Annotated in this window: 76 protein-coding genes, 9 tRNA genes and 1 pseudogene (1 of these 86 only partly in view); 42 read left to right on the forward strand and 44 right to left on the reverse strand. The window is 61.6% G+C overall.

The window, feature by feature from the left end; genetic code table 11:
• Nucleotides 1-280, forward strand: partial view of an MGMT family protein gene (locus ACNPAA_RS03110; protein WP_161470396.1) — the 3' portion only. The gene continues 71 nt to the left of window position 1, outside the view; only the last 280 of its 351 coding nucleotides appear in the window; the start codon falls outside the window, past its left edge; the stop codon is at nt 278-280.
• 83 nt (nt 281-363) lie between these two features.
• Here ACNPAA_RS03110 and ACNPAA_RS03115 read toward each other — a convergent pair whose 3' ends face one another.
• Nucleotides 364-534 carry a hypothetical protein gene (locus ACNPAA_RS03115; RefSeq protein ID WP_164882955.1) on the reverse strand — a complete coding sequence of 57 codons (171 nt, stop codon included), beginning with the start codon at nt 532-534 and terminating at the stop codon, nt 364-366.
• A gap of 115 nt (nt 535-649) precedes the next feature.
• Nucleotides 650-3,271, reverse strand: a complete 2,622-nt coding sequence (gene topA, locus ACNPAA_RS03120) for a type I DNA topoisomerase (RefSeq protein WP_010673895.1) — start codon at nt 3,269-3,271, stop codon at nt 650-652.
• A gap of 360 nt (nt 3,272-3,631) precedes the next feature.
• On the opposite strand from topA, the gene astB reads away from it, so the two are divergent.
• Nucleotides 3,632-4,969, forward strand: a complete 1,338-nt coding sequence (gene astB / locus ACNPAA_RS03125; RefSeq protein WP_045525189.1) for an N-succinylarginine dihydrolase — start codon at nt 3,632-3,634, stop codon at nt 4,967-4,969.
• Between the two features lie 230 nt (nt 4,970-5,199).
• On the opposite strand, the gene sohB is transcribed toward astB, so the two are convergent.
• On the reverse strand, nt 5,200-6,207 hold the full coding sequence (gene sohB / locus ACNPAA_RS03130) for a protease SohB (protein ID WP_103243541.1): 1,008 nt from the start codon (nt 6,205-6,207) through the stop codon (nt 5,200-5,202).
• Nucleotides 6,208-6,431: 224 nt separating this feature from the next.
• On the opposite strand from sohB, the gene ACNPAA_RS03135 reads away from it, so the two are divergent.
• Together ACNPAA_RS03135 and ACNPAA_RS03140 are read left to right on the forward strand one after the other, a co-directional pair.
• The gene (locus tag ACNPAA_RS03135; protein WP_111896436.1) at nt 6,432-7,187 is read left to right on the forward strand and encodes a YciK family oxidoreductase; all 756 of its coding nucleotides are present in this window, start codon (nt 6,432-6,434) and stop codon (nt 7,185-7,187) included.
• A gap of 89 nt (nt 7,188-7,276) precedes the next feature.
• Complete coding sequence (locus ACNPAA_RS03140) at nt 7,277-8,053, forward strand: LysR family transcriptional regulator (protein WP_201872646.1); 777 nt, start codon at nt 7,277-7,279, stop codon at nt 8,051-8,053.
• Nucleotides 8,054-8,124: 71 nt separating this feature from the next.
• Here ACNPAA_RS03140 and ACNPAA_RS03145 read toward each other — a convergent pair whose 3' ends face one another.
• Complete coding sequence (locus ACNPAA_RS03145; protein ID WP_417891584.1) at nt 8,125-9,297, reverse strand: MFS transporter; 1,173 nt, start codon at nt 9,295-9,297, stop codon at nt 8,125-8,127.
• 164 nt (nt 9,298-9,461) lie between these two features.
• Between ACNPAA_RS03145 and ACNPAA_RS03150 the strand changes: the two genes are divergently transcribed.
• Both ACNPAA_RS03150 and ACNPAA_RS03155 read left to right on the forward strand, forming a co-directional pair.
• Nucleotides 9,462-10,601, forward strand: coding sequence for a MalY/PatB family protein (locus tag ACNPAA_RS03150; RefSeq protein WP_201872645.1), 1,140 nt, complete (start codon nt 9,462-9,464; stop codon nt 10,599-10,601).
• A gap of 148 nt (nt 10,602-10,749) precedes the next feature.
• The gene (locus ACNPAA_RS03155; RefSeq protein WP_201872644.1) at nt 10,750-12,105 is read left to right on the forward strand and encodes a TAXI family TRAP transporter solute-binding subunit; all 1,356 of its coding nucleotides are present in this window, start codon (nt 10,750-10,752) and stop codon (nt 12,103-12,105) included.
• Nucleotides 12,106-12,168: 63 nt separating this feature from the next.
• Here ACNPAA_RS03155 and ACNPAA_RS03160 read toward each other — a convergent pair whose 3' ends face one another.
• Nucleotides 12,169-13,071, reverse strand: a complete 903-nt coding sequence (locus tag ACNPAA_RS03160; RefSeq protein WP_041212603.1) for a LysR family transcriptional regulator — start codon at nt 13,069-13,071, stop codon at nt 12,169-12,171.
• Between the two features lie 190 nt (nt 13,072-13,261).
• Between ACNPAA_RS03160 and ACNPAA_RS03165 the strand changes: the two genes are divergently transcribed.
• The 4 genes from ACNPAA_RS03165 (at nt 13,262) to ygjK (ending at nt 18,718) form a co-directional block, all read left to right on the forward strand.
• Nucleotides 13,262-14,518, forward strand: coding sequence for an adenylosuccinate synthetase (locus tag ACNPAA_RS03165; RefSeq protein WP_042880306.1), 1,257 nt, complete (start codon nt 13,262-13,264; stop codon nt 14,516-14,518).
• A gap of 177 nt (nt 14,519-14,695) precedes the next feature.
• Complete coding sequence (locus ACNPAA_RS03170; protein WP_049637270.1) at nt 14,696-15,229, forward strand: YbhB/YbcL family Raf kinase inhibitor-like protein; 534 nt, start codon at nt 14,696-14,698, stop codon at nt 15,227-15,229.
• A gap of 11 nt (nt 15,230-15,240) precedes the next feature.
• Complete coding sequence (locus ACNPAA_RS03175; protein WP_048207195.1) at nt 15,241-16,053, forward strand: helix-turn-helix transcriptional regulator; 813 nt, start codon at nt 15,241-15,243, stop codon at nt 16,051-16,053.
• A gap of 184 nt (nt 16,054-16,237) precedes the next feature.
• The gene (ygjK, locus tag ACNPAA_RS03180) at nt 16,238-18,718 is read left to right on the forward strand and encodes an alpha-glucosidase (protein ID WP_417891585.1); all 2,481 of its coding nucleotides are present in this window, start codon (nt 16,238-16,240) and stop codon (nt 18,716-18,718) included.
• 81 nt (nt 18,719-18,799) lie between these two features.
• Here the strand turns inward: ygjK and tyrS are convergent, their stop codons facing one another.
• Nucleotides 18,800-19,999: a tyrosine--tRNA ligase gene (gene tyrS, locus ACNPAA_RS03185; protein ID WP_039040151.1), complete on the reverse strand. Its 1,200-nt coding sequence runs from the start codon at nt 19,997-19,999 to the stop codon at nt 18,800-18,802.
• 114 nt (nt 20,000-20,113) lie between these two features.
• On the opposite strand from tyrS, the gene ACNPAA_RS03190 reads away from it, so the two are divergent.
• Nucleotides 20,114-21,424, forward strand: coding sequence for a peptidoglycan DD-metalloendopeptidase family protein (locus tag ACNPAA_RS03190; RefSeq protein WP_200164641.1), 1,311 nt, complete (start codon nt 20,114-20,116; stop codon nt 21,422-21,424).
• A 154-nt stretch (nt 21,425-21,578) separates the two neighbouring features.
• Nucleotides 21,579-22,703 carry an anhydro-N-acetylmuramic acid kinase gene (locus ACNPAA_RS03195; protein WP_279976874.1) on the forward strand — a complete coding sequence of 375 codons (1,125 nt, stop codon included), beginning with the start codon at nt 21,579-21,581 and terminating at the stop codon, nt 22,701-22,703.
• 110 nt (nt 22,704-22,813) lie between these two features.
• On the opposite strand, the gene ACNPAA_RS03200 is transcribed toward ACNPAA_RS03195, so the two are convergent.
• Nucleotides 22,814-23,215 (reverse strand): hypothetical protein, encoded by a 402-nt coding sequence (locus ACNPAA_RS03200; protein WP_234917632.1) that lies wholly within the window; start codon nt 23,213-23,215, stop codon nt 22,814-22,816.
• A 375-nt stretch (nt 23,216-23,590) separates the two neighbouring features.
• A complete protein-coding gene (locus ACNPAA_RS03205) occupies nt 23,591-24,463 on the reverse strand; it encodes a hypothetical protein (protein ID WP_041212597.1) in 873 nt (290 codons plus the stop codon).
• Between the two features lie 1,069 nt (nt 24,464-25,532).
• On the opposite strand from ACNPAA_RS03205, the gene ACNPAA_RS03210 reads away from it, so the two are divergent.
• Nucleotides 25,533-26,798 carry a RidA family protein gene (locus ACNPAA_RS03210; protein WP_279976871.1) on the forward strand — a complete coding sequence of 422 codons (1,266 nt, stop codon included), beginning with the start codon at nt 25,533-25,535 and terminating at the stop codon, nt 26,796-26,798.
• A gap of 119 nt (nt 26,799-26,917) precedes the next feature.
• On the opposite strand, the gene ACNPAA_RS03215 is transcribed toward ACNPAA_RS03210, so the two are convergent.
• Together ACNPAA_RS03215 and tkt are read right to left on the reverse strand one after the other, a co-directional pair.
• Complete coding sequence (locus tag ACNPAA_RS03215; RefSeq protein ID WP_408809209.1) at nt 26,918-27,313, reverse strand: hypothetical protein; 396 nt, start codon at nt 27,311-27,313, stop codon at nt 26,918-26,920.
• A gap of 418 nt (nt 27,314-27,731) precedes the next feature.
• Nucleotides 27,732-29,723 (reverse strand): transketolase, encoded by a 1,992-nt coding sequence (gene tkt, locus ACNPAA_RS03220; protein ID WP_039040146.1) that lies wholly within the window; start codon nt 29,721-29,723, stop codon nt 27,732-27,734.
• A gap of 340 nt (nt 29,724-30,063) precedes the next feature.
• Between tkt and metK the strand changes: the two genes are divergently transcribed.
• The 7 genes from metK (at nt 30,064) to ruvX (ending at nt 35,735) form a co-directional block, all read left to right on the forward strand.
• Nucleotides 30,064-31,215: a methionine adenosyltransferase gene (metK, locus tag ACNPAA_RS03225; RefSeq protein ID WP_010673869.1), complete on the forward strand. Its 1,152-nt coding sequence runs from the start codon at nt 30,064-30,066 to the stop codon at nt 31,213-31,215.
• 68 nt (nt 31,216-31,283) lie between these two features.
• The gene (locus ACNPAA_RS03230) at nt 31,284-31,823 is read left to right on the forward strand and encodes a SprT family zinc-dependent metalloprotease (protein WP_109112953.1); all 540 of its coding nucleotides are present in this window, start codon (nt 31,284-31,286) and stop codon (nt 31,821-31,823) included.
• Nucleotides 31,824-31,896: 73 nt separating this feature from the next.
• Nucleotides 31,897-32,589, forward strand: coding sequence for an endonuclease (locus tag ACNPAA_RS03235; protein WP_039040144.1), 693 nt, complete (start codon nt 31,897-31,899; stop codon nt 32,587-32,589).
• Between the two features lie 129 nt (nt 32,590-32,718).
• Nucleotides 32,719-33,450, forward strand: coding sequence for a 16S rRNA (uracil(1498)-N(3))-methyltransferase (gene rsmE / locus ACNPAA_RS03240; protein ID WP_042015589.1), 732 nt, complete (start codon nt 32,719-32,721; stop codon nt 33,448-33,450).
• Between the two features lie 119 nt (nt 33,451-33,569).
• Nucleotides 33,570-34,520, forward strand: coding sequence for a glutathione synthase (gene gshB, locus ACNPAA_RS03245; protein ID WP_268451780.1), 951 nt, complete (start codon nt 33,570-33,572; stop codon nt 34,518-34,520).
• Between the two features lie 154 nt (nt 34,521-34,674).
• On the forward strand, nt 34,675-35,229 hold the full coding sequence (locus ACNPAA_RS03250) for a YqgE/AlgH family protein (RefSeq protein ID WP_010673864.1): 555 nt from the start codon (nt 34,675-34,677) through the stop codon (nt 35,227-35,229).
• An 83-nt stretch (nt 35,230-35,312) separates the two neighbouring features.
• Nucleotides 35,313-35,735 (forward strand): Holliday junction resolvase RuvX, encoded by a 423-nt coding sequence (gene ruvX / locus ACNPAA_RS03255; RefSeq protein ID WP_010673863.1) that lies wholly within the window; start codon nt 35,313-35,315, stop codon nt 35,733-35,735.
• Here ruvX and yidZ read toward each other — a convergent pair.
• The 4 genes from yidZ to ACNPAA_RS03275 all read right to left on the reverse strand — a co-directional run bounded on the left by yidZ (nt 35,732) and on the right by ACNPAA_RS03275 (nt 41,003).
• A complete protein-coding gene (gene yidZ, locus ACNPAA_RS03260) occupies nt 35,732-36,772 on the reverse strand; it encodes an HTH-type transcriptional regulator YidZ (RefSeq protein ID WP_319895012.1) in 1,041 nt (346 codons plus the stop codon). The genes ruvX and yidZ overlap by 4 nt on opposite strands.
• Nucleotides 36,773-36,782: 10 nt before the next feature.
• Nucleotides 36,783-37,949, reverse strand: coding sequence for an MdtL family multidrug efflux MFS transporter (locus ACNPAA_RS03265; protein WP_319895013.1), 1,167 nt, complete (start codon nt 37,947-37,949; stop codon nt 36,783-36,785).
• 292 nt (nt 37,950-38,241) lie between these two features.
• Entirely contained in the window at nt 38,242-39,393 is a 1,152-nt protein-coding gene (blaMOX, locus tag ACNPAA_RS03270; protein WP_319895014.1) for a CMY-1/MOX family class C beta-lactamase, read from the reverse strand.
• Between the two features lie 179 nt (nt 39,394-39,572).
• Complete coding sequence (locus ACNPAA_RS03275; RefSeq protein WP_042880806.1) at nt 39,573-41,003, reverse strand: alanine/glycine:cation symporter family protein; 1,431 nt, start codon at nt 41,001-41,003, stop codon at nt 39,573-39,575.
• Nucleotides 41,004-41,727: 724 nt separating this feature from the next.
• Between ACNPAA_RS03275 and tal the strand changes: the two genes are divergently transcribed.
• Complete coding sequence (tal, locus tag ACNPAA_RS03280) at nt 41,728-42,678, forward strand: transaldolase (RefSeq protein ID WP_010673859.1); 951 nt, start codon at nt 41,728-41,730, stop codon at nt 42,676-42,678.
• A 180-nt stretch (nt 42,679-42,858) separates the two neighbouring features.
• A complete protein-coding gene (locus ACNPAA_RS03285) occupies nt 42,859-43,038 on the forward strand; it encodes a DUF3545 family protein (RefSeq protein ID WP_010673858.1) in 180 nt (59 codons plus the stop codon).
• 96 nt (nt 43,039-43,134) lie between these two features.
• Here the strand turns inward: ACNPAA_RS03285 and ACNPAA_RS03290 are convergent, their stop codons facing one another.
• Together ACNPAA_RS03290 and ung are read right to left on the reverse strand one after the other, a co-directional pair.
• Complete coding sequence (locus ACNPAA_RS03290; protein WP_041212588.1) at nt 43,135-43,680, reverse strand: hemerythrin domain-containing protein; 546 nt, start codon at nt 43,678-43,680, stop codon at nt 43,135-43,137.
• Nucleotides 43,681-43,840: 160 nt separating this feature from the next.
• Nucleotides 43,841-44,521 (reverse strand): uracil-DNA glycosylase, encoded by a 681-nt coding sequence (ung, locus tag ACNPAA_RS03295; RefSeq protein ID WP_010673856.1) that lies wholly within the window; start codon nt 44,519-44,521, stop codon nt 43,841-43,843.
• A 613-nt stretch (nt 44,522-45,134) separates the two neighbouring features.
• Here ung and grcA point away from each other — a divergent pair.
• Nucleotides 45,135-45,515, forward strand: a complete 381-nt coding sequence (gene grcA, locus ACNPAA_RS03300; protein WP_010673855.1) for an autonomous glycyl radical cofactor GrcA — start codon at nt 45,135-45,137, stop codon at nt 45,513-45,515.
• Between the two features lie 80 nt (nt 45,516-45,595).
• On the opposite strand, the gene ACNPAA_RS03305 is transcribed toward grcA, so the two are convergent.
• The 7 genes from ACNPAA_RS03305 to hemA all read right to left on the reverse strand — a co-directional run bounded on the left by ACNPAA_RS03305 (nt 45,596) and on the right by hemA (nt 52,501).
• Nucleotides 45,596-46,879 carry a dicarboxylate/amino acid:cation symporter gene (locus ACNPAA_RS03305; RefSeq protein WP_417891586.1) on the reverse strand — a complete coding sequence of 428 codons (1,284 nt, stop codon included), beginning with the start codon at nt 46,877-46,879 and terminating at the stop codon, nt 45,596-45,598.
• A 286-nt stretch (nt 46,880-47,165) separates the two neighbouring features.
• A complete protein-coding gene (gene kdsA / locus ACNPAA_RS03310) occupies nt 47,166-48,020 on the reverse strand; it encodes a 3-deoxy-8-phosphooctulonate synthase (protein ID WP_368203854.1) in 855 nt (284 codons plus the stop codon).
• A gap of 11 nt (nt 48,021-48,031) precedes the next feature.
• Nucleotides 48,032-48,832 carry a SirB1 family protein gene (locus tag ACNPAA_RS03315; RefSeq protein WP_041212584.1) on the reverse strand — a complete coding sequence of 267 codons (801 nt, stop codon included), beginning with the start codon at nt 48,830-48,832 and terminating at the stop codon, nt 48,032-48,034.
• A gap of 11 nt (nt 48,833-48,843) precedes the next feature.
• A complete protein-coding gene (locus ACNPAA_RS03320; protein ID WP_042880800.1) occupies nt 48,844-49,227 on the reverse strand; it encodes a SirB2 family protein in 384 nt (127 codons plus the stop codon).
• A 42-nt stretch (nt 49,228-49,269) separates the two neighbouring features.
• Nucleotides 49,270-50,103, reverse strand: coding sequence for a peptide chain release factor N(5)-glutamine methyltransferase (prmC, locus tag ACNPAA_RS03325; protein WP_128271857.1), 834 nt, complete (start codon nt 50,101-50,103; stop codon nt 49,270-49,272).
• Nucleotides 50,103-51,191: a peptide chain release factor 1 gene (prfA, locus tag ACNPAA_RS03330; RefSeq protein ID WP_045525559.1), complete on the reverse strand. Its 1,089-nt coding sequence runs from the start codon at nt 51,189-51,191 to the stop codon at nt 50,103-50,105. The genes prmC and prfA overlap by 1 nt, the downstream gene beginning before the upstream one ends.
• Nucleotides 51,192-51,241: 50 nt before the next feature.
• Nucleotides 51,242-52,501: a glutamyl-tRNA reductase gene (gene hemA, locus ACNPAA_RS03335; protein WP_041212583.1), complete on the reverse strand. Its 1,260-nt coding sequence runs from the start codon at nt 52,499-52,501 to the stop codon at nt 51,242-51,244.
• A 125-nt stretch (nt 52,502-52,626) separates the two neighbouring features.
• On the opposite strand from hemA, the gene lolB reads away from it, so the two are divergent.
• The 14 genes from lolB (at nt 52,627) to ACNPAA_RS03405 (ending at nt 58,462) form a co-directional block, all read left to right on the forward strand.
• Entirely contained in the window at nt 52,627-53,205 is a 579-nt protein-coding gene (gene lolB, locus ACNPAA_RS03340) for a lipoprotein insertase outer membrane protein LolB (RefSeq protein ID WP_039039599.1), read from the forward strand.
• Nucleotides 53,205-54,083 carry a 4-(cytidine 5'-diphospho)-2-C-methyl-D-erythritol kinase gene (gene ispE / locus ACNPAA_RS03345; RefSeq protein ID WP_103244666.1) on the forward strand — a complete coding sequence of 293 codons (879 nt, stop codon included), beginning with the start codon at nt 53,205-53,207 and terminating at the stop codon, nt 54,081-54,083. The genes lolB and ispE overlap by 1 nt, the downstream gene beginning before the upstream one ends.
• A tRNA-Gln gene (locus ACNPAA_RS03350) sits at nt 54,063-54,137 on the forward strand. Before ispE ends, ACNPAA_RS03350 begins: the two co-directional genes overlap by 21 nt.
• Before the next feature lie 238 nt (nt 54,138-54,375).
• A complete protein-coding gene (locus ACNPAA_RS03355; protein WP_010673845.1) occupies nt 54,376-55,323 on the forward strand; it encodes a ribose-phosphate pyrophosphokinase in 948 nt (315 codons plus the stop codon).
• A 248-nt stretch (nt 55,324-55,571) separates the two neighbouring features.
• Nucleotides 55,572-56,168 carry an aminoacyl-tRNA hydrolase gene (gene pth / locus ACNPAA_RS03360; protein WP_005298460.1) on the forward strand — a complete coding sequence of 199 codons (597 nt, stop codon included), beginning with the start codon at nt 55,572-55,574 and terminating at the stop codon, nt 56,166-56,168.
• A 131-nt stretch (nt 56,169-56,299) separates the two neighbouring features.
• A complete protein-coding gene (ychF, locus tag ACNPAA_RS03365) occupies nt 56,300-57,391 on the forward strand; it encodes a redox-regulated ATPase YchF (RefSeq protein WP_010673843.1) in 1,092 nt (363 codons plus the stop codon).
• Nucleotides 57,392-57,626: 235 nt separating this feature from the next.
• Nucleotides 57,627-57,703, forward strand: a tRNA-Met gene (locus ACNPAA_RS03370).
• Between the two features lie 8 nt (nt 57,704-57,711).
• A tRNA-Gln gene (locus ACNPAA_RS03375) sits at nt 57,712-57,786 on the forward strand.
• Nucleotides 57,787-57,828: 42 nt separating this feature from the next.
• Nucleotides 57,829-57,903 (forward strand) — tRNA-Gln (locus ACNPAA_RS03380).
• A 42-nt stretch (nt 57,904-57,945) separates the two neighbouring features.
• Nucleotides 57,946-58,020 (forward strand) — tRNA-Gln (locus ACNPAA_RS03385).
• A 39-nt stretch (nt 58,021-58,059) separates the two neighbouring features.
• A tRNA-Met gene (locus ACNPAA_RS03390) sits at nt 58,060-58,136 on the forward strand.
• 46 nt (nt 58,137-58,182) lie between these two features.
• Nucleotides 58,183-58,257, forward strand: a tRNA-Gln gene (locus tag ACNPAA_RS03395).
• A gap of 36 nt (nt 58,258-58,293) precedes the next feature.
• Nucleotides 58,294-58,370: transfer RNA gene (locus ACNPAA_RS03400), tRNA-Met, on the forward strand.
• Nucleotides 58,371-58,378: 8 nt separating this feature from the next.
• Nucleotides 58,379-58,462, forward strand: a tRNA-Leu gene (locus ACNPAA_RS03405).
• 244 nt (nt 58,463-58,706) lie between these two features.
• Here ACNPAA_RS03405 and ACNPAA_RS03410 read toward each other — a convergent pair.
• On the reverse strand, nt 58,707-60,539 hold the full coding sequence (locus ACNPAA_RS03410; protein ID WP_323938500.1) for an SLC13 family permease: 1,833 nt from the start codon (nt 60,537-60,539) through the stop codon (nt 58,707-58,709).
• 270 nt (nt 60,540-60,809) lie between these two features.
• Between ACNPAA_RS03410 and yqfB the strand changes: the two genes are divergently transcribed.
• The 3 genes from yqfB (at nt 60,810) to ACNPAA_RS03425 (ending at nt 62,597) form a co-directional block, all read left to right on the forward strand.
• Entirely contained in the window at nt 60,810-61,142 is a 333-nt protein-coding gene (yqfB, locus tag ACNPAA_RS03415; RefSeq protein WP_041215617.1) for a N(4)-acetylcytidine aminohydrolase, read from the forward strand.
• A gap of 87 nt (nt 61,143-61,229) precedes the next feature.
• Entirely contained in the window at nt 61,230-62,150 is a 921-nt protein-coding gene (locus tag ACNPAA_RS03420) for an alpha/beta hydrolase (protein WP_323938499.1), read from the forward strand.
• A 60-nt stretch (nt 62,151-62,210) separates the two neighbouring features.
• Nucleotides 62,211-62,597, forward strand: a complete 387-nt coding sequence (locus tag ACNPAA_RS03425) for a DUF1622 domain-containing protein (protein ID WP_010673839.1) — start codon at nt 62,211-62,213, stop codon at nt 62,595-62,597.
• Between the two features lie 104 nt (nt 62,598-62,701).
• Here ACNPAA_RS03425 and ACNPAA_RS03430 read toward each other — a convergent pair whose 3' ends face one another.
• Nucleotides 62,702-64,066 (reverse strand): MDR family MFS transporter, encoded by a 1,365-nt coding sequence (locus ACNPAA_RS03430; RefSeq protein ID WP_417891587.1) that lies wholly within the window; start codon nt 64,064-64,066, stop codon nt 62,702-62,704.
• Nucleotides 64,067-64,229: 163 nt separating this feature from the next.
• Here ACNPAA_RS03430 and ACNPAA_RS03435 point away from each other — a divergent pair, with 163 nt between their 5' ends.
• Nucleotides 64,230-64,856 (forward strand): HAD family hydrolase, encoded by a 627-nt coding sequence (locus tag ACNPAA_RS03435; RefSeq protein ID WP_109111872.1) that lies wholly within the window; start codon nt 64,230-64,232, stop codon nt 64,854-64,856.
• A 39-nt stretch (nt 64,857-64,895) separates the two neighbouring features.
• Here the strand turns inward: ACNPAA_RS03435 and ACNPAA_RS03440 are convergent, their stop codons facing one another.
• The 19 genes from ACNPAA_RS03440 to tapM all read right to left on the reverse strand — a co-directional run bounded on the left by ACNPAA_RS03440 (nt 64,896) and on the right by tapM (nt 83,406).
• Nucleotides 64,896-65,147: a hypothetical protein gene (locus ACNPAA_RS03440; RefSeq protein ID WP_048207156.1), complete on the reverse strand. Its 252-nt coding sequence runs from the start codon at nt 65,145-65,147 to the stop codon at nt 64,896-64,898.
• A gap of 181 nt (nt 65,148-65,328) precedes the next feature.
• Nucleotides 65,329-66,126 carry a DUF1338 domain-containing protein gene (locus ACNPAA_RS03445; protein WP_202044043.1) on the reverse strand — a complete coding sequence of 266 codons (798 nt, stop codon included), beginning with the start codon at nt 66,124-66,126 and terminating at the stop codon, nt 65,329-65,331.
• Nucleotides 66,127-66,195: 69 nt separating this feature from the next.
• Complete coding sequence (gene astD / locus ACNPAA_RS03450; protein WP_053288711.1) at nt 66,196-67,665, reverse strand: succinylglutamate-semialdehyde dehydrogenase; 1,470 nt, start codon at nt 67,663-67,665, stop codon at nt 66,196-66,198.
• A gap of 67 nt (nt 67,666-67,732) precedes the next feature.
• Entirely contained in the window at nt 67,733-68,752 is a 1,020-nt protein-coding gene (gene astA / locus ACNPAA_RS03455; protein WP_039039587.1) for an arginine N-succinyltransferase, read from the reverse strand.
• Nucleotides 68,753-68,827: 75 nt separating this feature from the next.
• Nucleotides 68,828-70,045, reverse strand: coding sequence for an aspartate aminotransferase family protein (locus tag ACNPAA_RS03460; protein WP_417891588.1), 1,218 nt, complete (start codon nt 70,043-70,045; stop codon nt 68,828-68,830).
• A gap of 278 nt (nt 70,046-70,323) precedes the next feature.
• A complete protein-coding gene (locus tag ACNPAA_RS03465) occupies nt 70,324-70,905 on the reverse strand; it encodes an aminodeoxychorismate synthase component II (protein ID WP_041215622.1) in 582 nt (193 codons plus the stop codon).
• Nucleotides 70,906-71,226: 321 nt separating this feature from the next.
• Nucleotides 71,227-71,442, reverse strand: coding sequence for a hypothetical protein (locus tag ACNPAA_RS03470; protein WP_010673831.1), 216 nt, complete (start codon nt 71,440-71,442; stop codon nt 71,227-71,229).
• Between the two features lie 120 nt (nt 71,443-71,562).
• Nucleotides 71,563-72,567, reverse strand: coding sequence for a tryptophan--tRNA ligase (gene trpS / locus ACNPAA_RS03475; protein ID WP_010673830.1), 1,005 nt, complete (start codon nt 72,565-72,567; stop codon nt 71,563-71,565).
• 39 nt (nt 72,568-72,606) lie between these two features.
• The gene (locus ACNPAA_RS03480; protein ID WP_010673829.1) at nt 72,607-73,272 is read right to left on the reverse strand and encodes a phosphoglycolate phosphatase; all 666 of its coding nucleotides are present in this window, start codon (nt 73,270-73,272) and stop codon (nt 72,607-72,609) included.
• The gene (rpe, locus tag ACNPAA_RS03485; protein WP_041212569.1) at nt 73,259-73,933 is read right to left on the reverse strand and encodes a ribulose-phosphate 3-epimerase; all 675 of its coding nucleotides are present in this window, start codon (nt 73,931-73,933) and stop codon (nt 73,259-73,261) included. The genes ACNPAA_RS03480 and rpe overlap by 14 nt, the downstream gene beginning before the upstream one ends.
• Nucleotides 73,934-74,123: 190 nt before the next feature.
• On the reverse strand, nt 74,124-74,996 hold the full coding sequence (locus tag ACNPAA_RS03490; protein ID WP_053288713.1) for a Dam family site-specific DNA-(adenine-N6)-methyltransferase: 873 nt from the start codon (nt 74,994-74,996) through the stop codon (nt 74,124-74,126).
• 70 nt (nt 74,997-75,066) lie between these two features.
• Nucleotides 75,067-76,623 (reverse strand): SPOR domain-containing protein, encoded by a 1,557-nt coding sequence (locus ACNPAA_RS03495; RefSeq protein ID WP_417891589.1) that lies wholly within the window; start codon nt 76,621-76,623, stop codon nt 75,067-75,069.
• Nucleotides 76,613-77,695: a 3-dehydroquinate synthase gene (gene aroB, locus ACNPAA_RS03500; RefSeq protein ID WP_039039582.1), complete on the reverse strand. Its 1,083-nt coding sequence runs from the start codon at nt 77,693-77,695 to the stop codon at nt 76,613-76,615. Before aroB ends, ACNPAA_RS03495 begins: the two co-directional genes overlap by 11 nt.
• 17 nt (nt 77,696-77,712) lie before the next feature.
• Nucleotides 77,713-78,231: a shikimate kinase AroK gene (aroK, locus tag ACNPAA_RS03505; RefSeq protein ID WP_010673824.1), complete on the reverse strand. Its 519-nt coding sequence runs from the start codon at nt 78,229-78,231 to the stop codon at nt 77,713-77,715.
• 191 nt (nt 78,232-78,422) lie between these two features.
• Nucleotides 78,423-80,648, reverse strand: a complete 2,226-nt coding sequence (locus ACNPAA_RS03510; protein ID WP_103243576.1) for a type IV pilus secretin PilQ — start codon at nt 80,646-80,648, stop codon at nt 78,423-78,425.
• Between the two features lie 16 nt (nt 80,649-80,664).
• Nucleotides 80,665-81,192, reverse strand: a complete 528-nt coding sequence (locus tag ACNPAA_RS03515; RefSeq protein ID WP_029314119.1) for a pilus assembly protein PilP — start codon at nt 81,190-81,192, stop codon at nt 80,665-80,667.
• 2 nt (nt 81,193-81,194) lie between these two features.
• On the reverse strand, nt 81,195-81,791 hold the full coding sequence (gene tapO, locus ACNPAA_RS03520) for a PilO family type IV pilus biogenesis protein TapO (protein ID WP_041212566.1): 597 nt from the start codon (nt 81,789-81,791) through the stop codon (nt 81,195-81,197).
• The gene (gene tapN / locus ACNPAA_RS03525; protein WP_010673820.1) at nt 81,788-82,357 is read right to left on the reverse strand and encodes a PilN family type IV pilus biogenesis protein TapN; all 570 of its coding nucleotides are present in this window, start codon (nt 82,355-82,357) and stop codon (nt 81,788-81,790) included. The genes tapO and tapN overlap by 4 nt, the downstream gene beginning before the upstream one ends.
• Nucleotides 82,345-83,406, reverse strand: coding sequence for a PilM family type IVa pilus assembly protein TapM (gene tapM / locus ACNPAA_RS03530; RefSeq protein WP_319900198.1), 1,062 nt, complete (start codon nt 83,404-83,406; stop codon nt 82,345-82,347). Before tapM ends, tapN begins: the two co-directional genes overlap by 13 nt.
• 93 nt (nt 83,407-83,499) lie before the next feature.
• Between tapM and ACNPAA_RS03535 the strand changes: the two are divergent.
• Nucleotides 83,500-83,631 (forward strand): annotated as a pseudogene (locus ACNPAA_RS03535) (IS630 family transposase); the annotation flags it as partial.

The raw sequence follows: 83,631 nt of genomic DNA on the forward strand, positions 1-83,631 counted from the left end.
CCGCGTGGTGAGCTACGGCCAGGTGGCGGATCTCGCGGGCCTGCCCGGACGAGCACGACTGGTGGGCAAGGTGTTGCGGGAGACCGACAAGGTGCTGCCCTGGCATCGGGTGCTGGGGGCGGCAGGCACCATTTCGCTGCCAAAAGGATCCGCAGGCTTTGACAAGCAAGCGGGGCTGCTGCAGGAGGAGGGGGTGCCCGTGATTGGCGGGCGGGTCAGGATGCGGGAGTGGCAGTGGCAGCCCGACCTGGCCGAGCTGCTCTTTCTGGTTCCCTTCTGACGAGGCTGGCACGTCCCGAAGGGATGGGCGTTCTTGCAACAAAGGGAGGGCCTCTGTGGTCGCCCTCCGTCATGTTCTCTTCCCTAGTCGCCGGCAATGGGCCCCAGAATGTCATCGCTGCGCACCTGTACCGGGATGGTCTCATCCTCCCGTTGCAAGAGCACCAGCAGACTCTGTCTGTCCACCTCCAGCACATAGGCTGTCCCTTCACGGGTCAGGCAGGTCATGCCCGGCCGTATTTCATGTATCTCCATGACAACTCCCTGTCTTGCGCTGCCATCCATGCAGCCATTCCAGTATATCGCCATCCACCAACAAAGAAGCCCCTCGCAAGGGGCCTCTTTCATCATGCCGTGAGCGGCGTCGCCATCAGGCTTTCTTCGCCTTGGGCAGGCTCTCCTGCCATTTTCCGTTGTCGTAATGGGCTGTCCAGCCGGTCGCCTTGCCGTTGACCTCGGTCATCACGTACTGCTCCTTGGTCTTGCGGCTGAAGCGCACCACGGAGGCGTTTCCGTCAGGATCTGACGCCGGGGCGTCCGCCAGGTACTGGTGCTTGGGAGAGAGGCGATCACGGAAGCGCTTGAGCTCCTCCACCAGGGGCGCACGGGTCTCGCGGGATTTGGGGAAGTTGCTGGCGGCCAGGAAGAGGCCGGCGGCGCCGTCCCGCAGCACGAAGTGGGCGTCGGACTGGGTGCATTTCAGCTCGGGCAGGGGTACCGGATCCTCTTTCGGCGGCGCAATGTCGCCATTTTTCAGGATCTTGCGGGTGTTCTTGCAGCTCTCGTTGGTGCAACCCATGTATTTGCCGAAACGGCCGTTCTTGAGCTGCATCTCGGAGCCGCAGCGATCGCACTCGATGCTCGGCCCTTCGTAGCCCTTGAGCTTGAACTGCCCCTGCTCCACCTCGTAGCCATCGCAATCCGGGTTGCGACCGCAGACGTGCAGCTTGCGGCTGTCGTCGATGATGTAGGCGTCCATGGCGGTGCCGCAGATCCCGCAGCGATGCTTGGCACGCAGGGCATCGGTTTCCGCCTCGTCCCCGTCGGTGGCGGAGACGAACTCGTCCGCACTGACCAGGTTGATGGTCTTCTTGCAGCGCTCCTTGGGCGGCAGGGCATAGCCGGAGCAGCCGAGGAAGACGCCGGTGGTAGCGGTACGGATACCCATCTTGCGGCCACAATCCGGGCAGTCGATGTCGGTCAGCACCATCTGGTTGGCACGCATGCCCCCCTCTTCATGGGGCTTGTCGGCCTGCTCCAGCTCCTGGGTGAACTCGGCGTAGAAGGCGTCGAGCACCTTCTTCCACTCCAGGCTCCCCTCGGCGATGCCGTCGAGCTTGTCTTCCATCTTGGCGGTGAACTCGTAGTTCATCAGCTCGACGAAGTTCTCCACCAGGCGGTCGGTGACGATTTCCCCCATCTTCTCGGCGAAGAAGCGGCGGCTCTCGACCCGCACATACCCACGGTCGACGATGGTGGAGATGATGGAGGCATAGGTGGACGGACGGCCGATGCCGCGCTTTTCCAGCTCGCGTACCAGGGCCGCTTCGGTGAAGCGGGCGGGCGGCTTGGTGAAATGCTGGCGCGGATCCAGCTTGACCAGTTTCAGCACCTCGCCGACGGTCACCGCCGGCAGCTGGCTGTCTTCACCCTTGCGGCCCATGGGCGGCAGGGCCTTGGTCCAGCCGGCGAAGCGCAGGGTGCGGCCACGGGCCTTGAGCTCGAACTCCCCTGCCTTGACGGTCAGGGTGGAGGAGTCGTACTGGGCCGGGGTCATCTGGCAGGCGACAAACTGGCGCCAGATGAGGTCATAGAGCCGCATGGCATCGGGCTCCATCCCTTCCAGCATCTCGGCAGTCACCTGGACGCTGGAAGGGCGGATCGCCTCGTGGGCCTCCTGGGCATTGGCCTTGGCGCCGTAGAGGTTCGGCTCGCTCGGCAGGTAGGCGGCGCCATACTGCTCGCCGATGTATTCCCGCACCGCGTCCACCGCCTCTTTGCTGAGGTTGGTGGAGTCGGTACGCATATAGGTGATGTAACCCGCTTCATAGAGACGCTGGGCCATCATCATGGTCTTCTTGACCCCGAAGCTCAGACGAGTAGAAGCGGCCTGCTGCAGGGTGGACGTGATGAAGGGAGCGGACGGCTTGGAGCCGGTCGGCTTGTCTTCCCGGTTGACCACCTTGTAGTCGACCCCTTCCAGGGCCGCCACGGCGGCGAAGGTCTCGGCCTGGGTCACCGGCTTGAAGTCGGCACCATTGCGGCTGACCACCTCCATGCGCAGCTCACTCTTCTCGGCGGTGAGCAGGTCGGCGTTGAGATCCCAGAACTCCACCGGCACGAACGCCTTGATCTCGCGCTCCTTGTCGACGATGAGGCGCACCGCGACGGATTGCACCCGACCGGCGGAGAGGCCGCGGGCCAGCTTCTTCCACAAGAGCGGGGAGACCATGTAGCCCACCACCCGGTCGAGGAAACGACGGGCCTGCTGGGCGTTGACGCGATGAATGTTCAACTCGGACGGCTGGGCGAACGCCTCCTGGATGGCGCTCTTGGTGATCTCGTTGAACACCACGCGCTTGTAGCGGCTGTCGTCGCCACCGATGATCTCGCGCAGGTGCCAGGCGATCGCTTCCCCCTCTCTATCCAAGTCGGTTGCGAGATAGATGGTGTCGGCCTTGGCGGCCAGACTTTGCAACTCGCTGACCACTTTTTCCTTGCCGGGCAAAATCTGGTAGTTGGCCTGCCAGCCTGCGGTAGGGTTGATGCCCATCCTTGAGAACAGGGCGTTGCGATCCTTGGCCGCCTTCTCGGATTCGCTGAGCTTGATGCCGCGAATGACAGGTTTTTTGGGCTCGGTGCTGGCGCTGCCGCTGGTCGGCAGATCGCGCACGTGGCCTACGCTGGATTTCACCACGTAGTCCTTGCCCAAATATTTGTTGATGGTCTTGGCCTTGGCCGGAGACTCCACGATGACCAGTGATTTGCCCATGCTGTAACTATTATCCTCATTGCACCCGACGGGGTTGGCGTGCGGTTTTGTGGGGCTGTATAAGAGATTTGACGGGAAAAAGCAATCTTGCGGGTCAATTTGCCCGACAGCCCGAACCGCCCTGCTTCTTTATTTATTAATGCGAAGCCGGGGCGCGGGAAGCAACCGCTTTTTTGTTTTTATGCTATATCCCCCCCTTTTTTAGATTGGAAATGACATATCCAGCCACCCTTGTGACATAAAAACCCATTCTGGTTATCAGCTTGTTACAAAGGATGAAATCTCTTTATAATGGCCGCACACCGCAGCTTTGTGCGCGGAAGGAACCGCTCCCCATATAAAAATCGAAAGGATGTGATCATGAAGCACTTCGAGGTCAACTTCGACGGCCTGGTCGGCCCCACCCACAACTATGCCGGCCTCTCCTATGGCAACGTCGCCTCCCAGAGCAACGCCAAAGAGGCCTCCAACCCCAAGGAAGCGGCCAAGCAGGGGCTGCGCAAGATGAAGGCGCTGACCGACCTCGGCATGGTGCAGGGCGTGCTGGCTCCTCAGGAGAGACCGGATCTCGCGACCCTGCGCCGCCTGGGCTTCACCGGCAACGACGCCAGCGTCCTGGCCCAGGCCGCCAGACAGGCCCCCGCCGTGCTGGCCGCCTGCTACTCCGCCTCCAGCATGTGGACTGCCAACGCCGCCACCGTCTCCCCGAGCGCCGACACCCAGGATGGCCGCATTCACTTTACCCCCGCCAACCTGACCAACAAGTTCCACCGCTCCCTGGAGCCCGAGGTGACCGGGCGCATCCTGCGGGCCGTGTTCAACAACGATCGCCACTTCTATCACCACCAGCATCTGCCGGAGAACGACCACTTCGGTGATGAAGGCGCCGCCAACCACACCCGGCTGTGCCGCGCCTATGGCGAAGCGGGGGTCGAGCTGTTCGTCTATGGCCGCAGCGCCTTCGACGTCTCCCAGCCCGCCCCCAAACGCTACCCGGCCCGCCAGACCCTGGAAGCGAGCCAGGCCATCGCCCGCCTGCATGGTCTGGGGGATGAGAGTGCGGTCTTCATTCAGCAGAACCCGGACGTGATCGATCAGGGGGTGTTCCACAACGACGTCATCGCGGTGGGCAACCAGAACGTGCTCTTCTTCCACCAGCAGGCGTTCCTCCATACCGAGGCGGCGCTGGCCGAGGTGCGTACCAAGTTCGGCGACGGGGAACTGCACTTCATCGAGGTACCGACTGCAGAGGTGTCGGTGCAGGATGCGGTGAAGTCCTATCTGTTCAACACCCAGATCCTCACCCTGCCATCCGGCGAGATGGCGATCATCGCCCCCACCGAATGCCGCGACAACCCGGCGGTGTCCGCCTATCTGGCCAGGCTGGTGACCCAGGGCACCCCCATCAAGGACGTCCACTACATGGACGTGAAGCAGAGCATGAGAAACGGCGGCGGCCCCGCCTGTCTGCGCCTGCGGGTCGCCATGAACGACACCGAGCTCGCCGCGGTCAACCCGGCCTGCCTCATCACCGACAGCCAGTTTGCCCGCCTAGATCAGTGGGTCGAGAAGCACTATCGCGACAGCCTGGCGCTGGACGATCTGCGCGACCCCTCCCTGGTGCTGGAGACCCGCACCGCCCTGGACGAGCTGACCCAGATCCTGAAACTGGGTTCCGTCTATCCCTTCCAACGCTGAGGTGCGCCATCGGCCTGCAGAGCCGACGCAATAAAAAAAGAGAGCCGGGCAATGCCCGGCTCTCTTTTTAGTCCTTTGCACTGAGCTATAAAACCTGTTCACGAGCTGTAGCGAGAGATCGTCAGCAAGGTGAAGAGCTGCGCAGGAACCGGAGTGTGTAGATACACATGAGGATTCCGAGCAGCACATGAGCCTTGATCACGACCTCGCAGTAAGCTCGAAACAGGTTCTCAGCGCCAGGGGCTCTGCTGCCACAGGCGGCCGAGGGCCCCCTCCAGCCCCAGTGCCGCCTGCTTGCCAAGCTTCTGGGTCAGGCTCCTGGGTTTGCTGTAGCGGATGCCGACCACCTTGTGATGGCTGGCCTGGGCCAGCAGGTAGTCATCGCTGGTGCAAAGCGCATCCACCAGTCCGAGCTGCTTGGCCTGGCTCGCCAGCCAATGCTCGCCGGTGGTCACCTTGTCGATGTCGAGACCGGGTCTGTGCTCGGCCACGAAGGCCTTGAACTGTTCGTGGATGGCCCCCAGCTCCTCGCGAAACTTCTCCCGCCCCTGATCGTCGTTCTCGCCGAACATGGTGATGGTGCGCTTGTACTGGCCTGCGGTGTGCATCTCGAATTCGATGTCGTGCTTCTTGAGCAGCTTGTTGAAGTTCGGCATCTGGGCAATCACCCCGATGGAGCCGACGATGGCGAACGGCGCCGCCAGGATCTTGTCCGCGACGCAGGCCATCATGTAGCCACCGCTCGCCGCCACCTTGTCGATGGCCACGGTCAGCGTGATGTCCTTGTCCCGCAGCCGCTGCAACTGGGAGGCGGCCAGGCCGTAGCCGTGCACCACGCCGCCGCCGGATTCGAGGCGCAGCAGCACCTCGTCCCCGGGGCGGGCCACGCCTATCACGGCGCTCACCTCTTCCCGCAGGGATGCCACCTCCTTGGCATCCATGCTGCCGTTGAAGTCGATGACGAACAGCCGGCTGCGCTCATCCTCTCCCTTGGCTTTGGCCTTGTGCTCCGCCTTGCGGGTCTTCTCCATCTGCTTGCGCTCGGCCTTGCCCGCCAGGGCTGCCTGCAGTTGATGGCGCCCCTGCTCCAGCTCGCCGGAGAGATCGGTCACCACCAGCTCCCCCTTGCGGGATTTGGGCTGGCGGCTGCTCGCCACCATCAGGATGACGGCGCCGATGGCCAGCAGGAAGGTGAGGGTCTTGGCCAGAAACAGGCCGTATTCGGTCAAAAATGCCACTTGATGCTCCGCGCTATGTTCGGTTTTTTCACATAGTAAGGAGTTTGCCCCCCTCGCGCAAAAACTCTGCCATCTCCCGTGCCAAGGACGGAGGGATCGACGCTATCGCCCTGTTTTATTCACATTTTTGCCGTCTCATACTGGTCAACTGCCGGGCCGGGTCAGTACACTTGCCCACTCGATTCGTTGCGCCAAGCCGCCAGGCATTGTTAACAGGAGTCCACATGCTCGACTATCAGGCCCCCCGTGATCTGCTCAAGGACAAGGTCATTCTGGTGACGGGTGCCGGTGACGGCATCGGCCGCGAAGCGGCCCTCACCTATGCGGCCCACGGCGCCACCGTGATCCTGCTCGGGCGTACCAGTGCCAAGCTGGAGGCGGTCTACGACCAGATTGAAGCGGCCGGTCACCCCCTGCCCGCCATCGTGCCGGTGGACTTGAAAGGGGCTACTGCCGCCCACTACCGCGGCATGGCGGAGACCTTCGCTCAGCAGTTCGGCCGCCTCGACGGAGTGCTGTTCAACGCCGGGCTGCTCGGCACCCTGTCGCCGTTCGAACACATTCAGGAGCAGGAGTGGGACGAGGTGATGCAGGTCAACGTCAAATCCGAATTCCTGCTGACCCAGGCGCTGCTGCCCCTCATTCGCCAGACCGCCAAGGAGCACGGCGAGGCGTCCATCGTCTACACCTCCTCCAGCGTGGGCCGCAAGGGGCGCGCCTACTGGGGCACCTATGCCATTTCCAAGTTCGCCGTCGAAGGCATGATGGAGGTGCTGGCGGACGAGCTGGAGAACACCAAGGTGCGGGTCAACACCCTCAACCCGGGCGGCACTCGCACCAGGATGCGGGCCAGCGCCTTCCCGGCGGAAGATCCGCAAACCCTCAAGACCCCGGCCGATCTGATGCCCCTCTATCTCTACCTGATGGGGCGTGACAGTCAGGGCCAGAGCGGCAAGACCTTCGTGGCCCAGCCCAAATAAATCAACAAATCAACCGGATGGGATTACAGTGAAGAGGGGGTGCCAAGGCGCGCCCTGTTGAATCCCATCGGCCCCAGACAGGTTGCACTATGTTTCGTCCCAAGAGCACGTTTGAGCAATGGCGGATCTTTCAGGCGGTGGTGGACTGCGGCGGTTATGCCCAGGCTGCCGAGGCGCTGAACAAGAGCCAATCCTCCCTCAATCATGCGGTTGCCAAGCTGCAACAGAGTCTGGGGGTGGCCCTGCTGGAGGTGCGGGGACGCAAGGCGGTGCTGACGCCGGCGGGGGAGATCTTCCTCAAGCGGGAGCGCCTCTACCGGGCGCTGGCCCACTTCTACCCCCGCAGCCGCGGTTGCCGCATCAACCTGCACGAGCGGATCCACTGCCACTTCAATGCGCTGCAGGCGGGAGATCTGATGCTCTCCGAGCACCTGCCCCAGGATCGCACCGGCCTGCCGCTGGACGAAGTCTGTCTGCTTCCTCTGTGCGCAGCGGGCCACCCCCTTGCGGAGCAGGGAGAGCCCATCACCGCCGAGGTGCTGGCAAGCCACAACCAGATAAGCCTGCATCCCCCCATCCACCGCTCGGTGGACTGGAACGATGCGGACGACACCGGCTGGAAGGCGACCCACTATCATGAGGTGCTCAACATGGTGCGCCTTGGCATGGGTTACGCCTGGGTGCCCCGCCACCTGGTGCAGGAGGAGCTCGCCGAGGGCTCGCTGGTGCAGCTGGATCTCACCGGCGGCAGCGAGCGCTATCTCTACACCTACCTGCTCACCCCCTCGGTGGAGGCGCTGGGGCCGGCGGCCGAGCTGTTGCTGCGCTGCCTGCGCATCGAATACCAGGGAGACAACCCCAGGTAAGACCGCTTCTTCCCCGCACGACCGGGGCACTGGTGCCGGCACATCCGGGCATCGACTCCCCTTTGCATCCCCTATACGTTGGGGACCCGCCAGCAGGCGGCCAGCGCCATCAGCGCCAGGGCCGCCGCCACCATGAAGACCCCGTGGAAGCTCCAGAGCTCCGCCACCGTTCCCGCGATGGCCCCCGCCATGATGGAGCCGGTGCGGATGCTGTTGGAAAAGAGCGTGGTCGCCACCCCGGCGCGCCCCGGCATCAAGTCCTGGAAATAGGACATGCCGATGCCGGCCACGATGCCGATGAAGATGGCATTGAGCAGTTGCAGCGCAATGAGGGCATGCTGGCTCGACAGGGTCACGAGACCGCCATAGAAACCGACCCCGGCCAGCACCGCCAGCAGCATCATGGGCCGCTTGCCGAAGCGCCGGGTGTAGTAGCCCGCCAGCAGCATGAAGGGGATCTCCAGGGCCGCCGCCGTGCCCATCAGCAAACCCGCCAGCTTCTCCTCCAGCCCCAGCTCGCGGGTGATGTAGAGGGGCATGTTGATGAGGTACATGCTGTTGCAGGTCCACATCAGGGTGGAGGCGATGAAGAGCGCCCGCACCGACGGATCCCGCCAGCTACTCACCCGCTCCACCTCGCTGTCCATCACCGGCAGCGGCAGGGAGGGAAGCCAGCGCCACACCACGAAGGCGCAGATGACATAGGCCAGCGCCGAGGCCAGATACATCACCTCGAAGCCGTAGCCGATGGCGAGCGCGAAGGCGATGGGCGGCCCGATCACCCAGGCCAGGGAGAACTGGGCCCGCAGCACCGAGCTGAACATGTCGGCCTGTTTGTTGCGGCTGTCGGCGTATTCCCGCGCCAGGGCGAACAGCTGCGGGCTGGCGGTGGCGGTCAGGCTCGCCAGCAGCACCCCCAGGCTCACCAGCAACCAGTACTGCCGGTTCGAGGCAAACAGCAGGGAGAGCACGATGCCGGCGAAGCAGCAGCGCAGGATCAGCTGCTTGCGATCCCCCTTGTTGTCGGAGCGGTGGCCGAGCCACTGGCTGATGAGGATGCCGATCACCGCGTTCACCGTGTAGAAGAGCCCCACCAGGAAGGGACGCACCTGCACCTCCTCGGCCAGAAACAGGCTCAAGGTCGGCACCAGCAGCGCCACCGCCACCCCGGTCATAAAGGTCACGGCGAGAAACGAGAGAGAGACGGGATCCGGCCTCTTGCGGGCAACAGACAGCAAACTCATAGAGATACCATTGATATGGAAGAAAAAAAGGAGCCAGATGCGGGCGGGCTTGGCGTATGGCGGCGGCTATTTTATGTCATTATCAACAGCCACCTCAAGGGTTGCGGGGGGGCGTCCAAGTCCGTACATTGGAAGCCCATCCAGCGCCAGTACAAGGATTTAACATGTTTGATTTTGACCGGGAAATAGATCGCAGCGGTACCATGAGCCTGAAATGGGACAAATACAAGGGTCAGGATGTCCTGCCCATGTGGGTCGCAGACACCGACTTCGTCTCTCCCCCCGCCGTACTGGAGGCCCTCACCCAGCGTGTCGCCCACGGCATCTTCGGCTATTCGCGCCCCTCTCCCCGGCTCATCGAACTGATCGTATCGCGTCTGGCCAGCCGCTATGGCTGGACCATCCAGCCCGAATGGCTCGTCTTCCTGCCCGGGGTGGTGCCGGGCCTCAACCTCGCCTGCAAGGCCTGGAGCCAGCACGGGCGCGGCATCATCACCCCCAAGCCGGTCTACTACCCCTTCCTGCAGGCACCGGGCTTCAATGACCGCCCCCTGCTCACCGTCCCCGTGGTGGAGGAAGAAGGTCGCTGGGTGCTGGATCTCGAAGAGCTTGAGCGTCAGGCCCCCTCGGCGGATCTGCTGCTGCTGTGCAACCCCCATAACCCGGGCGGCACCGTCTTCACCCGGGAAGAGCTGCTGGCCATCGACGCCATCGCCGAGCGCCACAACCTGGTGATCTGCTCCGACGAAATCCACTGCGACCTGCTGCTGGACAAGGATGCCCGCCACATCCCCTATGGTGCCCTGAGCCCGGAGGCGGCCGAACGCTCCGCCGTCATGATGGCGCCGAGCAAGACCTTCAACATCGCAGGGCTGTGCTGCTCCTTCGCCGTGATCCCCAATGCCCGCCTGCGGCTCAAGCTGCAACAGGCGATGCGCGGCATCAGCGCCGACGTCAATCTGCTGGGGTTCGTGGCGGCCGAGGCGGCCTATGAGGGGGGCGAGCAGTGGCTGAATGAACAGCTCGACTACCTGACCGGCAATCTGGCCCTGATCGAGCAGGCCGTGGCCCGCTGGCCCGGCGTCAAGCTGGCCCGCAACCAGGCCACCTACCTCGCCTGGATCGACATGAGCGCCCTGGGGCTGGACGATCCCGTCTCCTTCTTCGAACAGGCGGGCGTGGGTCTCTCCCCCGGAGCCCAGTTCGGCAACGGCCAGTTCGTGCGGCTCAACTTTGGTTGCACCCGGGCCCGTCTCACCGAGGCCCTGGCCCGCATGGAGAAAGCCATTCTCCAGACCCGCTAGCGAACCGTCCCGGGCGGCGGCCCCAGGCCGCCCGGTGCGCGCAAAAGCGGTAAAATCCGTTCAGCTTCCCGTCTGATACGGATAAGATGAGGCTCATCACCGGATGAGCCCGCCTCCTCCTTATGTTCAGCCACGGTTTCGGTCCACTATGCGCCCATTCGCCTTCTCTGCCCTGTTGCGTCTGCCACGTACCGCCCTGCCCTGGCTTGCGGCCGTGCTGGCGCCCTCCCTCTTCGCCTCCCCCGCCTATGTCACCATCGGTACGGGAGCCCTCAACGGCGTCTACTACCCCACAGGGGGGGCCATCTGCCGCCTGCTCAACGAGGAGAGTGCCCGCCACGGCCTGCACTGCACGGTGCAGAGTACCTCGGGCTCCATCGCCAATCTGGCGGCGCTCGCCAAGGGAGAGGTACAGCTCGCCCTGATGCAGTCGGATGTGCTCTACCATGCGGTGCACGGCACCAGCCCCTTCGCGGGCCAGGCCCCGGACGATCAGCTGCGCAGCCTCTTGCGGCTCCACAAGGAGTCCCTGACCCTGATTGCCAGCGCCACCAGCAACATCACCACCCTGGCCGACATCAAGGGCAAGCGGGTCGATGTCGGCGCCCCCAACTCCGGGGACAGGGTCACCAGCCGGGCCCTGCTCGATGCCATGGGGTGGCGGATCGCCGACTTCAGCCGCCCGCCCGTGATCTCCCCGGGCAACCGGCTGGAGGGGCTCTGTGACGGCACCCTGGATGCCGCCTTCGTGGTCGCCGGTCACCCCAATCAGGCCATCGGCGATCTCACCGGCCGCTGTCAGGCCCGCCTCATTCCCATCGAGGGGGAACAGGTGGACAAGCTGCTCAAGCAGCACCCCTACTATGATCGCAGCCGCATCGGCGCCAACCTCTATCCGGGGCAGACAAGCGGCGTCAATACCTTCGCCGTCACCGCCGAACTGGTGGCGCTGGCCAGTCTGCCCGAGAGCGAGGTGCGCACCCTGCGGGACGTTCTGAACGAGCGGCTCAAGCAGTTCACCCGGCTGCATCCGGCACTGACCACCCTCACCTGGGAAGGCATGCAGGCGGGCAGCATCGCCCTGCTCCATCCCGGCATGCTGGATGCCGTGCCCACCATCCCGGCGGACACCCTCACGGCATCCGGTGCCGGGGCGACATCGGGTGCCTTGCCGACCTTGTCCCCGGCGAGCAGCGCGGCCACACCGACCGATGGGACAGGCCCCCTGGAAGGCACCGCGCCACTGGAGGGGTCCGACACCTTGCCGGAGCAGCCGGCCGCCGCGACCCTCTCAACCAGTTCGGGGGCGGCCTCCACCAACCAGGCCCCGGCCCTGACCGAGCCGCCCACACCGGGCAGCGCAACCCTGGCACCAGGCCATCCCCTGACCCCGCCTGAGGCGCCCGCCTCGTCGGCAACGCCGCTGGAGGCGCCATCACCGCAGGCCATGCCGGCCAGCCCGCCCAGCCACGCGGTGGGGACCACAGCCCCCGCCGGGCAATGAACACCAACCAAGAGGCCACCCCAGGGGTGGCCTCTTGGTTATCGGGAACGGGCGCCTGGCCTGTCACGGCGCCAGCAGCAGCGCCGGATTCTGGATCTCCTCCTCCACCCAGTGCAGCAGTTGCTTGATGGCCCGCGACAGCACCTGGTTCTGGCGCACCACGTACCCCAGGCTGGTACCGGGAAAATCGGTGAGCCGGGTCACCGGGGCGGTCAGCTTGAGCCTGGGGTGAAGGGAGAAATCCGGCACGATGGCGACGCCAAAGCCCGCCTCGGCCCAGTCGAGCTGGGCATCCACGCTCCCCACTTCCATGATGCGGCAGCTCGGCAGGCCGAGCAGGGGCAGGGAGGGATCGATCAATGCCCGGGTCCGGGTGTCGTGCCCCAGCAGGATCAGGGTGGGCTCGTCCAGAGGATCGCTCTCTCCCGAGCTGGCCCGCGCCTGCCAGCGGGCCAGGCCGTGCCCCAGGGCACACCAGGTCACCTGCTGCAACTCGGTGTAGAAGAGCGGCTCGCTGCGCTTTTGTGCCATCACGAAGCCCAGATCCGCCTTGCCCGCCCGCACCAGATCCGCCGCCTGATCCGAGGTGGTGTTGAACAGGGTGAGGTCGATGCCGGGGAAGGCCTGCTTGAAGCGCTGGAACGGCTGGATGAGCAGCAGGCGCGAGATGATGTCGCTGGCGGCGATGGCGAGCGTACCCTGGCTCAACTGGCTCAGGGCATTGAGATCGGACTGGCAGAGTTGCAGCTCGTTGATGGCGCGCTCGGCGCTTTGCAGCAGCCGCTCCCCCGCCTGGGTCAGGCGAAACGGGCTGCGCTCCACCAGCTTGACCCGGGTCGCCTGCTCCAGGTTCTTGAGGTGCAGGCTCACATTGGGTTGCGTCATGTGCAGTTCGGTGGCCGTCTGGCCGAAGTGCTGCAACCGGGCCAGGGTGACGAAGGTGTGCAGCCAGTGAATGTCCAGCATGGGGTTCCTCTTCTCCCGGGTCGATGGCAGGGCCAGCGCCGCCAGGGCACGGGCACCACGAAAGGGAGCGCGGTGTCGATAATTGCACCGGAATTATATGGCTTCCTTATCGGAATTATAAAGATAATTAATTTTTCTAATCCTCACGGGGCTCCTAGGATGGACGCCTAACGTCTTAGGAGAAAGAGTCATGTCGTCTATCGTAGTCGTAGGTGCTAACTGGGGTGATGAAGGCAAAGGCCGCATCGTCGATTATCTGGCAGGCCAGGCTGGCGCCAGTATTCGTTTCCAGGGCGGCAACAACGCCGGCCACACCGTGGTCAACGATCTGGGCACCTTCAAGCTGCACCAGGTGCCGAGCGGCGTCTTCAACCCGGATTGCCTGGTCGTGCTGGGCCCCGGCATGGTGATCAGCCCCGAGAAGCTCACCGTCGAGCTGGAAGAGGTCAAGGCCTCCGGCGTCATTCCCAAGCTCGCCATCTCTGACCGTGCCACCCTCTGCCTGCCGCTGCACGCGCTGGAAGACACCCTGGAAGAGCAACGCCTGGGTGACGGCGCCTACGGCTCCACCCGTCAGGGCATCGCCCCGGCTTACGGTGATCGGGTCATGAAAAAGGCGATCCTGGTGGGCTGGCTGAAACAGCCGGACGTGCTGGTCGAGCGCATCCAGTTCATGCTGGACTGGAAACTGCCGCAGATGAAGGCTCTCTATCCGGACTTCGAATTCACCCAGACCGCCCAGGAGATGGCCGACTGGCTGCTGGAAGTGTCCGCTCCCTGGCTGGACGCCGTCTGCAACGTCAGCATGCCCCTCAAGGCACTGCAAGCCGAAGGCAAGACCCTGCTGTTCGAAGCCCAGCTGGGCGCCGGCCGTGATCTCATCTACGGCGAATACCCCTGGGTCACCTCCTCCCACGTTTCCGGCGCCTACGCCGGCATCGGTGGCGGTCTGCCGGGCCTGCGCCCGGAGCGCGTCATCGCCGTGGCCAAGGCATTCAGCTCCTCCGTCGGTACCGGCACCCTGCTGACCGCCATGGAGAACCAGGACGAGTTCCGCAAGATCACCAACGAGTTCGGCGCCACCACCGGCCGTCCTCGTGACGTGGGTTACTTCGATGCCGTTGCCACCAAGAACGGCGTCGAGCTGCAGGCTGCCACCGAAGTGGCCCTGACCAAGCTGGACTGCCTGACCGGTTTGCCGGATCTGAAGATCTGCGTGGCCTACGAAGGTGCCCACACCGAGAACCCGATCTGGCCGCAGACCGCCGCCCTCACCCCCGTCTACGAGAAGATGGAGAGCTGGAGCGAAGACATCAGCGCCTGCCGCACCTTCGCCGAGCTGCCCAAGGCTGCCCAGGACTATGTGCTGCGCATCGAAGCCCTGCTGGGCGTGCCGGTGCCCATGGTCTCCGTCGGCCCGGGCCGTGACGAGATGATCCTGCGCTAAGGCCCCTCGCCTCTCCCAAAAACCGGCATCCCAGGATGCCGGTTTTTTTATGCCCCTCAAAAGCCCCGAACAGCTCACAAAATCCGCCTACATGGCATAATTTGAGCCATACGGGCACTCTGTTTTGAGCCAGCCCCCTTAGAGTGAATGCCATATTCACACAAAGGAGTGCCCATCATGAGATCCCCCATTATCCCGCTGCTGCCCCTGTTCTGCCTCGCGGCTCTACCCGCCGGCGCCATGACCCTCAAGAGTACCGACATCCGCGAGGGTGAACCCATGGACAAGGTCTTCAGCTTCAACGGCTTTGGTTGCAGCGGCGAGAACCGCTCCCCCCAGTTGAGCTGGCAGAGCCTGCCCGCCGGCACCCAGAGCGTCGCCATCACCGCCTATGACCCGGACGCCCCCACCGGCAGCGGCTGGTGGCACTGGCTGGTGGTGAACCTGCCGGCCAGCCAGAGCGAGCTGCCGAGCAATGCCTCCGGCAAGATCAAGCAGGGGCTGGAGCTTGGCACCGACTACGGTACCCAGGGTTATGGCGGCCCCTGCCCACCCGCCGGTCACGGCATGCACCGCTACCAGTTCACCGTCTGGGCCCTGCCCAAGGCGCTGGAGGTGAAGGCAAACACCCCGCCCGCCATGGTAGGCTACATGCTCAACAGCCTGGCCCTTGGCAAGGCCACCCTGACCGCCACTTTCACCACCCCCTAGGAGCCCGCCCGATGAGCACGCCCCTGCTGCAACTGAATCACTACTTCGGGATCCGCCAGCAGCCCCTGCGCCGGGTGCTCATCTACGCGCCGACCCTCATCTGGGTGCAGCAGGGCCGCAAGCAGCTGTGGTGGCGGGAGCAGCGCCTCTCCTTTGACAAGGAGAGCTGGCTGCTGATCCCGGCGGGTCACCGGCTCACCTTCGTCAACCAGCCGGAGCAGGGCACGTTTCGCTCCCAGGCGCTCACCCTGCTGGCCCCGCCACCGGCCGAGTGGCTGGCAGAGAGCACCCTCGATCTCCTCAAGCCACCGGCCATCAGGGTGACGTCAGCCCTCGCCTTCTGCTTCGATCTCGTCACCACCATGGCGCAGCGGCAGCTCTGCGAGACGGCCCAGACCCAGCTGCTGCAAGGGTTTTATGGCGAGCTCAGGGAAGCGGGGGGCCTTGGCCTGCTCTTTCCTGCCACCACCATGACCCTGGGGGAGCGGCTGGCCCGTTACCTCAGCGTGGAGCCTGGTCTTGATCACCGGCTGGAGACGGTAGCGACCCACTTCGCCATGAGCCGCGCCTCCCTGGTCCGCAAACTGGCCGCCGAGGGGCGCAGCTTTCGCCAGGTGCTGACCCAGGTACGCCTGGGGCACGCCCTCACCCTGCTGCAACAGGGGCTCACGCCGCTTCAGACCGCCCTCGCCTGTGGCTACGACTCCCCCGGCCGCTTTGCCGCGCGCTTCAAGGAGGAGTTCGGCCTGACCCCCCACCAATACCTGCGTACCTGCCCCTCCTCTCTCTCGCTGACTGCCACCACAAAAGTAAATAATTACTAAAATATAAGACTATGTAACCTCGTGTAACCGGGTGATCCGGCTCACACTCGTCCCTCCTGCACTGTGACACAGCGCCAATAATCCCGTCAAAATCGCCCTATAATGGCTCTCGCAAACGCTTTCACTAAAACAAATACTAAAAAACACCTTCCTTAACCGACAAAAACTGTCATTGGAGCGAGAGATGTTTCGTAAAAGTTTACTATCCGTCACCCTGAGCGTCGCCCTGTTCGGCCTCACTGCCTGCAACGGCAATGACTCCAGCAGCCCGGCCGCCCCCAGCGCCACCCTGGCGAACCAGTATCAGAACGTGATCGACCGCAGCGGCACCCCGCTCCAGTTCCGTGACTTTGACAGCTACGCCAACCTCAAATACAACCCGCTGCTCGATCTCGGTGCCTGGCACGGCTTCCTGCTGCCCGCCAGCGACAGCGAGTGGGGCGGCTTTACCGGCCCCATGGTCATCGCCGAGGAGTACAGCCTCTTCTTCGCAAGGGAATTGGACAAGCTGACCCTGAGCGACGAGAGCGGCCGCGCCTTCCCGCTCACCAGCGCCAGCAAGCAGGCGCTGTACGCCATCCCGGGGGCGCTGGTGCAACGCTTCGAATTCGACCCCTTCACCCTGGAGCTGGAGCTGCGCTACGGCGATGCCCGCACTGCGCTGGTTCGCACCCGCCTCATCAACCACACTGACGCCCCCCTCACCCTCAAGCTCAACTGGCAGGGGGAGCTGCTCAACCAGTGGGATGCCAACAAGACGGTCGCCGAGCAGTACCCCGCCTGGACCCGCACCATCAGCCAGACCGAGCGCGGCGTGGCATTCCAGTTCGGCAAACTGCGCAGCACCTGGAACATCATGCAAAGCGGCAGCGCCAGCTACCGCATCGATCGCACCCTGCCCAGTCGCACCACCCTCGACGAGCAGGGGCTCGGCTACGTGAGCGAGGCCAGCCTCACCCTGGCCGCCAAGGGCCAGCAGGATATCTACACCCTGCAGAGCTATGTCCACAGCAGTGCTGACGCGAGTCGCTTCGAGCAGAGCCGCCAGGCGCTGCTGGCCGACCCCGCCAGCCATTTCGACGACTCCATCCGCCGCTGGGAGGATTACCTGGCGCGCGGCCTCTCCAACCAGGGGATCCCGGAAGCCGAGCGGCGCATCGCGGTCAAGGCGATGGAGACCCTCAACGGCAACTGGCGTTCCCCCGCCGGTGCCATCCTGCACGACGGGGTGACCCCCTCCAACACCGCCCGCTGGTTCGACGGGGTCTGGGCCTGGGACAGCTGGAAGCACGCCTATGCCATGGCCCACTTCAACCCCGAGGTAGCCAAGAACAACGTGCGCGCCATGTATGACTACCAGATCCAGGCCGATGACCCGGTTCGGCCGCAGGATGCCGGCATGGTGATCGACGCCGTCTTCTACAACAAGCTCGCCGATCGCGGTGGCGACGGCGGCAACTGGAACGAGCGCGACACCAAGCCGCCCCTCTCCACCTGGGCCATCTGGGAGATCTACAGCGCCACCCAGGACAAGGCCTTCATCGCCGAGATGTACCCGAAGATCCAGGCCTATCACGACTGGTGGTATCGGACGCGGGACAACAACCGCAACGGCATCATCGAATATGGCGCCACCCGCCACGTCGAGCACAACGACGAGTTCGGCAACATCACCTTCAAGGTGCAGTACCCGACGGGGGCACCGGTCGGGCTGGATCTGTCGAGCTGTACCAATGAGGGAGATGGCTGGTATGGCTGCGCCGGCATGGCGCTCTATCAGCAGGTATTGAGCGTTGGCGGCTACGCCGACATGGATATCGGCGCCCAGCACGGTGCCGGCTGGGAGTCCGGCATGGACAACGCCGCCCGCTTCGGCTTTATCGAGCCGGATCAGCTCAAGCGCTATGCCGACAAGACCTATGGCGGCGACATGGCCAAGGCGCGCCAGGACTGGAACGTCTTCTTCTTTGAAAACCATCAGGACGATGGCAACCTCATCGGCTTCTCCATCGATCAGGAGTCGGTGGAGCTCAACGCCTTCCTCGCCAAGGAGAAACGCATCCTGGCCGACATGGCCGAGCTCCTCGGCAAGCCGGACGAGGCGAGCCGCTACCGCGAAGGGGCAACCCAGCTGGCCGATTACATCAACAGCTGCCTGTTCGATGAGGCCTCCGGCTTCTATTACGACCGCCAGATAGCCCAGGGGGATCTGCCCGACGCCAACGGCTGCGTCGGCAAGCTGTTGACAGCCCGCGGCCGCGGCCCGGAAGGGTGGAGCCCGCTCTGGGCCGAGGTGGCAGACAAGGAGAAGGCGGCGCGGGTGCGCGAGGTGATGCTCAATGCCCAGGAGTTCAACACCAAGGTGCCGCTCGGCACGGCGGCGCTGACCAACCCGGCCTACGACCCCGACATCTACTGGCGCGGCCGGGTCTGGCTGGATCAGTTCTACTTCGGGGTGAAGGGGCTGGAGAACTACGGCTATCGCAGCGATGCCCAACAGCTCGTCAACAAGCTGTTTAGCAATGCCGAGGGGCTGGCGGGCAGCGGCCCCATCCGCGAGAACTACAACCCGGAGACCGGCGCCATGCAGGGGGCCAGCAACTTCAGCTGGAGCTCGGCCCACCTCTACATGCTCTATCGCAACTTCCTGAAAACCGAGGGTTGATCCCAACCGACCCGGTCAATGACCCAACAAAAAGGCCTCCGCAAGGGAGGCCTTTCTTATGGCAGCGCCGCAGATGGCGACTTACTTCACGGTCACCCGGGCAAACTTGCGCTTGCCGACCTGGTAGACGGCGGTACCGGCACCGATGAGGGCCTTGCCATCGTCCAGCTTCTCGCCATCAACCTTGACCGCGCCCTGCTTGATCATGCGCAGCGCTTCGGAGGTGGTGGCCACCAGATCGGCGTCTTTGAGCAGGTTGGCGATGGCCAGCCCTTCCCCTTCCAGTGCCAGCTCGACTTCCGGCATGTCGTCCGGAATGGCGTTCTTGGAGAAGCGCTGGGTGAAGTCTTCGTGGGCCGCTTCGGCCGCCGCTTCATCGTGATAACGGGCGATGATCTCCTTGGCCAGCCAGATCTTCACGTCGCGCGGGTTGAGGGTGCCGGCAGCGATACCTGCCTTGAACTCTTCGATTTCAGCCAGCGGACGGAAAGAGAGCAGCTCGTAGTAGTTCCACATCAGATCGTCGGTGATGGACATGATCTTGCCGAACATCTCCCCCGGGGCGTCGTGTACGCCGATGTAGTTGGCAGCGGACTTGGACATCTTCTTGACGCCGTCCAGGCCGACCAGCAGCGGCATCATCAACACGCACTGGGTCGCCATGCCCGCATCTTTTTGCAGCTCGCGGCCCATCAGCAGGTTGAACTTCTGATCGGTACCGCCGAGCTCGACGTCCGCCTTGAGCGCGACCGAGTCATAGCCTTGCAGCAGCGGATAGAGGAATTCGTGAATGGCGATGGACTGGCCGTTGCTGTAGCGCTTCTTGAAGTCGTCGCGCTCCATCATGCGGGCCACGGTCTGCTTGGCCGCCAGCTTGATCATGCCGGTCGCGCCCAGCTCACTCAGCCAGGTGGAGTTGTACTCGATGCGGGTCTTGGCCGGGTCGAGGATCTTGAACGCCTGCTCGGCATAGGTGAGGGCGTTGTGCTTGATGGCCTCTTCGGAGAGCGGCGGACGGGTGGCGTTCTTGCCGGAGGGGTCACCCACCATGGCGGTGAAGTCACCGATCAGCAGGATCACTTCATGGCCCAGATCCTGAAAGGTCTTCAGCTTGTTGAGGATCACGGTATGACCCAGGTGGATGTCCGGCGCGGTCGGGTCCATCCCCAGCTTGATGCGCAGGGGGCGCCCTTCCTTCAACTTGGCGATCAGTTCTTCTTCAACCAGAATTTCTTCCGCTCCGCGCTTGATCTCGGCTAGCGCCACCTCGAGCTGGGACATTTTTTGACTCTCCAATCACGATTCCACAGGGCCAGACATATTACTGGAATGGCGGGCCAATTGGAAAGGCGGTAAACTCCGACCTTCTTCCGGGTTCAACTTTGTCTGCTTCTCATGGTCCTTTGGCACGCCTTCAACTCTCTCCCTCACTGGCACCGCAAGATGGTGCTGATCCTGAGCATCATGGTGATGATGCTGGCGGCCTGGCCGAGCGAACAGGCAGTCGCCACCCGGGTCGATGACAACGACAACGAACTGGCCGTCGAGCAGCAGGTCGACGAGGAGGCCCAGCTGGCACGGGCCGAGCCCGTCACCCCGCCCAAACCGCGCTACGTCACCAGACAGGTGAAGGTGCGAAGCGGCGACAACATGGGGGTCATCTTCCAGCGCCTGGGCCTCAGCACCACGGATCTGCACCTCATCGACCAGCTTGAGGGCACGGATACCCTGCGCCTGCTCAAACCCGGTCAGGAGCTCACCTTCAAGCTCACCAAGGGCGGCGAGCTGCACAGCCTCTATTACCCCCACAGCCTGGAGCAGGCGCTCAAGGTGAACCGCCGGGATGACGGCTTCGTGGCCAGGCCGGTGAAGATCGAGCTCGACACCCGCGAACAGGTGGCCCAGGGGGAGATCCGCTCCAGCTTCTGGGGCGCCGCCGTCGAAGCGGGCATGACGGAAGACCAGATCATGGATCTCGCCGCCATCTTCGGCTGGGACATCGACTTTGCCCAGGACCTGCAACCGGGGGACAGCTTCCGGGTGGTCTACCAGGACAAATACCAGGATGACGAGCGGGTTGCCTCCGGCGACATCCTGGCCGCCGAGTTCGTCAACCAGGGGGCCATCTACCGCGCCGTGCTGAATGAGGATGGCAACTACTACACCCCGGACGGCAAGGCGATGCGCAAGAGCTTCCTGCGCGCGCCGGTCAACTTCAAATACATCAGCTCCAACTTCAATCCGCGCCGCCTTCACCCGGTCACCGGCAAGGTGCGTCCCCACAACGGCATCGACTACGTAGCGCCGGTGGGGACCCCCATCATGGCGGCGGGCGGCGGCAGCGTGGTGGCCGCAGGCTACAACCAGTTCAACGGCAACTACGTCTTCATCAAGCACGCGGGCAACTACGTGACCAAGTACCTGCACCTCTCCAAGCGCACCGTCAACAAGGGGCAGCGAGTGAAGCAGGGGCAGACCATCGGCCTGCTCGGTGGCACCGGCCGGGTCACCGGGCCGCACCTGCACTATGAATTCGTGGTGGGCGGCGTGCACAAGAACCCGCGCACCCTCAACCTGCCCCAGGCGGAGTCTCTCAGCGGGCGGGCGCTGGCCAGCTTCAAGGCCCAGGCCATGCCCCAGCTGGCCAAGCTGGACAGCCCCGAGCTGCAACTGGCCAGAAACAAGGGCAACGGCGACGACAGCTGAGCGCTGTCGACCAAGGTGGAACACGGTATCAGACCGTTCCTCTGCACCACTGAAGAGGTGATGTCATGAGCGGGCCATATATCCGATTGATGTCGGGGACCAAGGCGGAACACGGTATCGAACCGTTCCCCTGCATCATTGAAAGGGGGTTGTCATGACTGAACGCTATATAGGCTTGATGTCCGGTACCAGCATGGATGGTATCGACGCCGTGCTGGTGCAGATCGAGGGGGATGCTCTGCGGGTCGAGGCGGCCCTCTGCCATCCCTGGCCTGCCGATACGGCTCGCACCCTGCATGAGCTTTGCACCCCGGGGGAGAACGAAATCGACCGCATGGGGGTCGCCGACAACCTGGTGGCCCGCGAATTTGCCGCCGCCACCCAGGCCCTGCTCGCGAAGGCGGCGCTGACTCCCAAGGAGATTCGCGCCATCGGCAGTCACGGCCAGACCATACGCCACCGCCCTGCCCTCGGCTTTACCCTGCAGATTGGCAACGCGGCCCTGCTGGCGGCCCTGACCGGCATCGACGTGGTGGCCGATTTTCGCACCATGGACATGGCCCTCGGCGGTCAGGGGGCCCCCCTGGTGCCCGCCTTCCATCAGGCGCTCTTTGCTCGCCCCGGCGCCCTGCGGGTGGTGCTGAACCTCGGCGGCATTGCCAATATCTCGGTGCTGCCCGGCCAGACCGACGGGGGGGCTGGTTCAGGGGTATATGGCTTCGATACCGGCCCCGCCAACACCCTGCTCGACGGCTGGTATCGCCGCCACCAGCCCCACGGTGACAGCTATGATGCCGGTGGCCAGTGGGCCGCCAGCGGCAAGCCTATCCCTGCGCTGCTGGAGCAGTTGCTGGCTCACCCCTACTTCGCCGCCCCCGCCCCCAAGAGCACGGGGCGTGAGATGTTCACCCTCGACTGGCTCGATGGCGAGCTGGACGGCTGCACATACGCCCCCGCAGATGTGCAGCGTACCCTGCAATCCCTCACCTGCCACAGCATCGCCCGCCAGTTGCCCGCCCACCGTGATGCGCCAACCCGGCCCGAGCTGTTTGTCTGCGGCGGCGGTGCCCACAACGCCCCGCTGCTGGCGGAGCTGGCAGCCCTGCTGCCCGACTGGCATCTGACCAGTACCGCCCAGCTCGGCCTTGCACCGGACTGGGTGGAAGGGGCCGCCTTTGCCTGGCTGGCACAGCGCTTTATCCAGCGAAAGCCGGGCAACCTGCCTGCGGTGACCGGGGCGAGCCGCCCGGCGGTGCTGGGCGCCCTCTATCCCGCCTGAACCGCTCCCCGAGCGCCCTCCCCTAATGAAACAAGCCCGAACAGGTGCACCTGATCGGGCTTGTTGTTATGCCTGGCGCCAGATGGCGCAGACCCGTCACTCTGTGCTCCCTACCCGAGCCGCTCTTTCAACCTGGCCGCCTGCGCCTTGAAGGCCTCATAATCGGCGACATGCCGACTCCTGGCGGCGGTGATCCACTGCACGCCCGTCTCGTCGGCGTGGGAAAATTCGATGCAAAACTCATATTTCGTGCTGGAGAGCAGCCCCATCAGGGCGCCAGACAGAAAACCCACCAGGGGCAGGAAGAGCACGATGAGCCAGTTGCCCGCCTGCTCGTAGGAAGGGGTGAAGTAAAAGAGCACACTGGAGGTGACCACTCCCAGCAACAAGCTCTTCTTGAGCCGATCCATCCAGCCGAGTGCTTTTACCTGCACGCCGACGATGCGGCCCAGATCGTAGCGATCCTTGTTCACCCTCAGTGTGTTGTCCGACTGTTCAATGGCAATGGCCATCCTGATACTCCGTCCTGTTGACTATGGCGATAAGGGGTTGCCGTGGCGGCCCCGGATTGTGCATCCCGTGATCATGACGGACCAGCAGCCAGCCACGGGGCGATGGGCGGCACCTCCCCCAACAGGAACACACGCTGCGCATGGTATCGTATGGCGCCAAACATCAAAAGACGTTCACATCAAAAGGCGAGGTGGATCACCTTCTATCCACCCCTTGTCCCCCGTGCAGCCGTTGGCTTTTCTGGCCATCCTCTCATGGGCAAGGTAGCCGGGGGATCAGGGGTCAGTGAGATTACAGCCCCGTGATGACCCTCAGGAGGGGCGGGCCGATGGGATAGCGCCATGGGCCCACACCTCGAGAGCACTCCCATGGCCCTAGAAGGCCCACTTCAGGAAGCGGTTTACCTGGCGCTTGACCGGAGCACAGAGCGGCGGTTTGGGAGGCTCCAGGTTGATCTGTCTGCGGCCCACCCTGGCTTCGCCCCGCAGCAGGATCTGGAGATAGTGGGGATGCTGGCGCTGGATGAATCGAGAGATCTCATGGGCCCAGGGTTTGGGGACTCCCCACAGGGTCGAGGCCAGGGCGCCGACGATACAGAAGAAGGCGGGCTCGTGCATGCCCATCCTGACGCCATTCTCCAGCGCCTCCTTGAAGGAGCCCGAATGGGCGATGCAGGTCATCACATTGACCATGAAGGCAGCATAGTCATCTTCCCCGCCGTGGCCCACCCTGGCCACCAACCCGGCCTGCGGTCTGTAGCCGAACTGGTGGCCGATGTGCTCAAGCACTGCATTGCGCTGGCGAATGACCTTGGCATAGAACATCAGCATGGCGGTACAGTCGAGCGCCTGGCTCAAGGCCGCCTGATGGGGATGGGTCTGGGTGGGACGGGGGGTGGTCAGCAGCGCGATCTCCTCCGAGATGGCGAGCAGACCGATGGGCACCGCCGTGCTGATAAAGGCAAGGTCAATGGCGATCGCCAGGTCCTGGCCCTCCTCCATCCGGCCGATGACCACCTGCTCGGCAAAGAGGCGACGCTGGCGCTCGATAAAGGCGCCATAGATCAGGGCTCTGAACTTCTTCTGGGGATAGGGGGTATCGAGCAGGGTCTCCATGGTCAGGATGGCGGCGCCGGTGCGACCACGCAGTTGATAGTCGGGGGCGAGGGGGAAGTGCTTGCCTAGGCGGGGGGGTGGCCGAAACCCGCTGGTGCGGCTGTACATGTCACCCAGAATGAATCCAAGCATAAAACCTCCGAAGTCAGATGACGGGGATCGCGATGCGATCGCATGTGCCACTCCCGGGCAGATGAGTGCCGATCCGTGCTGCTCGTCGGCAGGGTCCCTGATTTCATTATTAATCATACAGTTAATAATCCACCCAAACCCCGACCCAGGTCGCAATAACGGCAGTTGATGATAAAGAGCACAAATAAGGGTGTGCGGGGAAGATGAGCCGGCTGCATCGCAAGGAGTGCGGGATACGTCAGGGCGGCAAAGCAGGGCGGACTCCGGGGCCCCCTCACAGGAAAGGTCATGACAGGAGTGATATGCATCGGGGGGCGGCAAGTCGGGCCAGGCAAGGGGAAGGCCCCCTCCCCTTGCGTATGAGCCTTGTTGGCGGGCTGCGTTCGCGCCGCTGAAAAGATATGGCATAGGCGGCGCGGTGACCCGCCCATGTCAGCCTCCACTGCAGGGGCTAAAAAGCGCCCTCTCTTTCTCCCGTATTTATGTCATGACCTGTGGCCATGCAAAGAGGGTGAATGTTATTTCAGTGTGCTCACCGCAGCATATTTTGGCGGCGCTGAACAGGGCGTCGAGAGAGCGATAAATAGATAGCTATGCAAAACCGGGAGAATAAGCTGCAATTTCGCCAAAAGTATTAACGGAGGATTCACAGGCTGTAACCCTGATGCGCGACAATATGGCGCTATCTGGTTCCACTTTCATGGTAAAGCGGGATCATCATCACCTTTATTTGCCATGTCCGTCATGAATTGAATCGCAAAATGAATATATTTCACTCTGTTGAGCCACCTCATAGAAACAGGATCCCGGTTTGCATCCCGGGATAACCGCCCCCTAGAATTCTCCCGTCTGAATCACCAGGCCAACTTCTCTCCCTTGTCTGTTGCACGCGCTGTCTGCATCGAAACAGGGCTCGACACTGTGATGATCGTTCTCCTTTTCTCCGTCGCCCTGCGGCGGGAACGGGCAACTGTTGCCGCAATATCACGAGTCATCAGCGTGCCGCATTCGGCCAGGGAAGAACAATGCGGCCCGGACCCTACATCAAAAACGAAAAAGGAGTATCGCCATGAGTGGTACCATCATCAAGTCAACCAGAAATACCGCCAATGCGCCTCAGGATCTGGGGCCCTATACCCAGAGCGTGGCCTTCTCCCACTACAACAATATTGCCGCCCAGCTGCCGATCGACCCGAAAACGGGCGCGCTGGTCGCAGGGGATATCCAGGCCCAGGCCAGACAGTGTCTCACCAATATCCAGGGCATCGTCGAGAGCATTGGCCACGGCATGGAGGACATGGTGAAGGTGACTCTGTTCCTCGCGGACATCGCCGACCTCGATGCCGTCAACGCCGTCTATCGGGCATTCTTCCCCCACTCGCTGCCGACCCGCACAGTGCTAGCGGTGGCCGGTCTGCCGCTCGGCGCCAGGGTGCAGATGGATGCCCTGCTCTCCAACGGGGAAGGCACCTTCCCCCAGGCTCCCTGCCCGCTGCTCAAACTCGCCCGCAATAGCGACCACGCCCCGCAGGATCCGCTCTCCAGCCAGAGCGTCGCCTTCTCCCATTACAACAATATCGGTGCCCAGCTGCCCCTCGACCCCGCCTCCGGCGCCCTGGTTGACGGTGGCATCCGCGAGCAGGCGGCCCAGTGCCTGCGCAATATCAAAACCGTGCTGGAGAGCATCGACGTGCCCTTCGACGACATCGTCAAGGTGACTGTCTATCTGACCAATCTGGCGGATCTCGACGCCGTCAACGAGGTCTACACCACCTTCTTCCCGGACTCCGCCATTGCCCGCGCCGTCGCCTATCTGCCGGCCCGCAGCGTGATCGCGGCCTCTGCCCTGCCGCTGGGTGCCCGGGTGCAGATGGATGCGGTCATCTCCCACGGTGACGGCACCCCGCCCCAGTTGGTGGAAGACAGACACAACCTGGTGATCCGTGCCCGCAATACCGACAAAGCGCCACGCAGCCCGCTGCATAGCCAGAGCGTCGCCTTCTCTCACTACAACCATATCGCCGGCCAGTTGCCGCTCGACATGACCACCGGCAAGGTGCTGACCGGTTGCGTCCGTGAGCAGACCGCCCAGTGCCTCGGCCATATCAAGACTATTGTGGAGAGCATCGGCCACGTGATGGACGATATCGTCAAGGTCAATATCCAGCTTGCCAACATTGCGGATCTGGCGGACGTGGATGCCATCTACACCCAATACTTCCCGGGCTATCTGCCTGCCCGCACCGTATTCGGGGTAAGCGAACTGCCCGCCGGCGCCCTGGTGCAGATGGATGCCGTACTCTCCAATGCGGAAAGTACCCCGCCGCAGGTGTAACACGTTGCTTTAACGATAAAAAGACACCGGCTTAGGCCGGTGTCTTTTTATATTTTTGTTGACCTACAACCCAATTGCCTATTATGAATAGCTTCACTTACCTATGATTATTTCCATCCTTATCTATTTTTTATCACAGAATTATTAGCTAACTCTGGAGCAAGTGATTCATAAAAATCAACTGGTCCTTTAGTTATTACCTTTGAAATAACTGCTATTCTTTCAGGCTTGATATTAGGCCCATATGCGATGATCTCACGAGTAACCTCTATATACTCTTCGAGATATCCCTCTGCTTTAGAAAGCCCTAACACTTTAAGTGTCATCCTTGCACGACGAAGTGCTTGGTTATTATTTACAATTGCTTTCCTTGCCGCATCCATATCAATTCCACCGTCTAGATTTCTGACATGGTTACTTACCGCGGTAGCATAGGTTCCGATCAAATGCTCAAACTCAGTTATATCTCTTGCTGCTTCAATAATTAGGGAAGGTGCTAACAAGTCACTTGGCACAAAAACACACCATTCTAAATTATTGATATTAAATGGCTAAACTTTTTAGTTTTGGCTCATAGGGTACTTATTCGCACCTTCCTTAGCTCTTGACGCCGCCTCATCGCATCTTTTCGGTCTTCATTAGAATGATTGAGCTTAGTGATGAAGTAGGTAGATAGAGCACCAATTACTCCACCAAGAACAGTTCCCATGATAGGGAATCCGACTTTAACTATATCAGTGTAAAGTTGAATTTCTTCCTGCGTCATTTTGCCCTCATGCCTATAAATTATATGATTAGCAAGAATACTATTATTTAACGCTACAGAAGTGAATCTTATTTCCCATAGTCGTTAATTTTTATACACCAATAACATCCAATAAAAAGCGCCTCCCAAGGGAGGCGCTTTTCAGTTCTATACAAAGCAATTAGCTATTACAGGGACTCTGCGGTCGCCACCACATTTTCCACGGTAAAGCCGAATTCCTTGAACAGCAGCTCGGCCGGGGCGGACTCACCGAAGGTGCGCATGCCGATGATCTTGCCGCCAAAGCCCACGTACTTGTACCAGTAGTCGGCGATGCCCGCTTCGATGGCCACGCGCTTGGTGACGGCGGCCGGCAGGACGGACTCCTTGTATTCGGCGGACTGGGCATCGAACACGTCGGTAGACGGGATGGAGACCACGCGCACGGCACGGCCCTTGGCAGTCAGCTGCTCATAGGCGGCAACGGCCAGTTCCACTTCGGAACCGGTGGCGATCAGGATCAGCTCCGGGGTACCGGCGCAATCCTTCAGCACGTAACCACCCTTGGCGGCATCGGCCAGTTGCTGGGCGGTGCGGTCCATCTGGGCCAGGTTCTGACGGGAGAAGATCAGGGAGGTCGGGCCGTCGGTACGCTCGATGGCGTGTTTCCAGGCGATGGCGGACTCTACCTGGTCACACGGGCGCCAGGTGCTCATGTTAGGGGTCAGACGCAGGGAGGCGATCTGCTCGACCGGCTGGTGAGTCGGACCATCTTCACCCAGACCGATGGAGTCGTGGGTGTAGACGAAGATGGCGCGCTGCTTCATCAGGGCGGCCATGCGCAGGGCGTTGCGGGCGTACTCCATGAACATCAGGAAGGTGGCGCCGTAGGGGATGAAACCACCGTGCAGGGCGATGCCGTTCATGATGGCGGACATGCCGAACTCGCGCACGCCGTAGTGGATGTAGTTGCCTGCGGCGCTCTCGGGAGTCAGGGACTTGGAGCCGGACCACATGGTCAGGTTGGACGGCGCGAGATCCGCAGAGCCGCCCATGAATTCCGGCAGCAGCTTGCCAAAAGCTTCCAGGGAGTTCTGGGACGCTTTACGGGTCGCGATCTTGGCCGGGTTGGCCTGCAGGGTTTCGATGATCTTGGCGGATTCAGCAGCCCAGTTGGCCGGCAGCTCGCCAGTGGTGCGGCGCTTGAACTCGGCAGCCAGGGCCGGGTGAGCGGCTTCATAGGCGGCGAACTTGGCAGCCCAGTCGGATTCGAGCTTGGCGCCCTTTTCCTGACCGTTCCACTCGGCGGCGATGTCGGACGGGATGACGAACGGCGCGTGGTCCCACTTCAGGAAGGCACGGGCGGCGGCGATCTCGTCATTGCCCAGCGGTGCGCCGTGGCAGTCGTGGGAGCCGGACTTGTTCGGGGAACCGTAACCGATGATGGTGCGGCAGCAGATCAGGGTCGGCTTGCCGGTCTCGGCCTTGGCGGCTTCGATGGCAGCGTTGATGGCTTCCGGGTTGTGACCGTCAACGGCCGGGATGACGTGCCAACCGTAGGCTTCGAAGCGCTTGGGAGTGTCGTCGGTGAACCAGCCTTCTACGTGACCGTCGATGGAGATGCCGTTGTCATCCCAGAACGCGATCAGCTTGCCCAGACCCAGGGTGCCGGCCAGGGAGCAGGCTTCGTGGGAGATACCTTCCATCAGGCAGCCGTCGCCCATGAAGGCGTAGGTGTAGTGGTCGACGATGTCGTGACCCGGCTGGTTGAACTGCTCGGCCATGGCCTTCTCGGCGATCGCCATGCCCACGGCGTTGGTGATGCCCTGACCCAGCGGACCGGTGGTGGTTTCAACGCCCGGCGCATAACCATACTCCGGGTGACCCGGGGTGCGAGAGTGCAGTTGGCGGAAGTTTTTCAGATCGTCGATGGAGAGGTCATAACCGGAGAGGTGCAGCAGGGAGTACAGCAGCATGGAGCCGTGGCCGTTGGAGAGAATGAAACGGTCGCGGTCGGCCCACTTGGGGTTGTTCGGGTTGTGTTTGAGGTGGCTGCGCCACAGCACTTCAGCAATATCCGCCATTCCCATGGGGGCGCCCGGGTGACCGGAGTTGGCTTTTTGAACGGCATCCATACTCAATGCACGAATGGCATTGGCAAGCTCTTTACGAGAAGGCATCTGTATCTCCTGCGATTGCTTCATTTGATGGCCAAGATTAAGGCGCGTTATTGTCCCAGCAGGGGGCGCGGCGTGCAAATATTATCTGGGCGAATAAAGTGGCTTTGGGAGCACAATCGCTTTTCTGGGCGGGGAAAACGATTCAATCCGCCCCCTGCCTTACCTCCATGGAGGTGGATCCCTTCCCCATCCCGCCCCGGGCGGCTCCACCCCCAAATAGTGCTGGCAATCACCGGATGGCCTATTTAAAATAGACGTCCAGATGTAGATACCTCTACAGTCATCCTGTCATTATCCGGTTATGGCCAAGGCGATAACCCTTACGAATCGAGAACCAAACATGGCAAAGCTGTTTACTTCCGAGTCGGTCTCCGAAGGCCATCCCGATAAAATCGCCGACCAGATCTCCGATGCGGTGCTGGACGCCATCCTGCAGCAGGACACCAAGGCGCGCGTCGCCTGCGAAACCCTGGTCAAGACCGGCATGGTGATGGTAGCCGGCGAAGTGACCACCTCTGCCTGGGTCGACATCGAACAGATCGTGCGCGACACCGTGCGCGAGATTGGTTACACCCACTCCGACATGGGCTTCGACGCCGACTCCTGCGCCGTGCTGAACGCCATCGGCAAACAGTCTCCGGACATCAACCAGGGCGTCGACCGTACCGACCCGCTGGAGCAAGGTGCCGGTGACCAGGGCCTGATGTTCGGCTACGCCACCAACGAAACCGACGTGCTGATGCCCGCGCCCATCACCTACTCCCACCTGCTGGTGAAGCGTCAGGCAGAAGTGCGCAAGAACGGCACCCTGCCGTGGCTGCGTCCGGACGCCAAGAGCCAGCTGACCTTCGCCTACGACGACGCAGGCAAGATCCTGGGTGTCGATGCCGTGGTGCTCTCCACCCAGCATTGCGACTCCATCAGCCACAGCGATCTGGTGGAAGCGGTGCGCGAAGAGATCATCAAGCCGGTGCTGCCGGCCGAGTGGATCAACAAGGACACCAAGTACTTCATCAACCCGACCGGCCGTTTCGTCATCGGCGGCCCCATGGGTGACTGCGGTCTGACCGGTCGCAAGATCATCGTTGACACCTACGGCGGCATGGCCCGTCACGGTGGTGGCGCCTTCTCCGGCAAGGATCCGTCCAAGGTGGACCGCTCCGCCGCCTACGCCGCCCGCTACGTGGCCAAGAACATCGTGGCCGCAGGCCTCGCGGATCGCTGTGAAGTGCAGGTCTCCTACGCCATCGGCGTGGCTGAGCCCACCTCCATCAGCGTCGAAACTTTCGGCACCGGCAAGGTGGCCGAAGCCCTGCTGGTCAAGCTGGTGCGCGAGTTCTTCGAGCTGCGCCCCTATGGTCTCATCGAGATGCTGGATCTGAAGCGCCCGATCTACCAGGCAACCGCCGCTTACGGCCACTTCGGCCGCGACGAGTTCCCCTGGGAGAAGACCGACAAGGCCGAGCTGCTGCGCGCTGCCGCTGGCCTGTAAGGCTCGAGGTTGTGATAGAAGGGGAGCCTGGCTCCCCTTTTGCTTTTGTGTCCTGTCCCGAGGATCCCATGCCTGCCACTGCCACCCGGCTTGACCCCGCCCTCATCGAGACGCTGCTCGCACGCGTCGATGCCTGCTTTGTGCAGGCCGAAACGCGTCTTGGCCGCACCTTCCCCCGCCCGCAAGTCCACTGCAACATGCGGGGCCGGGCGGCAGGGTCTGCGCGGCTGCAAACCTGGGAGCTGCGTTTCAATCCGGCGCTCTATCAGGCCAATCAGCAGGCGTTTCTCAGGGAAGTGGTGCCCCACGAGGTGGCGCACCTGCTGGTCTATGCGCTCTGGGGAGAGGGGCGCGGCAAGAGCAGAGTACTGCCCCATGGCCGCCAGTGGCAGTCGGTGATGCGGGAGCTGTTCGGCCTCGAACCCAGCACCACCCACAGCTTCGATCTGGGGGTGCTGGCCCAGCGTACCTTCGTGTATGCCTGCGCCTGCCAGCAGCATCCCCTCTCCGTGCGCCGCCACAACAAGGTGATGCGCGGCGAGGCCCGCTATCACTGCCGCCGCTGTCGCCAGCCCCTGGTGTGGCAGCGCGACACGACGGCGGATTGAGTCACCCCGTGTCGCGCTCCTGTGATAGGGTGCGCGCTTACTTCATTCAACTGTCTCATTGCCAAGGATATTCATGTTTCGCCCTCTGCTCTCCCTCTGCCTGGCCCTGCTGGTCAGCGCCCCGGCTCATGCCGACAACATCCAGACCTTTCGCGCCGCGAAGCAGGATCTGAACAAGCTCTACCAGAGCCACCCCGTCACCTTCTACTGCGGCTGCAACATCAAGTTCAGCGGCAAGAAGATGGCCCCCGACTGGGAGAGCTGCGGCTACCTGCCGCGCAAGCAGGCCGAGCGGGCCTCCCGTATCGAATGGGAGCACGTGGTGCCCGCCTGGGAGTTCGGCCACCAGCTCCAGTGCTGGCAGGACGGGGGTCGCAAGAATTGCGGCAAGAGCGACGAGTTCAACAGGATGGAGGGAGACATGCACAACCTCTTCCCTGCCATCGGCGAGGTGAACGGCGATCGGGCCAACTTCCGCTTCAGCGACTGGAACGGCAAACCCAACCAGTACGGCAAGTGCCAGATGCTGGTGGACTTCAAGGAGCGCCAGGTGCAGCCGCCCAAGGGGCCGGTGCGTGGCCAGATCGCCCGCGCCTACCTCTACATGAGCCAGCAGTACGGACTGCGTCTGGCGGCCCAGCAGCGCAAGCTTTACGAAGCCTGGGACAGGCAGTATCCGGCTGATCGCTGGGAGTGCGAGCGCAACCGCCGTATCGGCAAGCTGCAGGGCAATACCAATCCCTTCATTGAAAAGCAGTGCCAATAACCCCATTTGACCAGGGAGGGGGAACGTCCCCCTCATCCTGAATCCCTACACTCTCTGTCTCGCGAGCCTTGCTCGCCGCCGTGCAGTAGGGTATTGAAGGGTTTCCAAGCAAGAGACTGACTATCTGCCATGCGCATTCCACGTATCTATGAACCGGCCGGCCTGCAGGTTGGCCAGACCCTCGCCCTGTCGGAAGACGGTGCCAATCACATCGGCCGCGTGCTGCGCATGCAGCCGGGCCAGCAGCTCGAGCTGTTCAACGGCGACGGCCACCAGTACCCCGCCACCATCACCAGTGTGGGCAAGAAGTCCGTTGAGGTGACCATCGACAGTTGCGAGACCCGCTCGGTGGAGTCCCCCCTTGCCATCCACCTGGGTCAGGTGATCAGCCGCGGCGACAAGATGGACTTCACCATCCAGAAATCCGTGGAGCTCGGCGTCACCTGCATCACGCCCCTCTTCTCCGAGCGCTGCGGCGTCAAGCTGCCCGCCGATCGGCTGGAGAAAAAACGCGAGCAGTGGCAAAAAGTGGTGATCAGTGCCTGCGAGCAGTGCGGTCGCAATACCGTGCCCGAGGTGCGCATGCCGATGGAGCTGGACGCCTGGCTGGCGGAAGAGACCCAGGAGCTCAAGCTCAACCTGCACCCGCGCGCCCCTTACAGCATCAACACCCTGCCCATCCCCGAGCACGGCGTGCGCCTGCTGATCGGCCCGGAAGGGGGCTTGTCCAGCGACGAGATCGCCCGTACCGTGCAGGAAGATTTCAAGGAGATGCTGCTGGGGCCGCGGGTGCTGCGTACCGAAACCGCCGCCCTGACGGCGATTACTGCGCTTCAGTGCCGCTTTGGCGATCTCGCTTGATACTATCTGGCGGTGTCGATAAGCCGCGTGGCGCATCAAAGCAAGGCTGCCTCAAACGGCCGATTACGCTGCGCTAATCGACCCTACAACCCCATCGAGCCATTAGGAAGGAAACTCGGATGACCATTAAACTCGGCATCGTGATGGACCCCATCTCGGCCATCAATATCAAGAAGGACTCCAGCTTCGCCATGCTCGAAGAGGCGCAAAAGCGCGGCTACGAGCTGTTCTATCTGGAGATGAAGGATCTCTACATGGAGGCCGGTCGCGCCTTCGGCACCATGCGTCCGCTCACCGTCAAATATGACTATGCCGACTGGTACACGCTGGGCGAGGTGGTGGATCAGCCGCTCTCCAGCCTGGACGTGATCCTGATGCGTAAGGATCCCCCCTTCGACACCGAGTTCATCTACGCCACCTACATGCTGGAGCGGGCCGAGGATGAGGGCTGCCTCATCGTCAACAAGCCCCAGAGCCTGCGCGACGCCAACGAGAAGCTCTACACCGCCTGGTTTGCCGAGCACACCCCGACCACGCTCGTCACTCGCAGAGCCGACAAGCTGCGGGCCTTCCACGCCAAGCACAAGGACGTCATCCTCAAGCCGCTCGACGGCATGGGCGGCGCCTCCATCTTCCGCATGAAGGAGGATGACGCCAACGTCGGCGTCATCATCGAGACATTAACCTCTCACGGCAGCCAGTACTGCATGGCGCAGACCTATCTGCCCGCCATCAAGGATGGCGACAAGCGGGTGCTGGTGGTGGATGGCGAGCCGGTACCTTACTGCCTGGCCCGCATTCCGGCCCAGGGTGAGACCCGTGGCAACCTGGCGGCCGGTGGCCGTGGTGAGGCCCGCCCCTTGAGTGAAGCGGACTGGGCCATCGCCCGCGCGGTAGGCCCGACGCTGAAAGATAAGGGGCTCATCTTCGTCGGCCTCGACATCATCGGCGATCGCCTGACCGAGATTAACGTCACCAGCCCGACCTGCATCCGCGAGATTGAGGCGGCCTTCGACGTCTCCATCACCGGCATGCTGATGGACGCCATCGAGCGCCGACTGGGCCGCTGACCCCTTCGTTGCCGCGGCGAGGAAACACACACAAGGGGCCGTGAAGGCCCCTTTGACTGCCGCCCTCCTGTCGGCAAAAAGCGGTTTTGCCCGCCGCCATCAACTGCCATAATCACCCCAAATACCTTTGCACGCTAAGAGATACATACGCTCCATGCAAACACTGCAAAATCACTTTCTGCTCGCCATGCCGAGCCTCACGGACGCCTATTTCCAGCGCTCCCTGGTCTATCTGTGCGAACACAGCAGCGAAGGCGCCATGGGACTGGTGGTCAACATTCCGGTCGACATGTCCCTGGACGCCATGCTGACCAAGCTCAACCTCAATCCCCCCGCCACCGCCGAGATGAAACAGCCGGTGTTGCAGGGGGGCCCGGTGCACGGGGATCGCGGCTTCGTGCTGCACAGCTTCCGCCCGGGCTTCAACTCCACCCTGCAGGTGAGCGACGAGATGATGGTCACCACCTCCAAGGACATTCTGGAGACCCTGGGCACCGACGAGGCGCCGGACCACTGGCTGGTGGCGCTCGGTTACGCCGGCTGGAGTGCAGGCCAGCTCGAGCAGGAGCTGGTGGATGGCGCCTGGCTGGTGATCCCCCCCAATCCCAAGCTGGTCTTCGATACCCCCATCCACCTGCGCTGGCAGCAAGCCGCCGCGAGCATTGGGGTCAACCCCCTGCACCTCTCCAGCCAGGTGGGCCATAGCTGACACCCCGGCCCTCCCCCCACAAGCAGGGGGAGACAGGGAGGGGTCTTCCCCCTTCATTTATCCATCCATTTCGAGGAGACCCCATGTCATCACGCAGCATCATGGGCTTTGACTACGGCACCAAGAGCATCGGTGTCGCCATCGGCCAGGAGCTCACGGGCAGCGCCCGCCCCCTTCGCTCCCTCAAGGCCAACGACGGCATCCCCAACTGGGACGAGATAGAGAAGCTGATCAAGGAGTGGCAACCGGATCTGCTGATCGTCGGTCTGCCGCTCAACATGGATGGCACGGACCAGGAGATCACGGTGCGGGCTCGCAAATTCGGCAATCGCCTGCACGGCCGCTTCGGCAAACCGGTGGAGTTCAAGGACGAGCGGCTCACCACCACGGATGCCCGCGCCCGCCTGTTTGAACGTGGCGGCTACAAGGCGCTGGACAAGGGGAGCGTGGACGGCGTCTCCGCCCAGCTCATCGTCGAAGCCTGGATGGAAGAGCAGTACGACTAAACCGGGGAGCCTCCTCCCCCTTGCTTCTCTTTCACCGCCCCGCTCCCCATGGGCCCGCCCCAGGCAAAACGCGTCATCCCCGCCGCGGCCAGGCCATAGAGCCGCCGGATCTCCCCCCGCAACCACATCACCTTGGCATCCTGATTGTGGCGCTTGTGCCACAGCAGGATGAAGGCGATCTCCAGCTGGGCATAGAGAGGCTCTTCCAGCGGCAACGGCATGGGGATGAGGTCGGGGTGGTGTCTGGCGGCATAGTCCGCGCAATATGAAGGCACCACGGCGATCAGCTCGTGGCTCTTTTGGGCGGCGATGTGCAGCGCCTGCTCGAAGCTCGCCACCATGATGGGCACCTGCCGCCTGTGGCCTTCGTCCTCCAGCAGATCATCCAGTGCCCAGCTGTCGCTGGCCTCCCACACCACGCTCACCTGGGGGCAGGCCAGAAAGCGGGTCAGCGACCACGTCTGCCCGAGCAAGGGGTGATCCTTGCGCAGGAACACCACGGGACGATCGCAAAACAGCACCTCGTGATCGATGTAATAGGGCAGCCGGTTGACCCTGGCATGGGAGCGGCCGTGGGTCTCCCGGGCGCAGAAGCCGAGATCCGCCTCCCCGTTGACGATGTCGTTGAGGGAGTGGTGATCCCAGCCCAGCATCCTGACCACGGAGTGGGGGTACTTCTGGTAGATGGTCGTGGGCAGCTCGCTCAGGAAGCTGATACCGAAGGGAGACTCCATCACCAGACTGAAGCGGGCCCCCTCGGGGATCGCCTCGCTGTTGAGGGTGCTGATGCTCTCGGTGAGCTGGAACCAGGTCTTGAGCTCCTCCGCCAGGGTCAGGGAGAGATTGGTCGGCTGCAAACCCTGGCGCACGCGCACGAAGAGGGGATCCCCGAACCAGTCCCGCAGCTTGCCAAGCGCCTTGCTCACCGCCGACGGGGTGACACACAGCTTCTTGGCCGCCCCCGCCACGCTGCGCTCCTGCATCAGGTGCCTGAAGACCACCAGCAGGTTCAAATCGAGTTCACCCAGATTGCGCATCGCGTCTCTCCTATCCCCGAGCCCGGACTCGCCGTACCGCACGCCATGGTAGCAGCACCTTGACCACCAGGTAACCGAGCAGCGCCAGCAGGAGTGCCAGGATCAGCATCCAGAGCGCAGGCATCCCCAGATGGCCCATCCCCCAGATGAAGAGCCCGGACAACCCTATCTGCATGATGCAGAGCAGGGCACTGGCCGATGCCACCTGATCCCCGCACACATCCAGCGCCTCCCCCATCGCCACCCCGAACCCGCAGGAAAACCCGATGCAGACCAGGGCACACCCCGCCAGCAGCCAGGACAGGCCGCCTTCGGGCCCACTGCTGCACAACAGGGCGAGCAAGGCCAGCAGGTAGGCGAGGTGGGAGAGCGCCAGCACCCTTGCCTTGCCGAGCCAGCGCAGCAGCAAGGGGGTCAGGAAGGAAGCGGACATGCTCACCCCGGCCATCGCCATCATCAGCCGGGTGTACTGCTCGGGAGGCAGGCCGAACGTGGTCATCAGGACGAGGGGCGAGACGCTCACATAGACCAGGATGGCGGTCACGCTGGCGCTGGTCAGCAAGGCGCGCTGCATGAAGGGGGCCGTGCCCAGCAGGGCCAGCGGCGATGCCCCCGCAGGCTGGCGGGCGGGGCGGGTCTCCTTGAGCAGTCGCAGGTTGACCATGGCACTGATGGCGGCCACCAGCGCCATGCCCACGAAGATGCCGCGCCACTCGAAGTGCGACAGGATGAGATAACCGAGTACGGGAGCCAGCACCGGAATGACGCAGATCACGCCGTTGATGAGGGAGAGAGCCATCGCGAGGCGCGCATGGCTCAGCACATCCCGCAGCACGGTGAAGGTCATGATGTAGAGCGCTCCAGCGCCCACCCCTTGCCAGAAACGCCCCAGATAAAACTGGGCGATGCCGGTTGCCTCCGCCGCCACCAGGGAGGCGACCACGAAGATGAGGGTGCCCCCCAGTACCACGGGGCGCCTGCCATGGCGATCCGCCAGCATGCCCCCCGGCAGCACGGTAGCCGCCATGCCCAGCAGATAGATGGAAAAAGCGGTGTGGATCTGCGCCTCGCCCCCCTGCAGGGTTTGCGCAATGCGGGGCACGGCCACCAGGTAGAGATCGATCCCGAGGGGATAGAGGATGATCATCAGAAAAGTACACAGCAGAAACATACCCATGAAGGCTCCATAGCAGCAGGTTTCACCATCACAGGTGCGCTGTCAGCGAGATTGACAACTCAATCCTGCAAAAGCAGAGGAAGATGCCGGGCACTATAGAGCGGGCGGCCTGCCGGGGCCTAGTGACGAGATGGCACTCGGTGGATGCCAATCCGGACATCTCCCGCAGGAGAGGCCCGCATTGGCATGCTCATCGACCCGCCCCCTGCCAGGTCGCGCTTGAGGGGTCGGGTCCGAGGTAACGGGCACGCCGCGATGCGACGTGCCCTCAAGGCTCAGCGAAGGCGCACCATTACCTGGCCAGTTTCGTCAGGATGGCGTGAGCCGCCTTGATGCGCGCCTCGTTGGGGTAGTTGCGATTGGCCAGCATGACGACGCCGATCCCTTTGGCCGGCACGAAGGCCACATAGGCCCCGAAGCCGTTGGTCGAGCCGGTCTTGTTGAAGAGCACAGGGTGCCCTGTTGCAGCGGGCGCGGGCGCCGCCGGGTTCGCATTGTAAATCATCGCCGGGGAGTTGCCCGCCAGCAGCGTCTGCTCGCTGACGGGATAGGCGTAACGCTCCCAGCCCAGTCCCTGGGTCATCTCCCCCACCGCATACTGGCCCTGGTGAGTCAGATCGATGGCCTGCTGCATGGCCGCATTATCCACCCCGCTGATGTTGGCCTTCACAAAGCGCAGCAGATCCGCCGAGCTGGTCTTGATGCCGTAGGCCTCGTCCGCCAGCATGCCGGGAGTGACGCGGATCGGCTTGTCCTCCTTCGAGTAGCCGTAGGCGTAGTGCCCCATGGCCTGCTCGGGCACAGTGAGGTAGGTATGATACAGGCCAAGCCCCGGCAGGATCGTCTGCTCCATCAGGCGATCGAACGGCTGCTTCATGCTGCTCGCCGCCAGATAGCCAAAGAGCCCGATGCTGGGGTTGGCGTACTGGCGATGGGAACCCGGCGAGTAGGCTGGGGTCCACTGGCGGTAGTAGGCCTGCATCTTCTCGAGCGAATCCACCTCCTCGGGGAATTGCAGCGGCAAGCCGCCCGCGCTGTAGGTAGCCAGCTCCCCCATGGTGATGTTGTCAAAGGCGGATCCCTTGAGCCAGGGGGCGAACAGACTCGCCTTGTCATCGAGCTCGAAGCCCCCCTGCACCACGGCGTAGGCCCCCAGCGTCGCGGTCAGGGTCTTGCTCACGGAGCCTATCTCGAACAGGGTCTGCTCGCTGACACCGACCGCGCGCTCCCGATCGGCCACACCGTAGTTGAAATAGTGGGCCTTGCCATCCTTGAGCACGGCCACCGCCATGCCCGGGATCCTGTGCTCCTTGAGCAGCGGCCGGATGCTGGCATCCACCACGGGGCGCAGGGGATCGGTCGCCGCCTTGTCACCGGCATGAGCCAGACCGGCCCACATCAGGGTGGCCAGAGCGCCCCACAGGATGGATTGTCGTTGTTGCATTGCATGTCTCCTGACTGTCGTTAGCAAGGTATCGCCATGGCGGCGAGTGATGAACCCAGCATAGTCCCGCGAGGTGTGCTGCCGATGAGGCTCTGTGAAGTCGGTGTGAAGCCGCCCCCTCTTTTTACCCATGAAAAAGGGGAGCCATGGCTCCCCTTCAATCACCTTGCAACGCAGGCTTATTTCTTGCCCGGATTGTCCCAGATCCCCTCTTCCAGCTGGCTGCGCAGCTCGGGGTATTTGTTGGCATCGAAGGTCGGCACGCGGCCCACCTTGAGCTGGTCGTTGTAGTCCTTGGCCAGCTTGATGGCGACGCCGGAGAGCAGCAGGATGGCCACCAGGTTGACGATGGCCATCAGCCCCATGGAGACATCCGCCAGAGCCCACACGGTCGGCAGTTCGCCCACGGAGCCGAACATCACCATGCCCAGCACGAACATCCGGAACAGCATCAGGCCACCCTTGTGGTTGTGCTCGAGGAACACCAGGTTGGTCTCCGCATAGGAGTAGTTCGCCACGATGGAGGTGAAGGCGAAGAAGAAGATGGCCGCTGCGATGAAGATGTTGCCACCGCCGCCCACCTGGGAGGAGAGCGCGCGCTGGGTCAGCTCGACACCGGTCACGCCGGAACCCGGCTCGAACTGGCCGGACATCAGGATGATGGCGGCAGTACAGGTACAGATGACGATGGTATCGAGGAAGACACCCAGCATCTGCACATAACCCTGGGAGGCCGGGTGCGGCGGATAGGGGGTTGCGGTGGCGGCAGCATTGGGGGCAGAGCCCATGCCCGCCTCGTTGGAGAAGAGGCCGCGCTTGATGCCGTTGATCATCGCCTGGGAGATGGCATAGCCCATGGCGCCGGAACCTGCCTGCTCGATGCCGAACGCAGACTTGATGATGAGGGCGAAGATACTCGGCAGCTCGCTGATGTTCATGAACACCACGAACAGCGCCATCAGGATGTAGGCCAGTGCCATGAAGGGCACCACCAGCTCGGCAAAGCGGGCGATGCCACGAATGCCGCCGAAGATGATGAGACCGGAGAGCACCACCAGGGCCAGACCGCTCACCCAGTCAGGGATGCCGAAGGCGACGTTCATGGCCAGGCTGATGGAGTTGGCCTGCACCGCGTTGAACACCAGACCGAAGGCCAGCAGCAGGCAGAGGGAGAAGACCACCCCCATCCAGCGCATGCCTAGGCCGCGCTCCATGTAGTAGGCGGGGCCGCCGCGGTAGTTGCCATCCTCATCCTTGACCTTGTAGAGCTGGGCCAGGGTGCTCTCCACGAAGGCGGTGGCCATGCCGATGAAGGCGATCAGCCACATCCAGAAGACGGCGCCAGGGCCACCCAGATAGATGGCGACGGCCACACCGGCCAGATTGCCCGTCCCAACACGGGCCGCCAGGCTGGTACACAGAGCCTGGAAGGAGGAGATGCCGGCGCTGTCGGATTTGCGACTGTTGCGCAGGACCGAGAACATGTGGCCGAAGTGGCGGATCTGGATAAAGCCCAGGCGGAAGGTAAAGAAGATACCGACCCCGATCAGCAGGTAAATGAGCACGGCTCCCCACATCAGGTCGTTAATCATTGCAATCAAGGTGTCCATAATTCTCTCGTTGTTATCACATCCATGGCCAGTCTGCGCTGACCGCTCTCTGTCAATTTCCGAACCAGCATTGCGCCGAAGGGGCGGAATCTAGCATAGCGAGGGAATTCAGAATAGTGACAGGGCTCACTGGGGAGACAAAAAACGAGCAATTTGATGCAAAAAAGCTTCATTTAGCACGCAATAAATCAACAAAAATTGATGTGCAACCCAGCCCCTCACAAATTAGAGCCAATAGAGAACCATTTTACAACTCATCCCATGGGGGTAAAAACCGCTGAGCGAAACGACATCAGGGAGACAAGCGTTTGCCTCTCATGCCTCATCGGCAAGGGGTTGTAACGCAAAACGTTTTACACGTAATTAAATTTCAAGTAGCTGACAGAACTATTTATGTGACCTCCCGCACAAATTCATGAATCCACCAAAATAATTGCGCTTTTCCATGTCGGAGCCAGCCGCCACACCATGAATAAAACTCGTTTTTTATCAAACACTTTCACTCGACAGCCGGTACCGCTTTCACCACCTGGCTGATTCGCATACAAGCCCCCCTATTGCAGGATGCGCCACATCCGTATTAATTAGGCAGGCAATGACGATGGGGCCTGCCCATCGCCCCTTTCTGAGCCTGAGCCGCCGGGATCTTGTAATTTAATTTCAGAACTGCCGTCTCATGCCCACCACCCTGGGATTGCTCCCTCATAAAGAGATGATATTTGCCATGGCCGATAAATTGACCCAGCTGAAAGCCCTGACCACAGTGGTTGCCGATACCGGCGACATCGAAGCCATCAAGCGCTACCAGCCCATCGATGCCACCACCAACCCCTCTCTGGTACTCAAGGCCTCCGAAATCCCCGAGTACGCAGCCCTGATCCAGGACGCCATTGCCTGGGCCAAATCCCAGAGCCAGGACAAGGCACAGCAAATCATCGACGCAGGCGACAAGCTGGCGGTCAACATCGGCCTCGAAGTGCTGAAAATCGTTCCGGGCCGCATCTCCACCGAAGTGGACGCCCGCCTCTCCTTCGACACCGACGCCAGCATCGCCAAGGCCCGCAAGCTGATCCGCCTCTACAACGAAGCCGGCATCAGCAATGATCGCATCCTGATCAAGCTGGCCTCCACCTGGGAAGGGATCCGTGCCGCCGAGGTGCTGGAGAAAGAGGGTATCCAGTGCAACCTGACCCTGCTGTTCTCCTTCGCCCAGGCCCGTGCCTGTGCCGAAGCCGGCGCCTTCCTCATCTCCCCCTTCGTCGGTCGCATCCTCGACTGGTACAAGGCCAAGAACGGCCGTGACTACACCGCCAGTGAAGATCCGGGCGTGGTCTCCGTCACCGCCATCTACAACTACTACAAGCAGCACGACTACCCGACCGTGGTCATGGGCGCGAGCTTCCGCAACACCGGCGAAATCCTGGAACTGGCCGGCTGCGACCGCCTGACCATTGGCCCCGCTTTGCTGGAAGAGCTGAGCAAGGCCGAAGGCACCGTGGTGCGCAAACTGGACTACACCGGCGAGCGCACAGCCAAACCGGCCCCGATGACCGAAGCCGAATTCCGCTGGGAGCTGAACCAGGACGCCATGGCCGTCGAGAAGCTGGGGGAAGGCATCCGCCTGTTCGCCATCGACCAGGGCAAGCTGGAAACCATGCTGGCAAGCCACCTGTAAGGCCGCTCGCCACACGGCTCTCACAGAGCGAAGTGGCGCTGCAAAAACCGGGCTCCCGAAAGGGCAGCCCGGTTTTTTTGTGCCTGTTTCCGGTTGTCACAACTTCGTCATAAAAACGTTTTATTTTCAAAGGCGTCGTGTTATACGGATGGTGAAAACCATAAAACCAAGGAGGGAGCCATGGACATGTTCAACTTCGATTTTGACGAGGTCGTTGAGCTGGGTTCACGTAGCCGCGGGACAACGGGAAAAAAACGCAAATGGCGTGAGATTGAGGCGCTTAAAGACAAGCACCGCCTGCAAAAGGAGCTGCAGGCCATCGACATCGCCTATGAAGGATCGGACGACCTGGAGCTCTGATACGCCCACGTCGCCCATGTTTCACTCCAGCGAGTGGAGCCATAAAAACAGCGCCCCGGATTGACCGGGGCGCTGTTTTTATGGGTGAACCTCCTGTCAGGCTGCAGGCAGTGAGAGCTGTTTGGCCAGCGCCTGGAAGTGCTGGCTTACCTCCGCTCCGAACAGGGGATCATTGATGGCTCGGTTCTGCCAGAGCTGTTCGAGATGACGCCAGTCATCCTCGGTCAGGGAGTCGCGCAGATGGGGGAAGATGACCCCTTCCTCATAGTTCATGTGCGCCTCCTGCTGCTCGATGAACTGCTCCAGACGGGCCACGAACTGATCCAGCGGGATGACCGCATCCATCAGGATCATCTCCACCATCTCCTTGAGCTCGGTCCCTGCATCCAGCAGACGGGCGTGCTCCTCGTGCAGCCGGTTGGCCACTTCCCCCTCCACCACCCTGTATTTCAGGTAGTAGTCATAAATCATGTCTTCCTTCGGGTGGTGGTACTTGTCGGATACCTCGCGCAGATAATCCACCACATCCCGCAGCAGGAAGTAGCTCACCGGCTGCTCATTGCGAATGGCCGCCAGCTTTTGCTTGAGCAGCGTCAGCAACCGGGTGATGTTGAGGTGGTCCTTATGCAGACTGGATAACATGGGCACTCCTTGCACTGAAATGAGAAAACGTCTGTCTCGAGTATACGGTCATTTATTGCCTGAACTTTGCACTCAATCAAGTCGGATGCAGACAGCGGCTGCACCAGCCTCTCACCACAGGGGGCACAGGGGACACCATTTCCCCTGTGCATTTACGGCGTCAGGCCGCCGGATCGGCGCAGACCGAGAGCCAGTCGATGGGACTGCGTCCCTGCTGGACCAGCAGGCGATTGGCCTCGGAGAAGTGGCCGCAACCGATGAAACCGCGATGGGCAGAGAGCGGGCTGGGATGGGGGGCGCTCAGCACATGGTGGCGCGACCGGTCGATGAAGCGCCCTTTCTTCTGGGCATGAGCCCCCCACAGCAGGAAGACGACTCCCTGGCAATGGGCATTGATCCGCTCGATGACCCGATCGGTAAAAGTCTCCCACCCCAGGTGGGCGTGAGAGTGCGCCATGCCCGCCTGTACCGTCAGCACCGTATTGAGCAGTAGCACTCCCTGTCTGGCCCAGGATTCCAGGAAGCCGTGATTGGGTGTGACAAAACCCGGCAGATCCCGCTGCATCTCCTTGTAGATGTTGACGAGGGACGGCGGCGTGCGCACTCCGGGCAAGACGGAGAAACAGAGGCCGTGCGCCTGGTCCGGGCCGTGATAGGGATCCTGCCCCAGAATCACCACCTTGACGTCATCCAGCTCGGTCAGTTTGAAGGCATTGAAGACCTCGGTCGCCGGGGGATAGATCACCTTGCCCGCCTCCCGCTCGGCCCTGACGGTGGCCAGGGTGTCCATGAAATACGCCTGCTCTTTCTCCGAACCAATCACATCTTTCCAGGTCAGCACACCCGTCTCCTCTCGTTGCGAATCCACTCCTTCCATCCTGGCTGGCATGCCAGCCTCTCCCTCTCCCCATTCCCCGCCTTCTGTCCAGCTTGGCACCGCTATCTCCTCGGTCAATAGAGCAAGGGGCTCAGGATAGGGTCCTCGCCCCCAAGACGCAACCGCATGGAGGTCAGGCTCAGCCTGGCCAGCCTGGGAAGTGGCGGCGGCGTTCACGGGCAATGACCGGGGCTGCGTCGACACAGGAATAACAGGATGTCCTTCGGACAAGCCTCATGGGCAGGCCGGTTTTCGCTGACGCCAGAAATAAACCCTAAAGGTGTAGTTAAATTACTAGATATGAATAATAAAAAATGCATAATTCATATATCTTACAAAAACAGAAAAATGATCTGTTTTTGATTCAACTCAATGATTTAATCCCTTTTAATGCGTGCAAAATGGGGTTTTATTGATTTGGATCAATTTTCGTAATATTACCGTCGTGGTATATATGGCCCCAACGAAGTAAAGGTGTAAGGCAGGCCCCGTTAAATCATTCCTTCCAAGAGGTGGTTTAAAAACATCAGGGTAATGTGCTTACCGTTGAATCCGCTTTCCTATGAGGAGTCATACCATGATCAAGGGCATCCAAATCACCCAGTCCGCCAACGCCGCTCTGCTGAACTCTTTCTGGCTGCTGGACGAAGAGAAACAACAGGCTCGCTGCATCTGCGCCAAGGGCGACAGCTTTGCCGCCGATCAGGAAGTCAGCCTCTCCGACCTGGGTCAATTCGAATACCGTGAACTGCCGGTTCAGCAAGAGCCTGTGGTCGAAGGGGGTCAGCACCTGAACGTCAACGTACTGCGCCGCGAGACCCTGGAAGACGCCATCGCCAACCCGGAAAAATACCCGCAGCTCACCATCCGCGTCTCCGGTTACGCCGTGCGTTTCAACGCCCTGACCCCGGAGCAGCAGCGTGACGTGGTCACCCGCACCTTCACCCAGAGCCTGTAAGGCGCCCTGCGTAAAGAGATTAAAAAAACGGCCCCCTCGGGCCGTTTTTTCATGGGTGATGATCGCCGCCGGAACCTGGGTCAGCTTCGCAGGTCCACCGGCATGACCGCCACAGGTTTCGCCAGGGCGTCCTGCATGGTGGCCTCGTCGAGCTGATCGCAGTAACGGGCCACCACCAGGGTCGCCACCCCGTTGCCAATGAGGTTGGTCAGGGCGCGCGCCTCCGACATGAAGCGATCAATCCCGAGGATCAGCGCCAGCCCGGCCAGCGGCAGATGCCCTACCGCCGAGATGGTGGCTGCCAGCACGATGAAGCCACTCCCCGTGACTCCGGCCGCCCCCTTGGAGGAGATGAGCAGCACCACCAGCAGGGTGAGCTGATGGAACAGGTCCAGCGGGGTGTTGGTCGCCTGGGCGATGAAGACGGCGGCCATGGTCAGATAGATGGAGGTGCCGTCCAGGTTGAATGAGTAACCGGTCGGGATCACCAGACCCACCACCGATTTCTTGCAGCCCAGCGCCTCCATTTTCACCAGCATGCGCGGCAATACGGATTCCGACGAGGATGTTCCGAGCACGATCAACAGCTCTTCCCGGATATAGGCAATAAAGCGCACAATGCTGAAGCCATTGGCTTTGGCGATACTGCCGAGCACCAGAAAAATAAACAGCAGGCAGGTCAGATAGAAGCTAGCAATTAATTGCCCCAGCTGAACCAAAGAACCAATACCGTATTTCCCTATGGTGAATGCCATGGCGCCAAATGCCCCGATCGGCGCCAGTTTCATGATCATGTTGATGATGCCGAAAATAACCTGGGAGAAACCATCGATGATATTGAAGATGGGTTTTCCCTTCTCCCCGATATGATGCAGGGAAAATCCGAACAGGACGGCAAACAGCAACACCTGGAGTATATTGCCGCCGGCAAAGGCACCGATGACGCTGGCCGGTATCACATCCAGCAGGAAGGGAATTATCCCCTGGGACTGGGCCTGATCCGCATAGACGGAGATGGCGCTGGCGTCGAGTGAGGAGGGATCCACATTCATACCGGCCCCCGGCTGCAGCACGTTGACCACGCACAGACCGATGATCAGGGCCAGGGTGCTCACCACCTCGAAATAGATGAGCGCGATGGCCCCCGTCTTGCCGACTGCCTTCATGCTCTCCATGCCGGCGATCCCCGTCACCACGGTACAGAAAATAACGGGGGCAATGATCATCTTGATCAATTTCACGAAACCATCGCCGAGGGGTTTCATATCGGCGCCCAGGCTCGGATAGAAGTGCCCCAGCAATATTCCGATGGTGATGGCCAATATCACCTGAAAGTAGAGGCTGCTGACTATTTTCTTGTGCATGCTCAACGTCCTGTTAATTAATTGACACGGGCGATGGCAAAAAACGCGTGCAGGGATCCGCGGCGAGACAGTTCACACCTCTCACCCGGTTCATGCCATTTCGCCATTCCGACGGCGGCACTTTCACACGTTATAAGAATCAATTTAGCGACATCAATCACACAATATATTTAACATCATTAACACCACAGCAACCTTGCAGTAATGACCATGAAGCGGCGCCATGTGAAGACGGAAGAAATAAAAATGCCCCGCAGAGCGGGGCATTTTTCAACCTAAGCCTGGATCAGACCGAAGTATCGAGGGGCTCGAAGCCCTTGACGAGATCGTCGATGGCCTTCATCTGCTTGAGGAAGCCTTCCAGCTTCTCCAGCGGCAGAGCGCTCGGGCCGTCGCAGCGGGCAATTTTCGGATCCGGGTGGGATTCGATAAAGAGACCGGCGAGGCCCACCGCCATGCCGGCACGGGCCAGCTCGGTCACCTGCTCGCGGCGACCGCCGGAGGCCGCTCCCAGGGGATCACGGCACTGCAGGGAGTGGGTGACGTCAAAGATGACCGGATAGCCGCCGGTGCTCTTCTTCATGACGCCCAGACCCAGCATGTCCACCACCAGGTTGTCATAGCCGAAGTTGGCACCGCGCTCGCAGAGGATCAGGCGATCGTTGCCACACTCCTCGAACTTGTCGGTGATGTTCTTCATCTGGCTTGGGCTCAGGAATTGCGGCTTCTTGATGTTGATGACGTTGCCGGTGCGGGCCATGGCCTCCACCAGATCGGTCTGGCGCGCCAGGAAGGCGGGCAGCTGGATGACGTCGACCACCTCGGCGACCGGTTTGGCCTGATGGGGCTCATGCAGATCGGAGATCACCGGCATGCCGAAGGTCGCTTTCAGCTCCTGGAAGATCTTCATCCCCTCTTCCAGACCCGGGCCGCGATAGGAGTGGATGGAGGAGCGGTTGGCCTTGTCCCAGCTCGCCTTGAACACGAACGGGATGCCGAGCTTGCTGGTCACTTCCACGTACTTCTCGCACACCGCCATCGCCATGTCGCGGGATTCCAGCACGTTCATGCCGCCGAACAGCACGAAAGGTTTGTCGTTGGCGACGTCGATCTGGTTGACCTTGATATTCTTCTGTTCCATCTCAGGGATCCTTAATGGAGGGGCTTGGGACTGAGGTCCAGGGTGGCCAGCTGGGTTTTCAGCACATCGGCCACGGGATCATCAGGGCATTGTTCAATAAAGTATTCGAAATCGTCGGCGGCAAAGCGCGGGCAATCGAGTTGCTCATAGATGAAGCCCCGATCCCGCGTCTCCAGCGGATCGCCGGGCTTCATGCGCAGCAGCAGCTCGCTGCAGCGCAGCGCCTCCGTCATGCGCTCCTCGCGCAGCAGGGCGCCCTTGCTGACATTGAGCAAGCGCTCGATGATCTCCCACTGCCCCGATGGCTGCAGATGATCATCGCTCAGACTCGCCAGGTTGCCGAGGGCACCGCGCAGCAGCAGTTCGATGCGGTGCCGGCTCAGTTCATCACCGTTGAAGGGGTCCACATAGACCTCCCCGTCCAGACCGGCAAAACTCAGGAGGAAATGGCCGGGGAAGCAGATCCCCTCCACATCCAGCCCTATCTTGCGACCCAGCTGGATGAGGAGGATGCCGAGACTGACCGGGATCCCCTTGCGCCTTGCCAGCACCTGGTCCAGATCGCAGTTGGCGGACGAGAAGTAATCCTGCCAGTCGCCACGAAAGCCCAGGGTCTGGTAGAAACCCTGCAACAGCTGACGGCGCACCTCGTCGCAGTCTCCCTCGGCAATCGTTTCGTCCAGCCAGGCATCGAGGCGGGCAAGCTCGGCCTCTCCCGTGCCGCCATGGCCCCGGATCTCGTCGCTCACCGACAGCGCCAGCTCGGCCAGATCGTGAGCCTCGAAGTCGGTCCACTCATCCACACGTATCATCGTCATCCTTCCTAGCCGAACAGGCTGGCCTGCTTTTGCACCGCAAGCTTGGCGATAAAGAAGATCCACCCCAGTGCGCCCAGGAACGCAAACCAGCGGATGCCGTTGCTGCGGGCCAGGCGCAGCGCCATCATGGCCAGAAACGCCACCACCAGGATGGACGTCAGCTTCTCGGCCAGCCAGGGGATGGCGTTGTTGAGGGGGTTGAGACCCAGCACCATGCAGAGCAGCGCACCGGAGAGCACCACCAGGCCGTTGAGCCAGCCGCTGATCTTGAGGGTGCGGGCGCCCCCTGCCAGCGCGGAGCCGGTCTGCAACCAGTAAAAGCGCAGGATAAACATCAGCACGGCCCCGGCAATCAGGGTGAGGTGCAGATGCTTGAGGACAACATACATAAGATTTCCTTGAACAGGGGCAGACCGGGCCCGCCCGTCATATCACTGAGCCAGGCGCCCCAGGGTCACCCGCTCGTTATCGCCGTAATCGCGCACGGTTTCCACCTGGACGTAGCCTTGTTGCAGCAGGAGTTGACGCACCGCCTCCCCCTGATCCCAGCCGTGTTCCAGCAACAGCCAGCCACCTGGCACCAGATGGGCGGGCGCCTGGGTGACGATGAGGCGGATATCCGCCAGCCCCTGCTCCTCCGCCACCAGGGCGGAGCGCGGCTCGAAGCGCACGTCCCCCTCGTGAAGATGGGGGTCCGCCCCGTCGATGTAAGGCGGGTTGGAGACGATCATCGCAAAACGCGGTGCATCCGAGAGCGGCGCAAACCAGCTGCCGTCGCGCACCTCGATGGGCAACCCCAGGGCGGCGCTGTTGGTGCGGGCCAACGCGGCCGCGGCCGGCATCCTGTCCACCGCCCATACATCGGCATCCGGTCGCTCAGACTTGAGCGCAAGGGCGATGGCACCGGTGCCCGTGCCCAGATCCAGCAGGGCGCAGGGGCCGCCCGGCAGGCGGGCCAGCGCCTGTTCAACCAGCACCTCGGTATCGGGGCGCGGGATCAGGGTGGCCGGGCTCACTTTCAGCGGCAGCGACCAGAACTCCCGCTCGCCGATGAGGTGGGCAATGGGCTCACCATTGAGGCGACGGGCAAGCCAGCCCGCCAGGGTCGCCTGCTGGGCGGCATCGAGCTCGTGCTCCGGCCAGGTCATCAGATAGCTGCGCCGACAATCCAGCAGATGACAGAGCAGGGCATCGGCGTCGGCACGGGGGGATTCCCCGGAGGCCAGGGTCGCCATGATATGGGCGCGGGCCTGCTGGATCTGCATCAGTTGCTCTCGGCCAGGGAGGCGAGCTGATCCGCCTGATACTCCTGCACCAGGGGGGTGATCACGCAGTCCAGATCCCCTTCCAGGATTTCGCCCAGACGATAGAGGGTGAGGTTGATCCGGTGCTCGGAGAGACGCCCCTGGGGATAGTTGTAGGTGCGGATGCGCTCGGAGCGATCCCCGGAGCCCACCAGGTTGCGGCGGGTACTCTGCTCGGCGGCGCGGTGGCGTTCGTCCTCGGCCGCCTGCAGGCGAGCGGAGAGCACCGACATCGCCTTGGCGCGGTTCTTGTGCTGGGAGCGCTCGTCCTGGCACTCCACCACCAGCCCGGTGGGCAGGTGGGTGATGCGGATGGCGGAGTCGGTCTTGTTGACGTGCTGGCCGCCGGCACCGGAGGCGCGGAAGGTGTCGATCTTCAGCTCGGAGGGGTTGATCTCCACCTGCTCGGCTTCCGGCACTTCCGGCAGCACGGCCACGGTACAGGCGGAGGTGTGCACCCGGCCCTGGGATTCGGTCTCGGGGACTCGCTGCACCCGGTGGCCGCCGGACTCGAACTTGAGGCGGCCGTAGACGTGCTCACCGTCCACCTTGGCGATCACCTCCTTGTAGCCGCCGTGTTCGCCGTCATTGCAGCTGACGATGGAGACACGCCACCCCTGACGCTCGGCGTAGCGGGAGTACATGCGGAACAGATCCCCCGCGAAAATGGCCGCCTCGTCGCCACCGGCACCGGCGCGGATCTCCAGATAGCAGTTGTTGTCATCCTTGGGGTCGCGCGGCAACAGCATCACCTGAAGCGCCTGCTCCTGCTCCTCGAAGGTCGCCTTGGCGAGCGGCAGTTCCTCTTGCGCCATCTCCCGCAGCTCGGCATCCTCTTCCTCCAGCATCAGCCGGGTGGTCTCGAGGTTCTCTTCGGCCTGGCGGAAACGCTGGAAGGCGTGAACGATATCTTCCAGCTGGGCGTATTCCCGGGTCAGGGCGCGGTATCTGTCCTGATCCGAGGCGACCCCGGGCTCCCCGAGCAGGGCCTGTACTTCTTCATGGCGCTCGATGAGGCCTTCCAGCTTTCTGATCAATGAGGGGTTCATGACTCTTGGATTCTCGATGGAGGACGGGACGGCAAAGGGCCGTCCCAACACTATGATTCTTGTGACAATCCCAGCACCTGACGCAGTTGGGCCAGCTTGTGGCTGTCCCCCTGGGCGGCGGCCTGGCGCAGGGCCTGGGTCGGTGCGTGGATCAGCTTGTTGGTGAGGCGATGGGCCATGGCCTTGAGCGCCTGCTCGGCATTTTCACCCTGTTGCAGGGCCAGCAGGGCCCGCTGCAACTCTTCGTCCGCGACCTGCTGTGACTGATGGCGATAATCGCGAATGAGATCCACCGAGTGCTGGCTGCGATACCAACCCATGAACTCGTCGCGCTCTTCCTGCACGATGAGTTCCGCCTCGGCGGCCGCCCGCTTGCGGGTCTCCAGGTTCTGCTCGATGATGCCCTGCAGATCGTCCACCGTGTAGAGATAGGCATCGGAGAGCTCGTCCACCTCGGCTTCGATGTCGCGGGGCACGGCGATATCCACCAGGAACATGGGCTTGAAGCGACGCGCCTTGAGCGCCCGCTCCACCATGCCCTTGCCGATGATGGGCAGGGGGCTTGCCGTGGAGCTGATGACGATGTCCGCCTCGTGCAGGTAGTCCGGGATCTCCTCCAGGGTCATAACCTGGGCACCGAACTCCTCTGCCAGCAACTGGGCCCGTTGCAGGGTCCGGTTCGCCACCATCATCCGGGTCACGCTCTGCTCGCGCAGGTGGCGGGCCACCAGTTCGATGGTTTCGCCGGCGCCCACCAGCAGCACCTTGGTCTGGGAGAGGTCGGAGAAGATACGGCGGGCCAGGCTCACGGCGGCGAAGGCCACCGACACCGCGCTGGCGCCGATCTCGGTGTCAGTGCGCACCCGTTTGGCCACCGAGAAGGATTTCTGGAACAGGCGCTCCAGGGATCCTTTCACCGCATCCGCCTGCTGGGCGTGGGCGTAGGATTGCTTGATCTGCCCCAGGATCTGCGGCTCCCCGAGCACCAGGGAGTCGAGGCCGCAGGCCACCCGCATCAGGTGTCGCACCGCTTCCTCGTCCTGGTGCCGGTAGATGGCGGAGAGCACCTCGCTCGCCTCCAGCGCGTGGAACCGCTGCAACCAGTTCAGCACCTGCTCCCCCTGCCCCTGCTCCAGGCTGCAATAGAGCTCGGTGCGGTTGCAGGTGGAGACGATCACCGCCTCGCTGACGCCAGGCTGCTCCACCAGCTCACGCAGGGCGCGATCGATGCGGTCCGGGCCAAAGGCGACCCGCTCCCGCAAGGCGACACTGGCGGTGTTGTGGTTGATTCCGAGGGCAAGCAGACTCATGGGTGGGTGATGATCGTTTCATGCACAGGGTGTAGAGGCCGACAATTGTACGAGAAAGGGTAAGTCTTTAAAAGCAATACGGCCGCCCCTTATACTGTCGCAAACCTCATCTGCGGAGCTCCACCTTGTTGTTGCGTATCTTCTCCCTCGCCTGCCTGCTGGTGCTGGCGGGCTGTACCACCACCCAACCCCAGCGGGATCAGGTCAACTGGCAGCAGGAGCGCGCCCGCCTCGAACGCCTCACACACTGGCAGTTGTCGGGCAAGATGGCCATCATCACCGCCCGCCAGAAGGGCAGCGCCCGCCTCAACTGGCAGCAGAACGGCGACGACTATCGCCTCAACCTCACCAGCCTCATCGGCACCCATATTCTGGAACTCTCCCGCACCGGCGGCGAGGTGACTCTGCTCGACAACGACGGAAAACAGCACCAGAGCCAGGATGCCGAGCTCCTGGTCTATCAGCTCACCGGCTGGCACATTCCGGTGGCCGGGCTGCCTGAGTGGATCAAGGGATTGCCGGGGCAGGCCGAATTCGAGCTCAACCCCGATGCCAGCCTCGCCAGCGTGCGCGACGGCCAGTGGCAGATCGTCTACGGGGACTATCGGGATCAGGACGGCTATCGCCTGCCCCACCTGCTCACCATGACCGGGCAGGAGAGCCGTCTCAAGCTGCAGATCAACGAGTGGACCCTGGCACCATGATGCACGACCAGGCGCCGATCCGCTGGCCCGCCCCGGCCAAGCTCAACCTCTTCCTGCACGTCAATGGCCGCCGCCCCGATGGCTACCACGAACTGCAGACCCTCTTCATCTTCCTCAACCACGGCGACTGGCTCGAATTCGAGCCTATCCCCGGCAGCGACCAGCTCACCTTGAGCCCGGCCATTCCCGGCGTGCCCGATGAACAGAACCTCATCATCCGGGCTGCGCGACTGTTGCAGAGCCGGTTGGCCAGTCCGCAGGGAGCCCATATCCGGCTGGAGAAGGTACTGCCCATGGGCGGTGGCATCGGGGGCGGCTCGTCGGACGCGGCCACCACCCTCGTGGCCTTGAACCACCTCTGGCAAGCCGGCTTGAGTGAAGACGAGCTGGCCGAGCTCGGCGTGCAGCTGGGCGCCGACGTGCCGGTGTTCGTGCGGGGCAAGGCCGCCTTCGCCGAAGGCGTGGGGGAGCGGTTGCAACAGATCGAGGTGCCGGATGCCTGGTACCTGGTACTCAAGCCGGATTGCCATGTGGCCACCGCCGCCGTGTTCCAGGATCCCGACCTGCCCCGCAACACCCCCAAGATGACCCTGGACAATCTGCTGGCAGGAGAGTGGAAAAACGATTGCGAGCTGCTGGTGAAAAAGCGCCACCCCGAGGTTGCCAATGCGCTCGGCTGGTTGCTAGAATACGCGCCGTCAAGAATGACGGGCACTGGCGCCTGCGTCTTTGCTCGATTTGAAGACGAAATGGCTGCTCGGAAGGTGTTGGCAAGAGTGCCGGAAGGCTGGGATGGGTTTGTCGCCAAGGGCGAGAACATATCACCACTCTTCGTCACTTTGCAACAAGTGAGTGATTGGGGTATCGCCAAGCGGTAAGGCAGCGGGTTTTGATCTCGCCATTCCTAGGTTCGAATCCTAGTACCCCAGCCAACTCTCTCCTTGTTGAGCCGCATCGGGAGGTGTTGACCTCGTCGATGTGTCTTGGGCCAATCTGACGCGATGGCGCTCAAGGTGGATTCCCGTCCACCCACCCTGCGGGTGATGAGATGCCATCCTCGACATCGCCCAGAGACCTTGTCCGTCATCTTGCTAAATCGTTTGCCCCCAAACGATACGGGTCTAAAATCAGACTCCCCACATACTGGATGCAACCCCGAGGTTTCAAACCGTGCCTGACATGAAGCTGTTTGCTGGTAACGCAACGCCGGAACTAGCCCAGAAGATCGCAGATCGCCTGTTTATCAAACTCGGCAATGCTGCCGTAGGTCGCTTTAGCGACGGCGAGATCAGCGTACAGATCAACGAGAATGTACGCGGTGGCGATATCTTCATCATTCAATCCACCTGTGCCCCGACCAACGACAATTTGATGGAATTGATCGTCATGGTGGATGCACTGCGTCGTGCTTCAGCTGGCCGTATCACTGCCGTTATCCCCTACTTTGGTTATGCCCGTCAGGACCGCCGCGTCCGCTCCGCACGTGTGCCCATCACCGCCAAGGTCGTCGCCGACTTCCTCTCCAGCGTGGGTGTGGACCGTGTGCTGACCGTTGACCTGCATGCCGAGCAGATCCAGGGCTTCTTCGACGTCCCCGTCGACAACGTGTTCGGCAGCCCGGTGCTGCTGGAAGACATGAAGGCCAAGAACCTCGAATCCCCCGTGGTCGTGTCACCGGACATCGGCGGCGTAGTCCGTGCCCGTGCCATCGCCAAGCTGCTGGACGACACCGACATCGCCATCATCGACAAGCGTCGTCCCCGTCCGAACGTCTCCCAAGTCATGCACCTGATCGGCGACGTAGCCGGTCGTGACTGCGTCATCGTCGACGACATGATCGACACCGGCGGCACCCTGTGCAAAGCGGCCGAAGCGCTGAAAGAGCGTGGTGCCAAGCGCGTGTTCGCCTATGCGACCCACCCTGTCTTCTCCGGCACCGCCGTTGAAAACATCAAGAATTCGGTCATCGACGAGCTGATCATCACCGACTCCATCCCGCTCACCCCGGAGATGAAGGCAGTCGGCAAGGTCAAGCAGCTGACCCTCTCCTCCGTGCTGGCCGAAGCGATTCGCCGCATCAGCAACGAAGAGTCCATCTCTGCCATGTTCGAGCATTGATAGACCCTGTCGTGACAAAAACCGCCGAATGGCGGTTTTTGTTTTTTGGGTGCCTGGCGCCAACCGCCAGCCTCCACTCGGCAAGAGACGAAAACCTCGGACGAGCCACCCCACCCGAGCCCTTCTGTCCGGCTTTTCCCCGACCTTGCCGCACTTTGGTTGAGTGATCGCCACTCGGCGGCTAGAATATTGCGTCCCATTGCCCCGGGTCATCCGCCCATGGCAAGTAGCGAGTGAAGACATCAAGCGTGACAAGTCAAATCAAACTGATTGTCGGGCTGGGTAATCCCGGCCCCGAATATGCCAAGACCCGCCACAATGCGGGCGCCTGGTATGTGGAGCAACTGGCACGCTGGCACAACGTCAGCCTGCGCGAAGAGCCCAAGTTCTTCGGCCACACCGCCCGCATCCAGGTGGATGGCCAGGATGTGCGCCTGCTCATCCCGAACACCTACATGAACCTCTCCGGCAAGGCGGTGGCCGCGCTCGCCCGCTTCTACCAGATCGAGCCGGAAGCCATGCTGGTGGCCCACGATGAGCTGGACCTGCCCCCCGGCATCGCCAAATTCAAGCAGGGCGGCGGCCACGGCGGCCATAACGGCCTCAAGGACATCATTGCCAGAATGGGCAACAACAATAATTTCTTCCGGCTGCGACTGGGGATAGGTCACCCGGGCGCCAAGGAGCTGGTCGCCGGTTTCGTGCTGACCAAGGCCCCCAGCAGCGAACAGAGCCTGATCGACGCCGCACTGGACGAGTCCCTGCGCGCCACCGACATCCTGTTCAAGCAGGACATGACCAAGGCCATGAATCGCCTGCACAGTTTCAAGGCCGAGAAAGTCTAGGCCTTCAGCCTGCATCGCCAGGCAGTTCAAGATGACCGGCCCCTGGCGAGATCCCTCGCCTCGGGGTCAAGCAACACGACACGGGCCGCCCGCGCGGCCCCTTGAAGCATCCATCAACAAGGTAACAATCCATGGGTTTTAAATGCGGTATCGTGGGCCTGCCCAATGTAGGCAAATCCACCCTGTTCAATGCGCTGACCAAGGCCGGCATCGAAGCCGCCAACTTCCCGTTCTGCACCATTGAGCCGAACACGGGTGTGGTCCCCATGCCGGATCCCCGCCTCGACCAGCTGGCGGCCATCATCAATCCGCAGCGTGTCGTGCCGACCACCATGGAGTTCGTGGACATCGCCGGCCTGGTGGCCGGTGCCTCCAAGGGCGAAGGCCTTGGCAACCAGTTCCTCGCCAACATCCGTGAAACCGAAGCCATCGGTCACGTGGTGCGCTGCTTCGAGGACGAGAACATCGTCCACGTGGCGGGCAAGGTCTCCCCGGCCGACGACATCGAGGTGATCAACACCGAGCTGGCCCTCTCCGACCTGGATGCCTGCGAGCGCGCCATCAATCGCCAGTCCAAGCGTGCCAAGGGCGGCGACAAGGATGCCAAGCTGGAAGTGGAAGTGCTGGAGAAGATCAAGGTTGCCCTGGAAAACGGCCAGATGATCCGCGGCATGAAGCTGGACAAGGATGAGCTGGACGCCGTCAGCCACCTCAACTTCCTGACCCTCAAACCCACCATGTACATCGCCAACGTGGCGGAAGATGGCTTCGAGAACAACCCCTACCTGGATCAGGTCCGTGAGATAGCCGCCGCCGAAAACGCCGTTGTCGTGGTCGTCTGCTGCGCCATCGAGGCGGACATCGCCGAGCTGGACGACGAAGACCGCGCCGAGTTCATGGCGGATCTGGGCATCGAGGAGCCGGGCCTGAACCGGGTGATCCGCTCCGGATACGAGCTGCTCAAGTTGCAGACCTACTTCACCGCCGGTGTGAAAGAAGTGCGCGCCTGGACCATTCCGGTAGGCGCCACCGCCCCGCAGGCCGCTGGCAAGATCCACACCGACTTCGAAAAAGGCTTTATTCGCGCCCAGACCATCGCCTTCGACGACTTTATCACCTACAAGGGTGAGCAAGGCGCCAAGGAAGCAGGCAAGATGCGCGCGGAAGGGAAAGACTACATCGTCAAGGATGGCGATATCATGAACTTCCTGTTCAACGTCTAACCCCATGAGAGGCCAGCATTTGCTGGCCTCTTTTTTATCTGGCCAGAGGCGCGATCTGGGTGCGAATGTCGTAAAAAAAACCAGATTGTTGGGCTTTTGCACGACAGCGGCCAATAACTCGCCAAACGCACCCAAATTCGTTTTTTCAAACAAAAAAAGGGTTGACGCCCCAGAGCCAGATACGCATAATTCCGGCCGCACAGTGACGAGGCAACGACTCACTGGAAGCACGGTTGGCTATGTAGCTCAGTTGGTTAGAGCATCGCACTCATAATGCGGGGGTCACAGGTTCGAATCCCGTCATAGCCACCATCTCTAGTTGGGGTATCGCCAAGCGGTAAGGCAGCGGGTTTTGATCTCGCCATCCCTAGGTTCGAATCCTAGTACCCCAGCCATTTTTTGAATGATGTTTGATGGTCTCTGTCAGGCATCACTGTTGGGGTATCGCCAAGCGGTAAGGCAGCGGGTTTTGATCTCGCCATCCCTAGGTTCGAATCCTAGTACCCCAGCCATTTTTTGAATGATGTTTGATGGTCTCTGTCAGGCATCGCTGTTGGGGTATCGCCAAGCGGTAAGGCAGCGGGTTTTGATCTCGCCATCCCTAGGTTCGAATCCTAGTACCCCAGCCATTTTTCTGTTCTCTTCCACGTTTGTGGTTGACAACAAACGGCTATGTAGCTCAGTTGGTTAGAGCATCGCACTCATAATGCGGGGGTCACAGGTTCGAATCCCGTCATAGCCACCATGTTTGAAAAACGTTCCTTCAATCATCCGATTGCAAAGAACACTGTTGGGGCATCGCCAAGCGGTAAGGCAGCGGGTTTTGATCTCGCCATACCTAGGTTCGAATCCTAGTGCCCCAGCCATTTTTGCTTGTATTCGACGCAAGTCGTGCACAAGACGGCTATGTAGCTCAGTTGGTTAGAGCATCGCACTCATAATGCGGGGGTCACAGGTTCGAATCCCGTCATAGCCACCATTATTCTTGCGGAAGTGGCGAAATTGGTAGACGCACCAGATTTAGGTTCTGGCGCCCTAGGCGTGAGAGTTCGAGTCTCTCCTTCCGCACCATCGAAAGCAGTACCAAACAGACCAGCTCAGGCTGGTTTTTTTGTATCCGGCGTTTGCCGCTCTTCTTCCCCTCTCCACGCCATCGCACGCCTGCAACGCCACCTCATGTCTCAACGGCTGAGCCTTGTGCTCTCCTCTGCGACGGCGCTATGTCCTGCTCCGGCGTGATGCCGCCCTTTTCATCTCGCAGAGCGCTGCGGGCAATAAAAAGGCGGCCCGCAGGCCGCCATATCGTTTGCTGTCGTCAGAACGGGAAGAACCAGGGGATGGCGATGACGCTCACCACCATCACCAGCAAGGTGAAGGGCACGCCGATGCGCACGAAATCCATGAACTTGTAGTTGCCCGGGCCCAGCACCAGGGTGTTGACCGGCGACGAGACCGGCGTCATGAAGGCTGCCGAGGCGGCGATGGCGATGGTCATGGCAAAGGGATAAGGCGAGACCCCCATCTGATGGGCCGTCCCCAGCGCGATGGGCGCCATCAGCACCGCCGTCGCCGTGTTGGAGATGAAGAGCCCGATGACGGCACAGAGCGCGAAGAGGCTGGCCAGCATCACCCTGGGGCCCATCTCCCCCACTGCCGAGATGAGCGCGCCGACGATGAGATCCACCCCGCCGGTCTGCTGCAATGCAAGGGCAAAGGGCAACATGCCCACGATGAGGATCAAGGTCGGCCAGTGGATGGACTTGTAGGCACTCTCCAGATCGATGCAGCGGAACTTGCCCATCAGCAGGCAGGCGATGAGCGCCGCGATGACGTTGGGCACGGGATCCGTCACCATCAGCACTATCATGACCCCGAGGGCAATCAGGGCGTGGATGGCCTGGCTGCGGGCCGGCGCCATCTCGTCCACTTCCGCAGGCAGGCCCAGCAGCAGAAAATCGCGATGATGGGTCTGCAACTGACGAATGAGGCTCCAGTTCCCCACCACCAGCAGGGTATCCCCCATCTGCAGCGCCTCGTCCACCAGCTTGCCGGTCAGCGCCTCTCCATCCCGGCGGATCCCCACCACACTCAGACCGTAACGGGAACGGAAGGTCACCTCGCGGATGCTCTTGCCGAGCAGCCGGGAGCCGGGGATGAGGGAGACCTCCGCCATGCCCACCTCCCGCGCCTGATCGGAGAAATACTCCCCGCGCAATATCATGGGCTCGAGCCGCGCCTCGCTGCAAAACTCCCGCACATCCACCTCGGGATCCGACATGTCGATGAGCAGCACGTCCTTGGCCTGGAACTCGGTCACCCCGGTGACACTGACCATCACCCGCCTGAACTTGCGCCAGCGCTCCATCCCGATGACGTTGGCCCCGAAGCGGGCACGCAATTGCAGCTCGTCCAGGGTCTGGCCGATCAGGGGGGAGTCGGGCCGGATCGCCAGTCGGCGTGCTCGCCCGGCCAGCCGGTAGTCACGGATGAGATCTCGCATGGTGCTGCGTCCCATCTGCTTGCCCTTGCCCTCTTCCCCTTCACGCACCAGACGGTTGCGCATCAGCAGCATGTAGAGGATCCCCATCCCCAGAATGATGACACCCATGGGAGTGAAGCCGAAGAAGCCGAACCCCTGGATGTCGTGGCGCATCAGTTCACTGTTCACCACCATGTTGGGAGGGGTTGCCACCAGCGTTATCATGCCGCTGATAAGGCCGGCAAAGCCGAGCGGCATCATCAGTCTGCCCGCCGGGATCCCCATCCGGTTCGCCACGCTCAGCACCACGGGGATGAAGATGGCCACCACCCCAGTCGAACTCATCACGGCCCCCAGGGTCGCCACCGCCACCATCAGCAGCACCAGCATGCGGGTTTCGCTGCTGCCGGCCACCTTCACCAGGGCATCTCCCACCTGATAGGCGATGCCGGTACGCACCAGCCCCTCCCCCACCACGAACAGGGCGGCAATCAGAATGACGTTGGGATCGCTGAATCCTGCCAGCGCCTGCGGCAGGGTCAGGGTGCCGCTCAACACGAACAGGATGATGATCAACAAGGCGACCACGTCCATGCGCACCTTGTTGGTAATAAACAGGAGAATGGCACCCACCAGCATGCTGAGCACCCAGATCAACTCGTAATTCACACTTGCTCCTTTTGTTCAACGTCAACCACGGCCGGCCCCGGACGCCATCAGACCACAGAGCCCGTCCCCCTGATTTGTTACATATCAAGAAAGAGGAGGCCGCATCATCTCACATTCAGGTTCAGTTGCGGCCATTTTACCGAGCCGTGAACGCAGTCGGTCGCCCTTCACATGTCGGGGTAAAAAGTGCTGCACGCTCCCCCCGCCCCTCCTAAAATGGGCCCGCCGCGGCCTGAGCCGCCCTCTCACCCCTTGCCCTTCGGAGACGACATGACCCAGCACACCCCGGCCTACCCGGCATTCACCTTCTTCAGCCGCTTTGTCGCCGACATCCAGGCTGGCCGAAAGACCATCACCATCCGCGACGAGAGCGAGGCAAACTGGCAGCCCGGCCAGCGCCTGGCCCTGTTCACCAACCCGGAACACCAGCCTTTTGGCACCATTGAGGTCATCTCGGTCAAGGCGGTCGCCTTCGAGGCGCTGAGCGACGAGCACGCCCGTCAGGAGAACATGACCCTCCCCGAGCTTAAAGATGTGATCCGCGATATCTACCCCGCACTGCCGCCCCTCTATGTGATTGAATTCGTGCTGATTGAAGCCTGATTTTGTGAGCTGCCTCAGCTAACGCCGGTTGCGCTCACGGGCCAAAAGCGCACAATGACTGTTTTTATATACAGTCATTGGTGTCTTATGGAAAAACAACTCGAACCGGCCATCGCAGCCATGGTGGCAGACTTCATCGCCGCAGGTCGCCCCAAGGCGAGCCAGCTGAGCTGGCAGGCGCGCCGTGACGGCTACCTAGCCTCTGCCCTGTTGGGCGGTGAGCGGGAAGAGGTGGGCGCCATCGAAGAGTGGCAGGCCGATCACCACGCCATCCGCTGCTATCGGCCCGCAGACAAACCGGACCCCGCGTATCCGGTGCTGATCTATTTTCACGGCGGCTGTTTTGTCAGCGGGGATTTCGAGACCCACGATCGCCAGATGCGGATGCTGTGCAACCGGGCCAGCGCCCTGATCTTCGCCGTACACACCCGCCTCGCCCCGGAACACACCTATCCTGCGGCTCACGACGATGCGCTGGCCGCCACACGGGCCATCATGGCCGAGGTGGAGAAATGGCATGGGGATCCAGCACGTCTCGCCATTGCCGGCGACAGCGCAGGGGGTCATCTCGCCCTGATCACCACCTTGCGGCTCAAGGCTGCCAGCGCCCCCTTGCCCAAGGCCCTGCTGCTTCTCTATCCCATGCTGGATGCCCTCTGCGAGAGCCAAAGCTACCGCGATCTCGGTGACGACTACCTCATCACCCGGGACATGCTCGCAAGCGGTTTTCACGCCTACCTGGGCAGCCAGCCCCCCTGCCATCCCGAAGCCAGCCCGCTCCACCATCCCGCCCTGTCAGGATTACCGCCGACCCATATCGTCACGGCGGAATATGATCCGCTGCGCGACGAAGGGGAAGCCCTGTATGGCAAGCTGGTGCAGGCTGGCGTCGATGCCACTTGCCAGCGGCAGCATGGCGTCATTCATGGCTACTTCCAACTGGCGGCCATCAGCCCTGCCGCTCGTCAGCTCATCGACCAGATAGCCATGATGCTCAGAAGACTCTGAGTTGGAACCGGCCCCCAAGCCGTGTTAAAAGTGTCTCTTTTGAATCATGGAGGTAACCGAGTGTTCGAGATAGCGAGCCTGAAAGAGGGCATGATGCACGGGGTGGAGCTGTTCCAGCTGCTGCTGGAGATCATCTCCATCGCCTGCGTGGTCATCGGCCTTGGCAAGACCCTCTGGCTGGCGGCCAGAGTGCGGGATCACGAGCCCGGCTTTCCCCGTATCCGCCTCTGCTTCGGCAGCTGGCTCATCCTGGCGCTGGAGTTCCAGCTCGCCGCCGACATCCTGGCCACCACGGTGGCCCCGAGCAAGGAGGAGCTGGTGCGCCTCGCCATCATCGCGGTCATCCGCACCTTCCTGAACTACTTCCTCGGCAAGGAACTCGATGCCCAGGCCGAGCGCCAGCAACCCGAGCCTGTCAGGTCACCTTCCCGCCCCGACGCCCGATGAGCGGGCTGAGTGGCACAAGGCCACGACACGGAAGGAAAGGCACCTGCCTGATCCCATGAAGAGGGCTCCCCGCGGGGAGCCCTCTTTGTATCCGATAGCAACCATCAGACGTGCTTGCTGGCCAGCTCGTGGCGCTTCAAGGCCAGCAGGGTGATGAGCAGGGCGGCGCTGGCGATCAGCGCCATGCCGATATAGGTGGCGCTGAAACCGGGCGCCAGCTCGGCCGGGCTCAGGCTGGCCAGGTTGTGGCTGCTGCCTGCTGGCAGGGCGGCATGGAACAACACGGCGCAGATGGCGACACCGACCGCCCCACCCAGCTCCCGGCCGAAGTTGAACAGGGACATGCCGATGCCGCGATCTTCCCGCGGCAGGGCATTTTGCACCACCACCGACAGCGCCGGCAGCACCAGACCCAGCCCCAATCCGGCAAACCCCAGTCCCAGTCTGGCCCAGACGTCGAAGTGGATCTGCCACAGGGCCAGCGCTGCCAGGGCAAAACCTGCCACCACGAAACGCTTGTAGTGACCGGTGCGACCGATCAGCTTGCCGCCGACGAAGGCCCCTGCCGTGATGCAGACCATGAAGATCACCATGATCCCGCCACTGTCACTGGCGCTCATCCCCTTTTGCCACTGCATCTGCAACGGCAGGTAGACCAGCACGGCAAACATCAGCAGCTGCGAGGCCAGCGCCAGCAGCACGCTCACCAGATAACCCGGCAGGCGCACCAGGTGGGCCGGCAGTATGGGGTCGTGGGCCCGCCGCTCCACCAGGATCAGCAGCAACAAGGCCGCCCCCAGCGCAGCCGCGAGCCAGACGGGGGGCAAGGCCGCCTCCGGCGAGAGCAGCAACAGGGTGAGGGTGGTGACCGTAATGAGCAGTGCCGCTCCCTTCCAGTCGAAGCGGCAGTGGCGACGCACATTGAGGTGACCCAGATTGCGGTTCACCAGCCAGAGGGCGATAGCGCCGAGCGGCAGATTTATCCAGAAGATCCAGCGCCAGCTGAGCTGCTCGGTAAAATAGCCACCGAGCAGCGGGCCTGCGATGCTGGAGACCGCATAGACCGCCGAGATATACCCCTGATACTTGCCCACCTCCCGTGGCGGAATACAGTCGGCGATGACGGTGAAGGCGAGCGCGATCAGCCCCCCGCCCCCCAACCCTTGCAGCACGCGGGCGGCCAGCAGGGTCGGCAGATCCTGGGCCAGGGCGCAGGCCACTGATCCCGCCAGAAACAGGCCGATACCGATGTTGAGCATGCGTACCCGGCCGAACATGTCGCTCAACTTGCCATAGATGGGCAGGGCCGCTGTGGCCGCCAGCAGATAGGCGGTCACGACCCAGGTGAGGGCGGCACCGGCGTTCAGCTCAACCCCTATGATGGGCAAGGGGGTGGTGACGATGCTCTTTTCCAGTGAGCCCAGGGCGATCACCAGGGCCACGCTCGAGAAGACGGTTTTGGGGGACATAGGCAGGCTCGCTCATGTGAGATATCGGCACAGGGGGTACAAGGCACATTATTGTCTCATAAATCATTAACCGATGGTCAAAACCACTGCCAACCATGATGAAGGTCGCGACATCTGCGCGCTGGATCTGCTAGGGTGAGTCTTTGCCGAAGAGGACGCCCCCATGCCCCAGTCATCCCCCTGCGATCATCACCAGAGTGAACAGCCCCGATTCGACGAGTACGACGCCCTGATCTTCGACATGGATGGCACCCTGGTGGACTCCATGCCTCTGCACCTGGATGCCTGGGAAATCACCAGTGCCGAGTTCGGCCTGCCGTTTGATCGGGCACAGCTCAACGAGTACGGCGGCATCCCCACCCGCAAGATAGTGACCATGCTGGCAGAGCAGCATGGGATGACCATCGACGTGGAAGCCTTTGCCCGGCGCAAGGTGGCCCTCTACCTGACACGGATCGACGACGTCCGGGTGTTTCCCGCCATGTGGGAGCTGGTCAGGCAGTACCACGGCAAGGTCCCCATGGGCATAGGCACCGGCTCAACCCGGGAACATGCGGCGCACATCCTGCGTCAGACCGGGCTCGATGCCTTCATCTCCGTGCTGGTGAGTGCCGATGATGTGGTCAATCACAAGCCCCACCCGGACACCTTCCTGAAAGTGGCCGAGCAGCTCGGCGCCAACCCGGCCAACTGCCTGGTGTTTGAAGACACCCGGATAGGCATTCAGGCGGGCAAGGCCGCCGGCATGACCACCTTGCTGGTCACCGAAGGGGCACTGCAACGGGTGTGAGCGGTGCGGGCCCATCCTAACCGACTGGCCCGCACCAGTTTACTCGGCCTCATTCTCCCCCTGCTTCCCACCTGCCGGTGCCGGGCCGTCCGGCCGCTCAAATCCCAGATCTGACATGCAGTTGTCAAATTCCGACTCCCCCGGTTTGCCATGCTCCTTGCAGCTCTCAAACGCCGCTTTCATCTCGGCCGACAGCTCGCGCGGAGGCTTGGGCGGGGTACGGCTGCCCTGATCGCCCGCTGCGGCGGTCAGAGTAGTGAGGGAAAACAGCAAAGGCAGAACAATCTTCATGGCATGACTCCAAAACGGGTGGCATACACCGGCATGGTGCGGCGATGGCCCACGGCAGCGGGCGGCATCATGCTAGCGAATCGCCGCGAACTGAAGGGTCAAGGGGAGGTAAAGAGGGTGTCTGGTCGGCGTAAATCCATAAAAAAACGCCCCAGGCGGGGCGTTGTTTTCATGGCGGCCATTACATGGCGTTGGTGGATTCGAAGATCTTGTCGGCCGACGCTTCGACGAAGCCAGGGTAGAGCACGCCGTCGGCCTGCGGGTAGCGCAGGGCAAACTCGTAGAAGCAGCTCGGGATGGTGCGCACGCCGTCGCTGAAGGGCACCTCGGCCTTGTCTGCCATGGTGGAGGATTGCTCCAGCATCACCTCGGGATCGCCCTTCACCTCGCCGCCAACGGTGTTGAGCACGAAGCCTGCCGCCTTGAGCGCCGCATTCACCTGCTGGATGGTGTCGAAGTCCTTCAGGCGGTTGATGTTGACGGTGAAGTGGTTGGCACGATAACCCCAGGCGGCCATCCAGGCGGCATACTCGCTCTCTGCCAGCAGGGTCTGGTAGTCGGTGTGGGAGACCTGCCAGGGCGCGCCGGCGTAGAGGAAGGCCGGGGTGTCGGTGAGGTGATCGGGTACCTGATCCACCAGCTTGTGGATGATGGCCTGGGCACCTTCGGAGAGCTCTTCCACCTTCAGCTCGCTGATGAACACCTTGGGCGCATCAGGATCTTTATGCTCGAAGTGTTTGGCATAGAGCTTCTTGGCCTTGAATACATACTCGCCCTTCTCTTCGTACCCCAGGGTACGGAAATGGGCCGCCAGTTTCTCGAGACCGAGCTTGGGCAGGTTATAGGTCCGAAACGCCACGTGATCGTTGATGATGGGGGCACCGCCGCCCAGTAGCTGATGAACCTTGTGAGCACTGGGGGTGACCTGAATGTAGTTGTCCCACAGATGGCCAAACAGGGTGTCGATATCCTTTTGCATCTCTCTTTCCTTTGATTGCGGGTACAGACAGGGGCACCTGTTCAGTGCCCCTCTTTTATTTTCTTGTTATCAGAAGGTCAGACCGGGAGACAGCTGATCCGGCATAGCAGCCTTGCTGTCTTCGACGGAGGCGACCGGGTAAGCACAGTAGTCGGCGGCGTAGTAGGCGCTCGCTCTGTGGTTGCCGGAGGCACCGATGCCGCCGAAGGGGGCGGCACTGGAGGCGCCGGTAATGGGCTTGTTCCAGTTGACGATACCGGCACGGATGCGCTTGAAGAAGTGGTTCCAGTCCGCTTCGTTGTCACCGAGCAGACCGGCCGAGAGACCGAAACTGGTGGCGTTCGCCTTCTCGATGGCCACATCGAAGTCGTCGTAGCGGACGAGTTGCAGCAGCGGGCCGAAGTACTCTTCATCCGGCAGCGCACTGACCGCGGTCACGTCGATGATGCCCGGGGAGACAAAGCCGGTGCCCGCTTCCAGGTGCTTGAGGGCAAGCAGGCTTTCACCACCGAGGCGCTGCAGGTTGGCTTGCGCCTCGACCATACCCAGTGCGGCCTTCTCGCTGATCATGGCGCCCATGAACGGCTGCTCGGCGGCGTCATAGAGGCCGACCTTGATCTTGCCGACCACCTCCACCAGGCGCTTGACCAGGGCATCGCCCCGCTCGCCGCGCTCGACAAACAGACGGCGCGAGCAGGTGCAGCGCTGGCCGGAGGTAATGAAGGCGGACTGCACGATGGCATGGACGGCGCCGTCGACGTCGCTCACATCTTTCACGATCAGCGGGTTGTTGCCCCCCATCTCCAGTGCCAGGATCTTGCCCGGCTGGCCGGCAAACTGCTGATGCAGGAAGTGGCCGGTACGGGAGGAGCCGGTGAAGAAGAGGCCGTCGATGTCCGGGTTGCCGGCCAGCGCCTTGCCGGTGTCGACCTCCCCCTGCACCAGGTTGAGCACCCCCTTGGGCAGCCCCGCCTCCTGCCACACCTTGACCATGGCTTCAGCCACCATGGGAGTCAGCTCGGAAGGCTTGAACACGACCGCATTGCCGGCGATGAGCGCCGGCACAATGTGGCCGTTGGGCAGGTGGCCCGGGAAGTTGTAGGGGCCGAACACGGCCACGACGCCATGGGGCTTGTGGCGCACGAACGCCTTGGCGCCCGGCATGGGGTTTTCCACCGTGCCGGTACGCTCGTCATGGGCACGGATGGAGATGGCAATCTTGCCCTGCATGGCCGCCACTTCGGTGCGGGTCTCCCACAGGGGCTTGCCGGTTTCACGGGCGATGGTCAGGGCCAGCGCCTCCTTGTGCTCGCCGAGCAGGTCGGCATAGCGGCGCACGATGGCAAGGCGCTCTTCAAGGGCCAGATCGGACCAATGGTAGAAGGCCGTGCGGGCCGCCTTGACGGCCGCATCCACCTGGGACTGGCTTGCCGCCTCACCACGCCAGATCACCTCGTTTTTGGCCGGGTCGATGGATTCGAACGGCTTGCCTTCACCGGCCAGCCACTGGCCATCGATACACTGGACTAAAGACATCATCAATTCACTCCCTGTGGGTACGCAGGCCGCCTCGGCAGCCTGTCTCAATGCTGTGCTGCGGGGCGGGTCAATCCAGATCGACGACGCGCACCATGTCGCCATTTTCCACCTTGAGGGCGGCCGCCATCTTGGGCGGAATGATGGCTTCGTGCTTGTCCAGATCGACCCGGATGTTGCCGTAACAGGCGCGGTATTGCTCGAACCTGGTGTTGCAGATGAGGTAGGTATGGCCGCCGATGGGCTCACCCACCAGCACCGCCAGCTTCTGGCTGCGGCGCACGCTGCGAATGTTCTTCACCTCGCATTCGACGGTGGGGCCGGCGTCGAAGATGTCGACATAACCGCGATTCACGAACCCCTCATCCTGCAGCATCTTGAGGGCAGGCCGGGTCTTTTCGTGGGTCTTGCCGATGACGGCGCGCGCCTCGTTGCTCAGCAGATTGACGTAGATGGGGTACTTGGGCATCAGCTCGGCGATGAAGCGCTTCTTGCCGATGCCGGTGAGATAGTCGACGGTGGGAAAATCCATCGAGAAGAAATGTTTTTGCAGCCACTCGTAGAAGGGGCTGTGGCCGTTGCCATCGGAGACACCACGCATCTCGGCAAAGACGGTACTGTCAAACAGCTCGGGGTGTTCGGCCATGAACAGGAAACGGTGCTTGGAGAGCAGACGGCCGTTGAGCCCCTCGCGGGCGCATTCACGCAGAAACAGGGTGCAGAGCTCGGAATTGCCGGTGTAGTCGTTGGAGAGGGTGAGGGTTTCCACGACATTGTAGATGCCGAGCTTGGGAGAGGAGTGCACCACCTTGCCGATGTGATAGTTGTAGAACGCCTGGGACAGGCCGACCGCCGCGTCGATGGCGCAGGTACCGACCATCTCCCCGGTCTCCAGATCCTCGGCCACGAAGAAATAGAGGCACTCGCCCTTGCCGGCGGGCTTGTCCAGGAAGGTCTGAGTCGAGGCATCGATCTTGCGTTGCAGCAGCTCGTCGTTGACCGGCAAGGATGTCATGCCGGTGCCGGATTCGATGGCACAGGTCTTGAGGCCGGCGAAGTCGCGCTGCTCGATAGGACGGATAACCAACATAAATGACAACTCCCTTTCATTGACGACAGGTGGGGTCCCGGCTCCTGCCGGGAGGGCTCCCCACCTCAATTTGGATCAGGCGTTGACCACCTGAGCGACCGCTTTCTCGAACCGTGCCAGCCCTTCCTTGATGTCCGCTTCCGGGATCACCAGGGAGGGGGCAAAACGCACAACGTTGGTACCGGCAACCAGCGCCATCAGGCCCTGATCGATGGAGGCCAGCAGGAAGTCGCGGGAGCGGCCCTTGAAGTCATCGTTGAGCACGGCGCCCAGCAGCAGGCCCTTGCCGCGCACTTCGCTGAAGCAGTGGTACTTGGCGTTGATGGCTTCCAGCCCTTCGCGGAACAGCTGCTCGCGCTGCTTGATACCGCTCAGCACTGCCGGGGTGTTGACCACGTCGATCACCGCCTCTGCCACCGCGCAGGCCAGCGGGTTGCCGCCGTAGGTGGAGCCGTGAGTGCCCACTTTCAGGTGGGAGGCGATCTCGGTAGTGGTCAGCATGGCGCCGATGGGGAAGCCACCGCCCAGCGCCTTGGCGCTGGTGAGGATGTCCGGCGTGACGCCCAGACCCATATAGGCAAACAGCTCGCCGGTACGACCGACACCGGATTGCACCTCGTCATAAACCAGCAGGGCGTTGTGCTTGTCGCACAACTCGCGCACCCCCTTGGCAAACTCATCGGTGGGGCTGATGATGCCACCCTCGCCCTGCAGCGGCTCCATCACCACGGCGCAGGTGTTGTCGGAGATGACGGCAGCCAGCTCCTCCAGGTTGTTGTAGGCGACGTGGGTGATGTCGGCAGGCTTGGGACCGAAGCCATCGGAGTAGGTAGCCTGGCCGCCGACGCTGACGGTAAAGAAGGTACGGCCGTGGAAGCCCTGGTGGAAGGCGATGATCTGGGTCTTGTGGGCCCCGAACTTCTCGATGGCGTAGCGGCGGGCCAGCTTGAGGGCCGCTTCGTTCGCTTCGGCACCGGAGTTGCAGAAATAGACCTTCTCGGCGAAGGTGGCGGCGACCAGTTTCTTGGCCAGGCGCAGGGCCGGCTCGTTGGTCATCACGTTGGAGAGGTGCCACAGCTTCTCACCCTGGGATTTCAGGGCCTCGACCAGTTTGGGATGGCAATGGCCCAGGCCATTGACCGCGATCCCGCCCGCGAAATCCACATACTCGCGGCCTTCCTGATCCCAGACACGTGACCCCTCGCCGCGCACCGGGATGATTTTGGCCGGCGCATAGTTGGGAACCATCACTTCATCAAACACTTCACGTGTCACTGCCAACAACTCTGACATATTGCTCTCCTGCTATCTCGCGGCAGAATAATCCACCGCCCAAAAGTTAAATCCGTGTAAACGTGGCGGAATTATCACAGAAAAAAAGTAAAAAGTCTGTAACTTAACCGCCTATAAGGAACAATGTTCGATTGCCTTTGAGATTTTAGGCAACCGCATTGCATAACGGCTCAGGGGGTGTTGGCAAGAGATAATTTGGACAGGGAGGAGGGTGAATAAAGTCTCAGGGAAATTTTTTTTTGCCTCATGACGGTTTTGAGACAGACATCGCAATTTTTTCAGGAAACGGCCAAAAAGTTGGCCAGCAACTGGTGCCCCTGTTCGCTCAAGATGCTTTCCGGATGGAACTGCACTCCCTCCAGCGCCAGTGTTTTATGCCGCAGCCCCATGATCTCGTCCTGGCTGCCGTCGGCATGTTCGCTCCAGGCGGTGACCTCGAAACAGTCGGGCAGCGACGCCGCCTCCACCACCAGAGAATGATAGCGGGTCACCCGCAGCGGGTTGTTGAGCCCCTTGAACACCCCCTCCCCTTTGTGACGGATGAGAGAAGTCTTGCCGTGCATCACCTGACGGGCACGCACCACCCGGGCACCAAAGGCCTGTGCCAGCGACTGATGGCCGAGACAGACGCCGAGGATGGGGATCTCGCCGGCAAAACGGGAGATGGCGGCCAAAGAGATGCCCGCCTCGTTTGGCGTGCAGGGGCCGGGAGAGATCACCAGATGGCGGGGGGCAAGCCGGGCTATCTCCTCCAGGCTCAGCTCATCGTTGCGCCTGACCACCACCTCTTGCCCCAGAGCGCCGAAGTATTGCACCAGGTTCCAGGTAAAGGAGTCGTAGTTGTCGATGAGTAGCAGCATGCAAACACCCTGGGAATAAGACAGAGACGGTGATCGGACAACCCGTTGCGAGCGCGGGCAGACAAACGCCGCGCATTCTGGCATGTCTCTTTGCGTTAATAAACCGGCGATCACCTCACCTGCTGTGCAGTCTGTCCGCTCTTCAATGGCGATCCAGGCCTGTCGACCCCACCCGGCGGTGGGCCTGTCCCCGACCGGGCAGCATCAACCACTCCATGTCAGGATGGCAAGGTAAAAGAGACGGGAGGCGACCGGGAAAAGGGCACAGGACGTGACAGGCAGATGGGAAGGAGTCACCTTGGCAAGGGCTGGCAACGGACCTCAGCGGTCCAGATAACGGCCCTGTTCCAGTTCCCGTTCCCGCTGGCACTCGGCCAGATAGATGGCAGCCGCGATGGCCGGGGTCTTGTGGTGCTTGTCGATGGCGTTGGAGACCATCAACTGCAAGGTATTGAGGCTCTTGGCCTTGCGAAACTTGCGCAGCCAGTGACCCTTGTCACCCAACTCTTCACTCAGGGTTTGTGATTCGACAGACATGCTTTCTCTTGGGGCAAAGCCCGTGTTTGACATTGGGGGAGGTTGCGACAAACCGGAAGGTGTAAAACAAAGAAAGCCAGGCATCCACCCAGCTCTCTTCTACTACACCTTCCCAGTATGTCAGGCTCGAGGAACGAAGCCGACGACATCATATACGCTGATCAGGGTTTTTTCAGCCCTTTCACGCGCCTTTTGTGCGCCAGCCGCCAAAATGGCCTGCAGATGGGCCTCATCCTGACGCAGCTCGCGGAAGCGCGCCTGGATGGGTTCCAGCAAGGCGACCACGGCATCGGCCGTTTCACTCTTGAGGTGGCCGTACATCTTGCCTTCGAAGTGTTGCTCCAGCTCCGGGATGGAGCGGCCGGTCACACCGGACATCAGGGTCAGCAGATTGGAGACCCCCGGCTTGTTTTCGGGATCGAAACGCACCACGGCCGGCTCGTCGGAGTCGGTCATCGCCCGCTTGATCTTCTTGACGATCTGCTTGGGATCTTCTAGCAAGCCGATGAAGTTGGCCTCGTTGTCGTCGGACTTGGACATCTTCTTGGTCGGGTCCTGCAGGCTCATCACCCGGGCCCCTTCGGTCGGAATGAAGGGTTCCGGCAGGGTGAAGACTTCGCCATAGAGGTTGTTGAAGCGGGTGCAGATGTCGCGGGTCAGCTCCAGATGCTGCTTCTGGTCATTACCAACCGGCACCTGATTGGCCTGATAAAGCAGAATGTCGGCCGCCATCAGCACCGGATAACCGAACAGGCCGACGTTGACGTTGTTCTCGAAACGAGCGGACTTGTCCTTGAACTGGGTCATGCGCGACAGCTCGCCCATCTGGGTGTAGCAGTTCAGGATCCAGCCGAGCTCGGCGTGCTGGGGCACGTGGGACTGGATGAAGACGGTGCTCTTGGCCGGATCGATCCCCACCGCCAGATAGAGGGCGGCTGCGTCGAGGCACGCCTTGCGCAAGGCGGCCGGATCCTGGCGAGTGGTGATGGCGTGCAGATCGACGATGCAATAGAGGCAGTCGAAATCATCCTGCATGCTGACCCACTGACGCAGGGCCCCCATGTAGTTGCCGATGGTCAGCTGGCCCGAGGGTTGGGCACCGCTCAATACGATTGGTTTAGTCATCAGAGTAGTAATCCTTGTTATCCGCCAGCCCGGTCTGGATCAGACCAGCAGGGCGTCGAGTTCGGCAAACTGCTCGCAAACCCAGTCGGGGCGCGAGTCTGCGATAGGGCGGCCATAGTTGTAGCCATAGGTGAGCCCCACCACCTTCATGCCGGCGGCCTGGGCGGCCAGTACGTCATTTTCGGAATCCCCCACCATCAGGGTGCGGGACGGGCTGACACCCAGCTCGTGGCAGGCGTGCAACAGCGGCTCCGGGCTTGGCTTCTTGACGGGTACGCAGTTGCCCCCGAGCCAGAGTGCGAAACAGTCGCTGATGCCGAGGGCCTCCAGAATGGGCTGCACGAAGTGACTCGGTTTGTTGGTCACCACGGCCTGCTGGTAACCCAGCCCCTGCAGACGGCGCAGGCTCCGGGCCACTCCGTCATACATGGCCAGGCCTTCCAGCAGACAGGCCTGATAGTGACGGTCGAACAGGGGGCGGGCCTTGGCAAACTGCTCCGGGGCGTCGCGGTAATCGAGAGCCCGCTGGATCAGCTTGTCGGCGCCGTTGCCGACCCAGGTACGCACCACGGACTCGTCGGCCTCGGCCAACCCCAGCTCCGCCAGGGTACGGTTGACCGCCAGCGCCAGTTGCGGGGCGCTGTCAATCAGGGTGCCATCCAGATCGAACAGCACCAGGTCAAAGGGGCGATCAGCGACGGACATGGGCAAGCTCCGCGCGCATCTGGTCGATCACCGCCTTGTAATCCGGCTTGCCGAAGATGGCAGAGCCCGCCACGAACATGTCGGCACCCGCCTCGGCAATCTCGCGAATGTTGTCGACCTTGACGCCGCCATCGATTTCCAGGCGAATGTCGCGGCCGCTCTCGTCGATCAGGCGGCGCACCTGGCGCAGCTTGTCGAGGGTGCCGGGGATGAAGCTCTGACCGCCAAAGCCCGGGTTGACCGACATCAGCAGGATCACGTCCAGCTTGTCCATCACGTACTCCAGGCAGCTGAGCGGGGTCGCGGGGTTCAGCACCAGACCGGCCTGGCAACCCTGCTCCTTGATGAGGCCCAGGGTGCGATCCACGTGATCGGAGGCTTCCGGGTGGAAGGTGATCAGGCTGGCACCGGCCTTGGCAAAATCAGGCACGATGCGATCCACCGGCTTGACCATCAGGTGCACGTCGATGAGCGCTTCGATGCCGTAATCGCGCAGCGCCTGACAGACCATGGGGCCTATGGTCAGGTTGGGGACATAATGGTTGTCCATCACATCGAAATGGACCACGTCGGCCCCGGCGGCCAGCACCTTGGCCACATCCTCACCCAGACGGGCAAAGTCGGCGGAGAGGATAGAGGGGGCAATCAGAAAGTCTTTCATCAGCGTCATCCATTGGCAGCGTGGCAGAAAAAACGGCGCAATTTTATCGCAAAAGGGCGATGAAAACGACCCGCATCTACAGAACACGCCGCTCCAGCACCATCGCCGGCAAACGATGCCAGGCGCGGCTCACGGAATGCCAGAGGCAGCATCAGAAATGACAACGGCCCCCTCAGGGACCGTTGTTCACTCAGCCGACGGCAACCAGCTCCGCCTCACCGGGATAATAGCCCTGTTCCGGCTCGATGCCGGGCGGATAGAGCGCCAGCAGCTCAGCCACCTTGTTGCGACTACCGCCGTTGCGGCTGATGGTACGCTTGACCAGGATTTCGTCGAGCCGGGCGCCACGATAGAGCTCGCGGGTCAACTCGATGTCATGGTTGCTGATGAGCACGGGCACCCCTTTATGGGCGGCGGTGTGGCGAGCCAGCCTGGCCAGCAGCGCCTGATCGTCCAGGGTGAAACCGCCCGCCGAATAGGTGGTGAAACTCGCCGTGGTGGAGAGGGGGGCATAGGGCGGATCGCAGTAGATCACCCAGTCTTCCTCTGCACGGGCCATGGCGTCGGCATAGCTTTCACAGATGAACGTCGCCTTCTGCGCCTTCTCGGCAAAGGCCCACAGCTCTTTCTCCGGGAAGTAGGGTTTCTTGTAGGAACCGAAGGGAACGTTGAACCCCCCCTTCTTGTTGTAACGGCACAAGCCGTTGAAACCATGGCGATTCAAAAACAGGAACAACTGAGCCCGTTCAAACCCGGCCGCGGTCTGGTTGAACTGGGTACGGAGCCGATAATAGGCGGTCTTGTGGTTGTGCTCGGCCACGAACAGCTTGCGGGCCTCGCTGATGAAGCTGTCCGGCTGCTGCTTGAGGTGGTTGTAGAGGCCAATGAGATCCGGATTGATGTCGTTGAGCACATAGGCGTCGTAATCCGTGTTGAGAAACACGGATCCCGCCCCGACGAAGGGCTCCAGCAACACACGCCCGGCCGGCAAACGCTCGGCGATCTCTTCGACCAGGGAGTATTTTCCCCCGGCCCATTTTAAAAACGCGCGTGTTTTTTTCATGGAAGTCCGGTGTTGACAAGGCTATGCCCAAAAAAGGGGGGTGATTCTACCCCCTTCTTCGGGTGGCTGGCTATTGCTTCAATTCTTTTTGTATCTGGGCGAATGACTTGGGCCAGGGTTGTCCCTTGAGCAAGGCAGGCGACAGCTTGCGAATGGCCGCCTTGGCCTGGGCACTGCTGGCGTAGTCTCCCTGCACCACCACATACCAGGGACTGCCACGGAAACGGGTCTTGTAGACCCACACCTTGCCCGCCAAGCCATGCTCGGCCACAAAGCTGTCTACCGCCTTGGTGTTGCTCGCCCCCATCAACTGGATGCTGTAGTGATTCTTCGGCTTCTTGTTGAGAGTCGCCACCGGCGTCAATGCCACCTTGGCCGCTGGGGCCGCGACCAGCGCTGTCTGCGCGCCACTGGCCGGTTGAGCCTCTGTCCGGGCCGGGACACTGTTCGGGGCCGGATTCTTGACCTGGGCCGTCGTTCCGGTCGGGACCGCACGGGAACCGCTCCCCACCAGCTCATCCACCACGGCCGTGGGCAAGGCGCCGCTGACGTTCGGCTGGTTCATCAATTTCTCGACCACTTCGTCGGAGATGACGACCCGGCGCCCCTCATAGTTGGTTGACTCCGTGGTGACCGTCTCGCTCTCGACCTTCTTGGGCAAGGGCTTGGCATCGGACTGCCAATCGCGGGCAACCTGATTCCCTGACGGGATGGCAGCGGCGCCACTGCTCGTCTGAGTACTCAAGGCCCCGCTCGCCGCACCGACGTTCACAGGATCGCTTGAGACGGGATCGGGCAACGCCATCCCCTGGGACGGAGCCTGGGCGGGGTCCTGGCCTGCACTGTCGAACAGGGGCAGATAGCTCAGGGCCAGCAACCCGCCCGCCACCAGGGCAAGCACGATCGCTATCTTCTTGACGGGCAACTCGGCCTGACGTTTCTTGGGCCTTCTGTCGGTCATGGTATCCTCCAGTAACTGCATGATGGCTGACGGATGTCCGCCCGCCCCATTCAGGATCTCTTCCACTTTCGGCTTGGGCAAGAGGGCTGTCGGGATCTTGAGCTCTTTGGCCTTCTCATACAAGAAGATACGTTGCTCAGGAGCGCTCAGTGGCGCGACTTCCAGCTCGAGGGCTGGCATGGCTCGTCCCTTGAGGAGCGCCTTCTGGTTGCGACACCAGGCGTCATCACCCGAGAGCAGGATGGCCAGTTTATGAGGAGATGCCAGGGTATCGTTGTGACGACAGAGCGCCCACAACTCCCCCACCAGCTCGGCAGGTAAGGTATCGGCACGTTCGATGATGAGCAGCAGTCTGGCAGGCTTGTCACCCACCATGCGAAAGAAGCTGTCCGCCAGGGCATCCTGCGCGTTGAACAGGGGACGTGCCACCACCTGCTGCAACAGCAACTGGCGCACATCCGCCATCTTCATGGACGGGCTGCCGATGAGGCTGGCCACCCGCACCGCATCGGGCAGTTGGGCAAGCAGCGACTCGCACAGTGTGCCACGGCCACTGCCTGGCTTGCCGGAGAGAAAAACAAAGGGGTGGTTGAACTCGATCAGGTGCAGCAGCCGGTCAACCAACTGCCGCTGAGAAGGCAGCTTGAGCAATTTATTAGTGGTCACGACCAGACTCGATCACCGCCATCAATTGCTCGTCTGTCACATCGGCCACGACCTGGGCCTGTCCGATCCCTATCGGCAGCACCAGCCTCAGTTTGCCTTCCAGCACCTTCTTGTCACGGCGCATATGGCGAATGAAGGCGGCAAAATCCATATCGGACGGTGCCTTGACCGGCAAATCGGCGGCCAACAGCAGATCGCGGACTCGTGCCACCTCTTGCGCCGTCATGTCGCCACGAGCCAGGGCCGTCTCGGCCGCCAGCATGGTTCCCGCCGCCACGGCTTCACCGTGCAGCCAGTTGCCATAACCCTTCTCCGCCTCGATGGCATGGCCGAAGGTATGTCCCAGGTTCAGCAAGGCGCGCACGCCGTGCTCGGTCTCGTCCTGACCGACCACATCGGCCTTGATCTCGCAGCAGCGGCGAATGGCATAGGAGAGTGCATCACCGTCGAGGCGCTGCAGGCGGGTCATGTTGGTTTCAAGCCAGGAGAAGAAGGCGGCATCCCAGATGATGCCGTATTTGATCACCTCGGCCATGCCGGCGGCAAATTCCCGGGCAGGCAGGGTCTTGAGGCAGTCGGTATCGATGATCACATGCTTGGGCTGATAGAAGGCACCCACCATGTTCTTGCCGAGGGGATGGTTGACGGCGGTCTTGCCGCCGACGGAAGAGTCAACCTGGGAGAGCAGCGTGGTAGGCACCTGAATAAACGGAATGCCTCGCTGGTAGCTTGCCGCAGCAAAGCCGACAACATCGCCTATCACACCGCCCCCCAGAGCGATCAGAGTGGTATCACGACCATGGCTGGTTTCCAGCAGAGCAGACATGATCCGCTCGAAGGTCGCCAGGGTTTTGTAGGCCTCGCCATCGGGCAGGATCAGGTGTTCCACCTGAAAACCGGACAGCAACTGAATGATCTGTTCAAGATACAGGGGCGCGACCACGGTATTGGTCACTATCATGACCCGCTTGCCCTTGATCGTCTGCGCCAGTACCTCGGGGCGTTGCAGCAGACCGGCAGCTATCTCTATCGGGTAGCTGCGTTCACCCAGTTCGACCTTCAACCTTTCCATGGACGTCCTCTAATGAATTACATACCAATCAACTTGACGATTTGATTAGCGACAACTTTGGCACTCTGGTCATCCGTCTGGATGACAAAATCGGCAACCTCTTCGTACAGGGCGTTGCGCTCTTGCGCAAGACGCTCAAGCACTTCACGGGGCGGCTCTTCGGTTTGCAGCAAGGGACGACGCTTGTCTCTCTGGGTTCGCGCCAATTGCTTTTCAATGGTGGTTTCGAGGTAGACCACGATGCCGCGTGCGGAGAGTTTGTTGCGGGTTTCACGGCTCTTGATGGCACCGCCACCCGTTGCCAGCACGATCCCCTGCTGTTCGGCGAGCTCACCGATCACCTTCTCTTCGCGGATCCGGAAGCCTTCTTCGCCTTCAACATCGAACACCCAGCCGATATCGGCACCACTGCGGCGCTCAATCTCATGATCTGAGTCGAAAAACTCCATGTGCAGTTGTTCTGCCAGATGTCTACCTATGGTGCTCTTGCCCGCACCCATGGGACCTATCAGGAAAATATTGCGTTTCTCAGCCATGTCTTTTCGTTAGTAATTACAAACTGTATGGCCCCGGTAAACACTCGACCGGGGTACCTATGAACCTTATCTTGCGTTGGATCAGGAGGGGGATTATCTCAGTAGAAACCAGGACTGGCAACCGCAGCCCTTACGCCCCAGCCTCATCGGGGCGTAAGGTTATATGTGTTTTACTCTCACAAGTAAAGTTTTCAGAGGGCGTCGGTCACTATCCTCGGGGTCACGAAGATCAGCAGTTCACGCTTCTTGTTTTCACTGGTGGTTTTCTTGAACAGATAGCCCAACCCGGGGATATCCCCCAGCAGCGGCACCTTGCTGACATCGCTCTTGATGGTCTGTTGATAGATGCCGCCAAGCACCAGAGTTTCACCGTTGTTGACCAACACCTGGGTGGTGATGGACTGGGCGTTGATGGACACCGCATCCCCGGTTCCGGTCGGCACGGTTTCACCCTTGGTATCCTGAGTCACGGTCAAGTCCAGGATCACCCTGTTGTCCGGGGTGATCTGCGGTGTGACCTTGAGGCTCAGCACCGCCTTCTTGAAGGTGACCGAGGTCGCCCCGCTCGAAGAGGACTCCACATAGGGGATCTCGGTCCCCTGCTCGATCAGGGCCGGCTTCTGGTTGGCCGTGGTGACACGCGGACTGGCGATGATCTCGGCCTTGCTCTCCTTTTCCAGCGCCGAGAGCTCAAGATCCAAAAGGGTGCCATTGGCAAGACGGGCAACCTGGAACGCCAGGGTGCCGGCCGCGTTGGTCACCGGCAGGTTGACGTTGAGTCTGTCTTCTACGTTGGGGCGAGTGATGGTGGAACTGCCATCATTGTTTCCGGCGCCATCATTACCCTCTATGGTGCCCGAGGTGCCGTTGCCATGACCGTCTGTCTTGGTCACACCCCAGCGCACCCCCAGTGCCTCATCGAAACCATCATCAATGGTCACCATGCGCGCCTCGATCACCACCTGCTTGACCGGGATATCGAGGATATCCAGCATCCGCTTGACGTTGCTGATGACATCCGCCGTGTCCTTGACCACCAGCACGTTGGTACGTTCATCCACGCTGACCGCCCCTCTGGGGGAGAGCAGCTTGGTACTCTCGGAGGAGAGCAGGGCCGCCACTTCCGATGCCTTGGCATAGTTGATCTGCAGATACTCGGTGTAGAGGGGTGCGAGATCCGCCACCTGGTTGCGGCTCTCCATCTGCTGTTTCTCGCGAGCGGCAATCTCGTCCGCCGGCGCCACCAGCAGGATGTTGTTGTCCAGCCGTTTGTCCAGCCCTCTGACCTTGAGGATGATGTCCAGCGCCTGCTCCCAGGGCACGCCATCGAGACGCAGCGTGATGTTGCCGGAGACCGAGTCCGTGGTCACCAGGTTCAGATTGTTGAAATCGGCGATGATCTGCAACACGGTACGAACAGGAATATCCTGGAAGTTCAATGAGATGGGCTTGCCTTGGTACTGCTTCGCCGCCGTGGTGGCCACCCGTTTTTTCACCTCGATGATGAACATCTTGTCGGCCTGATCATAACGGTAGTCAAACTGGCCGTTCACCGAGAGCTCGAACAGGGTGTCATTGCCCTGGCGGAACACCTCCACCTGGGAGACCGGGGTAGCAAAGTCCTGCACATTGATGAGGTTGAGCTGATCATCAGGCACCCGGGTACCGTGGAACTTGGCCAGCACTTTCTGACCACGGCTGCTGACATCCACCGCCGCCGAACTGTTGTCCAGCGTCACGAGGAATTCCCCCTGCCCCTCCTTGCCACGGCGAAAATCCACGCCCTTGACCGAGTTGAAGTAGGCGCCACCCATGTTTGCCTGAGACACGGACAACACCGGCTTGCCGGGGGCAACGGGCGAAGGAGCCACAGTAGGTGTGGAAGCCATGCCCGGCTGAGCCTGATACTGGGACTGGTTCTGGGCAACCCGCTGGGTGTCAATCAATGCAGACTGAGTCACCGGCTGGCTTCTGACGAGCGCAGACTGGCTGGCTGCAACAGGCGCCGCCGAGGAAGCGACCGGCTGCCCGGCCTTGTCTCCCAGCGCCACCAGCAATTTATTGCCCTGCTGATGGACCTGATAGGGGGTGAGCTGATCGAGGGCGATCTTGATGTCGAGCCCCTGCCCCTTCCCCTCCACCAGGAGGTTGTTCACCCCTTGCTGCTTGATGGGCAGGGGATTGACCGTCAGGGCACCGATGGCCCCGGGTACGTGCAGCAGAAGCTGATTGGGTTCATAGGTCAACCTGTCCGTAAAACCGCTGACCGGTTCGCTGAAGCTGAGCTCCAGCAGGAGTTGATCGGCCAGCAGGGGATTCACCTTGACCTCCTGCAACGCGGGTACTGCCCACACCTGAGTGCATCCGCCCAGCCACAGCAGCGCCACACCGGTCATCCTTCTTATTGTTGTTCTCATCTCTGCTCATCCCTGATCATAGTTTTGCGTCGAGATTGGCCATGGCCAGCTGGGTTTCTCGGGTGACCCAGCATCCTTTGCCATCCGGTACCGTCTCCATCAAGTCAACATGCGTGTTCGTTATCTTGATGACCCTGCCCTGATCCAGCCCCATGTGCTGGTTGAGCCCGACGCGCACGGCTTGCCCGTCCGGGGTTTTGATCAATGCCCACAACTGCCCCTGCTTGCCGATGGAGCCTTTCATGCTCAGGCTGGCAAGCGAGTAGCGTTCCAGCACCTCCTTTTCCCGATTGGCCACTATCTGGGCACAGTCCGGCTTGGCCTTGGCATCCAGCCTGGAACTGGTTTCCGGCTGGGGTGCAATGAACGGACTACGCTGATCGCTGCGTTGATAGACCATGGGCGAGAAGGGCTTTATCTCCGGCAAAGATTCGATCGGTACCGGCTTTCTGGCCTTGGTCTGTTTGACATACTCATCCATGTCCTCCTGTCCCCCACAGGCCGTCAACAGCAGCGCCGACAAGAGAAGTACGCCCGCTCTCATGCTCATGGCTTTTTCTCCACGGTTTTGCCGTTGTACTTGTAGGTCTTGGCCTGCATGGACATACCGATCAGCTCACCCCCCTTCCCCTGGCTGAGCTGGAAAGAATCCAGAATCACGATGCGGGGCAAAGCAGCCATGTCCGCCGTGAACTTGCCAAGTTCGTGATAGGTGCCCACGACCTCGATGCGCATGGGCAGCTCGGTGGAGAACTCGTGTTTCACCTCTGGCTCCCAGTTGATCCTGTTCAATGTCAAACCGTTGTCGGTGGCAATGAAGCTGATGTCATCCAGCAAACCGGCGACTTCGTGGGTGTTGGGCAACTGTTTGAGCTGGGTGTCGACCAGATGTTCCAGCTGGACCATCTGCTTTCTGTATGCTTCCAGGTTCGCGGCCAGCATGGCCTTGCTCTCGAATTGTCCCTTGAGCTCAGTCTCTTTTGCGGCTTCACGACCCAGGGCCGCCAGGGAATTGGCAATCACGTAGTAATAGAGTGCCCCACCAAGCAGAGCACAGCAGAAGAAGACAAAGATGCCCTTGGCGATCGGCGGCCAGCGGGCAATGTCATTGAGATCCAGGTCGTTGAGTTGTTGCAGGTTCATTTTTGCCCCTTAGCCGCGTTGGGTAGCGCCGTGGCAATCTGGAACATCATGGAGAACTGGCTCAGGGCGATGGGGGCCACCTCGGCCGTGAAAATGGTGCTGAGCTGGGATTGTGTCAGCCAGCCGGAACCGTCGATTCGGCGCATCATGCTGGCTACCCTGCCATAGGCTTCGGTCTTTCCCTTCACGTCTATCTTGTTGTTTTGCAGAGCAAGGCTATCAAGATACACCCCATTGGGGACCAGCACCGGTAGCTGATTGAACAGACGCACAGGGATGTTGCGGCGCATCTGCAACTGCTCGATGAGTTGCATGCGGTCAATCAACTCCTTGCGCCGCTCCTTGAGAAGCCTGATCTCCCCAAGCTGGGTGTCCAGGGTTGCCATCTCCTGCTGCAACCGCTGATTGCGCTGCTGCTGGTAACCGATCTGCTGCTGCACCAGCCAGTCTGCGGCAAAGGCGATGGCTGCCGTCCCCGCCAGGAACAGACCGAACAGGATACCGAATTGTTTCTTCTGACGCTGCGCCCGAGCCTGCCGCCAGGGCAGAAGGTTTATATTTGACATGGTGTGAAGCTCCTCAGTGCCAGCCCGAGCGCCGTCATGTACTTGGCTCCATGAGTCAGCCCCCCCTCTCCCTGCGGCTTGCCAAAGAGTGCAAAGGGATCGGGATGCAGCACCTCGCAGTTGAGCTCGCTGCCGATTTGTCCGGCCAGCCCCGGCAGCAGGCTCCCCCCTCCGGTCAGCACCAGCCTGGAGAGCTCCTTGTTCCCTGAGGAGCTGCAAAACAGCTGCACGTTGCGCCGTATCTGCAACACCAGAGTGCTGAGGTGAGGCAACAGGACATCCACCTCATGATCCGCAGGCAAGGAGCCCTGGAGCTTGGCCAGTTCCGCTTCTTCCATACTCATGCTGTAAAAAGAGGCCAATGCCTGGCTGTATTGATCACCACCAAAATTCTGCAACCGGGAATAGATGACCTGGCCCCGTAGCAGGGCGGCGAAAGTCAGGGCGCTGGCACCGATGTCGACGATGCCAACCGGTTTCTCCGAGGTTTGCAGGTCGGGCAGGCAAGCCAGCACGGCGCGTCCGAGCGCATGGGCCCCCACATCCACCACCATGGTCGTCATGCCTGCCTCCGTCAGGGCACTGACCCGGCCACTGACGCTCTCGGTCCGCGCGGCACTGAGCAGGACCTCCTGACGCCCGTTGTCGCCCGCCATGCCTAGGATTTCAAAATCCAGGCTCACTTCATCAAGGGGAAAGGGGATGAGCTGCTCAGCCTCCAGGTGAACCTGGTTCTCCAGCTCGTTCTCGTTGATGTTGGTATCGATCTGAATGATCTTGGTGATGACGTTGGAACCGGTCACGGCCGTGGCCACGTTCTGGCAATCCCCTTGCACAAGCCGCTTGAGCGACTTGAGGGACTGACTGACCCGTTCAATGTCCTGAAGTTGATAGTCGACCAGCGTTCCTCTTGGCATGGGGATCTCGGCAACCGAACCGAGGTGCACCTTGCCGGGACGTCCGCTGATGGTGACGGCCTTGATGGTTTGACTGCCAAAATCAATGCCCGCCATGGAGACGAGGGATCCCTTACTTAATAGCCCAAACATATACACATCCATGCGTTATTGGGTTTTCGGACTTATACCAATCAGATTAAAGATGTGATCTAATTGCTCTATTCTGGTTTCACTGTACTCAGTATGTCCGATCCAATCGATTTCTTGGCCCTCGCCAAGGCAGAAACCAACGCCAGGAAACGCATGCGATTCCTGGCGTTAGCACACTTTCAAGAAGGTCATTCCAGAACTGACATTGCCCGCTTTCTCAAAGTC

The sequence above is a fragment of the Aeromonas sp. PS2Canimalfood6 genome, assembly GCF_048276795.1.
Taxonomy (GTDB): Bacteria; Pseudomonadota; Gammaproteobacteria; order Enterobacterales; family Aeromonadaceae; genus Aeromonas; species Aeromonas caviae.

Bases quoted from the DNA above. Each gene is read 5' to 3' on its own strand.
- ACNPAA_RS03115 (WP_164882955.1), bottom strand. From the start codon at position 534: ATGGAGATACATGAAATACGGCCGGGCATGACCTGCCTGACCCGTGAA.
- topA (WP_010673895.1), bottom strand. From the start codon at position 3,271: ATGGGCAAATCACTGGTCATCGTGGAGTCTCCGGCCAAGGCCAAGACC.
- astB (WP_045525189.1), top strand. From the start codon at position 3,632: ATGAAGCACTTCGAGGTCAACTTCGACGGCCTGGTCGGCCCCACCCAC.
- ACNPAA_RS03135 (WP_111896436.1), top strand. From the start codon at position 6,432: ATGCTCGACTATCAGGCCCCCCGTGATCTGCTCAAGGACAAGGTCATT.
- ACNPAA_RS03140 (WP_201872646.1), top strand. From the start codon at position 7,277: ATGTTTCGTCCCAAGAGCACGTTTGAGCAATGGCGGATCTTTCAGGCG.
- ACNPAA_RS03145 (WP_417891584.1), bottom strand. From the start codon at position 9,297: ATGAGTTTGCTGTCTGTTGCCCGCAAGAGGCCGGATCCCGTCTCTCTC.
- ACNPAA_RS03150 (WP_201872645.1), top strand. From the start codon at position 9,462: ATGTTTGATTTTGACCGGGAAATAGATCGCAGCGGTACCATGAGCCTG.
- ACNPAA_RS03155 (WP_201872644.1), top strand. From the start codon at position 10,750: ATGCGCCCATTCGCCTTCTCTGCCCTGTTGCGTCTGCCACGTACCGCC.
- ACNPAA_RS03160 (WP_041212603.1), bottom strand. From the start codon at position 13,071: ATGCTGGACATTCACTGGCTGCACACCTTCGTCACCCTGGCCCGGTTG.
- ACNPAA_RS03165 (WP_042880306.1), top strand. From the start codon at position 13,262: ATGTCGTCTATCGTAGTCGTAGGTGCTAACTGGGGTGATGAAGGCAAA.
- ACNPAA_RS03170 (WP_049637270.1), top strand. From the start codon at position 14,696: ATGAGATCCCCCATTATCCCGCTGCTGCCCCTGTTCTGCCTCGCGGCT.
- ACNPAA_RS03175 (WP_048207195.1), top strand. From the start codon at position 15,241: ATGAGCACGCCCCTGCTGCAACTGAATCACTACTTCGGGATCCGCCAG.
- ygjK (WP_417891585.1), top strand. From the start codon at position 16,238: ATGTTTCGTAAAAGTTTACTATCCGTCACCCTGAGCGTCGCCCTGTTC.
- tyrS (WP_039040151.1), bottom strand. From the start codon at position 19,999: ATGTCCCAGCTCGAGGTGGCGCTAGCCGAGATCAAGCGCGGAGCGGAA.
- ACNPAA_RS03190 (WP_200164641.1), top strand. From the start codon at position 20,114: ATGGTCCTTTGGCACGCCTTCAACTCTCTCCCTCACTGGCACCGCAAG.
- ACNPAA_RS03195 (WP_279976874.1), top strand. From the start codon at position 21,579: ATGACTGAACGCTATATAGGCTTGATGTCCGGTACCAGCATGGATGGT.
- ACNPAA_RS03200 (WP_234917632.1), bottom strand. From the start codon at position 23,215: ATGGCCATTGCCATTGAACAGTCGGACAACACACTGAGGGTGAACAAG.
- ACNPAA_RS03205 (WP_041212597.1), bottom strand. From the start codon at position 24,463: ATGCTTGGATTCATTCTGGGTGACATGTACAGCCGCACCAGCGGGTTT.
- ACNPAA_RS03210 (WP_279976871.1), top strand. From the start codon at position 25,533: ATGAGTGGTACCATCATCAAGTCAACCAGAAATACCGCCAATGCGCCT.
- tkt (WP_039040146.1), bottom strand. From the start codon at position 29,723: ATGCCTTCTCGTAAAGAGCTTGCCAATGCCATTCGTGCATTGAGTATG.
- metK (WP_010673869.1), top strand. From the start codon at position 30,064: ATGGCAAAGCTGTTTACTTCCGAGTCGGTCTCCGAAGGCCATCCCGAT.
- ACNPAA_RS03230 (WP_109112953.1), top strand. From the start codon at position 31,284: ATGCCTGCCACTGCCACCCGGCTTGACCCCGCCCTCATCGAGACGCTG.
- ACNPAA_RS03235 (WP_039040144.1), top strand. From the start codon at position 31,897: ATGTTTCGCCCTCTGCTCTCCCTCTGCCTGGCCCTGCTGGTCAGCGCC.
- rsmE (WP_042015589.1), top strand. From the start codon at position 32,719: ATGCGCATTCCACGTATCTATGAACCGGCCGGCCTGCAGGTTGGCCAG.
- gshB (WP_268451780.1), top strand. From the start codon at position 33,570: ATGACCATTAAACTCGGCATCGTGATGGACCCCATCTCGGCCATCAAT.
- ACNPAA_RS03250 (WP_010673864.1), top strand. From the start codon at position 34,675: ATGCAAACACTGCAAAATCACTTTCTGCTCGCCATGCCGAGCCTCACG.
- ruvX (WP_010673863.1), top strand. From the start codon at position 35,313: ATGTCATCACGCAGCATCATGGGCTTTGACTACGGCACCAAGAGCATC.
- yidZ (WP_319895012.1), bottom strand. From the start codon at position 36,772: ATGCGCAATCTGGGTGAACTCGATTTGAACCTGCTGGTGGTCTTCAGG.
- ACNPAA_RS03265 (WP_319895013.1), bottom strand. From the start codon at position 37,949: ATGGGTATGTTTCTGCTGTGTACTTTTCTGATGATCATCCTCTATCCC.
- blaMOX (WP_319895014.1), bottom strand. From the start codon at position 39,393: ATGCAACAACGACAATCCATCCTGTGGGGCGCTCTGGCCACCCTGATG.
- ACNPAA_RS03275 (WP_042880806.1), bottom strand. From the start codon at position 41,003: ATGGACACCTTGATTGCAATGATTAACGACCTGATGTGGGGAGCCGTG.
- tal (WP_010673859.1), top strand. From the start codon at position 41,728: ATGGCCGATAAATTGACCCAGCTGAAAGCCCTGACCACAGTGGTTGCC.
- ACNPAA_RS03285 (WP_010673858.1), top strand. From the start codon at position 42,859: ATGGACATGTTCAACTTCGATTTTGACGAGGTCGTTGAGCTGGGTTCA.
- ACNPAA_RS03290 (WP_041212588.1), bottom strand. From the start codon at position 43,680: ATGTTATCCAGTCTGCATAAGGACCACCTCAACATCACCCGGTTGCTG.
- grcA (WP_010673855.1), top strand. From the start codon at position 45,135: ATGATCAAGGGCATCCAAATCACCCAGTCCGCCAACGCCGCTCTGCTG.
- ACNPAA_RS03305 (WP_417891586.1), bottom strand. From the start codon at position 46,879: ATGCACAAGAAAATAGTCAGCAGCCTCTACTTTCAGGTGATATTGGCC.
- kdsA (WP_368203854.1), bottom strand. From the start codon at position 48,020: ATGGAACAGAAGAATATCAAGGTCAACCAGATCGACGTCGCCAACGAC.
- ACNPAA_RS03315 (WP_041212584.1), bottom strand. From the start codon at position 48,832: ATGATACGTGTGGATGAGTGGACCGACTTCGAGGCTCACGATCTGGCC.
- ACNPAA_RS03320 (WP_042880800.1), bottom strand. From the start codon at position 49,227: ATGTATGTTGTCCTCAAGCATCTGCACCTCACCCTGATTGCCGGGGCC.
- prmC (WP_128271857.1), bottom strand. From the start codon at position 50,103: ATGCAGATCCAGCAGGCCCGCGCCCATATCATGGCGACCCTGGCCTCC.
- prfA (WP_045525559.1), bottom strand. From the start codon at position 51,191: ATGAACCCCTCATTGATCAGAAAGCTGGAAGGCCTCATCGAGCGCCAT.
- hemA (WP_041212583.1), bottom strand. From the start codon at position 52,501: ATGAGTCTGCTTGCCCTCGGAATCAACCACAACACCGCCAGTGTCGCC.
- ispE (WP_103244666.1), top strand. From the start codon at position 53,205: ATGCACGACCAGGCGCCGATCCGCTGGCCCGCCCCGGCCAAGCTCAAC.
- ychF (WP_010673843.1), top strand. From the start codon at position 56,300: ATGGGTTTTAAATGCGGTATCGTGGGCCTGCCCAATGTAGGCAAATCC.
- yqfB (WP_041215617.1), top strand. From the start codon at position 60,810: ATGACCCAGCACACCCCGGCCTACCCGGCATTCACCTTCTTCAGCCGC.
- ACNPAA_RS03420 (WP_323938499.1), top strand. From the start codon at position 61,230: ATGGAAAAACAACTCGAACCGGCCATCGCAGCCATGGTGGCAGACTTC.
- ACNPAA_RS03430 (WP_417891587.1), bottom strand. From the start codon at position 64,066: ATGTCCCCCAAAACCGTCTTCTCGAGCGTGGCCCTGGTGATCGCCCTG.
- ACNPAA_RS03435 (WP_109111872.1), top strand. From the start codon at position 64,230: ATGCCCCAGTCATCCCCCTGCGATCATCACCAGAGTGAACAGCCCCGA.
- ACNPAA_RS03440 (WP_048207156.1), bottom strand. From the start codon at position 65,147: ATGAAGATTGTTCTGCCTTTGCTGTTTTCCCTCACTACTCTGACCGCC.
- ACNPAA_RS03445 (WP_202044043.1), bottom strand. From the start codon at position 66,126: ATGCAAAAGGATATCGACACCCTGTTTGGCCATCTGTGGGACAACTAC.
- astD (WP_053288711.1), bottom strand. From the start codon at position 67,665: ATGATGTCTTTAGTCCAGTGTATCGATGGCCAGTGGCTGGCCGGTGAA.
- astA (WP_039039587.1), bottom strand. From the start codon at position 68,752: ATGTTGGTTATCCGTCCTATCGAGCAGCGCGACTTCGCCGGCCTCAAG.
- ACNPAA_RS03460 (WP_417891588.1), bottom strand. From the start codon at position 70,045: ATGTCAGAGTTGTTGGCAGTGACACGTGAAGTGTTTGATGAAGTGATG.
- ACNPAA_RS03465 (WP_041215622.1), bottom strand. From the start codon at position 70,905: ATGCTGCTACTCATCGACAACTACGACTCCTTTACCTGGAACCTGGTG.
- ACNPAA_RS03470 (WP_010673831.1), bottom strand. From the start codon at position 71,442: ATGTCTGTCGAATCACAAACCCTGAGTGAAGAGTTGGGTGACAAGGGT.
- trpS (WP_010673830.1), bottom strand. From the start codon at position 72,567: ATGACTAAACCAATCGTATTGAGCGGTGCCCAACCCTCGGGCCAGCTG.
- ACNPAA_RS03480 (WP_010673829.1), bottom strand. From the start codon at position 73,272: ATGTCCGTCGCTGATCGCCCCTTTGACCTGGTGCTGTTCGATCTGGAT.
- rpe (WP_041212569.1), bottom strand. From the start codon at position 73,933: ATGAAAGACTTTCTGATTGCCCCCTCTATCCTCTCCGCCGACTTTGCC.
- ACNPAA_RS03490 (WP_053288713.1), bottom strand. From the start codon at position 74,996: ATGAAAAAAACACGCGCGTTTTTAAAATGGGCCGGGGGAAAATACTCC.
- aroB (WP_039039582.1), bottom strand. From the start codon at position 77,695: ATGGAAAGGTTGAAGGTCGAACTGGGTGAACGCAGCTACCCGATAGAG.
- aroK (WP_010673824.1), bottom strand. From the start codon at position 78,231: ATGGCTGAGAAACGCAATATTTTCCTGATAGGTCCCATGGGTGCGGGC.
- ACNPAA_RS03510 (WP_103243576.1), bottom strand. From the start codon at position 80,648: ATGAGAACAACAATAAGAAGGATGACCGGTGTGGCGCTGCTGTGGCTG.
- ACNPAA_RS03515 (WP_029314119.1), bottom strand. From the start codon at position 81,192: ATGAGAGCGGGCGTACTTCTCTTGTCGGCGCTGCTGTTGACGGCCTGT.
- tapO (WP_041212566.1), bottom strand. From the start codon at position 81,791: ATGAACCTGCAACAACTCAACGACCTGGATCTCAATGACATTGCCCGC.
- tapN (WP_010673820.1), bottom strand. From the start codon at position 82,357: ATGTCAAATATAAACCTTCTGCCCTGGCGGCAGGCTCGGGCGCAGCGT.
- tapM (WP_319900198.1), bottom strand. From the start codon at position 83,406: ATGTTTGGGCTATTAAGTAAGGGATCCCTCGTCTCCATGGCGGGCATT.